A 111294-nucleotide genomic window follows, 5' to 3' on the forward strand; every position below is an offset into this window, starting at 1 on the left:
CGGCGGCGCGCTACCGGTGGCACCCAGTGCGTTGTCGGTGCCGGGCAAGACCTTCATCGTCGATGCAAACGGGCAGGGCGTCTGGGGGGATATCCCGGTACCCCAGGCACTCACCCTGGAAGGCATCCGCGCCATCGTCGAGGACTATCGCCAGGCGGCGCGGAACGCAATGCGCGCAGGCATGGACGGCATCGAGATCCACGCCGGCAACGGCTACCTGATCGACCAGTTCATCAACAGCCAGAGCAACCACCGCCAGGATGCCTATGGCGGCCACTACCGCAATCGGGCCAGGCTGTTGTTCGAGATCGTCGAAGCGGTGGTTGATGAGGTGGGTGCCGACCGTGTCGGCGTGCGCCTCACCCCCATGGGGCGTTTCATGGGGATGGGCGACGACACGCCGGAAGAGACCTTCGGCTACATCGTCGAAGGGCTCAATCGCTACGGACTGGCCTACCTGCACCTGGTCGAGCCGATGATGGTGGGGACCGTGAAGGACGAGCAGGCGGATCCGCGCTGGGACCTCATCATTCGCGACTTGCGCCGCACCTGGCGCGGCGTGCTGATCCTGGCCGGTGGCTTTGACGCGAAGAGTGCGGAGGAGGCACTTGCCAGTGGGCGGGCAGACCTGATCGCCTTTGGGCGGCCCTTCATCGCCAACCCGGATCTGCCTCGTCGCCTGAGGGAGGACCTGCCCCTCAACACGCCTGATCCAGCGAGCTTCTTCGGTGGTGACCATCGCGGCTACACCGATTACCCGCTGCACGGCTGAGCCCAGGGCACATCCAGTTCGCCGCAGGCGGTGGTCCCGGACCTTCGATGATCGCCGTTCCCCTGTGCTGCGGCCGAGCACACCGGTACTGGAAATACGCCTGCATATGTGTTCGATTGGCGCGTCAGCCTTGGGAACGATGGACCATGAACCGAAACGACCTGCGCCGCCTGGACATGAACCTGTTGGTGATCTTCGAATCGCTGATGGCGGAACGGAACCTTACCCGCGTCGGCGAGAAGCTCTTCATCACCCAATCCACCGTCAGCGCCGCCTTGGGCCGCCTGCGCGACCTGTTCGACGATCCGCTGCTGGTGCGTAGTGGCCGGGGCATGGAGCCCACCTCGCGGGCGCTGCACATCCTCGAAGAACTGCGTCCGGCGATGGATGTGATATCCGCCGCGGTGAGCCGGGCCAGGAGCTTCGATCCGGCCAGCAGCAGCAATACCTTTCGCCTGGGTCTGTCCGACGACGCCGAGTTCGGCCTGTTTCCGGCCCTGCTCGCCAGGTTGCAGGAAGAGGCGCCAAACATCGTCGTCGTGGTGCGCCGCGCCAACTATTTGCTGATGCCGTCGTTGCTGTCCTCGGGCGAGATCACCGTCGGGGTGAGCTACACCACGGACCTGCCGGCCAACGCCAAGCGCCGCAAACTGCGTGATATCGGTGTAAAGGTGCTGCGCGGCGACAACCGTCCCGGCCCGCTCACGCTGGATGAATACTGCGCGCGGCCCCATGTGATGGTGTCGTTCTCCGGTGATCTGAACGGCGCAATCGACCTCGATCTGGAGCGCATCGGCCGCAGCCGCCGCGTGGTACTCGCCGTACCCCAGTTCGGCAGCTTGCGAGCGTTGCTGCGCAATACCGAAATGATCGCCACGGTGCCTGATTACGCCGCCTGCACCTTGGTGGAGGACAGCTGCCTGCGTGCCGAGGATGCCCCCCTGGAGATCAAGCCGGCGGAGCTGTCGATGGTCTGGAGTGGGGCCCACGACAACGACCCGGCCGAGCGCTGGCTGCGCGAGCGCATGATCGAGTTCATGCAGGTGCCGGAATAGTACGGGCGGCCACGCGATGCCTGGTGTTCGCGGTGGCTGGCCCTGCTGATGGAGCCGGCCCGCCGATGAGGTTGCTGCACGGGGGCGAACCCGTGGCTTGAGAAAAGGATGGTGATGAAGGGAGCGGCGGTGCCGCTCCCCGCTTGGGCTCAGTGGCCTTCGCTGGCGTTGAACATGGTCTTGGCGTAGATCAGGCCCAGGCCGTAGGCACCACCGTGCTCGATGGAGGTCTTCACGGTCTGGTCATAGGTTTCGCCACGGGCCCAGTCGCGTTGCAGTTCCAGCAGGTATTGCAGCGAGGTCATGGGGCGCGCGCCAAGCTGGATCATGCGCTGCAGTGCCATGTCGTGGGCTTCGGTGGAAACGTCGCCACAGGCGTCAGCGATCACGTAGACCTCGAAGCCCTGGTCCAGCGCGGACAGAGCCGGGCCGACGATGCACACGGAAGTCCACAGGCCGGCCAGGACGATCTTCTGCTTGCCGAACCGGTTCACTTCGACAGCAATTCGTGGGTCCTCCCAGGTATTCATGCTGGTGCGGTCGATGACGTTGTGATCCGGGAAGACCGACTTGATCTCATCGAAGATCGGGCCCGAGAAACTCTTCTCGGCTACGGTTGTGAGGATGGTGGAGACACCGAATTCCTTGGCTGCCTTGGAAACCAGCGCGGCGTTGTTGCGCAGGGTTACCGCGTCGATCGACTTGGTCGCGAACGACATCTGTGACTGGTGGTCAATCATGATCAGGGTATGGTCGGTGGGGGTCAGCAGGGTCTTGCCGGGAACGGCGGAAGCGGTGGCCATGGGCGTATCTCCTTGGGTGGTGTGCGCAGTTCCAGCGCGAGGAATCGCCGGCCTGGGGCCGACGGGACGCTGAAACTATGGATTCCGGCGGCAAGGCATTTCTTGGACCGATGTGCTCGGCACACGGTGCAGACAAGGGTGAAAACGTTCTATTCGCTGTCGTATGGGCTAGGTAGATTGGCGTTCTCAAGACGCGGGCGGCGCAATTCTGCCAGGGGCCCGAAGCGTGTGATTGCAGGAAAGGTGGTTCGATGAAGACGGTGGTAATGGTGCTCTATGGCGATGTCCTGGCGCTTGATGTTTCGGGGCCATTGGAGGTGTTCTCCATGGCCAACCGCTTTTTGCCGCCGGAGCGCCATTACCGGCTGCTGACCGCAGCGGTGGATGGCGGCAGCGTGCGCGCCTCCAGCGGGTTGAATCTGCAGGCGGATCTGCCGCTGGAAGAGCTGCCGGCCAGCGTCGATCTGCTGCTGGTGCCGGGCGGGCCGGGGGCGTACAACGCCCCGTGCGCGGTGCTCACCGCCTGGTTGCCCGGCGCGGCGCGCAGTGCACGGCGTTACGGAGGGATTTGCACGGGTACCTTCCTGCTCGGTGAGGCGGGGCTGCTCGACGGGCATCGCTGTACCACCCACTGGAATTATCTGACGCGGTTGGCCGCGCGCTTCCCGGCCACTCGGGTCGAGGCTGAGCAGATCTATGTCGTCGACCGCAACCTGATCACCTCGGGTGGCGTCACAGCCGGCATCGACATGGCCCTTGCCGTGGTCGCCGAGGACCACGGCAAGGAGGTGGCGCTGGAAGTAGCCAAGGTGCTGCTGGTCGTGATGAAGCGCCAGGGTGGCCAGAACCCCTACGGACCGCTGCTGGCGGCGGTTGTGCGCGATGGTTCGGCGATTGCCCAGGCCCAGGCCTACGTGGTGGACCATATCGACGAGCCGTTGTCGGTCAATCGGTTGGCCGAACTGGTGGCGATGAGCCCGCGCAACTTCGCACGGGCGTTCCAGCGCGAAGTGAAGCTCACGCCCATGCAGTATGTGCAGAACGCGCGCATCGACCATGCCCGCAAGCTGCTGGAGAGCAGTGATTTGCCTCTGAAGGTGGTGGCCTGCCGCAGCGGCTTCGGCAGTGCCCGGCACATGCGCACGGTATTCGGCGAGCGCATTGGCATGACCCCGAGCCAGTATCGCCAGCACTTCAGTTGAGGTTGACCGTTTCGCGCATCCAGATTGGCTGAATCCATCCCCCCGGCTGAATTGCGCGGCTGTCCGGGGGGCGCCAATATTTCTTCAACTTCAATGAAGAGCATCCGCCCGAGCGTTGTGGCATCGCCTGGAAGCCCCAGCTTAGAGCGGTCCGCTGATTCAAGAGAAGAATGGAAGATGAGCGCAAACACAGACTTTGGCACCGAGACCATCCTGCAATTCGGGCGCTTCCGCTTCTACCCCTACAAGCGCCGGTTGCTGCAGGGCGACCGGCCCGTGCGTATCGGAAGCCGTGCCCTGGACATCCTTCAGGTGCTGATCGCGCGGCCCGGCGAAATCATCAGTAAAGACACCATCATCGCCCAGGTCTGGGGTGCAACCGTGGTTGAGGAGATCAACCTGCGGGTGCACATCGCCGCCCTGCGTCGAGCCCTCGGCGAGGGACGAACCGGCGAACGCTACATCGCCAATGTGCCCCTGCGCGGATACGGTTTTGTCGGCGTGGTCGAGACCCTGGCCGAGTCACCGGCAACGCGGTTTCGCGAGACGCAACTGAGCAATCTCCCGGTGATGCTGATGGGCTTGGTGGGGCGCGAGGACCTCATCCGGCAGTTGGTCGTGCAGCTGCCCCGCACCCGTCTGCTGACGCTGGTGGGGCCGGGTGGCATGGGCAAGACTTCGCTGGCGATCCACGCCGCCGACAAGGCTCGGACGCATTTCACCCAGACGTGCTTTCTCGACCTGTCGAAGGATCCCGACGGTGTGTCGCTGCACCATACCCTCGCGCGTATGCTCGGCGAACCAACGGGGCAACCTACGCTGCTGCTGCTCGACAATTGCGAACACCTGGCGAAAGTCTGCGCAGAAGCGGTGGAGCATCTGCTGCGCCTGCATCCGGCATTGCACGTACTGGCCACCAGTCGTGAACCGCTGAGCGCCGAGGGTGAGCACGTGCTGCGCCTGCCACCGCTGCAAGCGCCATCGTGCGACGAGGTGCCTCTGGCACAGGCCATTACCTATCCGGCCGTGCAATTGTTCGTGCAGCGTGCCCGCGAAGTTTCGCAGCGCTTTCAGCTGCGTCGGGCTCAGGTCCGGGCCATCATCGAGATCTGCCAGCGGTTGGACGGCATTCCCCTGGCCATCGAGATAGCCGCCCGGCAGGTAGGCGTATTGGGGCTTATCGATCTGGCGGCACTGCTGGATACCCAGTACCACCTGCTGATGCCCGGAAGGCGGACCGCTCCGGCGCGTCAGCAATGCCTGCGTGCCACGTACGATTGGAGCTTCGGCCAGCTGAGCACCAGCGAGCAGCTGTGCCTGCGGCTATTGGCTCGGTTGAAGGGAGCGTTCACCCTGGATGCGGCCGTGGACGTGCTGGATGACACTCGACTGTGTCCCGAATGCATCTTCGCCGCAGTCCGCCAACTGGCCGACAAGTCGCTCCTGATGGTGGAGCAGGGGGAGCGCGGAATGGCGTACCGGGTACCCAACACCGCGCGCGCCTACGTCCTTCAAGGTGTCCCGCTCAACTCGCCAGGCGCCGCCATCCCCGCGGCGTGACGCCTTCCAGCCGGGTGAAGATCCGGCAGAAGTGAGCCTGGTCGCAGAACCCGCACTCCAGACCGATTTCCGCCAGTGGCAGACGCGCCTCGGCCAGCAGGCGCTTGGCCTTTTCAACGCGCTGCAAGCGCAGCCAGGCCTGCGGCGAATGCTCGGTGCTGACCTTGAACTTGCGGCTGAAGTCGCTGCGCGAAAGGCCACACGCGCGGGCCAGGGTGGTCACGTCGATGCCAACGTCCAGATGCTCTAGCAGCAGGGCAAGAGCACGCTCGCGCTGCCAGGGGTCGAGGCCGCGTCTGGGCGGCTCGACGGCGTACCGCATCGTGGCAATGTCGGTCTGCAGCATGCTCGTCCACTCCCTGTTCCAAATGCATGGAACAGATGGTTGGGGAAGGCGATGCAAGCGGCCAGTTAATGCCGGTTAAACCTGGTTAACGGGCGTTCGCGAAGGGGGCTTGCCGTCGTAGCACATGCGTCCAATCCCGGCGCTACAGCAGGGGGCATAGTTGTCGGCATCGACGGACGAGCCTACGGGATGCATATGAGCACCGATGCCATCGACCTGAACAACGTGGTGACTCTGGTGATCCAGCACAAGGTGCGGGGCGAGTCGCTGCCGCAGTACGAAGCGTGGTTGCGCCGGGCGGTCAAGGCGGCGCGGCGCTGGCCTGGACACCTGGGCGTGAACGTAATCCGCCCGGACGGTTGTGGGGTGTTGTTCACCACCGTGGTCCGTTTCGCCCAGAGCGCGCAACTGCAGGCGTGGATCGACTCGCCCGACCGCGCTGCGCTGATCGAAGAGGTGCAGCCATTGCTGGAAGAGGGCGACCACCCCTTGATCCATAACGACGCCGAGTTCTGGTTTACGCCGGGCCGCGGCGGCGTTCGTCCGCCTCCCAAGTGGAAGCAGGCAGTGCTCACGTACCTGGTGATCTGCCCGCTGACGATGCTGGTCCCGCGCCTCTGGGCGCCGGTGTTCGATCGCTACCCGATCCTGGGTGGAGTGGTGCCCAGCAACCTGCTGATCACCCTGTGCATCGTCCTGCCGGTGGTGTTTCTGATCATGCCCTGGGCGACTCGCCTGTGCGCGGGATGGCTCAGCAACGAGTGAATTTCTCAGGGCGCCGCATCGTCGCCCATCCCGACATCGACCTGCACCGACAGGCAAAGGAGACTCCATGAGCACGTTCGTTACCCGTGATGGCACCGAGATCTATTACAAGGACTGGGGAGCCGGCAAACCCGTGCTGTTCAGCCATGGCTGGCCGTTGGACGCCGACATGTGGGAAGTCCAGATGGAGTACCTGAGCAGCCGCGGCTATCGCTGCATCGCCTTTGATCGTCGTGGCTTTGGCCGCTCCAGCCAGCCGTGGAACGGCTACGACTACGACACTTTTGCCGACGATATCGCCCAATTGATCGAGCAGCTGGACCTGCGCGAGGTCGTCCTGGTGGGCTTTTCAATGGGGGGTGGCGACGTCAGCCGCTACATCGCCCGTCATGGCAGCGCCCGGGTCGCAGGGTTGGTCCTGCTGGGCGCGGTGACACCGATCTTCGGTCGAGCCGCCGACTACCCGCAGGGCGTCGACCAGGCGGTATTCGACGGTATTCGGGCTGGCCTGCGCCAGGACCGCGCCCAATTCATCGCTGACTTCGCCAGCCCCTTCTATGGCATCAACCACGGCCAGAAGGTATCGCAGGGCGTACTCACCCAGACCCTGAACATCGCGCTGTTGGCGTCGATCAAGGGCACTATCGACTGCGTAACCGCGTTCGCCGAAACCGACTTCCGAGCCGACATGGCGAAAATCGACGTGCGCACACTGGTGATCCACGGTGACGACGATCAGATCGTACCCGCCGAGACCACCGGCATGCTGGCTGCCAAGCTCATCCCAGGTGCTGAACTGAAGCTGTATGGTGGCGCCCCCCATGGCTTTGCGGTGACCCACGCGCAGCAGCTCAACGAAGACCTGCTGGCCTTCCTCGCCGGCTGAACAAGGAGACGTCCATGAACTCCGCCGATCTGATCCTGTTCAACGGTCGCTTCCACACGGTCGACCGCGCCAAGCCCACCGCCAGCGCCGTGGCCATCAAGGATGGCAAGTTCCTCGCCGTCGGCACCGATGCCGAGGCCATGGCCCTGCGCGGCGACGCCACCCGGGTGATCGACCTCAAGCAGCGCACCGTCATCCCCGGCCTCAACGACTCGCACCTGCACCTGATCCGTGGTGGCCTCAACTACAACCTGGAGCTGCGCTGGGAAGGCGTGCCGTCCCTGGCCGACGCCCTGCGCATGCTCAAAGAGCAGGCCGAGCGCACCCCCAGCCCGCAGTGGGTGCGGGTGGTCGGGGGCTGGAACGAATTCCAGTTCGCCGAGAAGCGCATGCCGACCCTGGACGAGATCAACCGCGCGGCGCCGGACACCCCGGTGTTCCTCCTCCACCTCTATGACCGTGCGCTGCTCAACCGCGCCGCGCTGAAGGCCGTCGGTTACACCAAGGACACCCCCAACCCGCCCGGCGGCGAGATCCAGCGCGACGCCAACGGCAACCCCACCGGCATGCTGATCGCCCGCCCCAATGCGACGATTCTCTACGCGACCCTGGCCAAGGGGCCGAAGCTGCCGCTGGAGTACCAGGTCAACTCCACCCGCCAGTTCATGCGCGAGCTGAACCGTCTCGGCCTGACCAGCGCCATCGACGCCGGCGGCGGCTACCAGAACTACCCGGACGACTACCAGGTGATCCAGGAACTGGCCCAGCAGGACCAGCTCACCGTGCGCATCGCCTACAACCTGTTCACCCAGAAGCCCAAGGAGGAACTCCAGGACTTCCAGAACTGGAGCAAGCAGGTCAAACCGGGCGACGGCAGCGACTTCTTCCGCCACAACGGCGCCGGCGAGATGCTGGTGTTCTCCGCCGCCGACTTCGAGGACTTCCTCGAACCGCGCCCGGACCTGCCGCAGACCATGGAGCAGGAACTGGAACCGGTGGTGCGCCACCTGGTGGAGCAGCGCTGGCCGTTCCGCCTGCACGCCACCTACGACGAATCCATCTCGCGCATGCTGGATGTGTTCGAGCGGGTCAACCGCGACATCCCGTTCAACGGCCTGCCCTGGTTCTTCGACCACGCCGAGACCATCAGCCCGAAGAACATCGAGCGCGTGCGCGCCCTCGGCGGCGGCATCGCCATCCAGGACCGCATGGCCTTCCAGGGCGAATACTTCGTCGACCGCTACGGCGCCCAGGCGGCCGAGAAAACCCCGCCGATCCAGCGCATGCTCAGCGAGGGTGTACCGGTGGGCGCCGGCACCGACGCCACCCGCGTGTCCAGCTACAACCCCTGGACCTCGCTCTACTGGCTGGTCAGCGGCAAGACCGTCGGCGGCCTGGAGCTGTACCCCCAGGGCCTGTCCCGCGCCACCGCGCTGGAACTGTTCACCCACGGCAGCGCCTGGTTCTCCAGCGAGCAGGGCAAGAAGGGGCAGATCAAGGTGGGCCAGTTGGCCGACCTGGCGGCGCTGTCGGCGGACTTCTTCAGCGTCGAGGAAGAGGCGATCAAGTGGATCGAGTCGGTGCTGACCGTGGTCGACGGCAAGGTGGTCTACGCCGCCGGCGAATTCGACCCATTCGGCCCCCGGCAACTGCCGGTGCTGCCCGAGTGGTCGCCGGTGGCCAAGGTGCCCGGCCACTGGAAGCCCAGCGCGCCGCTCACCGCCCAGGTGCACCAGTGCGTCGGCGCCTGCGCGGTGCACGCCCACAGCCACGAGCGGGCGCGCCAGTCGAGCGTGCCGGTGAGTGACTACCAGGGCTTCTGGGGGGCGTTGGGGTGTTCCTGTTTCGCCTTCTGACACGGGCGACTCCCCTGGCCCTGTAGGGGCGAATTCATTCGCCAAGGGCAACGCCGTTGCCCCTTGCAATCCCGAAGGGCAGCCCTTCGGCCTGCTTGGCGATTGAAATCGCCCCCACTGGGGAACGGGGCGGCGTTGCGCAAATCGCATCGGTGTGTTGTGCCGTGACCGGATTCTCTCTGGCCGGGGCGAGCCCTAGTCTGGTGCCAACGCTCAACCCACCCGACGAGGTATCGCCATGTCCCTTGGCAACTCCGCAACCACTGACCCCAGGACGGCGTTCGCCATCGCACCGCCGACGTTGTCCACCGCCCTGGTGATATTTCTCGCGTTCTGCTGCGGCGCAGTCGTCGCCAACCTCTATTACGCGCAGCCGATCGTGGAGCTGATCGCCCCTTCCATTGGTCTTTCCACCGCTCACGCCAGCCTGATCGTCTCCCTGACCCAGTTCGGCTACGCCCTGGGTCTGCTGTTCCTGGTACCCCTGGCAGACCTGCTGGAGAACCGGCGACTGCTGGTGGGCTTTACCCTTGCTGCGGCCCTGTGTCTGGCTGCCGCAGCGTTGAGCCACACGCCGTCGCTGTTCCTCGTCTGCTCGTTGCTGATCGGCCTGACCTCGGTAGCGGTGCAGATCCTCGTGCCGCTGGCCGCGCACATGGCCCCGGAAGAGTCCCGTGGCCGCGTGGTGGGCAACATCATGAGTGGCTTGCTGCTGGGCATCCTGCTGTCGCGGCCGCTGGCCAGTACCCTGGCCGAAGCCTTCGGCTGGCGAGGCGTGTTCTACAGCGCGGCGGCCCTGATGACGCTGATGGCGCTGGTGATGGGGCTGGTGCTGCCACGCCGGGTGCCCGCGCATCGGGCAAGCTATGGTGCGTTGATTGCCTCGGTGTTCGCATTGGCCCGCCGCTACACGGTGCTGCGCGAACGGTCCCTCTACCAGGGCTTGCTGTTTGCCAGTTTCAGCAGCTTCTGGACCATCGCCCCCATCGAGCTCGTCCGCCAGTACGGCTTCAGCCAGACCGAGGTCGCGATCTTCGCCCTGGTCGGCGCGGTTGGCGCCATCGCCGCGCCCATTGCCGGGCGTCTGGCCGATGCTGGGCACGGTACCCGCAGCACTGCCGTCGCCCTGTTACTGGCGCCCCTGGCATTGATCGCCGGCTCGCTACCGGGTGCTGGCTGGCTCTGGATGATCGTCACCGCTGTGCTGCTGGACTTCGCCGTGCAGTTGAACATGGTGCTCGGCCAACGTGAAGTTTACGCCCTCGACCCACACAGCCGGGCGCGTCTGAACGCGGTGTACATGACCAGCATCTTCGTTGGCGGAGCCCTGGGCTCGCTGATCGCCAGCCCGCTCTACGAGCACGTTGGCTGGGCGTCTTTCGCCTGTCTGTCGGCGTTGCCGCCCGCATTGGCAATGCTGGTATTCATCGTTCGGTTCCGCGCCTCAGCCAAAGGCTGAGGTCGCCGCTAGTCACGGCATACGACCGCAAGGTGGCGCTTCAAGGCACGTAGCTGGCGATTGTGGTGGAAGAAGAAGAGTGGGAGCAGGACCTCGATATCGGTCTGTTGCTCGGATGGAAATAGAAACCCAGGCATATCCCTTATGGACGGCATCGGGCAGCGGCAACACCGTAGGTGTGTGGGAAAAGGCTGATTGGGAGAGTGGATGGGGTAAGGCCGATTGGCGGCCCAGAAACGAAAAAAGCCCATGAAGTGGGCCTTTATCTGGGGAATTCTGGAGCGGGCGAAGGGAATCGAACCCTCGTCATGAGCTTGGGAAGCTCAGGTAATGCCATTATACGACGCCCGCGAAGGGTGCCATTTTTACCAGAAGCGAACCGCAAGGTGAAGCCCGAGGCAGTCACAAGTTACTGAAAATACTTGTACCTGCCCGGACGGCCACGCGCTCAAACGGCTACTGCCTGGTAGTCGGCAGCCTGCGGGCGCGCCATGCCCTTGGTGGCCGAGGTCTTGAGGAAGCCCAGCATGGCTTGTTGGGTCTGCATCCAGCCTGCCTTGTGCTCGACATCGACGAAGTGACCAGCGTTGTCGATGGTGGCGAAGCGGCAGTCACGCACGTGCTTGGCGAAGTGGCGGGCATCCTCGGCGGAGGTGTACTCGTCGCGCTCGCCGTTGATGAACAGCAGCGGGATGTCCAGGTCGGCCAGGCAGTCCACATAGCAGCGCGAGTCCATATTCAGCACCTGGCGGATGTGGAAGTGCATCTGCAGATACTCATGCTCGTCCAGGTTGCTGCAGTGCTTGTGGTTGAAGCGCTGGTACAGACCCGGCAGGTACTTGCCGATGGTGCTGTTCACCAGGCTGCCCACCGCGTCGCGGTCGAGCGCTGCCAGGCAGTCCAGACCACGGGTGAGGTAGTCCATCATCGGTTCATTGAGGATGGGCGAGAAGGACGTGACGACGGCCTTCTTGATCCGTGCCGGGCACTGGGCGAGGGCCAGCAGGGCGGAGACGCTGCCCCAGGAGAAGGACATCAGGTAGTCCACCCGGAAGCGCTCGATCAGGTGGAGGAGGATGTCGGCCTCGGTCTCCTTGCTGATGAAGCGGTCGTTGTCGTTGTGCGGCTTGGAGTGACCGGCATAGGGCTGGTCGAAGAGCACCACGTTGAAGTGCGGCTGCAGGTATTTCACTGTCTGCGCGAACGAGGCGGTCGTCGACAAGGAGCCGTTGACCAGAATGATGGTCTCCTTGGCTTCAGGATTGCCGTAGAACTCCGTGTAAACCTTGTACTGGCTGTGAATCTCGACGATGGCGGTTTCCGGCCTCATGTCGTTTCCTCCTGGCGCAGATGGGTCATGCAGGCGCTCTAACGGCTTGGCCCGCTCTAAGTCACGGCAGTAGGAAAACGCCTTTCGATGACAATCGAATGTCAGGCGAGAATTTTTAGAATTCTTTATATTTCAAGCGGTTAGGTCGAAAAAAGACAGCGAGATCCGGCGCTTCGAGAGCACCAGACGGGGTCTTCTAACCAGGCAGGGAACCTACGAGTGCAATGCACAAGATACCGCAGGGGAACGCTTAGACGATCGGCATGACTCTTTGGTCACGCTCTGACCTTGTGTCCGATTTAAGCAGGGCCTCTTTACACCCGCAAGCTTATTGAAAGGAAAAATTTTTGCAGTTCGTCGGGTTATTCGCTTCCCGATGTGACTCGCAGGAGACCTAGCTAAAAGTAGGCCACTTCTTCGGCGGTGAGCGGCCGGTAGTCGCCGGGCTGCAGGTGCGGGTCCAGCGTCAACGGCCCGATGCGTTCGCGATGCAGGCGCACGACCCGGTTGCGGAAGTGGCCGAACATGCGCTTGACCTGGTGGTAGCGCCCCTCGTGCAGGGTCAGGCGGGCGGAGCGGGTGCCGAGGATTTCCAACTGGGCGGGGAGGGTGGTCAGGTCCTCGTAGGCGAAGTAGAGCCCACTGGCGAAGGTGTCCGCGTACTCGGCGCCGATGGGCTGCTCGGTCTCGACGTAGTAGACCTTGGGCTGCTTGCTCCCGGGCAGGGTGAGCCGGCGCGACCAGAGGCCGTCGTTGGTGATCAGCAATAGGCCGGTGGTGGTGAGGTCCAGGCGCCCGCCGAGGTGCAGCTCGTGCTTGTCGGGCTCATTCAGCAGATCGAGCACGGTCGGATGCTCAGGGTGCTCCGTGGCACTGACGTGGCCGGAGGGCTTGTGGAGCATGAAGTAGCGCGCCGCCTTGCCGGCCTGGAGCAGCCGGTCATCCAGTTCCACCCGGTTGAATTCGCGGACTTCGAAGCGTCCGTCGGTCACCGATTGTCCATCCACGCGCACGCGGCCGGCGGCCAGCAGCAGGCGTGCATCCAGGCGGCTGAACTCGGGGAAATTGCTCAGAAATCGATCAAGGCGCATCAGTTTGGTGCATCGGGCGGCAGTGCCTGGGCGCAACGGGGACAGAGGCAGGCGCGGTCGATGTCCTCAGGCGGGATACGCTGGAGCGCGGCCGGATCGATGGGCGTCGTGAAGCACCAGCACGCCTGACCGGCACGGGACGGATCGGCCTGGGTGCACTGGTTGCTCTGGCCGCACAGCGGGCAGCGGGTCGGGTCGGAAGGCGCGCTCATGGTGTGGATCGGCGGCGGAAAGGGCGCAAGGTTGCAGCGTCGCGGCGCAAGCTGCAAGTCCGCTCCGATGGGCGCCGCCTTCCGGCGTTCCGGGTGTCAGCGGACGTTGCCGTCTGGCGTCGATCGCCTAGGCTCGAATATGCAAGGTGAAGGTGTCTGAAAGCGACGTGGTCGGATTCACAAATTTCTGAAGGACTGCGAGAAGCTGACGCATAATCGCGGTCTATCGATACTGTTACCCACCATTCAGAGCAGAGCTGCCTCGTGTCCACCAACATCACAGTCGTCAATAAAGCCAAGGCCTGGTCCGCTCACGGTGTCACCGCCACCGGCGTCGTGCTGGCCCTGATGGCCATTCTCGCCCTGTTCGACAACCAGCCCCGCGATTGCCTCCTCTGGCTGGGGGCGGCGCTGCTGGTAGATGGCCTCGATGGCACCTTCGCCCGACGGGTGCAGACCAGCACCATGCTGCCGAACTTCGATGGCTCCACCCTGGACCTGGTGATCGACTACCTCACCTACGTCTTCATCCCTGCCATCTTCATCTACCGCTACATCGACCTGCCCGAGCACACGGCGCTGGTCACCGTGAGCCTGATCCTGGTGTCGTCGCTGTTCTGCTTCTGCAACCTGAACATGAAGAGCAGCGACAACTACTTCGTCGGCTTCCCCGCCGCCTGGAACGTCGTGGCGCTCTACATCTGGATCATCGAGCCGTTGCCGGTGGTGAGCCTGCTGCTGATCTGCGTCCTCGCCGCCCTGACCCTGACCAAGCTGAAGTTCCTCCACCCGTTCCGGGTGCGCAAGCTGATGCCGCTGAACATCGTGGTCACCTTCGTGTGGATGATCAGCAGCATGTTCCTCATCCTTCAGCACCCCTTCTACAAGTCACTGGTGCTGGGCATCTGGTGGCTGGCTTCGGCCTATTTCGTGGGCATCTGCCTGTGGCGCAGCCTGCTGGACTGGACCCATAAGCTGAAGGCCTGACGTCCACTCGTCTTTCCTGCGGGAGGGTATTCATTCGCGAATGAATGCCCTCCCGCAGTCGTTTCTGCCCGCTGAAATCCTGCCTGATTGGTCACCTCGTATTCGCGCCAATTGGCCGTAGGTCACTCGCCCCACCAGCAGTAGCTTGGAGGCATCCCTTCCCACCACGAGGATGCCCCGATGACCCCGCGCCTGGATTACTACGCGGCTTCTCCCGATGCGCTCAAGGCGATGCTCGCCCTGGAGGCCGCGGTGAGCAAACTGCCCCTGGAGAAGCCGCTGCTGGAGTTGGTGAAGCTGCGCGCCTCGCAGATCAATGGCTGCGCCTTCTGTGTTGATCTGCACGCCCACGACGCCCGCAAGCGTGGCGAAACCGAACGCCGCCTGTTCGCGGTTGCCGTCTGGCGCGAGAGTCCTTTCTTCACCGTCCGCGAGCGCGCCGCGCTGGCGTGGACGGAGGCCCTGACCCGGCTTGCCGAGACCCATGCCCCGGATGAGGACTACGCGCTGCTCGCCGCTGAGTTCAGCGAACGCGAGCGGGTGGACCTGACCCTGGCCATCAACACCATCAACTCCTGGAACCGGCTGGCTGTCGGCTTCCGCAAAGTCCCGAGCGAGTGACACGACCATGCGCAATCTGAAAACCCTTTCCGCACTCACGGCCGGCCTGATGCTGATGAGCCTCCAGGCGGCTTACGCCCATGAAGCCGGCGACGGCCACGAAAAAGTCACCGTGCTGCAGGAGCAGAGCCCGGCCAATGCACCGGGCAAGAAAGCTCTCCTGCTGACCGTCGATTACGCGCCGGGGCAGCGCTCCGCCGCCCACCTCCACCCGGGCTCGGTGCTCGCCTATGTGGTGGAAGGGGAAGTGATCTCCCAAATCAAGGGGCAGGAGCCCAAGCTCTACAAGGCCGGCGAAAGCTGGTACGAACCCGCCGGCAGCGCCCATCTGCAGTCGCGCAATGCCAGCGAAACCAAGCCGGCGAAGCTGGTGGCGTGGGTGCTGAACGACGAGAAAGCGCCGGTTCTGGAGCCTTACGAACAGTGAGCTGCGGGCGTCGTCTTTCTTGTGGGGGTGAATCCGCTTACCAACTGGTCAGTTCTTGGCCCGGCTGAGATTCCGTACGCGGTGCGCATGGCGCACCCTACGGTCGAGCCCGGATCAAGGCGGGCGTACGGTAGGGTGCGCCGCGCGCACCGGTACTTCAGGCTGGCGCGGCGCTTCCGGTTACCAGAGCGGCAAGGTGTAGCTGAGGATCAGCCGGTTCTCGTCCAGATCGTTGCCGAAATGGGTCGAGCGCAGGGTTGCGTTGCGCCACTTGAGGCCGAGGTTCTTCAGTGGTCCGCTTTGCACCACATAGGCGATGTCGGTGTCGCGCTCCCATTCCTTGCCATCCTTGCGCCCGGCGCCCAACTCGACGCCATCGCCGCTGAGGTAACGGGTCATGAAGGTCAGCCCGGGAATGCCCAGGGCGGCGAAGTTGTAGTCGTAGCGGGCCTGCCAGGAGCGCTCCTCGCGGTTGGCGAAGTCGCTGATCTGCACGAAGTTCACCAGGTAGGCGTCGCTGCCGTTGACGTAAGCAAAGCCGGTGTCGCCGCCCATCCGCTGGTAGCCGAGGCCCAGGGCGTGGCCGCCGATGCCGTAGGTGAACATGGCGCCGAAGGCTTGGTTGTCGACGTTGCTGTTGCCCTCGTCGGTAGAGCGGGCGAAGCGCAGGTCGCTCTTCAGGCTCTGCCCGTCACCCAGTGACAGCAGGTGGTTCAGGGTCAGCATGTGCTGGCGGTAGAAGTCGTCCAGGCGGCCGAAACCGTAGCCGGTGGTGAGGCTGTCGTTCCACTTGTAGCTGAGGTTGGCGAAGTCGAAGGCGTCGCTGGTGACCTGGCGCGCACGGATGTTCTTCACCCCGATCGTGGTGATGGAAAGGTCCTCGTAGTCGGAGGAGTCGCGCTGGTTGACCTGGCGCAGGTGCCCGGCATCGAAGGTCAGGCCGTCGATCTCCAGGGAATTGAGCTGACCGCCCTCGAAGGTCTGCGGCAGCAGGCGCGAGTCATTGGCCAGCAGCACCGGCAGCTTGGGCATCAGCGTGCCGAGCTTGAGGGTGCTTTTCGAGGCGCGCAGTTTGGCGGTCAGGCCCAGTTCGCCGTACTCGTCCTGGGCGCGTTTGGGCGCTTCGCGATCGCGCTTGAGCAGGCCCGAGCCGGCACGGTCGGGGCTTGAATCGAGCTTCACGCCGAGCAGACCGATCGCGTCCACCCCAACGCCAATGCTGCCTTCGGTAAAGCCTGACTCATAACGCAACAGGAAGCCCTGGGCCCATTCCTCGGCTTTGGCCTGGGGCGCGGCGTGCTGGCGGAAGTCGCGATTGAAGTAGAAGTTGCGCAGCTCCAGGCTGGCCTTGGAGTCCTTGACGAAGTCCGCCAGGGCCGGCGTGGAAAGGCCGAGAACGCCGCCGGCCAGGAGCAGCCCGGTGGTGAGGGTATTGCGGTGCATGGAGAGTCCTCTTGTTTTTCTTTTCGGGGTACAGCGGGAATAAAAAAGGCGCGGACCAAAGGAGCCCGGACCGCGCCATGCTCAACAGCGGGGCGGCAGCTTTGCTGCGGGGGCAGGAGTGGCACGGCCGTCTGGCCGAGCCCCCCGAATCAATGGCTGCTGGCGGCGGCCGCTCCGAGGCCGGTCTGGGCGCGGACGAACTGGTCGTCGTAGGCGGCGCGTTCACGGCTGGCGCGGGTGCTGCGGTCGAGGCTGGACACCACCACGATCACGGCGAATGCCAGGGGCATGGAGAAGAGCGCCGGGTGGTCGTAAGGGAAGATGGCCTTGGCATGGCCAAGCACCGTCACCCATACGGCGGGGGAGAGGATTACCAGCACCAGAGCGCTGACCAGGCCGGTCAATCCGCCCCAGAGGGCGCCTCGGGTGGTCAGGCCTTTCCAGTACATGGCCATGATCAGCACCGGGAAGTTGGCCGAAGCGGCCACGCCGAAGGTCAGGCCGACGAGGAAGGCGATGTTCATCTGTTCGAACAGCAGCCCCAGACCGATGGCCACCAGGCCCAGGCAGACCGTGGCGATGCGGCTGACACGCATCTCCTCGCGTTCGCTGGCAAGACCCTTGCGCAGCACGGTGGCGTAGAGGTCGTGAGAGATGGCCGAGGCTCCGGCCAGCGCCAGGCCGGACACCACGGCGAGGATAGTGGCGAAGGCCACGGCGGAGAGGAAACCGAGGAACAGGTTGCCGCCCACTGCCTTGGCCAGGTGCATGGCCACCATGTTGCCGCCGCCCACCAGGGCGCCTCCCAGCTTGCCGTCGACGAAGTACTGCGGGTCGGTGCCGACGATGACGATGGCGGTGTAGCCGAGCACGCAGACGACCAGGAAGAAGAAACCGATGAAACCGGTGGCGAACAGCACCGAGCGGCGGGCCTCCCTGGCATTGGGCACGGTGAAGAAGCGCATCAGGATATGCGGCAGGCCGGCGATGCCGAACACCAGGCCGAGGGACAGGGACACGGCGTTGATCGGGTCCGCCAGCAGGGAGCCGGGGCCCATGATGCCGTTACCGATGGCGTGTGCGTCCACCGCACGGCTGGCGAGGTTTTCGAAGCTGAAGCCGAACTCGTCCATGGCCATCAGCACCAGGGTGGTACCGCCGGCCAGCAGCAGGACGGCCTTCACGATCTGCACCCAGGTGGTGGCGATCATGCCGCCGAAGATCACGTAGACCAGCATCAGCATGCCGACGACGACCACCGCGATCTGGTAGTCCAGGCCGAACAGCAGCTTGATCAACTGGCCGGCACCCACCATTTGCACGATGAGGTAGCAGCAGACCACGGTCAGCGAGCCGAGGGCGGCGAAGCTGCGCACGCGGGTCTGATCGAGGCGGTAGGAGACGATGTCGGCGAAGGTGTACTTGCCGAGGTTGCGCAAGCGTTCGGCCATCAGGAAGGTGATCACCGGCCAGCCGACGAAGAAGCCGATGGTGTAGACGAAGCCATCGTAGCCCTTGGCGAATACCAGGCTGGACAGGCCCAGCAGGGTTGCCGCCGACATGTAGTCACCGGCAATGGCCAGGCCGTTCTGGAAGCCGGAGATACCGCCGCCAGCGGTGTAGAAGTCCGACGCCGAGCGGGTACGCCGGGCGGCCCACCAGGTGATGACGAGGGTGGCCATGACAAAGACGAAGAACATGCCGATGGCGTGCAGGTTGAGCGGTTGCCGGGTGCCGGCGTCGATTGCGGCGAAGGCCCCTGCGGGCATCAAGGCGAAGAGGGCGAGCAGTGCTTTCATGCCTTGGCCTCCTCGATGATCTCGGCGCTCAGAGCGTCGAAGCGGTTATTGGCATGACGGACGTAGCAGGCGGTCAACAACCAGGAAAAGATGATGATGGCGGCCCCCACCGGGATGCCGCGGCTGAGGTGGCTGCCTTCGTACAGCGGCAGGTGCAGCCAGCCCGGCACGAAGGCCACCAGCATGATGAAGAGGTAATAGACCCCCAGCACCAGGGCGCTGAGGGACCAGGCCAGCACGGCCCGCTGGTGGGCCAGGCGCTGGAATTTCGGGTTGGACCGGATGCGTTGGAAGCTTTGGTTGTGAGGTGTTTCGTGGGTACTCATGACGGGCTCCGCTTGTTGTTGTTGTCGATGCCTGTTGCTGGCCGCCGCAGCTTTTCCGGGCATGCGGCGGCCCCTGGCGGCAGCCATTGGCTGCCGCCCTGTTCCTGAGCGCTTCGGGGTGTCCGGACGGGCCGGATTCAGTTAGAGGTTTTTCGCCATGTCCCGCAGGACGTACTTCTGGATCTTGCCGGTTGAGGTCTTCGGCAACTGAGTGAAAATCACCGTCTTCGGCACCTTGAATCCCGCGAGGTGTTCGCGGCAGAAGGCGATGATGTCGGCCTCACGGGTTTCCTGCTGGTCCGCTTTCAGCGTGATGAAGGCGCAGGGGGTTTCGCCCCATTTCTCGTCGGGGCGTGCCACCACGGCGGCTTCCAGCACGGCCGGATGGCGATAGAGCACGCCTTCCAGTTCGATGGTGGAGATGTTCTCGCCGCCGGAGATGATGATGTCCTTCAACCGGTCGCGGATTTCCACGTAGCCGTCCGGGTGCCAGACCGCCAGGTCGCCGGTGTGGAACCACCCGCCCTCGAAGGCTTCGCTGGTGGCGCTGGGGTTCTTCAGGTAGCCCTTCATCACGGTGTTGCCGCGCATGAAGATCTCGCCGATGGTCTGGCCGTCCAGGGGCACTGGCTCCAGGGTTTTCGGGTCGGCCACCATCACCCCTTCGAGGGTGGGGTAGCGCACGCCCTGGCGGGATTTGATACGGGCCCGCTCCTCGAGGGGCAGCGCGTCCCACTTCTCGTGCCAGGCGCAGACAGTCACCGGCCCGTAGACCTCGGTGAGGCCGTAGACGTGGGTGACGCGGATGCCCATTTCCTCCACCGCCCCGATGACCTTGGCCGGCGGAGCCGCGCCCGCCACCATGGCATTCACCGGATGGTCGATGGCGGCCTTGGCCGATTCGGGCATGTTCACCAGGGCGTTGAGCACGATTGGCGCGCCGCACAGGTGGCTGACCTGATGTTCGCGGATCAGGTTGAGGATCTTCTGCGGGTCCACCCGGCGCAGGAACACATGCACGCCGGCCAGGGCGGTGACGGTCCAGGGGTAGCACCAGCCGTTGCAGTGGAACATCGGCAGCGTCCAGAGGTAGACCGGGTGGTTGCCCATGTTCCAGGTCATCTGGTTGCCCAGGGCGTTCAGGTAGGCGCCGCGGTGGTGATAGACCACGCCCTTGGGGTTGCCGGTGGTGCCGGAGGTGTAGTTGAGGGAGATGGCCTGCCATTCGTCTTCCGGCCACTGCCAGGCGAATTCAGGGTCGCCTTCGGCCAGCAGCGCTTCGTAGTCCAGGTCGCTCACGGCGAGGCCTTCGCCGTATTCCGGGTCATCGACGTCGATCACCAGTGGCGGGTGGTCGAGCATGCCGATGGCGGCGTGGATCACCTCATGGAACTCACGGTCGGTGATCAGCACCCTGGCCTCGCCGTGCTGCAGCATGAACGCGATGGCTTCGGCGTCCAGGCGCACGTTCAGGGTATTGAGCACGGCACCGATCATGGGCACGCCGAAGTGCGCCTCCAGCATGGCGGGGATGTTCGGCAGCATCACCGCCACCGTGTCGCCCTTGCCGATGCCACGACCGGCCAAGGCAGACGCCAGGCGCCGGCAGCGCGCGTAGGTTTCGGCCCAGTTGCGGCGGATGGAACCGTGGATCACGGCCGGGTAGTGGGGGTAAACGGCGGCGGTGCGCTCGATGAAGCTGAGGGGGGAGAGGGCGATGTGGTTGACGGCGGCAGGGGCAAGGCCCTGATCGTAGATCGACATGCTGGATACCCGGCGGCTGATTATTAGCTCTTCTTCACCGGCTCATTCGGGGAGGCCGGCAGATCTCTGGGGGATTTATATACCAGTCGTATAGTTGTATGGAAGTAGTTCTATAGTCATATAGTATAAATACTATATGTTTATCATTTTGTCGGTAGGGTTGGCCTCAGACTGCCAGTGAGCGGTATATGCTTGCCCACCCACGCCGCTGGACCTGCCATGACCCAGACACCGGTTCGACTCAACACCTGGCTGCGCCTGCAGCGCGAGGACGTGCTTCTGGTCGACCGCGCCGACGCCTTGTGCCGGGCGCTGCGTGCCTGCCCCGAGGTTCGGCATGCCTATTACCTGAGCTGGCAGGCCGGTGCGCGCATCTACAGCCATGAAGGCAGCGGCCAGCAGTTGCCGCCAGGGCAGGGCGACCCTTTGCAGGCGAGCGATGAAGCCCTGGCCTCCCGCCTGGAGTTGGAGGGACGGCTGGGCCTGGACCAGGTGCGCCAGATGGATTGCTGGCTGGCCGGCCGTCTTCGCCGGGCCGCCATCAGCCACGGCCAGCTCTTCGCCCTGGCGCTGGAGGAGGGTCTTCCGGGGCTGCTGCTGCTGGAGGTGAAGGAGGGCGTCAGCCTGGACTGGCTGGGCTGGGTCTACGAATTGCTGACGACTCTGGTCGGCAGCGTCAACGGCCTTCTGCGCGCCTCGCCACTGCTGGGGCACGATCCGCAACCGAGCTTGCTGGTCGATGCCGAGGCCCGGCCGCTTGAGCTGAACGCCGCGCTGTTGACGCTGCTCGGAGAGGCGCCACTGGCCGAGGTGCTGCGCTTCCTGCCGGTGAACCATGCATCCCTGGTACGCGCCTGCCTTGCCCAGAAGCGCGCCATCGAGGGGGTGGAGGCGCAGTGCGGCGAGCGGGTGCTGATCTGGACCTATATCCCCGATCCCCAGGAGCGCCGGGTGCTGGCGCGTTGTCGTGAAGCTACCGCGCAGATCCTGGCCGAGCGCGAGGCGGCACGGGCAAGGCGGCTGTACCGGTTGATCACCGAGAACACCACCGACCTGATTTCCCGTCATACCCCGGAGGGCCGATTCCTCGATGCCTCCCCGGCTTCCTGGACGTTACTCGGCTATTGGCCGGAAGAACTGCGCGGACAGTTCGCCCAGTGCCTGTTTCATCCCCAGGAACTGGCCCACCTGGTGCAGCTGGCTCGCGACGCCCTGGAGCAGGACGGCTACTACACCATGACCTACCGCATCCGCCATCGCATGGGGCATTACCTCTGGTTCGAGACCGCCAGCCGCGCCATCCGCGAGACCTACACCGGCGCTGTGGTGGAAGTGGTCAGCGTGTCCCGTGATATCACCGCTCGGGTCGAGGCGGAGGAGAACAAGCGGCGTCTGGCTGAAGTGGTGGAAGCCAACACCGACCCGGTGCTCTTCGTCGATCCGGCCGGGCATATCACGTACCTCAATCCGGCAGCGCGGCGTGCGCTGGGACTGGGGCCGCAACAGCCGGCGCCAGCACTGGACCAGATCGTCGCCGCCGACGACCTTGCGCGCTTGCAACGGGACGGCTGGCGCACCGCCGAGCGCCACGGCGTGTGGAAGATCGACACGCGCCTGCAGCCGCCGGCCGGTGGCGCTTCGGTTCCAGTTTCGATGGTGCTGCTGGCTCACAACACGGCGGGCGGCGAGCGCTACTACTCGCTGGTGGCTCGGGACATGACCGAGCGTGAACTGCGCGAAGCCCAGCAGCGCCGCCATCAGGACGAACTGGCCCACACCGCCCGGCTGGTTACCCTGGGGGAACTGGCTTCGGGCATCGCCCACGAGATCAACCAGCCCCTGGCGGCGGTGATGAACTACGCCGGAGCCAGCCAGCGCTACCTGCAATCCCTGGGTAACAACCCCAAGGCCGCCGAGCGGGTGGCCCAGGGGTTGGAGCGCATCACCGAGCACGCCCATCACGCTTCGGAAGTGATCAAGCGCCTGCGCGCTTTCCTGCGCAAGGGGCAGCGGCGCATGCAGGCCCTCGACGTGGCCGAAGTCGCCCGGGAGGCGGTGCGCCTCTGCGCCTGGGAAGCCGTTGCCAGCCAGGTGGCGATCGAAGAGCAATTGCCGGAGAATCTGCCGTCGGTCTACGCCGACCGGGTGCTGCTGGAGCAGGTGCTGCTGAACCTGTTGCGCAATGCCATCGACGCCAATCGAGAGGCCCATCCGGGGCGGGATTCGCTGATCTGGCTGGGGGCCCGAGTCGGGAAGGGACACCTGATCATCGAAGTGCGCGACCAGGGGCCGGGTCTGGGCGAAGAGGAACTGACGCGCATCTTCACCCCCTTCTACACCAGCAAGCCGGATGGCCTGGGCCTGGGGTTGTCGATGAGTCGCAGCATCATCGAAGGATTTGGCGGCTCTCTCGACGGGATGCCGGACGAGGCGGGCGGATTGCTGATGCGCTGCTGCCTGCCGCTGCAATAACAAGAATCGAAAAGGAGGGGGATTGATGTCCAACGGTGGCGAACAGGTGGTCTACGTGGTGGATGACGACCAGGGCATGCTGGACTCCACTGTCTGGCTGCTGGAGTCGGTGGGCCTCAAGGCCCTGCCATTCACCAGTGGTCGGGCCTTCCTCGACTCCTGTGATGCCAGCCTTGACGCCTGCGTGCTGCTGGACGTGCGCATGCCCGGCATGGGCGGCCTCAACGTGCAGGAAGAAATGCGAAGCCGGGGCCTTGATCTGCCGACCATCTTCGTCAGCGGTCACGCAGACGTGCCCATTGTGGTTCGCGCCTTCAAGGCCGGCGCCCGTGACTTCATCGAGAAGCCCTACAACGAACAGTTGCTGCTGGACAGCGTGCAACAGGCCCTCTCCAGCTTCGACCAGAAGCGCTCGACCTCGGGCGGGCAAGGGCATCTGCAGGAACGCCTGGACAGCCTGACGCCCCGCGAGCGTGATGTGCTGCTTCCCCTGGTGCAGGGCTACACCAACCGCGAAATCGCCGAGCAGTTGGACATCAGCGTGAAGACCGTCGACCTCTACCGCTCCCGGGTGATGAAGCGCATGCAGGCCGAACGCCTGCCAGACCTGGTGGGCATGGCTATCGCGGCGGGGTTGGTGGATCCGTTGAACCTGCGTTGATCAGCAGCGAATTTCCTACAAGCCCAGCGGCCGCTTTCAATCAATCTCTAATGTTTAGCCATCGCTAACCCAAAGATAGAAAAACCTGAATTTTATTGACCCTTTGCGCCGTGCGAGCCTGCTGGGCATTCCAATAACACGGCTTTCCCTCATGGGTTGTCCCACTCCGCTCCAATCGCTGCTGGCCGCCTTGCCCCTTGGGCTGGTACGCGCCGTGCGCCGTGCTCCCGGAGTGACACCCAAGGTCCAGTTCTCCCGCAAGTGGGCCGCCCATCTCCTGATTTCCCTGCCGCTCGAACTCGCCTTCTGGGCGCTCTGGCATTGCCGCCACGCTCGTCCGCCGGATAGCGCTCTCGCCTGATCCCCGCCGCCACTCGCGCGGCAATTCCTACCTAGAACGAGAATGTTATCCCTCGCCCCAGTCGGTGAGGGCCTGATTGCGTGCCTGCGGGCACTAAAGAGAGCGCCATGAAATTTGCCAGCGTGCAGGAAGCCCGGGATTTCCTCGAGCAGAACCCGGACATCGACGCCTTTGAACTCTTCATCCTCGACGCCAACGGCGTTCCTCGCGGCAAGCTGCTGCACCGCGACGAACTGCTGGCGGTCTACGAGAGCGGTCGCCCGCTGCCCAGCACCATCCTCGGCCTGACCATGCACGGCGAGGATGTGGATGACTCCGGCCTGGTCTGGGATGTGGGTGACATCGACTGCCGTGCCTACCCGCTGGCTGGCAGCCTGGTGCGCCTGCCCTGGCGCAAGATGCCCACCGCCGCCGTGCAGGTCTGCATGCACCCGCAGGAGGGCATGCCCGCCGCCATCGCCGATCCGCGCCACGTGCTGGTCGAAGTGATCGACCGCCTCAAGGCCGATGGCTTCCACCCCGTGATGGCCTGCGAGCTGGAGTTCTATCTGCTGGACCAGAAGCGCGACGCCGCCGGCCGCCCGCAACCGGCGCTGGACGCCGACGGCAACCGCCCGCGCAGCACCCAGGTCTACGGCCTGCGTGAGCTGGAGCAGATCGAGCCGTTCCTCGCCGACCTCTATGCCGCCTGCAAGGCGCAAGGCATTCCGGCCCGTACCGCCATTTCCGAATACGCGCCGGGCCAGGTAGAGATCACCCTCGAACATGGCGACGCGCTCGACGCCATGGACCAGGCCGTGCGCTACAAGCGCCTGGTCAAGGGCGTGGCCCATGCCCACGGCATGCAGGCCTGCTTCATGGCCAAGCCCTTCGCCGAGATCGCCGGCACCGGCATGCACATGCACGTGAGCCTGGCCGATGGCGAAGGCCGCAACCTGTTCGCCAGCGAGGACCCGGCCGGCACACCTCTGCTGCGTCAGGCGGTGGGCGGCATGCTCGAGAGCCTGCTGGATTCGCTGCTGATGTTCTGCCCCAACGCCAACTCCTACCGCCGCTTCCAGGCCAACAGCTACGCGCCCCTGGCGCCGACCTGGGGTGTGGATAACCGCACCGTGAGCCTGCGCGTGCCGGGCGGCCCGGCCAACAGCCGACACATCGAGCACCGCATCTGTGGCGCTGACGCCAACCCCTACCTGGCCGCCGCCGCGATCCTCGCCGGTATCCACCGTGGCATCCGTGAAAACATCGATCCGGGTCGCCCGATCGAAGGCAATGGCTATGCCCAGGCCAAGGAACTGCTGCCCACCGACTGGCTCACTTCGCTGCGCGCCCTGGAGAAGTCCAGCTGGGCCCGCGATGCCTTCGGCACAGCCTTCCTCGGCGTCTATCTGGCCGTGAAGCGCGCCGAGTACCGCCAGTTCATGTCCGAAGTCGGCGAGCAGGACTGGCGCTGGTACCTGACCCAGGCCTGAACCTGAATTCCCGTGTTGATTCGAGGCTGTTCTTGTCGGGGCGAAATCATTCGCCAAGCAGGCCGAAGGTCTGCCCTGACAGCCTCGTGCATTTTCAAAGGACTCCACCCATGACCGCTGCAATCAAACACCCGCTGCCCGCCCCCGAGCGTGCGCCGTCCTATTACTCCGCGACCCTCAACGAGGAGACCGCCTACCCGACCCTCGAAGGTGAGGTGAACGTCGACGTCGCCATTATCGGCGGCGGTTTCACCGGCGTTGCCACCGCCGTGGAAATGGCCGAGCGCGGCTACAAGGTGGCGCTGGTGGAAACCCACAAGATCGGCTGGGGCGCCACCGGCCGCAACGGTGGCCAGGTCACCGGCAGCCTCTCCGGCGATGCGGCCATGCGCAAGCAGATGAGCCGTTTCATCGGCCAGGACGTGGATGACTTCATCTGGTACCTGCGCTGGCGCGGCCACGAGATCATCAAGAGCCGCGTAGCCAAGTACGGCATCCAGTGCGACCTCAAGCATGGCCACCTGCATGCGGCCATGAAGGCTTCGCACATGGACGAACTGAAGGCGTCCTATGAAGAAGCAGTGCGTCGCGGCATGGGCGATGACGTGACCCTGCTGGACGCCGCCGGTGTGCGCGAGCATCTGGATTCCGACCTCTATGTCGGCGCCATCAAGAACACCCGCAACATGCACCTGCACCCGCTGAACCTGTGCATCGGCGAGGCCAAGGCCGCCGCCAGCCTCGGCGCGCTGATCTTCGAACACTCCGAGGTGCAGGACATCATCCACGGCGATCGCCCGGCGGTGATCACCAGCCGTGGCCGGATCAACGCCGCGCAGATACTGCTGGCCGGCGACGTGTACCACAAGCTGGAGCGCAAGCAGCTCAAGGGCATGATCTTCCCGGCCATGGGCGGCATCGTCACCACCAAGCCCCTGGGCGACCTGGCCAAGCAGATCAACCCCCAGGACCTGGCCGTCTACGACTGCCGTTTCGTCCTCGACTACTACCGCATGACCGCCGACGGCCGTCTGCTGTTCGGCGGTGGCGCCAACTATTCCGGGCGCGACTCCCGCGATATCGAGGCGGAGCTGCGGCCCTGCATCGAGCGTACCTTCCCGAAGCTCAAGGGCGTGGACATCGACTTCAAGTGGAGCTGCGCCATGGGCATCGTCATCAACCGCATTCCGCAGCTGGGCAAGCTGTCGAAGAACGTCTGGTACTGCCAGGGCTACTCCGGTCACGGCGTGGCCACCACCCACATCATGGGTGAGGTCATGGCCAATGCCATGAGCGGCAGCCTGGAGAAATTCGACACCTTCTCCCGTTGCCAGCACATCCGCGTGCCCCTGAGCGAGCGCCTGGGCAACCACATGCTGGCGATGGGCATGTGGTACTACCAGATGATGGAAAAGCTGCGCTGACCGATTTGTTGTGCGTCCTTGATAAGCCGGCCTCGTGCCGGCTTCTTTTTGTCCGCTGTTCGAGCGCTGGGCAGCCGGTTGGCAATCGGGTTTCTGTTGTGGGGGCGATTTCAATCGCCAAGCGGGCCGAAGGTCCGCCCTTCGGTTCATTGGGGGCCGCTGCGCGTCCCTTGGCGAATGAATTCGCCCCTACACACGTAAGCGCGCGTCTGTCGGTGTTGGTCACTGGGTAGGATGGGTGGAGCGGAGCGATACCCATGCGGTGTGGATCGATGGGGGGCGAGCACACCAACAAAAAGCCCCGCATCTGCGGGGCTTTGAGAGGTACCGATTACAGGTCGAAGTCGTAATCGTTGAGTTGCTTCTGCAGACGCCGCTCTTCGAGGTAGTTGTCGATGATGCGACGCTTGGTCAGGTTGGTCTTCGCGGTTTCTGCCGGGGCGTCCGAATCGTCGGCATCCTCGGAGACGAAGTCTTCTTCGAGTTCGATGTCTTCTTTGGCTGCGGTCATAAGGTTCACTCCACAATGCGGGGCGCTATTGGCGCACCTTATAACGACAAAGCCAGGGCCGGTAAAAAAGATTTTTTCAATCGAAAACCCGACTGGATTAATGGGTTATCAATCGTCAGAAGTCTTCGCCTTGTATTCGCACAGATCCTCGATCCGGCACGCCCCGCAGCGCGGCTTACGTGCCACGCAGACGTATCGGCCGTGCAGGATCAGCCAGTGGTGGGCGTCCAGCAGGAATTCTTTGGGTACGAATTTCAGCAGCTTTTTCTCCACTTCCAGCACGTTCTTGCCGGGGGCGATGCCGGTTCGGTTGCTGACCCGGAAGATATGGGTGTCCACCGCCATGGTGGGCTGGCGGAAGGCGGTGTTGAGCACCACGTTGGCGGTCTTGCGGCCGACGCCGGGCAGGGCTTCGAGGTCTTCGCGGTTGTCCGGCACCTGGCTGCCATGTTTCTCGATGAGGATGCGGCAGGTCTCGATGACGTTCTTGGCCTTGCTGTTGTAGAGGCCGATGGTCTTGATGTACTCCGACAGGCCGTCCACGCCCAGGGCATGGATGGCTTCCGGGGTGTTGGCAACGGGGTAGAGCTTGGCCGTGGCCTTGTTCACGCCGACGTCCGTGGCCTGGGCGGAGAGGATCACTGCGATCAGCAGTTCGAAGGGAGTGCTGTAGGCCAGCTCGGTGGTGGGGTTGGGGTCGTCGTCGTGCAGGCGGCGGAAGATTTCGTAGCGTTTCGCGGCGTTCATCGGGTATCAGCGGTCCGGTTGGTCAGGCGGCGCCAGAGCGCCAGTAGCGTACCGATCAGGATAAAGGCTCCGGGCGCCAGGGCGAACAGGGGAATCCCGTCGGTGCCGAACTGGAGAGGCCAGCCGAGGGCGGCCGGCCCCAGCAGCCAGTCGAAGTGGGCGAAGAGGCTGGCATGGCCCAAAGCCTCACGCGAGGCGCCCAGCAGCAGGGCGAGCAGGGCGAAGAACAGGCCCGCGCGCAGACCTTCGAGGGCATCCGCTCGCTCCCGCAGTGCCAGTTGCAGGCAGGGCAGCACCAGCAGGTAGGGGAAGGGCCCCAGGGCGCGGTGCAGCTCGTAGGCCCCGGCCTGCAACAACAGGCTGGCCAGGCTTACCAGCAGAGCGGACAGCAGCAGGGCACTCAGCCAATAGGCGGTGTCTGTCAGGTGGCGGTCGAGGAGCGGCAGGGCCAGGCCGAACAGCGTGAGCAGGGGGAGGCCGATCAGGGCGAGCCCCGCCCCCTTCACCAGCAGGTCGGTGGCGCCCACCAGCAGGGCCAGACCCATCAGGCCGATGTAGCCGGGATTCATGGCGCAGTCTCCAGCAGTAATCGGCGATGGCCGTCGAAGTACTGCAACGCGTGCTGGGTGGCACTGACTACCGCGCGAGAGGTGATGGTGGCGCCGGCGATCTGGTCGAACTGGCCCTTGTCGGCCTTGACCCGCCATTCCGCCTCGGGATGGTTGGCCAGGGACGCGTCGGTGAACACCTTCAACCAGGGGCTGCGCGTGGATTCGATGCGGTCGCCGATGCCGGGGGTCTCGCGATGCCCCAGGACCTTGGAGGCCAACAACCGACCATCCGGGCGAATGGCCAGCAGCAGGTGGATCGGCCCCTCGTAGCCCTTGGCGGAGGCCGGCAGCAGCACCGCTACCGGAGTGCCCGCAAGGGTCGCCAGCCAGGCTTGCGTCGGTGCCGGGTTGCCCAGCAGTTCGCTGGGGGGCAGCGCGATGGGGCGGGCCAGGGGGTGATTGTCATAGCTGCCGGGGGGTAGCAGGTCCAGCAGGGCGCGTTCATCGGCGGCGAGGCGCCCGGCCTCGATCCGCTTGGCCAGCAGGTGGTCCGCGCCCGCCAGCAGTGCCAGGCCAAGGCCCGTCAGCAGGGCCAAGATCACCAGGCTGCGACCTTTCATGACTGCGCCTCCTGGCTGCGTGCGGCGAGGCGGTCGAGCGTGGGCACCAGCAGGTTCATCAGCAGGATGGCGAAGGCCATGCCGTCGGCATAGCCGCCCCAGGTGCGGATCACATAGACCAGCAGCCCGGTGCCGATGCCGAACAGCAGGCGGGCGCGGTCACTGCCGGCGCCGGAGACCGGTTCGGTGGCGATGAAGAAGGCCCCGAGCATGGTTGCGCCGCTGAACAGGTGGAACAGCGGTGAGCCGTTGGAGTCGGAGCCGGAGCCGTTCCAGCACAGCAGGCTGATGACGAAGAGGCTGGCCAGCAGCCCGACTGGCGCGTGCCAGCGGATCACCTTGCGTTGCAGCAGGAACAGGCCGCCGAGGAGGAACGCCAGGTTGACCCATTCCGCGCCACGCCCGCCGAAGCTGCCGAAGGCGATGTGTCCGGCGAAGAGTTCGTCGATGGTCAGGCGGTTGTTGTGCTTGAGGCTATCCAGGGCGGTGGCCTGGCTCCAGCCGTCCACCATGCCGCTCCCCAGGCCCAGCACCTGTTGCAGGGCATCGCCCAGGCCCGGGTGATGGCCCGGTGTGGGCCATTGGTTCAGGTGGGCGGGGAAGGCCATCAGCACCATCGCGTAGCCGAGCATGGCCGGATTGAAGGGGTTCTGGCCGAAGCCACCAAACAGCGCCTTGCCGAACAGGATGGCGAAAGTGCAGGCGCAGGCCGTGAGCCACCAGGGCGAGTAGGGCGGCAATGCCAGGCCCAGCAGTGTGGCGGTGACCAGGGCGCTGCCTTCCCCCAGCAGCGGCTGGTTGAACAGCGATGCTTCGGGCGCGGCGGGTTGGCGGCGCAGGTGGCGCACCAGCGCCTCGCAGGCGATGACCGTGACGAGGGCGACCAGCAGTTGCAGCACGCTGCCCCAGCCGTACTGCCAGAACAGCGCCAGCAGGCCCGGCAGGCAGGCCACCAGCACCAGTTGCATGCTGGGGCGTGGGTCGAAGGCCGGGCGGGTCGTCATGGCCGCTGAAGGTCAGGCGTGTTCAGCGAGGGCCCGCTCGGCCGTGGCCAGCCGCTCACGGGCCTGGGCCAAGGCGGCGGGGTCGGCGTCGGCCTGGCGCTCCAGCTTGCTGACTTCGGCGCGGGCGTAGGCCAGTTCGGTCTTCAGGGCGCGAGTGGCCGGGTCCACTGGTCGCTTTTCGATGCGCTGCAGGTTCGGCGGCTCCTTGCCGCTGGCGTCTTCGGCAGCGTGCAGGGCTTGTTCGGCGTCGGCCAGGGCCTGACGCAGGGGCGCCAGCTCGGCTTCATCGGCGCCTCGCTGCTCGGCGCTCTTCAGTTCCGCGCGGCGGCTGGCGAGGGCGATCTTGGCCTGCTTGAGGCGGGCCATGCCTTCGCTGGCGGAAGGGGCGCCTTGGGCGGCGTCCAGGCGCTGTTGGGCCTGTTCCACGGCCGCGCGCAGTTCTGCCAGTTGGGCTTGTTGCTCAGCCGTGGGCGCATCACCAAAGGCCTTTTCGGCCTTGCTCAACTGCGCACGGCTCATGGCCGCGGCGATCTTGGCCTGCTTGAGGGCGGCCTCATCCACGACCACAGGGCCTTCTGCTGGAACGTCCATTGCGGCTTTGAAAGCGGCCTGGGCCTTGTCGTTCGCGACGTGCAGTTCGGCAACCTGGGCCTTCAGGTCGGACGTGCCGTAGGTGTCGAACTGGGCTTCGGCCTTCTTCAGGGCCACCTGAGCCATGGCCGCTTCGATCTTCAGGCGCTTCTGCTGCTCGCTCAGGCTCGGGGTGGCGGCTTTCTGCGCTTTCACCCGTTCAATGGCGGCCTGCACCGCATCCGCCGGGGCGGCGGTGCTCTGCTGGGCCTGGGCGGCGCGGGCCGCGCGGGCCGCGCGGGCTTCCCGTTCGGCCTGGCGGCGGGCTTCGTCTCGAGCCAGCCGGGCATTACGGAATTCGAAGCGGGTACGAAACTGGTCGGCACGCTGGCGCTGGGCCGTGGCGGCAGGTTCGGCCAGGGGCAGGATATCGATGCAGTCCACCGGACAGGGCACCACGCACAGTTCGCAACCGGTGCACTCGTCGGTGATGACGGTGTGCATCTGCTTGGCTGCGCCGACGATCGCATCCACCGGGCAGGCCTGGATGCACTTGGTGCAGCCGATGCACTCGGCCTCGCGGATGAAGGCGATCTGCGGCGGCACCGGGCCGTTGGGCGCGTCCAGGGGCAGGATCGGGACGTGCAGCAGCTCGGCGATGGCCTGGATGGTGGGGGCGCCGCCAGGCGGGCACTTGTTGATGGCTTCGCCCTGGGCGATGCCTTCGGCGTAGGGCTTGCAGCCGGGGTGGCCGCACTTGCCGCACTGGGTCTGGGGGAGCAGGGCGTCGATGCTCCGGATCAGGCTGGCCGGGTTCATGGCGTCCCCATTCCGTTGAAGCCGAGGAAAGCCAGGCCCATCAGGCCGGCGCAGATCAGCAGCATGGGCGTGCCGCGAAAGGGCGCCGGCACCCGGCTGTCGTCCACTTGCTGGAGCAGGTCATCGAACAGGGTCAGCACCAGCCAGAAGCCCAGTCCGCCACCGATGCCGAGGCCCAGCGCAGTGCCAAAGCCACCGGCACTGCCGACCAGCATGGCGCCCAGGGCCGCGCCATTGGCCAGCAGCAGGGGCCAGAGGCCTTCCTGGCTCAGGTTCGGCCGCACGCGGGCGAGCAGCACGAGGCAGCCCCAGGCAAGCGAAACCAGCAGTGGCAGGAAGATGAACAGGCGCAACGAGTCGAGGCCCAGCGGAGCGAGTACGAGCTGGTCGAGCAGCCAGGCTACGGGCGTGGCCAGGGCGATGAGGGCGCCACCGGCCAGGGCGAGTGCCTGGCCGCGCGGCTGGCGCAAGCTGTCGGCGCCCAGGGGCAGGCCGAGAATCAGGTTGTTGACCAAGGCTGCGCCGAGCAGGGCGAAGAGAAAGTCGGTCATAGGGGCGGAACGTCGCCAGGCTGAAAAAAGGGCCGCGTATTATCCGGGATGCAACCGGAGCGGTACAGAGGCGCAGCCCGGATGGCTGGCGCCCTGCTACAAGGCTAGCTCAGGTCTGGAGTCGTTCAGTAGACGATGCAGGCGGCGTTGATCAGTCCGATGCAGAAGGCGCAGCCACCCAGCATCAGGCCGTGGGCGAGGTTGCCGGCGACGATCCCTTCCTTGAGTTCAGGTACCAGCCTGGAGATGGCGAGGAACACCAGCGACTGCACCAGCATGGCCACCAGCCCCCAGGCCAGCATGTCGCGCAGGCCGACGCTGTTGGCAATGCTGCTGGACAGCGGCAGGGCGAAGCCGATCAGGCTGCCGATCAGGGCGGCGGCAGCGGCCAGGTTGCCTTCGCGGATCAGGCGGATTTCCGCGTAGGGCGTCAGGCGCAGGTAGAGGTTGGCAAAGACGCAGAACAGGGCGATGGCCGATGCGAAGTAGGCCAGGAAGTTCGACAGGGCGTGCAGTAGTTCCATGGGCATGTTTCTCCTGGGCTGGTTTGGGCCAGCGTTCAATCGATGAAGTAGTGGGGGACGAAGCGGCTGCTGTCACGGGTAATCGGGCTGGCGTCTTCGCGGATGCCCAGGCCTGCGGCCTGGTCGCCGATGACCCAGCTGCCGAGCACGGCATGGTTGCCGTCTACCTCGGCCAGTGGCGCAAAGCCTTGGTAGATGAATGGACCCTGGCTCGGGCCGGGGCTTTCCAGACGCCGGTCGCCGTCGACGATGAGGATGTTTTCCCCTTCCCGCGAGTACAGCGGTTTGCGCACGTAGGCACCGGGCAGGTCGTCCTTGAAGCTGGCGGGCAGCAGGTTGGGATGGTCCGGGTAGCGCTGCCAGAGCAGCGGCAGCATCGCCTTGCTGGCCATCAGCAATTTCCAGGCGGGTTCCTGGAAGCGGACACCGCTGCTGGCGATGTGCTGGCCGAACTCATCCTGGAACAGCCATTCCCACGGATAGAGCTTGAAGCAATGGCGAATGGGCTGGTCGTCCAGATCGACGAAGCGGCCGCTGAACGGGTCGTGGCCGATCGACTCGATGGGCAGGTAACGCACGTCCAGCCCCGCCTGATTGGCCACGTCGAGCATGTACAGCGCGTTGCCGGTGTCTTCCTCGTGGCCGTCGATGGCAGCGAAGTGCACGGTGCCCTGGCCGATCTGCCGCCAGCGCGCGATCAGCTTTTCGTGCAGGGCGTTGAACTGGTCGGCCTCGGGACGCTGGTCATTGAGCCAATGCCATTGCACCACGCTGGCTTCCAACAGGCCGGTGGGGGTGTCGGCGTTGTACTCCAGCAGCTTGGGCTGACCCTGGCCATTCCAGGAGAAATCGAAGCGCCCGTAGAGGCATGGCTCGCGTCGCTGCCAGGAGTCGCGAATCAGCTCGATGGCCTGGGAGGGCAGGGCGAAGGGCTCGAAGTGTCCGCCACGGATGACCCAATCGACGGTTTCCAGGTAGCGCTGGTGCAGGTCTTCGGTGGCCGCTTCCAGGGTTTCGATCTGTTCCAGGCTGAACTGGTAGGCGACCGATTCATCCCAGTAGCGCCCGTCGATGCTGTGGAAGGTGAACCCCACTTCTTCGCAGCGGGACTGCCAGTTATTCCTCGGGGTGAAATGCACGCGTTGCATCAGCCGCCTCCGGAGAAGCGCGCACCGGAAGAACCGAACCCGGAGCGAGCGATCATGGTCCGGGACTGCGCGCGCCAGGTCTCGGCCGTCTTGGGGCGAGCACCACGTTCATAACTGGGGCCGTAATAACGGTCGCCACCACCAGAGCCACCGGAGCTGCCGCTCGAGCTGGAATCTTCGTTGCAGGCGCCGGGGGTGTTTCGCCAGTCGGCAAGGCAGTCCTCGCGCGTGGCGTACTGGTCCCGGTAGACCGGGCCATGGTGCAGGAAAGCCATCAGCAGGCCGCCAGTGAGCACGCTGTTGAACACGACGGAGGATTTCTTCATGGCTGCTTGGCCACAAATGGAGAGGGCGCAGAGCGCATAGCGACTTCCTTGTGCTTGGGGAATTCGGCCCCGAACGTTGTGGATCTGAAAACGCCCGCAAATGCGGGCGTTTTCGAGAGGACTTACTTGACGCGCTGACCGGGCTTGGCGCCGCTGTCGGGGCTCAGCAGGTAGATATCCTCGCCGCCGGGGCCGGCCGCCAGGACCATGCCTTCGGAGACGCCGAACTTCATCTTGCGCGCCGCCAGGTTGGCGACGTAGAGGGTCAGGCGACCTTCCAGCTCGCTCGGGTTCGGGTAGGCGCTCTTGATGCCGGAGAAGACGTTGCGCTTGGCATCGCCGATGTCCAGGGTCAGGCGCAGCAGCTTGTCCGCGCCTTCGACGAACTCGGCCTTCTCGATCAGCGCGATGCGCAGGTCGACGGCGGCGAAGGTGTCGAAGGCGATTTCCGCCGCCAGGGGCTCCTTCACCAGCTCGCCGTTGCCCTGGGGCGCGGGCGCCGCAGCGGCCAGGTCTTCCTTGGAGGCGGCGATCATGGCTTCGATCTTGGCCGGCTCGATGCGGGTCATCAGCGGATTGAACGCGTTCAGCTGGTGGTCGGCCAGCAGCACCTTGTGGTCGTCCCAGGTCAGCGGGGCGACGTTGAGGAACTGCTCGGCAGCGGCGGCCAGATGCGGCAGCACGGGCTTGAGGAAGATCACCAGTTGGCGGAACAGGTTCACGCCGGCGGCGCAGACGGCCTGCACCTCGGCCTGCTTGCCTTCCTGCTTGGCCAGGGCCCAGGGCGCCTTGTCGGCGATCCAGGCGTTGGCGCGGTCGGCGAGCGCCATGATTTCACGCATGGCGCGGGCGAAATCACGGTTCTCGTAGGCGTCGGTGATGCTCGGCGCGGCAGCGGCAAAGTCCGCGAACAGCTCGGGGGCGGCGTTTTCGGCCACCAGCTTGCCGGCGTTGCCCTTGTGGATGAAACCGGCGCAGCGGCTGGCGATGTTGACCACCTTGCCCACCAGGTCGGAGTTCACCTTCTGCACGAAGTCGTCCAGGTTCAGGTCGAGGTCGTCGACGCTGCGGCTCAGCTTGGAGGCGTAGTAGTAGCGCAGGTATTCCGGCTGCAGGTGATCCAGGTAAGTGCGCGCCTTGATGAAGGTGCCACGGGACTTGGACATCTTCTGGCCGTTCACGGTCAGGTAGCCGTGCACGTTCAGCGCGGTGGGCTTGCGGTAGCCGGCGCCTTCGAGCATGGCGGGCCAGAACAGGGCGTGGAAGTTGACGATGTCCTTGCCGATGAAGTGGTACAGCTCGGCCTTGGAGTCCTTGTTCCAGAAGGCATCGAAGTCCAGCTCGGGACGACGTGCGCAGAGGTTCTTGAAGCTGGCCATGTAGCCGATGGGAGCGTCCAGCCAGACGTAGAAGTACTTGCCGGGGGCGTCCGGGATTTCAAAGCCGAAGTAAGGGGCGTCACGGCTGATGTCCCACTCCTGCAGGCCGGCATCCAGCCATTCGGCGATCTTGTTGGCCACCGAATCCTGCAGGGCGCCGCTGCGGGTCCACTCCTTCAGCATGGCGTCGAAGTCCGGCAGCTTGAAGAAGTAGTGCAGGGACTCCTTGAGCACCGGCGTGGCGCCGGAGATGGCGGACTTCGGGTTCTTCAGCTCGGTGGGCGAGTAGGTTGCGCCGCACACTTCGCAGTTGTCGCCGTACTGGTCCTCGGCCGCGCATTTCGGGCAGGTGCCCTTGATGAAGCGGTCGGCCAGGAACATCTGCTTGTCCGGGTCGAAGTACTGGGTCACCGGGCGGGTGGCGATATGGCCGGCGTCGCGCAGCTTGGTATAGATGCTGCTGGAGAGGACGCGGTTCTCTTCCGAGTGGGTCGAATGATAGTTGTCGAAGTCCACCAGGAAGTCGGCGAAGTCGGTGGTGTGCTCGGCGCGGACGTTGTCGATCAACTGCTCGGAGGTGATGCCCTCCTTTTCGGCGCGTAGCATGATGGCCGAGCCGTGGGCGTCGTCGGCGCAAACGTAGACGGCCTGGTTGCCACGCATCTTCTGGAAGCGCACCCAGATGTCGGTCTGGATGTACTCCACCATATGCCCGAGGTGGATGGACCCGTTGGCATAGGGGAGGGCGCTGGTCACGAGGATTTTGCGGGGCTCGGTCATGGTGCTCGGCTACCGGATATGAAACGAAAGGGAAGTCGGCAACTATAAAGGCCCGGCGCGATTTTTTCACCCGTGGGCGACCCAGCGGCCGGGCGGTCGGTTAGGATAGCCGCCTGATTTGCTCGGTTATTCTTTGGAGTCCTGCCATGAGCACCCTCTCCCGCGCCCAGGTCGAAGCCACCCTGCGCCAGTTCACCGATCCCCACCTCGATCAAGACCCGGTCAGCGCCGGTTGCCTGCGCGAGGTCGATATCCAGGGCGGCAAGGTCCGCGTGCGCCTGGAACTGGGTTATGCCGCCGGGCTGTTCAAGGCCGGTTGGGCACAGATGCTGAAGATGGCCCTGGAGAACCTGGACGGCGTGGACAGCGCCGAGGTGCAGGTGGATTGCGTGATCGAGGCGCACAAGGCCCAGGAACAGGTGCCGGCGCTGACCAGCGTGAAGAACATTGTCGCCGTGGCCTCCGGCAAGGGCGGGGTGGGCAAGTCCACCACCGCCGCCAACCTGGCCCTGGCGCTCGCCCGTGAAGGCGCGCGGGTGGGTATCCTCGATGCCGATATCTACGGCCCCAGCCAGGGCATCATGTTCGGTATCCCCGAGGGCACCCGGCCGAAGGTGCGCGACCAGAAGTTCTTCGTGCCGATCGAAGCCCATGGCGTGCAGGTGATGTCCATGGCCTTCCTCACCGACGACAACACTCCGGTGGTCTGGCGCGGCCCGATGGTCTCCGGTGCGCTGATCCAACTGATTACCCAGACCGCTTGGGAGGACCTGGATTACCTGGTGGTGGACATGCCCCCGGGCACCGGTGACATCCAGCTGACCCTGGCGCAGAAGGTGCCGGTGGCTGGCGCGGTGATCGTGACTACTCCCCAGGACCTGGCCCTGCTGGACGCCAAGAAAGGCGTGGAGATGTTCCGCAAGGTGAACATTCCGGTGCTGGGCGTGGTGGAGAACATGGCGGTGCATATCTGCTCCAACTGCGGCCATGCCGAGCACCTGTTCGGCGAGGGTGGCGGCGAGAAGCTGGCCGCCCAGTACGGCGTGGAGCTGCTGGCGTCACTGCCGCTGTCGATGGCCATTCGCCTGCAGTCCGACGGTGGCCGGCCCACCACCATTGCCGATCCGGAAAGCCAGATCGCCATGATCTACCAGCAGATGGCCCGCAGCGTGGGGGCGCGCATTGCGCTGTCCGACCAGGCCGCCATCGCCATGCCGAACATCACTGTCAGCGACGACTGACGTTCCGGCCATCCGGCGGGGCCTTTGCCGAGGCTTCCGCCGGACTGTAAGATTCGCCGTCAAATTTTCAGCCCCTGACAGGAACACCGCCATGAGCATCAAATCGGACAAGTGGATTCGCCGCATGGCCCAGGAACACGGCATGATCGAGCCCTTCGTCGAGCGCCAGGTGCGCCGTTCGGGCGAGAGCCAGGTGATTTCCTTCGGGGTGTCCAGCTACGGCTACGACGTGCGCTGCGCCGACGAGTTCAAGGTGTTCACCAACATCCACTCGGCCGTGGTGGACCCGAAGAACTTCGACGAGAAGAGCTTCGTGGACATCAAGAGCGACGTCTGCATCATTCCGCCGAACTCCTTCGCCCTGGCCCGCACCGTGGAATACTTCCGCATCCCCCGCGACGTGCTGACCATCTGCCTGGGCAAGAGCACTTATGCCCGCTGCGGCATCATCGTCAACGTGACCCCGCTGGAACCCGAGTGGGAAGGCCACGTGACCCTGGAGTTCTCCAACACCACCAACCTGCCGGCGAAGATCTACGCCAACGAAGGCGTGGCGCAGATGCTGTTCCTGCAGTCGGACGAGTCCTGCGAAGTGTCCTACAAGGATCGCGGTGGCAAGTACCAGGGCCAGACCGGGGTGACCCTGCCCAAGGCCTGAGGCCTTTCTGGCGGCAATGAAAAAGCCGGGCGATTGCCCGGCTTTTTTGTGCCTGGTGGAGAGGGCGTCGGTGGGCTGAAGCCCACCCTGCGAGTGAGCGATTCAGCCCGTTACGCGACCATCACCTGATCAGGGCACCAGCGGCAGCATGCGCTTGTGCTGGGAGTTGTCGTAGGTGCGCACGATGATGGCGTAGGCCTCGGGGCTGACTTCCTGGCCGTGGAGGAAGGCGTCGATCTCTGCGTAGGTGACGCCGTGGGCTTCTTCGTCCGGCTTGCCGGGGCGCAGTTCTTCCAGGTCGGCGGTGGGGACCTTGTGCACGGCGCTGTCCGGCGCGCCCAGGTAGCGGGCGATGGCGCGCACCTGGTTTTTCACCAGGCCGGAGAGGGGGGCCAGGTCGCAGGCGCCGTCACCGAACTTGGTGAAGAAGCCCATCACCGCCTCGGCGGCGTGGTCGGTGCCGATCACCAGGCCGTTGTTGGCGTTGGCGATGGCGAACTGGGCCACCATGCGGATGCGTGCCTTGATGTTGCCGGCGACGAAATCGCGGCGGGCATCGGTGAGGTTGTTCAGGTGGGTGACCTGTTCGGCGAGGCCGATCACGCTGTCGGCGATGTTCACGGTTTCTTCTTCATCGGCGCGGATGAAGTTCATCGCCACCTGGGCGTCCGCCTCGTCGTGCTGGACGTTGTAGGGCAGGCGCACGGCGATGAAGCGGTAGCCGGCGTCGCCGGTTTCGGCGCGCAGTTCCTCCACCGAGAGCTGGGCCAGGCGGCCGGCGGTGGTGGAGTCGACGCCGCCGCTGATGCCGAGCACCAGCACCTTGAGGCCGGACTTGCGCAGGCAGTCCTTGATGAAGGTCTTGCGCCGCTCCACCTCGGCCACCAGGGCGGCTTCGTCGGCGAAGGGCGGGACAACGTCCAGGGCTTTGGCGATTTCTTGCTGGCGGTTGCTCATGTGCGGAGTCCTTACTGGGCGTCGGTGACGCGGAATACGTGTTTCAGGTAGGCGACGAAGTTTTCGTCGCGGCATTGGGTCTTGCCCGGTGCATCGGAAATCTTCGCCACCGGCTGGCCGTTGCAGCCGGTCATCTTGATCACGATGTTCATGGGCTCGACGCCGGGAATGTCACAGGTCAGGTTGGTGCCTATGCCGAAGCTGACGTGGATGCGCCCGCGCAGGGCGCGGTAGAGCGCCAGCGCTCGTGGCAGGTCGAGTCCGTCGGAGAATACGAGGGTCTTGGTCTGCGGGTCTATGCCCAACTGCTCGTAACGGCGGATGGCTTTTTCCGCCCACTCCAGGGGATCGCCGGAATCGTGGCGCAGGCCGTCGAAGAGCTTGGCGAAGTAGAGGTCGAAGTCGTTGAGGAAGGCCTGCATGGTGATGCAGTCGGTCAGGGCGATGCCCAGCAGGCCACGGTATTCGCGTACCCAGCAGTCGAGGGCGGCGATCTGGCTGTCGATCAGGCGCGGGCCGAGCTGCTGGTGGGCCATCAGCCATTCATGGGCCATGGTGCCGATGGGCTTGATGTCGTACTCGCGGGCCAGGTGGACATTGCTGGTGCCGACGAAGCGCCCCGGGAAATCGCGCTTGAGGATGTGCACCACTTCTTCCTGGACCTTGTAGGAGAAGCGCCGGCGGGTCCCGAAGTCCGCCAGTTGGAAGCCTTCCAGTTCTTCATCGCTGGCATTGGCCTTGAGCCAGTCGAGCTTGCGGTAGAGCTGTTCGCGCGCTTGCACCAGCTTGATGTCGCGATAGCGGTAGCGGTTGCGCACTTCGCTGATGATCGCCAGCAGCGGGATCTCGAACAGGATCACATGCAGCCAGGGGCCGCGCAGGCGCACACAGAGCTGGCCGTCCTCGATGCCCAGTTGCAGGTAGCGCAGGTTGAAGCGGAACAGGCTGAGGAAGCGGGTGAAGTCCGGCTTGATGAAGGGGATGCGCTCGAGGAAGTTGAGCTGGTCGGCGGTGATGGAGATGTCCGCCAGTTGTTCGATCTGGTAGCGGATTTCCGCGAGATAAGGCGTCAGGTCTTCATCGTTGCGGCAGCGGAACTCCCATTCGACTTCGGCGTTGGGGTAGTTGTGCAGCACCGCCTGCATCATGGTCAGCTTGTAGAAGTCGGTGTCCAGCAGGTTCTGGACGATGCGGCCGGAAAAGGCGCTATCGGGCATGTTCAGGCCTCCGTCGCGATGCGGTTCAAGGCGGCGTCCAGCGCTTCTTCGCTGGGACACAGGGTGATTCCCATGGCTTCCATTTCTGCGCAGGCGGCCTCCGCGGTGGCCTGGGCGATCGCCCGGCAGGCCGGGAGGTAGACGATAACCGCAAAGCCTGCGCGGCGCAGTTGCAGGGCCGTGGTCTTCACGCAGTAGTCCAGCGCCAGCCCGCCGACCAGCACCTGGGTCACGGCATTCTGCCAGAGAAACTCGATGACCCCCGTGCTGCGCTTCTCCGCCAGGTCGTGGTAGCAGGCACCGTAGGGGTGAAGGTCGGGTTCGACACCTTTCCAGACGAAGAAGTCATAGTCCAGCGGCGCAGGCAGCTCGTCGAGCAGTTCGAAGCCCGTTGTGCCGGGCACGCAGTGGCTCACCCAGGTGACGTCGGCGTTGGACAGCGGCAGCGGAGCGAGCATCTCCGCGTGGCTGCCGACCACCCAGGCGGCCTGGGGGCTGTGGGCGTCCTTGCTGCCGATGCGCAGATCGGCCCGGTCGGCGAGCAGGTTCAGGGGCGCGGCGATACGGTCGCCCTCGGGCACCGGCAGTTCCGCCGGGCAGAGCGGGGTGAAGCCCTTCTGGGCATCGACATCGAAGCTGGCGATTCGCATGGCGGCTTTCCTGGGGTTGGGTGCGTCTGGCAACATATTCCATCTCATGTAATATGTAGTCAAGTGTTGCATTGGTCGCAGCAAAAGAGCGCTGCCCCCCCCACCGCACGACAACCGCACACAGGGCGTCCATTGGCAGGCCTGGTGGTGGCGGAGGAAATGCGGGTGCTGCACAGTTCGGGTATTCGCCGGCGGTTCGGCAAAGGCCGGGTGTTGCCCGAGGTTCGGTGTCTGCCGGAGCTGCGCGGCGAACTGGAAATCGATAGGGAGTGGTAATGAGTTCTGCACAAGTTCTGGCCAGCGTCGACATCGTCGCCCTGCACCTGAATTCGGCGGCCGCATTGGAGGTGTTGCTGATCCGTCGTGCCCAGGCGCCGTTTGCCGATTGCTGGGCGTTGCCTGGCGTGTTGGTCAACGGTCGCTGTGCCGACGCCGATCTGGATTCGGCCGCGACGCGGGCGCTGGAGGAGAAGGCGCGGGTGCTACCGCGCTACCTGGAGCAGGTCGCCACCGTGGGCAATGCTCATCGCGACCCCCGTGGCTGGTCGCTGTCGACCTTCTATCTGGCCTTGCTGGACCCTGACTTCCAGGTGGCGGACGAGGACCTGCGACTTGTACCGCTGGACGACCTGCAGGACCTGCCCTTCGATCACGTGCATCTGGTGCGCCAGGCCCGCGAGCGCCTGGCCGGCAAGTCGGTGTACACCTCGATGCCGCTGCATCTCCTCGCCCCGCGCTTTACCGTCACCGAGGCGTTGGCGGCATTCCAGGCCTGCCTTGGCCAGCCAGTGCAGCACACGACGTTGCGTGGGCGCCTGGAGAAGATGAGGGGGCAGGGCTGGATACTCGACACCGGCGAGAAGAACCAGCCGAAGATGGGGCGCCCGCAGAATGTCCTGGCCCATTGCCCCGGGGAGGGTGGGCTCTACACCTTCGACCGCAGCGTGCTCTCCTGAGCCCCCGAATCGCAGGCAAAAGAAAAGGCGCCTTGGGGGCGCCTTGAAATGTGATCTATGGAGTAAGTCCACCGGATCAGATTGGTGGGGCGGCGGGAAGTTCCGCCGCCTGTGAATCATTTTTGCGGCGTCAGCATCAGGCGCTTGGTGCCGTAGATGGAATCCAGGTTCTGCGGCTGGAACGGGAACTTCATGTAGCGCGCCTTGAGCCACGCATCGATACCGTCGGCGTAGTTCGGGCTGGCCGGATTGCCGGACTGGCCGGAGCTGTTCACGCCGATCATGGGTTCAGGCTGGCCGAAGTCGACGATGATGCGCATGGCCGGGATCAGCCAGGTGTCGAAGCCCTGTCCCCAGTGGTACGCCGAGACGTTGAGGGTGCTGTGGTCGCCGCCGGCCGGGTAGGGGCCACGGTCCAGGTAGCCCTTCAGGGCGTTGAGGCTGGTGCGCTGGCTGGCGCTCATGTAGGGCGCCAACTGGGTGCTTTCGGTGACCCATTCGTAGGTGTGCAGCTTGCCCCACTGCCAGGCCTTGCGGTCGGCGCCGAGGCGGCTTTCGGCGAAGGTCACGGCGCTGGCCAGGCTGCGGGCCAGGATGGCCGGCTTGTCTTCCTTCTGCGGGGTGCCGATGTCGTCCCAGAACGGGCTGTCGACGCGGCCCAGCAGATGGTCGGCCTGGGCGGAGTACGAGAGGTCGGCGGTCTGCACCAGGGCACGCCAGGCCGGGCTGGTCTCCGGGCCCAGTTCGTCGAGGAAGATCTGCCGCGCGCTTTCGTGGAGGAAGGCGCCGTAGTAGGCGGCGTCCGCCGAGGTGGGGCTGAGGCGACCGTCAAAGGCCAGCAGGCGGTCGAGGCCTTCCCGGGCCTTGGCCCGCTCGGCCGGGGGCAGGGCGTCGATGGCCGTCTTCAGCGGCTGCGCCATGCCCGGGTCCTTCAGCATCGACTTGAGTTTGGCCGGGAAGGGGCTGGTCTGGTCGTATTGCATGGCGATCATGCTTTGCCAGTCGTGCTTGCCGCTGCCGGCCAGTTCGGCGATGCGCTCGGCGCGTTCCGGGTAGTACCAGGAGTTGGACAGCTGCACGCCATAGCCGCCCTGCACGGTGCGGTGGTTGGCTGTGCCCAGCCAGCCTTGGGCCGGGTCCTGGTCATAGGGGTGCAGCATGGGGTCGGCGTAGCCATCCCAGTCGTAGCGGCCATCCCAGCCGGGAGAGGGCAGCAGGCCGCGGCCTTCGCGGCGGTTCGGGTAGCGGCCGGTGACCTGCCAGGCGATGTGCTTGGCGTCGGCGTAGAGGATGTTCAGGCCCACGGCGCGAATGGCGCGGGTGGCCTCGTGGGCCTCTTCCACGGACTGGGCACGGGACAGGGCGAAGAAGGCGTCCAGGGACTGGTCGGCTTCGAACTGGCTGGTCTGCAGCGCGATACCGTAGCCGCTCTTGATCTCCATGGGCTGCAGGGGATGTTTGCGCGGGCCGAGGACGGAGTTCAGCAGCGGGCCATGACGGGTTTCGTAAATGACTTCGCGCACTGGGCGCTCGCCCTTGACGAAGAAGGTTTCCATGCGCTCGCTGGCGGGCACCCACTTGCCATTGGACTGGTAGTAGAGGCGGTTGCCCTCGCGCTTGACCTTCTCCAGGAAGAGGTCCTGGTTGTCGCCCATGACCATGGTCATGCCCCAGGCCAGTTTGCCGTTGAAGCCGGCCACCACCGCCGGTACACCGGCGACGGAGACGCCCGCGGCCTGGAATTTCGGCGAGCGGATCTGCACGAAGTTCCACACCGAAGGCATGGAAATGGGCAGGTGTGTGTCGTTGGCCAGGATGCTGCGGCCGGTACGGCTCTTCTGCGGGGCAATGGCCCAGTTGTTGGAAGCGGCGACGCCCAGCATGTTCAGGGCAGCAATCTGGCTGGTGGTGTCACTCAGCGCGGTCAGGCCGGGGATTTGCCCGCCCAGTTGCAGGCCCTTGAGCTTTTCGGCTTCCTCGAAGGGCAGCGGTTCATCCGGGTAGACGGGGGTCAGCCAGGGCAGCTTGTCGGCGCCGACCTTCTGCGCCATCACCAGGGAGGCGATTTCTTCCTGGAGGTTCACCGAGAGGCCGAAATTCAGCAGGGTGAACACCAGCACCGAGTCTTCCGGTTTCCAGTAGGCCGGCTTGTAGCCGGACTCGGCCAGGTCCATCGGCAGATTGTCGCGGTAGCGGTAGAGGTAGGCGTTCACGCCACGGGCATAGACCGCGAAGAATTCCTTCAGGCGCGGAGAGGCGTTCTTGTAGAGGATGTCGGCACTCTTGCGCAGGTTCACGGCGCGCATGAAGCGGTCGATCTCCAGCACGCCGGGGCCGGCCATCTCGGCCAGGCGACCTTCGGCCATCAGGCGCATCCCCACCATCTGGCTGAGGCGATCGGAGGCGTGGACATAGCCCAGCGTGAACAGGGCGTCGTGGAAGGTGGTGGTTTCGATCAGCGGCATGCCCAGCGGGTTGCGGCGGATCGAGACGCTCTGTGCCAGGCCCTTGACCGGCTGGAAGCCGGAGGTGGGCGGCAGGCTGCTGGAATAGCGGCTGTCCAGCCAGGACTGGCAGCCGCTGAGGCCGATCATGGCGCCAGCGGCGGCGGCAACGCAGAACCGGGGAAGGAAGCGCTTATAGGCTGGCGAAGCCATGGAACGGGCTCTCCTGAGAGGGGGCATCGGATCAAACGCGCTACGTTAGTGAGCCGCCCCGCGCCGTGCAAGCGCCGCCCGGCCTACTTTTTCACGGCGGCCGGATTGACCTGTTCCACCAGGGCGTAGGCGCGGGTGGTGGCTGGGCGATCCTTGATGGCCTGGTACCAGCGCTTGACGTTGGGGAAGTCGTCCAGGTTCTGGTCCTGCCATGGGTGGCGGTCGATCCAGGGATAGATGGCCATGTCGGCGATGCTGTAGTCGTCGCCGGCGACGAAGGTGCGGTCGGCCAGGCGCTTGTCCAGCACGCCGTAGAGGCGTGCGGTCTCTTTCACATAGCGCTGGATGGCGTAGGGCAGCTTCTCCGGGGCGAATCGGTTGAAGTGGTGATTCTGGCCAGCCATGGGGCCGAGGCCGCCCATCTGCCAGAACAACCATTGCAGGCATTCCTGGCGGCCGCGCAGGTCCTGGGGGATGAAGCGGCCGGTCTTCTCCGCGAGATAGAGGAGGATGGCGCCGGACTCGAACAGGGAAATAGGGTCGCCATTGTCGACCGGCTCATGGTCGACGATGGCGGGAATGCGGTTGTTCGGCGAGACCTTCAGGAAGTGGGGCTGGAACTGCTCGTCCTTGCCGATGTTGATCGGGTGGAGGCGATAGGGCAGGCCGGTTTCTTCGAGGAACAGGGTGATCTTGTGGCCGTTGGGCGTGGTCCAGTAATAGAGGTCGATCATCGGGAGGCTCCGGGGGACTTCTCACGGTCCTGAAACGAACAGGCCCGCACTTGGCGGGCCTGGAGGAGTGCGGAGGGCGTCAGGCGCCGTGGCACTTCTTGAACTTCTTCTGGCTGCCGCACGGGCAGGGATCGTTGCGGCCCACTTCCTTCAGCGGGTTGCGCACCGGCTCCTGATGGCCGTGGTTGCAGTGCGGGCCGTGCACGTGGTGGTGATGATCGTGGTCATGGTCGTGGTTGCAGTTCGGACCATGGACGTGGGGTTCTTGACTCATGAAGGTTCTACTCCGGGATGTAACTGCCGGGGATTATCTCGCCATTGCGGCTGAGGTGCACGCTCTTGCCGAACATCAACCCGGTCTTCACTTCGCCGTCGAGGCGGTACTTGATGGGCTCGTCGGGCTTTTCCAGGAGCTTGACGATGTACTTCATGTGCCGCCAGAGATTGGTGCGCACCGGTACGTCGAAGGTCTGGCTGCCGCGAGCGGGCACGGTGAACCAGGTGCTGGATTCGCCCGAGGCGAGCTTCACGTCGTTGAGGTGCACGGTGTAGACCAGTCCGCGCACCGGCAGGTTGACGTCATTAGGGTTGTCAATGCGAAAACGCAGCACGAACTGCTGTTCCAGCAGCTTGGCACGTACCACGTCCACCTTGATCAGTCGGACGTCAGGATCCTGGAAACCATCGCTGAACCAGGTAGAGCATCCGCTGAGGCCCGAAAGAGGAAGGGCGAAGATAAACAGTAGGCTGAGAATTCTTATCGTTTGCGCCTGGGAAAACATTGCAATACTCCAAGTGAAGCTCCAGTGTAACAAGCAACTGCTCGGCCGCAAGCTGTTGTGGCCTGAAAAAAACCTGCGCCATACTGCTGAGCAATTCGGACAGGAGTGTGACCAATGGGTCGTTACGAGATCGCCTTTTCCGGGAAGCTGGTTCCCGGGGCGCGGCTGGAGTTGGTGCAAGCCAACATGGCCAAACTGTTCCAGGCCGATGCCCAACGGATCGCCATGCTCTTCTCCGGGCGGCGCGTGATCCTCAAGAACAACCTCGATGAAGCCTCAGCCGAGAAGTACCGCTCCACCCTGGAGCGCGCCGGAGCGCTGGTCGAGGTGCTGTCCATGGAACCGGAAATCGAGGAAGTGGAACTGGCGCCGCCGCCTCAACCCGACCCCCGGCCCCAGCCGGTGCAAGCTCCGGCACCGGCCCCCGTGGCGACTCACGGTCGCTTGAAGGTCACCCCCCGAGATGAGTACATGGCTGCCTTCGTTGGGGTGGACGCTCCGGATTTCGGCATCGCCCCGGTAGGCGCCGACCTTCAGGACGCCAGACCAGAGGCACCGCCGCTGGACTTCGACTTCTCCAGCTTCAGCGTGGCGCCTGTCGGGAGTGACATGGGCCAGGCCAAGACGCCTCCACCGGAGCCGGCCCCTGACACTTCGCACCTGCGCCTGGAAGAGCGCAAATAGAATGAGGCCCGCATCGTGCGGGCCTCTTGCTTTGCATCAAAGGTAGCTCGAACAGCACTTCTTGAATTTCTGGCTGCTGCCGCACGGACAGGGATCATTGCGGCCGGCATCGAGCGGAACCGTCGGGTCGAGGAAATACCAGCGTCCCCCTGCCTGGACGAATGCCGACTTCTCTCGATGGCTGTGTTCGCCGCCCTGATCGTGCCACCGCGCGATGAAGGTGACGAAGGCATGCTCCGGCTGGCCGCCCAGCAGTTCATGGCTTTCGACCTCCAGCCCAAGCCAGGTACTGGACAGGCTCCAGGCGCGGATCGCCTCCACATCGAGGCCGGCACGCTGGGCGGGCAGGGTGGTTTCCACCAGGTAGTCCACCAGACCCAGCACATAGGCGCTGTAGCGCGAACGCATCAGTGCCTCGGCACTGGCGGCGGGATGGCCCGCGTGGTGGCGGCCGCAGCAGACGTCGAGCAGGTTGCCGCTACCGCAGGGACAGATCGCAGTGCTCATGGATTACCACCAGTACTTGCCGAAGTTTTGCGGATTGGCCCAGAACTTGGCGTTCAGCCAGTCAGGGACCTGCTTGTATTCGCGCAGGTCGTAGGTAAAGAGGGTCAGGGTCTGCTCCTCACGGCGGAAACGCTCGCTGGCTTGCAGGGCCAGGGCGAAGAAGTCGGTGTCCTGCCAGCCGCAGGCGCCAAGGTCCGCCAGCACGGCCACGCGGCTCGCGTTGAGGTTGCGGATGCCGCCGAGAAGCTCCAGGCCGGTGCGCTTGGGCAGGTGCTCCAGGCAGTCTGCCAGGAGTGCGAGGTCGAAGCGGCGTCCGGCTTGCTCAGCCGGCAGCGGGCCAGCGCAAACCTGCACCACCTCGCTGTCCGGGTGGGCAGCCGCAAATGCCTCGAGGGCCGGGAGTGGGCTGTTGCCCACCAGCAGCAGGCTCTTGGGCGCGTAGCGTTCGAGCAGCGCCGCAAGGGCTTGCTGGGGCGTGCGGGAAGAGAAGCTATCAGTCATCGAAAATCCTCGAACAGGTGGGGCAAGACTAGCCTGAAGGCGAGTCATGGCCTAGTGCTGGCGGTTTCCAAAGCTGGCGTCTTTACTCCCTAAGTGTCGGTATGGGCCGATTATTAGAGGAGACTCGCTTATGAGCATTACACGGACAGCTTTACCCCTTGTACTAGTGACCAGCGTTCTGACCGGTTGCTCCGGTCTGCAGAAAACCGACTGGCCCACATGCGCAGCAGTAGGGGGTGTGGTAGGTGCAGGGCTGGGTGCGATCGAGAGCGCCACCTGGGCTGGGTGGGGCACGCTGATCGGCGCTGGCACAGGGGCCGCCTATTGCTGGGTTCACGGCGATGGTGACGAAGACGGTGATGGCGTGTTTGACAGCCGCGACAAGTGCCCCGGCACCCCGCCTGGAACCAAGGTGGACGCCGATGGCTGCCCGATCAAGGTTGAAGCTCCGGTCGTTGAAGCACCGGCCGTGGTCGAGCACGAGACTATCGTCGTTCGTGACCTGCTGTTCTCCTTCGACTCCGCCAAGCTGGACCCGGCCGACGAGGCCAAGTTGGATGACGTTGCCACCCGCCTGAAGAACGAAGCACCGAATGCCAAGCTGACCGTGACGGGTCACACCGACAGTGTCGGCTCCGACAAGTACAACCAGAAACTCTCGGAACGCCGCGCCCAAGCGGTGGCCGACTACCTGGTTCGTAGTGGCATCCCGGCGTCCAGCATCGTGAGCGTCAATGGCGCGGGGGAAAGCCAACCGGTAGCCGATAACGCCACCAAGGACGGCCGCGCGATGAACCGCCGCGTGGAAATCCAGATCGACCGCTGATCCCGGTATTCCACGGCGCACGCCTTGTGCGCCGTGGACCTCCGGTCTTTACTCCTGTGGTACCGGCGTGGCCGGTGGCACAGGAGAATCATCATGGACAAGCAACTTCCCCGAGTTGCGATTTCACTTCTTCTGGTCAGCAGTTTCCTTTCCGGTTGCGCCACGTCCAGTGATGGCAGTGCTGCGCTCAATCAAGGGAATTGGCCAATTTGTAGTCTTATTGGCGGCGCAGTTGGCGGTGGCCTGGGTGCCATCGAGAGTTCCGCCTGGGCGGCTGGTGGCGCCGCGGCTGGTGCCATAGCTGGTGGTCTGATCTGCTATGCCCAGGATGGCGATGCCGACGGCGATGGCGTATTCGATCGCCGTGATACCTGCCCCGATACGCCGGCCGGCAAGCCGGTCAACGTCAATGGATGTCCGGAGCGGACTTATCCCCAAGCGCCTGCTGCCGAAGCACCGGCGGCGCCCCAGGACGAGGTGATCGTACTCAGCGACATGGGCAACGTGCTGTTCGCGTTTGACTCCGCGGAGCTGACTTCGGACGCCAAGGACCAACTGGCTGGCGTTGCCAATCGCCTGACCAGTGCCAACCTGGTCAGCGTAAAAGTGATCGGACATACCGACAGCAAGGGCTCGGATGCCTACAACCAGCGGCTTTCCGAGCGACGAGCGAAAAGTGTGGCGGATTTCCTGGCGAGCCAGGGCGTGCCTCCCGACAAGCTGTCCACGGAGGGTATGGGTGAGAGCCAGCCGGTGGCCGACAACGGCACCGATGCAGGGCGCTCGCAGAACCGCCGCGTAGAAATCCGCGTCGATCGCTGAATGATTTCGTTACCCAATGTGTAGGGGCTGTCCCCGGCCCCGCGCTTTTCCCGGCGGCGCTCTGGTGCGCCGCCGGGCTTAAGCGTATGTTCCGCACACCTAAAAACAATGCCAGGAGGGGAGGCATGCGAGTATTCATGGAGCTGGGCAAGGTGGTTGCCCTGATGTTCTGGCTGGTGGTGATCATCAATCTGGTTTCACCCTTCGCCACGCCTTTCGAGATGCTGCTCAATGGCGCCGCGATCCTGCTGATCCTGGTGCACCTGTTCGAAATCCTGATGTTCAATTCGTTGCTGCGCGGTCGCGCCCGGCCCTGGGTGGATCGCCTGCAATTGCTCCTGTTCGGTGTCTTCCACCTGCTCAGCATTCCGCGCCATGCCAAGGAGGCACACCATGCGTAAGCTCTGCCTGTTGGCGGCCCTGACCGCGCCTGTTGCCCTGGCTCAGAACCAGGTGAAGGTGGATGCCCACAATTTCCTCAAGCTGCCGTCCCGGGCCGGGAGCCTCAGCCTCGATCAGGTCGAAGTGGCCGACTACGCCACCTTGCTGATCCCGGCGGGCGTGACCGAACTGCGTATTGGCGAGCTGCACATGGGGCGCGAGGCGCGCCTCGGCATCGCGCCATCGGAGCAGGAATTCCGCCTTGAAGTGCAGCGGGGCGAGATCGGCACCGGTAGCAACATCACGGCATCCGGCTCGGCCGGCAGCATGAGCAAGCCGGCCAGCCCCGGCCGAAATCTCAATCTGCGGCTGGTGGATGTGCGAGTCAGCGAGATGACCCTGGACGTGCGCGGCGGCATCGGCGCCCCCGGTTATCAAGGGCTGGATGGCGCCGATGGCGACGCCGCCGGGTGCATCTGGGGCCAGGCGGACCGCGGCTGGGATGGCCAGCCCGGTGGCGACGGTCAGGCGGGCGGTGCGGGCGGTCAGGTCCGCCTGGAAGTGCCGGCGGAATTCCCGGTCGAGCTGGTTCGTGTACGGCTGGAAGGTGGTGCTGGCGGCGCGGCGGGCGAGGGCGGTGCGGGTGGCCACGGCGGGTCTGCCAAGGGCTGCCTGGTCTACAAAGCCGATGGCGCGGCTGATGGCCGCGCCGGGCAACCCGGCCGGGCCGGTGCTGCCGGCAATTCCGGCAGCCTCAAGGTCATTCGGTTCTGATTCGGCGAAGGCGCACAAGGACGTGCGCCAGCTTCAGAAGCTGAGGCGGATCGCGACGACCGTCACCAGCGCCAGGCCGATAAGCAGGTTGAATCCCACCACGCGGCGAATGCGGCCTAGCACCGCGCCACCTTCCGGCCAGTTTTCGGCATTCACCGCCGCGCGCAGCTGGGGCAGCAGCAGGGCGCTGACCCGCACGAAGAGCGCGAGCATCGCGATATAGAGCCCGATCATCATGTGCACATAGCGCGGCGCCGCCTCCAGGCTGGCGAACGACAGGTGCAGCATGCCGACGCCGGTGAAGGGCAGCACCAGCACCGCCGGCCACACCCACTGGAAGAAGCGACGGAACACTTCGAGCCACAGACGCAGGCGCGCCGGGGGTTCCAGGGTGGTCACGGCTGCCGGCCGGAGAATCATCCAGGCGAAGAACATGCCGCCGACCCAGATCAGGGCGGCCAGCAGGTGCAGGGCGTAAAGGGCGGCGTGGGCGGTCATCCGGTCAACTCCATTCGGCGGGGAAAAGAAGGCGCGCTATGATAGCCGGCCTGTTAAAGTACTGAAAATTTATCCAGCGTTCCGGCCCCGCCATTTCCCATGCTCAGCTCCGAACTCAAGTCCCAGATCCAGGGCGCCTACAGCCGTTTTCTCGAAGCCAAGGGGCTCAAGGCCCGCTACGGCCAGCGCCTGATGATCGCCGAGGTGGCCAAGGTCCTCGGTGCCATCCCGATGGATGACGAAGGGCACCGTGAGGGCGAGCCTGCCGTGGTGGCGGTGGAAGCGGGAACGGGTACCGGCAAGACCGTGGCCTACAGCCTGGCGACGATTCCCGTAGCAAAAGCCGCTGGCAAGCGCCTGGTGATCGCCACCGCCACCGTCGCCCTGCAAGAGCAGATTGTCCACAAGGACCTGCCCGACCTGATGCGCAACAGCGGCCTCAACTTCAGCTTTGCGCTGGCCAAGGGGCGTGGCCGCTACCTGTGCCTGTCCAAGCTCGACATGCTGTTGCAGGAAGGCCAGGCCCAGAGCGCCACCGCGCAGTTGTTTGCCGATGAAGGTTTCAGCATCGACGTCGACGAGAAGGGTCAGAAACTGCTCAACCAGATGATCGAACGCCTTGCCGGCAATCGCTGGGATGGCGACCGCGACTCCTGGCCCGAGGCCATCGAGGATCAGGACTGGGCACGGGTCACCACCGATCACAGCCAGTGCACCAAGCGCCACTGCCCGAACTTCCAGCAGTGCGCCTTCTACAAGGCGCGGGAAGGCATGACCAAGGTGGACGTCATCGTCACCAACCACGACATGGTGCTGGCCGACCTGGCCCTGGGTGGTGGTGCGGTGCTGCCGGACCCGCGCGACACCCTCTACGTATTCGACGAAGGCCACCATCTGCCGGACAAGGCCATCGGCCACTTCGCCCACTACACCCGCCTGCGCTCCACCGCCGACTGGCTGGAGCAGGTAGCCAAGAACCTCACCAAGCTGCTGGCGCAGAATCCGCTGCCGGGTGAATTTGGCCGTCTGGTGGAAGGCGTGCCGGAACTGGCGCGGGAAATCCGTACCCACCAGCAGTTCATGTTCAACGCCTGCGAGGAGATCGCCGATTTCCGCGCCGGTGAGGACATGGAAGGCCGCGACCGCCCCCGTCACCGCTTCGATGCCGGCGTTGTACCCGAGCATCTGCGGGAGCTGGGCATCGAGCTGAAGAAAGGCTTTTCCAGGCTCAACGACGTCTTCACCCGGTTGACCGAACTGCTCAAGGAAGCCATGGACGGCGAGGCCAGCATTGGTGTCGCCAGCCATCAGGCAGAGGAGTGGTACCCGCTGTTCGGCAGCCTGCTGACACGCGCCCAGGGCAACTGGGAGCTCTGGACGGCCTTCACCGCTGAAGACCCGGAGGACAGCCCGCCCATGGCGCGCTGGCTGACGTTGGCCGAGAGCGGTGCGCTGCATGACATCGAGGTCAATGCCAGCCCGATCCTGGCGGCCGAGACGTTGCGGCGGAACCTGTGGAACGTCGCCTACGGTGCCCTGGTGACCTCCGCCACCCTCACTGCCCTGGGCAAGTTCGACCGATTCCGCATGCGCGCCGGCCTGCCGAAGGTCGCCGTCACAGCCGTTGTCCCCAGCCCCTTCCAGCATGCCGATGCCGGTTTGCTGCGGGTACCGGACCTCAAGGCCGACCCCCGCGATGCCGCCGCCCATACCGCGGCCATCGTCCGCGACTTGCCCGCACTGGTGGAAGGCGCGCGCGGCACCCTGGTGCTCTTCGCATCCCGTCGGCAGATGCAGGATGTCTTCGAAGGCCTGGATCGCGACTGGCGTAAGCGGGTGCTGATCCAGGGCAACCTGTCCAAGCAGGAGACCCTGAACAAGCACAAGGCGCGAGTCGATGATGGCGAGTCCAGCGTGCTCTTCGGCCTGGCCAGCTTCGCCGAAGGTGTCGACCTGCCGGGTGCCTACTGCGAACACGTGGTGATCGCCAAGATTCCGTTCGCCGTCCCGGATGACCCGGTGGAGGCGGCCCTGTCCGACTGGATCGAGGCCCGCGGCGGCAATCCCTTCATGGAAATCGCCGTGCCCGACGCCTCGCTGCGCCTGGTGCAGGCCTGCGGTCGCCTGCTGCGCACCGAGTCTGACCGGGGCACCATCACCCTGCTGGACCGGCGCGTGGTTACCCAGCGCTATGGCCGTGCCATCCTCGATGCCCTGCCGCCCTTCCGTCGCGAAATAGCCTGACGGCGGCTCGCCCTTGACGCTGTGCGCCCCCCATCTGCGATGATGCCGGGGTTTTTGCGGGGGCCCCTCGGCCTCCGCGTGGTCCGCTTCATTTCGTCGGCTCCATGGCGAGAGACGAATTTCCTGCGGTCTATGCACAGCATTCTCTTGGGAACTCCGGTCCGATGCTTTCGACATCCAAACGCCCCCTCGTCCTGGCCATCCTCCTCGGGATGTCGGGAATCCCCCTGGCTGCCCAGGCAGAGACCCTGTTCAACTTCGTCCGCCCAATGGACGCCGTCCAGGTAGCCACCCAGGACGCCAACCTGCCGAGCGTGACCGCCGAAACCACGGCCAATGGCGAGATTCTTCGCCGCCTCACCTTCAACGCAGCCGAGAAGCCCAGCCTGCGCCTGACTCCGCAGAGCGGCACTTGGGATTGGTCCAAGGCCGAGGCCATGAGCCTGCGCATCCAGAGCGCCCAGGACTGGGCCATTACCCTGGACGTCGCTATTGAAAGTACCGACGGCAAGGTCCTGACCACTCAGGTGGCGCTGCCGGCCGGTCCGGCACAGACCCTGCTGGTGCCGCTGGCTTCCACCTCGCCCAATGCCCACGGGATGCGTGAGGCACCGCCGGTGCCCTGGACTCGTGATGGCCAGCGCTGGCTGCCGGCCACCCTGGTCAATGGCGAGCTGGATCGCAGCAAGGTCGCCTCCGTGACCCTCTCCCTGAACCAGCCGAATGCTGCCCAGAACGTGCTGCTCGGCCGCTTCGGTACTGTGGAGGACAACCAGCAGGCATCCCTCTACGAGGGCCTGATGGATGCCTACGGCCAATACGCTCGCGCCGACTGGCCGGGCAAGGTCAAGAATGACGAGCAACTGAAGAAGAGCGCCGAGCAAGAAGCCAAGCAACTGGCCGACTGGACCGCCAAGCTTCCGCAACAGGATGCCTACGGTGGCTTGCTGGGCGGCGAGACGTTCGAGGCCAGCGGCTTCTTCCGCACCGAAAAGCGCGGCGGTCGCTGGTTCCTGGTCACCCCGGAGGGCCATCCGTTCTTCTCTCTGGGGGTCAACGCCGTGACTCCCGACCTGAGCCAGACCTATGTCGAGGGCCGCGAGGCCATGTTCAAGGCACTGCCCAAGGACAACGAGCCGCTCGCCACCCACTTCGGCAAAGGCGATGACCGCGCGGAGACCGACGCCAACAAGGGCCGTGCCTTCAACCAGGGGCGCTGGTACGACTTCTACGGCGCCAACCTGGAGCGCACCTACGGTGGCAATGACCGGCAGCGCTGGGTGGGCCACAGCCTGGACCGCCTCAAGGCCTGGGGCTTCAACACGGTGGGTAACTGGAGCGACCCGGACTTCAGTAACAGCAAGCGCATGCCCTACACCCTGCCGCTGTCGATCCACGGCGACTTCGCCACCATCAAGACCGGCTTCGACTGGTGGGGCGGCATGCCCGACCCCTTCGACCCACGCTTCGCCATGGCGGCCGAGCGGACCATTGCCATTGCGGCGCGAGACCATCGCGACGATCCCTGGCTGCTGGGCTTCTTCGCCGACAATGAACTGGCCTGGGGTGGCCATGGTGATGACCCGAAGGCCCGCTATGCCCTGGCCTACGGCACCTTGCGGTTGACCACCGACGTGCCGGCCAAGCGCGCCTTCCTCAAACAACTGCGGGACAAGTACCGGAACCAGGAGGGCCTCTCCAAAGCCTGGGGCATCGAGTTGCAGGCTTGGGAACTGATGGAGGACCCGGGGTTCGAGCCGCCGCTGCCGAACCCTGAGCACCCGGCCATCGAGGAAGACCTCAAGCGCTTCCAGCGTTTCTACGCCGACACCTATTTCAAGACCATCGCCGACTCGCTGAAGTGGCACGCGCCCAACCACATGCTGCTAGGTGGCCGCTTCGCCGCCACCGTGCCCGAGGCCATCGAGTCCTGCGCCCAGTACTGCGACGTGATCAGCTTCAACCGCTACACCCGCGAGCCGGAGCAAGGGCTGGACATGGACCTGCTGCGCCGGCTGGACAAGCCGGTATTGATCACTGAATTCCACTTCGGATCCCGCGATCGCGGTCCCTTCTGGGGCGGTGTGACTCAGGTCTACAAGGAAGAAGAGCGCGGTGCGGCCTACGCCAACTACCTTAAAAAGGCCGCCGAAGAGCCGCTGATCGTCGGCGCTCACTGGTTCCAGTACCTCGACCAGCCCGCCACCGGCCGTCTGCTGGATGGCGAGAACGGCCACCTTGGCCTGGTGGGCATCACCGACCGTCCCTGGCAGGGCTTCGTGGAGACGGTGCGCAAGGCCAACCTGGCGCTGGTCGACAGCATCAACAAGCCGCTCGAACCTCAGACCGCCCAAGCCAAGCAGCCGGCCGAACCCGCGAAACCGGCGCAGGCCGCTGGCAAGCAGCCTGAACCTGCCAGCGAGGCGAAGCCCGCCGAGCCGGACGAGGCCGCCCAGCAGGCCAAACCTGCCACATCGGATGCGCAGGCCGCTGAGAAACCAGAAGCTGAAAAACCTGAGGCCGAGCAGCCGGAGGCGGAAGCGGCGCAGCCGGAAGCACCGGCCCAGCCCTCCACCGCCACGGACGAGGACGCCGGGAAGCCCTGACGGGCAACCCGTCTTCCGCACGGTTCACAAGGGGCGGCAAGGCTGGAACAATGCCGCCTCCATTTTTTCAGGAGCATGCCGGTGCAGATCCAGGGCTATTTCGACTTGCGCTTCGAAGCGGCGAGGGAGGCATTCGCCGACCTCTTCAACGATCCGCAGGAGCGCGGCGCCGCCCTCTGTGTGCAGATCGGCGGGGAAACCGTGCTCGACCTCTGGGCCGGCGTGGCCGACAAGGACGGCCAGCAGGCCTGGCAGAGCGACACAATCCTCAACCTCTTCTCCTGCACCAAGACCTTCTCCGCAGTGACCCTGTTGCAGCTGGTGGGGGAGGGCAAGCTGGACCTGGACGCCCCTGTTGCGCGCTATTGGCCGGAGTTTGCCGCCGCCGGCAAGGAGAAGATCAGCGTTCGCCAGGTGCTCTGCCATCGCGCGGGCCTCCCGGCAATCCGCGCTGCGCTGCCTGCCGAGGCCCTCTACGACTGGGACGCGATGACCGCCGCCCTCGCCGCCGAGGAACCCTGGTGGACGCCGGGCGAAGCCCATGGCTATGCCCCCATTACCTACGGCTGGCTGGTGGGCGAGCTGATCCGCCGTGCCGACGGCCGTGCGCCCGGCGATTCCATCGTGACCCGCGTCGCCAGGCCCCTGGGCCTGGACTTCCACGTCGGTCTGGCGGACGAGGAATTCCACCGTGTTGCCCACATCGCCCGTGCCAAGGGCAATCTGGGCGATGCCGCGGCTCAGCGCCTGCTGAAGTGCATGATGACCGAGCCGAATTCCCTCAGCACCCGCGCCTTCACCAATCCGCCGTCCATCATGACCAGCACCAACAAACCGGAATGGCGGCGCATGCAGCAACCGGCCGCCAATGGTCACGGCAACGCGCGCAGCCTGGCGGGCTTCTATGCGGCCCTGCTGGATGGCCAATTGCTGGACGCCGAGTTGCTTGCCGAGCTGACCCGGGAGCACTGCCAGGGTGAGGACCTCACGCTGCAGACCGCTACCCGCTTCGGCCTTGGCTGCATGCTGGACCAACCGGACGTGGGCAATGCCACCTATGGCCTGGGTCGCTACACCTTCGGCCACCCCGGCGCTGGTGGCTCCACTGGATTCGCCGACCCTGAACGGGACCTGGCCTTCGGCTTCGTCACCAACACGCTCGGCCCTTACGTGCTGATGGACCCTCGGGCCCAGAAACTGGCACGGGTGGTCATGGGCTGCCTGGACTGAGCCGCTGGTCAGTCCAACAGATTTTTTCTAGGCGCAAGAACGGCTTGGAGAGAAAATTTAAGCCTCGCCATGAAAGTGAAGTGCCACCACTTGCGGGTGGCACGGGTCATTCGGTTCACAGGGTATCGCGAACATGAAACTGCTCAAGACGTCCACCTTGCTCCTCTGCCTTGCAGCCTCCGGCTGCAGCATGTACGGCCATGACAAGGGGGACGCTGGCGCCAAGCCGGAAGAAAAGGCCACCAGCAGCTCCAATTGGTGGTCGTTTGGAAGCAAGAAGGAAAAAGCCGCGGACAAGTCGGTAACCAAGATCGACGAGAAGCGGACCCAGGCCTGGCTGGACGAATACGAGCCGCGCCTGCGCGAGGCGGCGAAGGGCAGCAAGCTGGAGGTTGAACGCCGCGAGAACGTGCTGGTGGTCAGCCTGCCGGTGGACCCGTCGTTCAACCCGGACCGTCCGAGCATGCTGCTCCCTAACACCCTGGGCCCGATTACCCGCGTGGCCAAGCTGGTGGAAGGCGACCCCAGGACCGGCGTACTGGTGCTGGGCCATGCCGACAGCTCCGGCAAGGAAGACGCCAACCGCAAGCTCAGCCAGGAGCGCGCCCAGTCAGTGGCGGCCATCTTCCGCCTGAGCGGCCTGGAGCGTGATCGTCTGTCCCTCAAGGGCGTGGGCTCGGACGTGCCGCGCGCGGCCAACGACAGCCAGCAGGGGCGGGCACTGAACCGCCGCGTGGAAATCCTGCTCACCCCGCAGGAAACCCTGAAGGCGCTGATTGCCAAGTACAGCCAACCGGCGAAGCCCGAGCAGCCCAAGGTAGCTGCTACAGGTCAAGCCCGCTGAACCGGATCTGGGTAAGCTGAAGGACCCAGCAGACAAGGAATTGCCGAGATGACTCAGACCCTGGCCGACATGCGCCGCGATTACACCCGTGACGGGCTCAGTGAGGACAATGCGCCCGCTGAGCCTTTCAGCCTGTTCCAGAGTTGGTTCGGGGATGCGGTGAAGACCGAGCAACTGCCGGTCGAGCCCAACGCCATGACCCTCGCTACAGTGGATGCCCAGGGCCGCCCCCATTGCCGGGTGCTGCTGCTCAAGGGGCTGGACGAGCGAGGCTTCACCTTCTTCAGCAACTACGACAGCGCCAAGGGTGAGCAGCTCGCCACCAATCCCTTTGCCGCCATGACCTTCTTCTGGCCGGCCCTGGAGCGCCAGGTCCGCATCGAGGGCAGGGTGGAGCGGGTGACGCCTGCCGAGTCCGATGCCTATTACCAGGTTCGGCCCCTGGGCAGCCGGCTGGGCGCCTGGGCTTCGCCCCAGAGCCAGGTGATCCGCGATCGCGCTGAGCTCGAATCCCTGCTGGCGGAAACCGAACAGCGCTTCCTCGACCAGGCGCCCAACTGTCCGCCCCATTGGGGCGGCTATCGCCTGCTGCCCGAGCGTATCGAGTTCTGGCAGGGTCGGCCGAGCCGCCTGCATGACCGCCTCAATTACCGCCTGGAGAATGGAGCCTGGGTGCGGGAGCGCCTGGCCCCCTGAAACCGGTCAGTCCTGCGCCCGATAGCTGTCGGCTACCTGGTGCAGCCAGTCAGGCAACTGACGCCGCTTGACACCCGTCTCCTTCGCCCGAGCCAACTGCTCCAGCATGAAGGTCTGCTTGGCCGTGTCGCTACCGGCCAGGGAAAGCGCCAGGTCCCGGTCCATCCAGCGCTTGATGCGTACGTAGATCCACCAGTGGAAATACAGGCCGGCGGCGGTGGTGACGACGATGATGAAATAGTCCATGGGCTAACCTTTGGTGACAGGGAAGGCGTAGGACGATTCCTTGGCCGCTGTCAGAAAACTAAAATGTGGCTGATTGGACGCTGAGCAGTCTGTCCGGTCAGGTGACAGTCTCGGCGGCGCGGAGTCTAATTGATAGGTATCTCAATCTGGAGGAAATGCTATGCGTAAACCCGTTCTGCTGGTTGCCTCGTTCACGGCAGTGGCACTGGCGCTGGGTGGCTGTCAGTCGAGTCTGACCGGTGACACCTATTCCCGCGATGAGGCTCGTCAAGTACAGACCGTGCGCATGGGCACTATCGAATCCTTGCGTCCGGTGAAGATCGAAGGCACCAAGACGCCGGTCGGGGCCGGTGCCGGTGCGGTGGTCGGCGGTATCGGCGGCAGCACCATCGGTCAGGGGAAGGGCAGCGCGGTTGCCGCGGTGGTCGGCGCCGTCGCCGGCGGTCTCCTGGGCGCGGCTGCCGAGGAAGGCTTCACCCGTACCCAGGGTGTGGAGATCACCGTGCGTGAGGACGACGGCTCGATGCGCGCCTACGTCCAGGAAGTCCAGCCCAACGAAGTCTTCCGCGTGGGCGAGCGTGTTCGCATCATGACGGTCAACGGCACCAGCCGCGTCGCCCACTGAAGCTAAGCTTGTCCCGATCGGGACAGCTTGTTCTGTTTTTCCCCAGTCCTTTCGAAGAGGGCGACAGTGCCGCTGGCCTGTCGCGCTCTGGGCTGGGCGTTTCCCGGCATTACTAGAATTTTGAAATAATTCAATCTATCGGTATCAATCGATAGTAATGGATAATCGCCAGGTTTTTTCGCTTGCCATTTCCAGCACTTGGGAGGAAATGGCGCTGACCTAGGGGAGTTATGGATGATATTGGCGCTCATCGTCGCGCTGCCCTTTCTTGGGGCCCTTCTTCCACCACTGGCCGAGCGCCATGGCCGCACCGCTTGCGCGGGCGTTGCCGCGCTGGTGCCGCTGATCGGCCTGAGCCTGCTGCTGGCCCAGGCCGATAACGTTTTCGCTGGCGAGACCCTGAAACTGGTGATGCCCTGGCTGCCGGGCTTCGGCCTGAGCTTCAGCCTGCGTCTTGACGGCCTGGGTTTCCTGTTCGCCCTGCTGATCCTCGGCATCGGCTTGCTGGTCATCCTCTACGCCCGCTACTACCTGTCGACCGAAGAGCCGATGGGGCGTTTCTTCGCCTTTCTGCTGCTGTTCATGGGCGCCATGCTCGGCGTGGTGCTGTCGGAGAACCTGCTGCTGATGCTGGTGTTCTGGGAGCTGACGAGCCTCTCGTCGTTCCTGCTGATCGGCTTCTGGGGATACCGCTCCGACGCCCGCAAGGGCGCACGCATGGCCCTGGCCGTGACCGGCGGTGGCGGTCTGGCGTTGTTCGCCGGCGTGCTGCTGGTGGGATATATCGCCGGCAGTTTCGAGCTGAGCCAGGTGCTCGCGGCGGGTGAGCAGATCCGCGCCCACAGCCTCTATCCGGTGGCCCTGATACTGGTTCTGCTGGGGGTGTTCACCAAGTCCGCGCAGTTCCCGTTCCACTTCTGGCTGCCCCACGCCATGGCGGCGCCCACGCCGGTGTCCGCCTACCTGCACTCCGCCACCATGGTGAAGGCGGGGGTGTTCCTGCTGGCGCGCCTCTACCCGGCGCTGGCCGGTTCCGATCTCTGGTTCTACCTGGTCAGCCTGAGCGGCCTGGCGACGCTCCTGATCGGCGCCGGCATGGCCTTGTTCCAGCACGACCTGAAGGGCTTGCTGGCGTACTCGACCATCAGTCACCTGGGCCTGATCACCCTGCTGTTCGGCCTGGATTCGCAGCTGTCCAACGTCGCGGCGGTGTTTCACATCATCAACCATGCGACCTTCAAGGCGTCGCTCTTCATGGCCGCCGGGATCATCGACCACGAGACCGGCAGCCGCGACATGCGCCTGATAAACGGGATGTGGAAGTACATGCCGCACACCGCGGTGCTGGCGATGGTGGCGTCCCTGGCGATGGCGGGCGTGCCCTTGCTGAACGGCTTCCTGAGCAAGGAGATGTTCTTCGGCGAAACCCTGCAGCAGGACCTGCTGGGTAGCTTCAGCTGGGTGGTGCCAGCGGCTGCCACCCTGGCCGGCGTGTTCTCGGTGGCCTACTCGCTGCGTTTCGTCCATGACGTCTTCTTCAACGGCGAGCCGGCTTCCCTGCCCAAGTTCCCGCCCCATGAGCCGCCGCGCTACATGAAGGTGCCGGTGGAAATCCTGGTGTTCCTCTGCCTGCTGGTAGGCATGTTCCCCGGCTTCACCGTGGCCCCGCTGCTGGCGGCGGCCGCTGCAGCCAGCCTTGGCGGCCAGCTGCCGGAATACAGCCTGGCCATCTGGCACGGCTTCAACCTGCCGCTGGCCATGAGTTTCGTGGCGCTGGTGGGTGGCGTGCTGGTCTATGTCCTGCGCAAGCCGCTGTTCCGCTGGTATGCCGGCCTGCCCGAAACCGACGCCAAGGAAGTCTTCGAACAGCAGGTGCAGCGCTCCACCCAGGCGGCCCGCTGGATCACCGAACACCTGGAAAATGGTTCCCTGCAGCGCTACCTGGCCTGGCTGCTGGGCTCGACCGTGGTACTGGTGGCGCTATCCCTGGCACCGCTGCCGCAGATCGCCGGCGAAAGAACGCTGACGCCGCTGGACGGCATCACGGCCCTCGGCCTGGTGGTGCTGGCCCTGGCCGGCGTGCTGACGGCGATCTTCCATCGCCAGCGGCTGATTGCCCTGATGATCCTCGGTGTCGCCGGTCTGCTGGTGGCCCTGGCCTTCGCCCGCTTCTCCGCTCCCGACCTGGCCCTGACCCAGTTGGTGGTGGAAGTGGTGACCCTGGTGTTGCTGATCCTGGCGCTCTACTACCTGCCATCGCGCACGCCGGGAGAGAGCTCCAGCCTGCGTGGCCTGCGCGACTTCGTCCTGGCCAGCGGCGCCGGGGTGATGGTGGCCCTGCTGGCCTACGCGGTGCTGACCCGTCCCTATGCCAGCATTGCTGACTTCTTCATCGCCAATGCCGTTTCCGGTGGCGGCGGCACCAACGTGGTGAACGTGATCCTGGTGGACTTCCGAGGCTTCGACACCCTGGGCGAGATCACCGTCCTGGCCATCGCCGCCGTGGGCATCTACGCCATGCTCTCCGGCCTGCGCCTGACCAATCCCACGTGCGACCCGCAGGGTCGGCGCTGGGCCCACGCCAAGCACCCGCTGGTGCTGGAAACCCTGTCGCGCCTGCTGCTGCCCCTGGCGCTGCTGATCTCCGTGTTCATCTTCCTGCGCGGGCACAACCTGCCGGGCGGCGGCTTTATCGCCGGCCTGATCACCGCCGTGGCCCTGGTGCTGCAGTACATCGCCAGCGGCATTGCCTGGGTGGAGCAGCGCATGAACCTGAACTACCAGCGCATGGCGGGTGCCGGGGTGCTGATCGCGGGCCTCACCGGCCTCGGCAGCTGGGCCTTCGGGCGCAATTTCCTCACCTCCGCCTTCGGCCACTTCGAGCTGCCGCTGGTGGGTGAATTCGAACTGGCCACCGCCATGCTGTTCGACCTCGGCGTGTACCTGACTGTCGTCGGCTCCACCCAACTGGTGCTGGTCAACCTGGGGCGGGTCAGCCTGGCCCCGGCCGCGAGCAAGGAGATTCACTGATGGAGGCGCTGTTCGCCGTGACCCTGGGCCTGCTCACCACCAGTGGTGTCTATCTGCTGCTGCGCGGGCGGACCTTCCCCGTGGTGCTGGGTCTGACCCTCCTGTCCTATGCCGTCAACCTGTTCCTCTTCGCCATGGGCCGCCTGGCCGGCGAGGCCGCGGTGCTCGGGCGGGACGTCCAGTACGCCGATCCGGTGCCGCAGGCCCTGGTGCTCACCGCTATCGTCATCGGTTTCGCCATGACCGCATTCGTGGTGGTCCTGGCCTTGCGTGGCATCGGCGACCTGGGCAGCGACCATGTGGATGGCCGCCCCGACCAGGAGTCGGCGCCATGACCCATCTGTCGATCCTGCCCATCCTGATCCCACTGTTCAGCGGTGCCCTGCTGCTGGTGCTGCCGTCCAACGAGCGCCTCAAGCGCACCGTGTCGGTCCTCGCGACCCTGGCTCTGGTGCCGCTGGCGCTGCTGCTGATGCAGCAGGCGGGCGACGGCCAGCTGCGGGTGTATGCCCTCGGCGGCTGGCAGCCACCCTTCGGCATCGTGCTGATGCTGGACCGCCTGACCGGACTCATGCTGCTGGCCACTGCCGTGCTGGCCAGTGGCGCCGTGCTCTATGCCGTACGGGGTGATGACCGCATCGGCCTGCGCTTTCACGGCCTGTTCCAGTTCCAGCTGCTGGGCATCAACGGTGCCTTCCTCACGGGCGATCTGTTCAACCTCTTCGTCTTCTTCGAGATCCTGCTGATCGCCTCCTATGCACTGCTGATGCATGGCGGCGGTGCGGAGCGGGTGAGGGCGGGGCTGCACTACGTGATCCTCAACCTCGCCGGCTCGGCGCTGTTCCTGATCGCAGTCGGCACCCTCTACGGCATCACCGGCACCCTGAACATGGCCGACATGGCGAGCCGGGTGGCCGCGGCCGGTCCGCAGAACGCGCCTGTGCTGGCCGCCGCCGGGTTGGTCCTGCTGCTGGTGTTCGCCCTCAAGGCGGCGCTCCTGCCCCTGTACTTCTGGCTGCCCCGCGCCTACGCCGCGGCCAGTGCACCGGTGGCGGCACTCTTCGCGATCATGACCAAGGTGGGCATCTACTCCATCCTGCGGGTCTACAGCCTGGTCTTCGGCCCCGAGGCGGGCGAACTGGCCAACCTGGCCCAGCCCTGGCTCTGGCCGCTGGCCCTGGCCACCGTGATCCTCGGTGCCCTGGGTGCACTGGCCGCGACCACCCTTCAGGGTCTGCTGGCCTATCTGGTGGTGGTGTCCGCCGGTACCCTGCTGGCGGCCATCGCCTTGGGAACTCCCGAAGCCCAAGGCGCGGCGCTTTTCTATCTGTTGCACAGCACCTGGGTGGCCGGTGCGCTGTTCCTGCTCGCCGACCTGGTCAGTCGCCAGCGCGGCGAGAAGGCTGGCGCGCTGGTGCAGGGCCCCGCGTTGCAGAACCCCGGCATCCTTGGCGCGGCCTTCTTCTTCGGCGCCATCGCCGTGGCCGGCCTGCCACCCCTATCAGGCTTCTTCGCCAAGCTCCTGCTGCTCCAGGCGGCACCGCCCGGCGGTGGCGCGCTGCCCCTGTGGAGCGTGTTGCTGATCGGCGGCTTCGTCGGCCTGGTGGCCTTGAGCCGCGCCGGCAGCACCCTGTTCTGGCGCACTGGCCACCAGGTCCTGGGCAGTGCCGAACTGGACGGCGGCCGGCTCTTCGCGACCCTGTTGCTGCTGGCCGGCAGCCTGGTACTGGTGGCCTTCGCCCAGCCGCTGCTGGAGTACGCGCAGGCCAGCGCTGCGCAACTTCATGACCTGACGCTCTATCGCTCGATCGTCGGGGAGGCTGGAGCATGATGCGTCGACTCTTTCCCCATCCCGCCGAAAGCCTGCTGCTGCTGGTTGTCTGGTTGTTGCTGGTGGACTCCTTCGCCTTCGGCCAGTGGCTGCTGGGCGCCTTCCTCGGTTGGGTAATCCCGTTCTGCTTCCAGCCCTTGCTGATCGAGCGGCCGAAACGCTGGCGCCCGCTCAAGCTGCTGCGCTTCCTGCTGATGGTGATCGGCGATGTGGTGGTGGCCAACTTTCAGGTGGCGCGCCTGACCCTGGGCCGCATCGACGCGCTGCGCCCGGCCTTCGTGGAAGTGCCCATCGATCTGGACAACGAGCTGGCCATCAGTGTGCTGGTGAACGTGGTGTCGCTGACCCCCGGCTCGCTGGCCGCCGACCTCAGCGCTGACCGCCGGACGCTGCTGGTGCACGGTCTGGACGTTCCGGACCCGGCCGCCATGGTGGCCGAGATCAAGACGCGCTATGAGGCGCCGCTGAAGGAGATCTTCCCATGCTCGGCTTCGTGATCCCGCTCTGCCTGGTCATGCTGGGCCTGGCGCTGGTGCTGACCCTGGCCCGGCTCATCAAGGGGCCGTGCCTGCCGGATCGGGTGCTGGCCCTGGATACCCTCTACGTCAACGCCATCGCCATGCTGGTGCTCTATGGCATCTGGAAGGGCAGCGAATTGTTCTTCGAAGTGGCGCTGCTGATCGCGGTGCTGGGCTTCGTCAGCACCGTGGCGGTGGCCAAGTACATGCTGCGCGGAGACATCATCGAATGACCGGCGAACCCCTGGCCCTCTGGGCGGAAATCCTCGTCTCGGCGCTGCTGATCCTCGGCAGCCTCTTCGTGCTGATCGGCGCCATCGGCCTCTACCGCCTGCCGGACTTCTTCATGCGCCTGCACGGCCCGACCAAGGCCACCACCCTGGGGGTGGGCGGCGTGGTCATCGCGTCCCTGGTGTTCTTCTCCGCCGGGCCCGACGGCCTCAGCCTGCACGAGTTGCTGATCAGCCTGTTCCTCTTCATCAGCGCCCCGGTCAGCGCCTACATGCTGACCAAGGCAGCGGTGCTGCAGCAGTTGCCGGTAGACAGCAAGACCCGCGGCAAACCCTGGGACCAGTGAGCGCTACAGTTTTTCCCCCTCGCTGTGCCTGGCTATCGAGGCGGGCATCCCCCTAGACTCCGGTTTTTCACAGGGAGGTGGTGAATGGCGCAGCAGGGTCGATTGATGGCAGTAGCCTGCCTGGTGCTGGCCATGGCCATCTGGGGCAGCTCCTTCATCGCCCTCAAGCTGGCCTTCCGCGAGGTCGCGCCGCACTGGGTGATCTTCGCCCGTATGGCCCTGGGCAGCGTGGTGTTCCTCTGCGCCTGGCGCTGGCGTGGCGCCCTCGACTACCGCCCCGGCGACTGGAAGTACCTGCTGGGCCTGGCCGCCTGCGAGCCCTGCCTCTACTTCATCTTCGAGGCCCTGGCGCTGGAACACACCAGCGCCTCCCAGGCCGGCATGATCACCGCGCTCCTGCCGCTGCTGGTGGCGGTGGGTGCTTATGCGCTGCTTCATGAGCGAATCACGCGCAGCACCCTGGCCGGCTTCCTGCTCGCGGTGATCGGCGCCGTCTGGCTGAGCCTGGCGGGTGAATCCGACAGCCACGCGCCGCAGCCGCTGCTGGGCAACTTCTACGAATTTCTCGCCATGCTCTGCGCGACGGGCTACACGCTGCTGCTCAAGCACCTGACCGCGCGCTACTCGGCATTCTTCCTGACGGCCATGCAGGCCTTCGTCGGCAGCGTGTTCTTCCTGCCACTGGCCTGGGTCACGTCTCCGCTGCCGGAAACCATCAGCCCGCTGGGCATCGGCGCCATGATCTACCTCGGCACCCTGGTCACGGTGGGCGCATACGGCCTCTACAACTTCGGGGTGTCGAGGCTGCCTGCCAGCCAGGCCACCAGTTTCATCAACCTGATTCCGGTCTTTACGCTGGTCTTGGCCTGGGGCTTTCTCGGCGAGCGGCTCGGCGGCATGCAGTTGCTGGCCGCCGGGCTGGTGTTCGTCGGGGTGGCGCTGAGCCAGTGGCGCAGCACCGCCCCGGCCCCGGCGGGCGTGCTGGACTAGCGCTAGGGATTCAGCCAGGCCAGCACCACGTCCAGCATCCGGTTGGCGAACGCCCACTCGTTGTCGTACCAGGCCAGCACTTTCACCAGGTCCCCCTGCACCCGGGTGTGATTCAGGTCCACCACGCAGGAAATCGGGTGGCCGTTGAAGTCGCTGGACACCAGCGGCAAGGCATTACACTCCATCACGCCCGGCGGCAAATCACGCGCTCCCGCCTCCAGGGCCCTGTTGATGGACTCGCGACTGGTGGGGCGCTCGGCGATGAAACTCAGGTCCAGCAGGGACACGTTTGGCGTCGGCACCCGTACCGCCAGTCCATCCAGACGGCCCGCAAGCTCCGGCAACACCAGGCCGATGGCCTTGGCCGCTCCCGTGCTGGTGGGAATCATCGAGAGCGCCGCCGCGCGGGCCCGATAGAGGTCGCCGTGGCTCTTGTCCAGCAGGTTCTGGTCGTTGGTGTAGGCGTGCACCGTGGTCACCAGGCCGCTGCGGATACCCACCTCACGGTGCAGCAGCAGTGCCAGCGGGGCCAGGCAGTTGGTGGTGCAGGATGCGTTGGAGACGATCTGCTGGCTGCCCAGCGCCTCGTGGTTGACGCCATAGACCACCGTCAGGTCGGCGCTGTCCAGCGGGTGGGACAGCAGCACGCGGGGGGCCCCCGCGGTGAGGTGCTGTTCCACCTGGGCGCGCTTTTTCATCTTGCCCGAGCACTCCAGCACCAGGTCCACGCCCAGTTGGTCCCAGGGGAGATTGATCGGGTCGCGCTCACGCAGCAGGCGGATGGTCTGGCTATTCACCTGCAAATGGTCGTCGTGCAGGGCGACGTGGCCGTGGAAGCGGCCGAAGGTGGAATCGAATCGGGTGAGGTGGGCCAGCGACTCGAAGTCGCCGAGGTCATTGATGGCTTCGATGCGCAGGCGCTGTTCGAGACCCCGCTCGAACAGCGCACGAACCAAGGCGCGACCGATGCGCCCGTATCCATTCAGGGCGATACGCAGCATGGTGTTCTCCTTCCTGTTGTCCTTCACTCAGCTTAGTGGTGAAGGTCCGGAAGGGCGCCCTGAGTTGAACGAGAAATCTATCCCGGATCAGTTGTCGCGAGCGCCGCCGAAGGAGGCGCAGCCGCGCATGGGTTTGCCGTCCAGGCGCAGCTCGGCGCTCAGGTGCTGGACCGCGCCGCTCATGCTGTCGACGCAGCGTTGCGGCGCCACCCAGAGTTCCAGGCGCTGGCCGTTGGCTTCGCTGGAGAGGTTGAAGCGGCCTTCCGGCAATTGTTCTTCGACGTAGGGCAGGGCCAGGGAGGGCTGGCCGGGACGGTCGAGCACCAGGCCCTTGCCGCTGACATTCAGGCTCCAGTCTGGCTCGTGGCCGTTGGCCTGCAGGAGCAGACGCTTGAAGTTGAGGTCGGTGCAGCCATGGCCTTCCCGTTGCAGGCGGTACAGGGTGTGCAAGTCCAGCTGGCCGTCGACACCGGGCAGCGTGCTCGGGCCCATGCTGGCGCGGACATCGGCGAACAGGGGGCCGGGGCCATCGGCCGAGAGGTTGGCCGCTTCGGGCAGCAGGCCGGTGGCGCCACTGTCCACCAGGGCGAAGCGGCGCTTCTCGCCACACGGGCTGAACATGACCTGGCCAGCGTCTACGCTCAGCTGACCTTGCAGGCGCACCAGGTTGGCGGCGGGGGCAGGGGCTTTTTCGGCGAACATCTGGCAGGCGCCGAACAGGGGCAAGAGGCTGAACAGCAGGGGGCGGGCGAGGCGCATCGGGGGTCTCCTTCAGGGAGCGGCAACGTTACCGGTGCGGGGCGCCCAGCTCAAGCGCGGAGCGTGCAGATGATCCAGTACAAGCGTGTCTATGAAACGGCGGAAACCCACGATGGCCAGCGGGTCCTGGTGGATCGCCTCTGGCCACGGGGTTGCCGCAAGGAATCCCTGGGCCTGGTGGCCTGGCTGAAGGACGTGGCGCCGTCGGACACCCTGCGCAAGCAGTTCTGCCACGACCCGGCGCTGTTCGACGAATTCCGTCTGCTCTATCGCGCCGAACTGGCGGCCCGTCCCGAGCACTGGCAGGGGCTTTTGGAGATGGCGCGCAAGGGCAACCTGACATTGCTCTACGCGGCGAAGGATGAGGTGCACAACAACGCCGTGGTACTGGCGGAATTCCTCGAGGAAGAGCTGGAACGGAGCGGCCCGCCCAGCTCGCCGGTCTGCTACGCCGGCGAGCTGTAGGACGCGGTCAACAACTCACGGAGGCCCTTACCACACGCGATAGGTCTGCCCGGTCTGCGCACCCTCCGCGCTCTTCGCGTAGGCCAGCGCCGCCAGTGCCGCAGGCACTGCCTTGTAGCCACGGAAGTAGGGCGCGTAGGCCGGTAGGGCTTCCTCGATCACGGTGGGGCTGACGCTGTTGATGCGCATGCCACGCGGCAGCTCCAGGGCAGCGCTGCGCACGAAGGCGTCGATGGCGCCGTTGACCAGGCTGGCTGACGCGCCGTAGCGGATCGGATCGTCGCTCAATACGCCGGAGGTCAGGGTGAAGGAGGCGCCGTCATTGGCGAACTCGCGGCCGATCAGCACCAGGTTCACCTGGCCCATCAGCTTGTCCTTGAGGCCGATCGCGAACTCGGCCTCGCCCATCTCCTCCAGCGCACCGAAATGCACCTTGCCCACCGCGCTGATCAGTGCATCGAAGGGACCGGCCGCTTCGAACATCCGGCGGATCGACGCCGAATCGGTGATGTTCACCTGCAGCGCGCCGCTGCTGTGGCCGACACGAACGATCTCGTGGCGATCCTTCAGTTCACTGTCGATGGCCCGGCCGATGGTGCCGCTGGCACCGACGAGGATGATTTTCATGGGGTGGCTCCAGGGTTGTGAGGTGGCTTCCCGATCAGTGTAGAGTGCCGTCTATTGTCGATAATCCATGCAATTGGAAATCTTTGGTTTTCAATTGGAAACAATGAGGCGGTGTCAGCCATGAGTGAAATGGACGATCTGGCGGCCTTCGCGGTGCTGATGGACGCCGGCAGTTTTACTGCGGCGGCGGAGCGCCTGGGTTGCAGCAAGGGGCAGCTGTCCAAGCGCATCCGTCTGCTGGAGCAGGGCCTGGGCGCGGCCTTGCTGCATCGCACCACCCGCCGCCTGGGCCTGACCGCCGCCGGCGCGGCGCTGCTGCCGGAAGCCCAGGCCCTGGCCGCGCAAGCCGAGCGGGCGCGGCAGAGCGTGCGGCGCCTGCAGGAGGACCTGACCGGCTGTGTGCGGCTGACGGTGCCGGTGTCCCTCGGGGAAACCTTCTTCGATGCGCTGCTGCTGGATTTCACCCGCCAGTACGGGCAGCTCCGGGTGGAACTGGACTTGCACAACGGCTATCGCGACCTGATTGCCGACGGCTTCGACCTGGCCATCCGTTCCGGCACTGACCTGGACGACCGCCTGGTGGCCCGGCCGCTGTTCTCATTGCAGGAAATCACCTGTGCGACGCCGGCCTACCTGGCGGCCCACGGCGAGCCCCGGCAGCCGGCGGATCTGGCGCGGCACCAGTGCCTATTGAACACCCACTACAGCGGCTTCGAGGAATGGCTCTACCACCGCCAGCACCAGTTGGAGCGGGTCAAGGTGGCGGGGGCCCTGGCCAGCAACCACTACAGCCTGCTGAAGAAAGCGGCCCTGTCCGGCGCTGGCATCGCCCGGCTGCCGTCCTACATGGTCTATGACGAGCTGACGGAAGGCCGACTGGTGTGGCTGCTGCGGGACTACCAGACGCGGCAGACCCCGGTGTTCCTGGTCCACCCCTGGCAGGGCGGCTTGCCGCGCCGTACCCAGGTGCTGGCGGATTACCTCTTGGCCTGGTTCGAACGCAGCCGGCAGTTGCTGGACCAGGCAGCGGAATAGGGCCGCTTTGCTTTGTCCTGTAGGGGCGAATTCATTCGCCAAGCAGGCCGAAGGGCTGCCATGCAAGGTTCCCAAGGGGCAGCTGCGCTGCCCTAGGCGAATGAATTCGCCCCTACAACGGATCGCCTGAATCAGGAACGCGAATTTCCTAACCGCAAGCTGTACTCCGCCACCGCCTTCTCATCCGCCGCGACCCGCTCCGGCAGGAACTCCCGGAGGAACTCCACCCAGGTGCGGATCTTCGCGTCGAGGAACTGCCGCGAGGGGTACAGGGCGTAAATGCCCAGGGGAAAGAGGCTGTGGTTGGGCAGCACGCGCACCAGGCTGCCGTCCTTGAGGCCGCTGATGGCCGAGTACACCGGCAACACGCCGATGCCGATGCCGGCCTTGATCGCCTCGGTCATGGCGTCGGCGGTGTTCACCTGGAAGGGCGTCTGGTTGACGCTGATCATTTCCTGGCCGTCCGGGCCGTCGAACAGCCACTTGTCCAGGGACATCACGTTGTTCACCAGGCGCAGGCAGCGGTGCTTTGCCAGTTCCGACGGCAGGCGCGGCGCACCGTGCTTCTCGATATAGCCAGGGGATGCGCAGAGCACGCTGTAGGTGGTGCCCAACTGCTTGGAAATGAAGCCCGAGTCCGGCAGCTCCTGGGCGATCACCACGGAAATGTCGTAGCCCTCGTCGAGGATGTCGGTCGTGCGGTTGGCCAGGGTCAGGTCGAAGCTCACGTCCGGGTACTTCTCGCTGTACTGGGCAATGGCCTTGATCAGGTAGTGCTGGCCGATGCCGGTCATGGCATGGACTTTCAGGTTCCCCACCGGACGCGCATGGGCCTCGCTGGCCTCGGCTTCGGCTTCCTCGATATAGGCGAGGATCTGCTCGCAACGCAGCAGGTACCGCTGGCCGGCTTCGGTCAGGGCGATGCGGCGGGTCGTGCGGTGCAGCAGGCGGGTGCGCAGGTGGGATTCGAGGGTGGCCACCGCACGGGAGATGTACGAGGTGGTCAGGTCCATGCGCTGGGCAGCCGCGGTGAAGCTGCCAGTCTCCGCCACGCAGACGAAGGCGCGCATGTTGAAGAGGATGTCCATTGAGGGTTCCGGCCCGGGAGGGAGGCAAATTTTGTCACGAAGCGTGTCGGGGGATTATGGCTGATTCAGTACACAATCCTTTATCTATCCGTCGCCTTATCGTCACTCATTCCCGGCCCTAGAATCGCCGCCGATCCAGGCCCCGTGCCTGGCTACCCAGCATTCAGGATCTGCCGCAGTGCACCGCAATCCTTGGCCCGGCTTCGCCCGCGCCAGTCTGTTCGCCGTTGTTTCCCTTCTATCCGCCTGTATCGACAGCCAGGGCATCGCCCCTCAGGCCGAGCGCCTGGATATCGCCCGTCTGGACCAAGGCACCGCCATCCGCCGTGCCGAGCAGGACGCCGCCTGGCCCAGCGCCCAGTGGTGGCGCGCCTATGGCGACCCGCAGCTGGACGCCTGGATGGACCAGGCCCTGGCCAACAGCCCCAACCTCGCCATGGCCGCCGCGCGTGTCCGTCAGGCGCGCGCCCTGGCTGGCGTGGTGGAGTCCGCCGAGCAGCCCCAGGTCAACCTGGAGGCCAATATGCAGCGCAAGCACTGGCCGGATGACTTCTTCTACGGCCCCGGCGAACTGGCCCGCACCAGCAGCTGGAACAACATCAGCCTGCTGGGCTTCAGCTACGACCTCGACCTCTGGGGCCGTGAGCGCAGCCGTAGCCATCAGGCCCTGGACCAGGCCCAGGTGGCAGTGGCCGAGGCGCGCCTGGCCGCCCTGGCGCTGCAGGGCAACCTGGTGCGCAGCTATATCCGCCTGGCGCTGCTGCATGCCGAGAAGGACATCGCCGACGCCAGCCTTGCACAGCAGGAACAAATCCTTCGCCTGGCCGAGCAGCGCCTGCGTGACGGCATCGGCACGCGCCTGGAGGTCAGCCGTGCCGAAGCGCCGCTGCCGGAAACCCATCGGCAGATCGATGCCTTGGACGAATCCATCGCCCTGACCCGCAACCAGATGGCGGCACTCGCCGGCAAAGGGCCGGGGGAGGGCGAGCGCCTGCAACGGCCTCGCCTCGACCTCCAGCAGGTGCCCGGCCTGCCGGCACTACTGCCGCTGGAACTGCTGGGCCGCCGCCCGGACCTGGTGGCCAGCCGCTGGCAGGTGGCGGCCCAGGCCCGTGGCATCGAAGTCGCCAAAGCCGGCTTCTACCCCAACATCAATCTCCTGGGCGGTCTGGGTTCCAACGCCACCCAGGGCGGCATGCTGGATTTCCTCCGCTACGACAAGCTCACCTACAACCTGGGCCCGGCCCTCAGCCTGCCGGTGTTCGACGGTGGCCTGCGCAGGGGCCAGCTGGGCGCTGCGGCCGCCGAGTACGACCTGGCGGTGGAGCATTACAACCAGACATTGGTCAGCGCCCTGCAACAGGTGGCTGACGCCCTGGTGCGCATCCGATCGCTGCACCAGCAGGAGGCGCTGGCCGCCGAAGCCGTGGCCGCCGCGCAGAAGACCTGCGACCTCGCGCTGCTGGCCCAGCAGCGTGGCCTCACCGGCTTCGACACCGTGCTGGAAACCCAGCCCACCCTGTTCCAGCGCCAGCTCAAGCAACAGCAGGTGCGCGCGGCGCAGCTCGCCGCCCAGGCCGACCTGCTGCTGGCCCTGGGCGGCGGCGTGCTGCCCGAGCCCGCCGGCCCGGCCGATCTCGGCCTGGCGCCGCAAGAACCCCGCCTGCGCTTTCTCCCCAAGCCCTGAGGACCCTCCATGGTGCACACCTTCAACCGCGCGCTGGCCGAGTGGGCGCGCAGTGACGGCCTGACCTGGGCCTTCATCTTCAAGGCGCTGCTCACCGCCTTCCTCGCCCTCTGGCTGGCCTATCGGCTGGAGCTGCCGCAACCGGGCACCGTGCTGGTGACCGTGTTCATCGTCATGCAGCCCCAGAGCGGGCAGGTCCTCGCCAAGAGCTTCTACCGCATCATCGGCACCCTGCTGGGGCTGACGGTGATGGTGGTGCTGATCGCCCTGTTCAACCAGGAACGGGTGCTGTTCATGCTGTGCCTGGCCATCTGGATCGGTCTGTGCACCGCCGGCGCCGCGCGCTACCGCGACTTTCGCGGCTACGCCTGTGTGCTGGCCGGCTACACGGCGGTGATGATCGGCCTGCCGGCCACGACCCACCCCGACGACGCCTTCATGCTCGCCCTCTGGCGAGTGCTGGAGATCAGCCTGGGCATCCTCTGCACCGGCCTGGTGAACGGCCTGATCCTGCCCCAGAGCACCAGCACCGACCTGCGCAACACCCTGCACGGGCGTTTTCGCGACTTCGCCACCTTTGCCTGCGAGGGGTTGGCCGGCGGGCTGGACACCGCCCGCTTCGACGCCAGCAACGCGCGTTTCGCCGCCGCCGCCGTGAGCCTGGAGAACATGCGCAGCGCCACCGCCTTCGAAGACCCGCACATGCGCATGCGCAGCGGCCGGCTGGCGCGGCTGAACAATGAATTCATGGTGCTCTCCACCCGCTTCCATGGCCTGCACCAGCTGCTGCGAAGGCTGGCGGGCGGAGCGGACGCGCCTGCAGGAGCGAGCTCTGCTCGCGAAGACTCGGAGCGGCCGGCGTTCGCCAGCAGCGCTGGCTCCTATGGTGGTGGCGTGGTGCTGGACGCGTTGCAGCCCTGCCTGGCGGAGGTCGCCCGATTACTGGCGCCGTTGCGCGACCGCTTGAGCAGCGAAGCCGATGCCGCGCAATTGGCCGTTCGCCTGGAAGCCTGCAAGCAGGAGCTGATGCAGCTGATTCGCGCCGGCCGCGCGCAACTCGCCTTGCAGCAGCCCAGCGAAGCCCTGACCCTGGACTACGACACCGCCGCCGAATTGCTCTACCGCTTCGCCGACGACCTGCACAACTACGCCCAGACCCATGCGTCCCTGCTGGAAGACCACCACGCCCGCGAACAGTGGAAGGAAAGCTTCCGGCCTCGTGCCAATGCCGTGGCTGCCACCGTCGCAGGCCTGCGCAGCAGCCTGCTGATCCTGGTGCTGAGCCTGTTCTGGATGGCCACCGCCTGGCCCAGTGGCGGCACCTTCGCCATGACCATCGGCATGGTGTCCGCGTTGGCATCCTCGTCCTCCAACCCCCGGCGGCTGTCGCTGCAGCTCACCCTCGGCGCTGCTGCGGGGGCGTGCCTCGGCATCTTCATGACCTTCCGGGTGCTGCCGGAAATCGACGGTTTCGCGCTGCTCTGTTGTGCCCTGGCGCCGGTGGTCGCCCTCGGTGCCTTCCTGCTGGCGCGGCCACAACTGGCGGGCGCCGGACTGGGTCTGCTGGTGTGGTTCAGCATGACCTCCATGCCGGCCAACCAGACCCTGTTCGACCCGCACCGGGTGCTCAACGAATACCTCGCCTCGGTGCTGTCCATGGCGCTGGCCACGGCGGCTGCGGCGATCATCCTGCCGCCCAATCGCCCCTGGCTCTGGCGGCGCCTGGAGCGTGAGCTGCGCCTGTGCGTGGTGCGTGCCGTGAGCGGGCGGATGAAGGGGCTGGTGTCCGGCTTCGAGAGCGGCACCCGCGACCTGCTGAACCAGGCCTACCTGTATTCCTCCGGTCGCCCGGATGTGCAGCGCCAACTGTTGCGCTGGATGTTCCTGGTGCAGGAAGTGGGGCATGCGGTGATCGAGCTCCGCCTGGAGCAGGCGCGGCTGCCGGCGCTGTCCTGCTACGCCGAATCCATGCCCTGGCGAAGCGCCATCCGAGCCATGGGGCGGGCCCTGGTGCGGCTGTTCATCCAGCCCTCGGAAGCCAACCGCCAGCGCGCCCTGATGGCCGTGGAGCAGGCCATCGACAGCGTGCGCGGCACGGCCGAGCCCTGCGCACCGCAGTTCGACACCTCGCCCCTGCGCCGTCTGCAGAGCTACCTGCACTTCATCCGTACCTCGCTGCTGGACCCGCAGAACCCCCTGGCCGATGACGCCGTTCCGGCCCGCCTGCAAGGAGTCGCCCATGCCGCGTGAAATCGCCCTGCACGGCGTTTACATGCCGACCCTGACCATCCTGTTCCTGGTGGCCTTCCTGCTGGGCTGGGTGCTCGACCGCCTGTTCGCCTGGTGCGGGCTGTATCGCCACGCCTGGCATCCGGCGCTGCTGCGCGTCGGCCTGTTCACCTGCCTGTATGGCGCCCTGGCGCTGACCATCTACCGTTGAGGCTCCCATGTCCCTGAAACGAATCATCAGTGTCGGCGCGACCCTGCTCATCCTCGCCCTGGCGGTGCTGCTGGTACGCACCCTCTGGCTGCACTACATGGACTCGCCCTGGACCCGCGACGGCCGGGTGCGCGCCGATGTGATCAACATCGCCCCGGATGTGGCCGGGCTGGTGGTGGAGGTCCCCGCGCGGGATAACCAGAAGGTGGCGGCGGGCGACCTGCTGCTGCGCATCGACCCGTCGCACTACGAGGTGGCGGTGAAGCAGGCAGAAGCCCTGGTGGCGGCGCGCAAGGCGGCGCTGGAGATGCGCAAGGTGAACGCCGACCGCCGCGCCGACATGGACGACCTGGTGGTCTCCCGCGAAAGCCGCGAGGACGCTGGCCACCTGGCCGCCACGGCCCTGGCCGAATACCAGGAAGCGCTGGCGGCGCTGGATGCGGCAAAGCTCAACCTGGCACGCACCGAAGTGCGGGCGCCGGTGGCGGGGCACATCACCAACCTCAACGTTTACAAGGGCGACTATGCCGAGCGCGGCGAAGCCAGCATGGCGCTGGTGGATGATCAGTCCTTCTACGTCAACGGCTACTTCGAGGAGACCCGCCTGCGGCACATCAAGGAGGGCGACCGCGCCGAACTGCGGCTGATGGGTGGCCAGCGTTTGCGCGGCCATGTGGACAGCATCGCCCGGGGCATCTACGACCGTGACAACCCGGAAAGCCGCGAACTGACCGCCGACGTGAATCCCACCTTCAACTGGGTGCGCCTGGCTCAACGGGTGCCGGTACGCATTCACCTGGACGAGGTGCCGGAAGACGTGCTGCTGGCCGCCGGCATGACCTGCACCGTGGTGATAGGCGAGGAGGGCCGGGAACCGGAAACGTCCGGGTTCCTCGATGGATTGTTGTTCGCCCAGTAAAGAGTCCTTGGCGTATCCGGCGCTGTTTCGGACGTTTGCCGATTATTAAAATGACTGCGCCTCCCACGACGAGGCGCTTGCTGCCGTAAACATCACCGCAAGGTGTTGCGCTGTACCTTCGGCCAGTTCGTGGAGAGCTGGCCGAAGTTCTAACTTCCAATCCCTCCGGAAACTATTCAATGAAAGCTCTTGCCTTGCTGGCACTCGCCGGCACGTCTGCCTTCGCCCTGGCTGAAGAGCCGGTGGAATCTGCCGTTGAGCATTATCACTACGGGATGGAGCTGGATATCGCCCGGATCATTTCCCGCAGTGAAATCCCCGATGCCTGTGGCGTAGTTCCGGCCTATATGACGTATGAAGATCACCAGGGCAGAGTTCATCGCCTGGAATATAGGGTGTTCGGCCAGGGGTGCAGTAACGGTTGATTCAACTTGTAGGGGCGAATTTATTCGCCAAGGGCCGCAACGCGGCCCCATTGTTCACGCCTCCTGCGCCTTCAGGAACAGGCTGAACAACTCCGACTGCGATTTGATCCCCAGCTTGCTGTAGATGTGCTTGCGGTGGACCTTCACCGTCTCGCTGGAGATATCCAGCTTGCGGGCGATTTCCTTGCTGGAGCAGCCGCTCAGCATCAACCGCCCCACCTCCAGTTCCCGCGCGGTGAGCGCCGCCTCCACCTTCTGCCCGGCGCTCTCCAGTTGCTCTTGCCAGGCGGGCGCCGGTGGCGGCGGGCTGGCCATCAATTCCTGCTCGAACGCCAGGCGCTGGCGCATCAGTCCAGCCACCCAGGGCCGGATCAAACCGAGCAGGGCGATCTGTTCCGGGTTGAAGGACTGCCGGGAACCGAGGGAGAGGCAGAGCGTACGCCCGCTCTCCAGCGGCACATTGAGCTGCACTTCATCGGCCACGACGTTAAGGCTGAAGTACCGCTGGTAGTAATCCGTCTGCTCGAAGTATTCGGGGGCCACATCGGCCAGGCGGAACAGCCCGCCCTCATTGCGCTCACGGCTGGCGATGTAGAACGGGTCCAGCAGGTAGAGCCCACGCAGGTAGTCCTGGAACAGCGGATCAGGCCCGCCGTCGGCGCCGGGGCACTCGGCGAACACCTGGGGCCGGCCATCGCTGAAGAGCAGGGCGACCCAGCTGTCGAAGGGCACGTATTGCTCCAGCAGGCGCACCAGGGCGATCCAGAAGCCCGGACGGTCGAGTTGTTCGATCAGCCGGCCGACGGACTGGTGCCAGGCGATGTCCTGCAAGGTCAGACTCATGTTTCTACCCCCGATGGGTTACCACGCCTGCGTAATTACCCCGTGCCTGGTCGCGCTCCATACTCCGGGCATGCCAGGGCGAGAGCCGAGCATTGTGACGCTTGCTCGCCCGCTGACAAGAACCAGGAGCACCCATGAAGGTCGAACTCGTCCAACTCGCCGGCCGTGACGGCGATACCGCTTACAACCTGGAGCGCACCCTGAAGGCCATCGCCGCCTGCGCACCGGATACCGACCTGGTGGTCTTCCCGGAAACCCAGCTGATGGGCTTCCCCACCGCAGACACCATCGCCGCCGTGGCCGAGCCGCTGGACGGTCCGAGCGTGCAGGCGGTGCAGCGTGCCGCCCGCGAGCGGGGCGTCGCCGTGGTGGTGGGCGTGGCGGAGAACGACGCCGGCACCTTCTACAACACGACCCTGCTGATCACCCCGGAAGGCATCGCCCTGCGCTACCGCAAGACCCACCTCTGGGCCTCGGACCGCGGCATCTTCACCCCGGGTGACCGCTACGCCACGGCGCTGTGGAAGGGCATTCGCGTCGGCATCCTGATCTGCTTCGACATCGAGTTTCCTGAAAGCGCCCGCGCCCTGGGCCAACTGGGCGCCGAGCTGATCCTGGTGACCAACGGCAACATGGACCCCTATGGCCCCACTCACCGCACCGCGATCATGGCGCGTGCCATGGAGAACCAGGCCTACGCCGTGATGGTGAACCGGGTGGGCGAGGGCGATGGCGGGCTGGTGTTCGCCGGCGGCAGCGCGGTGGTGGACCCCTTCGGCCAGCTGCTCTGCGAGGCCGGTCGCGAGGAGTGCCGGCAGATCGTCGAACTGGACCTTGCGCGCCTCGAGTCCGCCCGCCGCGATTACCGCTACCTGGACGAGCGCCGCCTGGTGCTGCCGGGTGAGCGCATCGACCACCCGGACGGCCGCCGCGAGCTGCTGATTTCCTGATCCCGCTCCTGGCCGCCCCGACGCAGGGCGGCCTTTTCCTGCTCTCTGCCACAACAACCAACAATTCGGAGTAACGGTAATGGCTCAACTTCAGCGCACCCTGTCGTTGGGGGCGGTGGTGCTTTTCGGCATCGCCTACATGACCCCGATCATCGTCCTCGGCACCTTCGGCATCCTCGCCGACACCACTGGCGGCGTCGTGCCGACGGCCTACCTGGCCGCTTCGGTGGCCATGCTCTTCACCGCCTTCAGCTACGCCCGCATGGCCGCCGCGTTCCCGGTGGCCGGTTCGGCCTACAGCTACGTGCGCCGCGCCATCAATCCCAAGCTCGGCTTCCTGGCCGGCTGGGCCGTGCTGCTGGACTACCTGTTCCTGCCCATGGCGATCTGGCTGATCGGCGCCGCCTACCTGCACTCGGCCTTCCCGGCGGTGCCCCAGGCGGTCTGGGTGCTGGCCTTTATCGGCGTCACCACCGCCATCAACGTGGTGGGCCTGCGCCTGGCGAAGAACGTCAACGGCGCGCTGATGCTGGTGCAGTTCCTGGTGTTGGTGGCATTCGTGGTGCTCTGTGTGCACTACGTGCTGGGCGATGCCAGCCAGCCGCTGTGGTCCCTCGAACCCTTCCTCAAGGAGGGTATGCAGTGGCCGCTGATCATGGGCGGCGCGGCCATCGCCTGCTATTCGTTCCTCGGCTTCGACGCGGTGAGCACGCTCACCGAGGAAACCCGTGACCCGCGCCGCACCATTCCGCGCGCCATTCTGCTGATCACCCTGATCGGCGGCGTGATCTTCATCGCCACGTCCTACTTCGTGCAGCTGGCCCACCCCTCCACCGCGTTCCAGAGTGCCGACTCGGCGTCCTACGAGATCGCCCGCAACATCGGCGGCGACCTGTTCGTGTCGATCTTCCTCATCGGCCTGATCGTCGGGCAGTTCACCTCGGGCCTGTCGGCCCAGGCCAGTGCCTCGCGTCTGCTGTACGCCATGGGCCGCGATGGCGTCCTGCCGCCGTCCCTGTTCGGCCGCCTGAGCGAACGCTTCGGCACCCCGGTGGGCAGCATCGTGCTCTGCGGCGCGGTGGCCCTGCTGGCGCTGCACATGGATGTGACCACGTCCACGTCCTTCATCAACTTCGGCGCCTTCCTGGCCTTCACCCTGGTGAACCTCTCGGTGATCTTCCACTACTGGCTGAACGGCGAGCGCCGTGGCCCGCGCGAGTTGGTGCAATACCTGCTGTTCCCGCTGGCGGGGATGGTGGCGACCCTCTGGCTGATGGTCAGCCTGGATCACCTGGCGATCATCCTCGGCCTGTCCTGGCTGGCGCTTGGGGTCATCTACCTCGGCTGGCTCACCGGCGGATTCCGCCGCCAGCCGCCGGAGCTGAGCTTCGACGAAGCCTGATGGACAGGCCGCCCTCTGGCCCGTCGTCCGCCTGGCGCGGGCAGGACTATGATCGGGTTATGGGGCCGAGGTGTTCGGCCCCTGCGATCAACCTGCCGGTCATGGCAGCCGAGGGACGGCCATGCACAAAACGCAACGGCTCCAGCGTCTGGATGGCCGCCTGGTCATGGTGGGGTTCGGTTGCATCGGGCAAGGCGTACTTCCCCTCCTGCTGCGCCACCTGAATCCGAACCCGGACCAGTTGCTGGTCCTGAGTGCGGAGGCGGCCGGCCAATCCGTCGCCGAGGCGCAAGGCATCACGTTCAGGCGGGTAGCCCTTGCACCGGACAATTACCGGGAGACACTCGCCCCGTTGCTGGGGCCGGGCGATTTCCTGCTCAACCTCTCGGTGGGTGTTTCCACCCTGGCGCTGCTGGAGTTCTGCCGCGAGCGCGATGTGCTCTACCTGGACACCTGTATCGAGCCCTGGCCGGGCGGCTACACCGATCCGCAACGTCCACTGTCCCAGCGCACCAACCATGCCCTGCGGGAAGCGGCGCTGGCGCTGCGCCGGCCGGGCGAAGATGCTCCCACCGCCCTGTTGACCCACGGCGCGAACCCCGGCCTGGTGTCGCATCTGGTCAAGCAGGCGTTGCTCAACCTGGCCAAGGACTGCGGCGAATCCGTTCAGGCGCCGATCGGGCGCGAGGCATGGGCCGCACTCGCCGAACACCTGGGGGTGCGCTGCATCCATATCGCCGAGCGGGACTCCCAGCAGTCGTTGCGCCGCAAACAGGACGATGAGTTCGTCAACACCTGGTCCATCGCCGGCTTCATCGCAGAGGCCTGCCAACCGGCGGAGCTGGGCTGGGGGAGCCATGAGAGGAACCTTCCGCCGGATGGCCACCGCCATGAGCGCGGCTGCCAGGCCGCGATCTACCTGCGCCGGCCAGGCGCCGCAACGCAGGTACGCACCTGGACGCCCAGCGGGCCGACGCTCGGCTATCTGATCACCCATGGGGAATCCATCTCCATGGCCGACTACTTCACCCTGGGGCCGGCCGAGAGCCCGCGCTACCGACCCACGGTGCTTTACGCCTACCAGCCGTGTGACGACGCCGTGCTGTCCCTGCGTGAACTGGCGGCGCGCAACTGGCAGCCGCAACGCCGTGCCAGGTTGTTGCTCGACGACATCACCAGCGGCCATGACGACCTGGGCGTCCTGTTGCTTGGCCACGGGCGGCAGGCCTATTGGTTTGGCTCGCGGCTGTCCATCGAACAGGCGCGCGCACTCTGCCCACACAACAACGCCACCAGCCTGCAAGTGACCGCCTCGGTGCTGGCCGGCGTGGTCTGGACCCTGCGCAATCCGCGTCGCGGCATCCTTGAGCCGGATGAACTGCCCTACGCCGACCTGCTGGAGCTGGCGCGCCCCTACCTGGGTGAGCTGATGGGCTTCTACACCGACTGGACTCCCCTGCAGGGACGCGAACGGCTGGTGGCGGAAACCCTGGACCGCGACGACCCCTGGCAGTTCGTGAACGTCCGCGCCTAGCCCCTGTGAGGCCTGTTGACGAGTGCCCTGACCGTCTGATCCCGATGTGGGCACGATGCGATGGGCGGGGGTTGGATGGATGGTGAATGGCCTGATCACTTGCGTAGAATTGGCCGCTTCGTCGTACTTCACCCCTACATCACATGGCCTACCACGACCGATTCCGTCTCAGCTCCCACGCAGTAATCATCAACCAGGACAACCAGGTCCTGATGCTCAAGGCCACGTACGGAGAATGTGGCTGGGGTCTTCCAGGCGGCTCATTCGAACCGGGGGAAACCATTCACGAGGCCCTGGAGCGCGAGTGCAAGGAAGAACTCGGGGTTGGCGTGATCGCCCATCACCTGACCGGTGTCTACTACCACAGCGCTTATGAGTCGCAGTCCTTCATCTTCCGCTGTGACCTGGCCGACGACGGCCCCATCCAGCTCAGCTTCGAGCATTCCGAGTACCGCTTTTTTTCGCTGCACGAACTGAACCACATGCAGCGGCGACGGATCGAGGACTGCCTGAACTATTCCGGTATCGTGTCCAGCGCGAAATTCTGAGCAAGGCACCGCTGGGAAGCACTTCATTTGAACCTGGAAAGCAATGTCCTGACGACGTGGTCATGAGTCACCGGCTCTACCGGTGACGATTCGACTGCCCGGGCGAGCAGGGTGAAGCCGATCCGGTAGGGTGCGCCGTGCGCACCGGTGGTTGGACGGGGTGCTGAAGCCGATCCCGGAATCGGTGCGCACAGCACACCCTACGGTCCAGACCGGGCGAAAGGGGGCTACCTACTGCCATCCACCAACTGAGCGCTTGCGCTCGAAGTGCAGCATTGCAGTCGCCAAATTGAGGCGCATGGCTCTCGTCTGACGTGCGGTCTAGGCTGGTCTGATGGTTCCCATCGATACGAGGTGTACGCCATGCACGCACCAGGACAACGGCTGCTCAACAAGGTCGCGATCATCAGTGGTGGCGCAGGTGGTTGCGGTGAGGCCGCCAGCCGTCTGTGCGCCGCCGAAGGGGCCAAGGTTGTGATCATCGATCGCGATGGCGACGCCGCCCAGGAGCTGGTCAGGCAGATCAAGGCCGCTGGAGGCGAGGCGATCGGGGTGGGCGCCGATGTTTCCTGTGCGGATCAGGTGAAGTCGGCGGTGGCGGTCGGCGAGGCCGCGTTTGGCGGCGCGGATGTGCTCTTCAATCATGCCGGCACCCTGATCGTGAAGCCGTTCCTCGATGTCGAGGAGGACGAGTGGGACTGGCTGATGGCGGTCAACGTCAAGAGCATGTACCTGATGACCCGAGCCGTGCTGCCGCAGATGCTGGCCAAGGGCAAGGGCAGCATCGTCTGCACGTCCTCCATTTCGGCGGAATACGCCACGCCCGGCGAGGTGGTCTACAACGCCACCAAGGGCGCTTGCCAGATGTTCGCCAGGGCCATCGCCGTCGAATTCCGCGATCGCGGCATCCGTTGCAACGCCGTCGCGCCGGGCTTCATCCGCACTGCCCACGGCATACGCGAGATGAAAGAGTTGCAGGCGATGGGGGTGGACGCCAGCGAAGCCGCCATTTCGTTGCAGCAGGGCCGCCTGTGCGAGCCGGAAGAAGTGGCGCGCGCCGCCTTGTTCCTGGCGTCGGACGAGGCGTCTTTCGTCAACGGGGCGCGCCTCTTTGTGGATAACTGCTTCTCGTCCGTTTGAGGTTGGGGAGGATTGCGCGTCCACCGTAGGGTGCGCCGTGCGCACCGATTCCCGGATCTGCCCTGTGCCGCACCCTACCGGGTCGTTGCAACCATGGCCCTCAGCGCTGCTTGAGCTTGCGCGCCACACCCCGCACACCCGGCTCGTACAGCTCCTGTTCCACCGCCGCCAGGGCCAGGCGCAGGACCTGGTCGGCGATCAGCTCGTGCTGCTGGTACATGGAGTTCACCGGCAGCGGCAGGAAGTCCAGCAGTTGGGTGTCACCGAAGGTGCCCACGCGCATGCCTTCCGGCCAGTCGCCGCGTTCCCGCAGGACATCCAGCACCCCGGCCAGCAGCACGTAGGCGGTGGTAATCAGCACATCCGGCAGTTGGTCCTTGTGCTCCAGCAACTCGGTCATCAGGCGTCGCCCGCATTCGCGGCTGTAGTCCTCGCCCTGAACCTCCAGCACCTCGCACTTCAGCCCGGCCAGGGCATCGCGGAAGCCCGCGCTGCGCTCGGCGCTGGTGGGCAGTTCCGGTCGCGCGCCGAGCAGGGCGATGCGCCGGGGGACGGGGTCGAGCAGGCTGCAGGTGAGTTGCCGGGCCGCCTCACGGTCGTCGCTGACTACGGTGCAGAAGCGTTTGGGGTCGCGCGCCCGATCCACGGCGATTACCGGCAGGCCTTCGTCCAGCAGTTGCTCCAGGCTGGCGTCGTCATCCGGCAGGCAACTGGCGACGATCAGCGCATCGCAACGCCGCGCGCGGAACAGCTTGAGCAACTGGCGCTCGCTCTCCGGCTCGTCGTCCGAGCTGGCAATCAGGAGCTGATAACCCCGCGCTCGGGCGCCCTGTTCCAGCAGCTTGGCCAGGCGGGCGTAGCTGGGGTTTTCCAGGTCCGGGAGGATGAAACCCAGGGTGCGTGTCTGCCGGCTGCGCAGCCCGGCGGCCTGGGGGTTGGGCTTGAAACCATGCTCGTCCACCACCGCCTGTACCCGTTCCACGGTGGCCGGGCTGATGCGCTTCTGCTCGGCCTTGCCGTTGATCACGTAGCTGGCCGTGGTCACGGAAACACCGGCGAGGCGGGCGATATCGCTGAGTTTCAAGCTGACGACTCCTGTTATGCGGATGTGTTTCATCGGGCGGGCTTCAAGAATCGAAGATTATCGAGTAACGTGCCTTCTTAGTTTAGTGAAACGATTCAGCAGGCGTTCTGTCTACGCTTCATCCAGTCGAATCGACGGCTGGTACGCGCCGCTGATGGCCGGTTATTACGACAAGAAGGGCTCAAGGCCCGTGAGAGGTGTAGCGATGCTCGAACTGACCGCAGGGCAGATTTCCATGGGCCTGGCTGCGGCGGACAAGGCGTCCGCGTTGCGGATGCTGGCCGGGCAGCTGGAGGGTGACGGCCTCGTGGCTTCGGGATACCTGGCCGGCTTGGAAGCCCGCGAAGCCCAGGGTTCCACCTACCTCGGCCAGGGCATCGCCATTCCCCACGGTACCCCGCAGACCCGCGAGTTGGTGCATTCCACCGGCGTGCGCCTGATGCAGTTCCCGGAAGGCGTGGACTGGGGCGACGGGCAGATCGTGTACCTCGCCATTGGCATCGCCGCGAAATCCGACGAACACCTGCGCCTGCTGCAGATTCTTACCCGCGCTTTGGGCGAAGCCGATCTCGGCAGCGCACTGCGTCGTGCCAGCACGCCGGAAGAAATCCTGAAACTGTTGCAGAGCGCGCCCCAGGAACTGGCCCTGGACGACCAGTTGATCGGGCTCGGCGTGCCGGTGGAGGACTACGACGAACTGGTGCTGCAAGGCGCCCGCCTGTTGCGTCGCGCCGACTGCGTAGGCAGTGGTTTCGCCGCCGCGCTGCTGCAGGGCGAGCCGCTGCCCCTGGGCGACGGCCTCTGGTGGTTGCACAGCGACCAGGCGGTGCAGCGTCCCGGCCTCGCCTACCTGACCCCGGAAAAGCCCCTGCGTTATCTGGATCAGCCCCTGAACGGCCTGTTCTGCCTGGCCAGCCTCGGTGACGCCCACCTGGCGTTGCTGGAGCGCCTCTGCACGCTGCTGGTCGAAGGCCGTGGCCGCGAACTGGCCCGCGCCACCCAGCGCCGCGCCGTGCTGGAGGCCCTGGGGGGCGAAGCTCAGCCTGACTGGCCCAGCCTGCGCCTGCCGCTGGCCAATGCCCACGGCCTGCATGCGCGGCCGGCCAAGGAACTGGTGCAACTGGCCAAGGGCTTCGACGGCGAGATTCGTCTGCGGGTCGCCGACAGCGGCGGTCCGGCCGTGTCCGCCAAGAGCCTGAGCAAGCTGCTGAGCCTGGGCATCCGTCGCGGCCAGATTGTGGAAATCCTCGCCGAGCCGGCGATCGCCGAAGCCGCATTGGCAGCGCTCAAGAGCGCTATCGAGCAGGGCCTGGGCGAGGAGATCGAACCGCTGCCGGTCAACGAGGCCCCCGTGCCGGACGAGGAGCCGGAAGCCCAGCCCCTGGTCGCTCCCGCTGCGGGAAGCCAGCTGCAGGCGGTCCCGGCCGCCCCCGGTATCGCAGTCGGTCCGGCCCATCTCCACCTGCGCAAGGAACTGGATTACCCCCTGCGCGGCGAATCCCCTGGCTTCGAGCGTGAGCGCCTGCAGCAGGCCATCGCCCATGTGCGCGGCGAGATCGAGGCGCTGGTGCTGCGCAGCGACGCCAAGGCCATCCGCGAGATCTTCATCACCCATCTGGAAATGCTCGCCGACCCGGAACTGGGCGACGAGGTGGACGCCCGCCTCAAGCAGGGGGAAAGCGCCGCCGCGGCCTGGATGACCGTGGTGGAGAGCGCCGCTGCCCAGCAGGAAAGCCTCCACGATGCACTGCTCGCCGAGCGCGCGGCGGACCTGCGGGACATCGGTCGCCGCGTGCTGGCCCAACTCTGCGGGCTGGAAGAGGCGCCTGAGCCGGACGAGCCCTACATCCTGGTCATGGACGAGATGGCGCCCTCTGACGTGGCACGGCTGGACCGCAACCGCGTCGCCGGCATCCTCACCGCCCGTGGCGGCGCCACCTCCCACAGTGCCATCGTCGCCAGGGCCCTGGGTATTCCCGCCCTGGTGGGGGCCGGCGCTGCCGTGCTGCTGCTGGAACCGCGCACCCCACTGCTGCTGGATGGCCAGCGTGGCCGCTTGATCGTCGCGCCGGACGGCGGCCAACTGGAGCGCGCTCGACAGGAGCAGGAAGGCCGCCAGCGTCGCCTGCAACTGGCCGATACCCACAAGCTGGAGCCGGCCATGACCCGCGACGGCCACCGCGTGGAAATCTGCGCCAACCTGGGCGACAGCACCGGTGCGGCCAAGGCCGTGGCGCAGGGCGCGGAAGGCGTCGGGCTGCTGCGCACCGAATTCATCTTCATGGCCCACCCCCAGGCGCCGGACCTCGCCACCCAGGAAGCCGAGTACCGCCGCGTATTCGAGGCCCTGGACGGCCGACCGCTGGTGGCCCGCACCCTGGATGTGGGGGGCGACAAGCCGCTGCCCTATTGGCCGGTGCCGGAGGAGGAAAACCCCTTCCTCGGCGTGCGTGGCGTGCGCCTGACCTTGCAGCGACCGCACCTGATGGAAACCCAACTGCGCGCGCTGATGCGTGCCAGCGAAGGCCGTCCGCTGCGGATCATGTTTCCCATGGTCGGTACCGTCGAAGAGTGGCGCGAGGCTCGCGACATGGCCTTGAAGGTGGCGGCGGAGATTCCCCAGGCCGACCTGCAACTGGGGATCATGGTCGAAGTGCCCTCGGCGGCACTGATCGCCCCGGCGCTGGCCCGTGAAGTGGACTTCTTCAGCATCGGCACCAATGACCTGACCCAGTACTGCCTCGCCATCGACCGGGGCCACCCGACGCTCTCCGCCCAGGCGGACGGCCTGCACCCGGCGGTGCTGCAACTGATCGAACTCACCGTGCGCGCGGCCCATACCCAGGGCAAATGGGTGGGTGTGTGCGGCGAACTGGCCGGCGATCCACTGGCCGTGCCGTTGCTGGTGGGGCTCGGCGTGGACGAGCTGAGCCTGTCCGCGGGCGGCATCGCCGAAGTGAAGGCACGGGTGCGCGAGTTCAGCCTGTCGGCCGCCCGGGAGCTGGCCGAAGGCGCCCTGGCCCTGGACAGCGCGGCGGCCGTGCGCGAACTGGCGGAGCGTTTTTGATGGCACGCATCCTCACCCTCACCCTGAACCCCGCCCTCGACCTGACCCTGCGCCTGGAGCGCCTGGAAACCGGGCAGGTGAACCGCAGCCTGGAACAGGCCAGCCACGCCGCCGGCAAGGGCATCAACGTGGCCCAGGTGCTGGCGGACCTGGGCCACCAACTGACGGTTTCCGGCTTTCTCGGCGCGGACAATGCCGAGGCCTTCGAGGCGCTTTTTGCCCGGCGCGGCTTCGTCGATGCCTTCGTCCGCGTGCCGGGGGAAACCCGCAGCAATATCAAGCTGGCGGAGGCCGATGGCCGTATCACCGATATCAACGGCCCCGGCCCCCTGGTGAATGAAACCGCCCAGGCCGAGTTGCTGGCGCGACTGGATGACGTCGCGCCGGGCCATGGGTTGGCGGTGGTGGCCGGCAGCCTGCCCCGAGGTGTTGCGCCGGACTTTCTCGCCGAACTGATCCGGCGACTCAAAGGGCATGGCCTCAAGGTGGCGCTGGATACCAGTGGCGACGCCCTGCGCGCCGGCCTGTTGGCCGCGCCCTGGCTGATCAAGCCGAACACCGACGAACTGGCTGAACTCTGCGGCCGGTCGCTGCATACACCCGAGGCCCAGTACGACGAAGCCACGCGTCTGCGGGCGCTGGGTATCCAGCAGATCGTCATTTCCCAGGGCGCGGACGGGGTCAACTGGTTCGGTCCCGAAGTGGCCCTGCACGCCCGGCCACCACGGGTCACCGTGGCCAGCACCGTCGGCGCCGGCGACTCCTTGCTGGCCGGCATGGTTCACGGCCTGCTCGGCGGCTGGCCTGCGGCGCGCACTCTGCGCCACGCCACCGCCATCGCCGCCCAGGCGGTGACCCAGGTGGGCTTTGGCATTACGGATTCCGCGCAACTGCAACAGCTCGAAGGCGCCGTCACCGTCCAGGCGCTGCCAGAACAACAAGAGGTGCCCCGATGAAACTCGCCATTGTCACGGCCTGCCCCAACGGCATGGTCACCAGCGTCCTTTGTGCACGCCTTCTGGACGCCGCCGCCCAGCGCCTGGGCTGGAGTACCAGCGTCGAGGTGGTGGACCCGCAGCACCCGGAAAACCAACTGTCCGCCGCCACCCTGGCAGCCGCCGACTGGGTCCTGGTGGTGCACAGCGGCGCGTTGGACCTGTCCCGTTTTGCCGGCAAGCGCCTGTTCATCTCCACCCCCAGCGAAGCGCTGCGCGACAGCGAGGCCTTCCTGTTGCGCGCCGCCGTCGAGGCCAGGGAACAAGCGACCGCCGCGCCCATTGCCGAGACGCGTCCACGCATTGTCGCCGTCACCGCGTGCCCCACTGGCGTCGCCCATACCTTCATGGCCGCCGAGGCCCTGAAGCAGGCGGCCCAGCGGATGGGCATCGACTTGCAGGTGGAAACCCAGGGTTCGGTAGGTGCCCGCGATCCCTTGAGCCCCGAGGCCATCGACGCCGCTGACGCGGTGCTGCTGGCCACCGATATCGAGGTGGATGTTGCCCGCTTCGCCGGCAAGAAGGTGTACCGCTGCGGCACCGGCATCGCCCTCAAGCAGGCCGAAGCCACCCTGAAACGCGCCCTGTCCGAAGGCCAGGTGCAGGAAGCGCGGGCCGGCGGGGAAGGGCAGGCGGGCAACGCCAAAGCCGAACCCAAGGGCGCCTACAAGCACCTGCTTACCGGAGTGTCCTACATGCTGCCGATGGTGGTGGCGGGGGGCCTGATGATCGCGCTGTCCTTCGTCTTCGGCATCGAGGCGTTCAAGGAGGAGGGGACCCTGGCCGCCGCGCTGATGCAGATCGGCGGGGAGGCGGCGTTCAAACTGATGGTGCCGCTGCTGGCGGGCTACATCGCCTATTCCATCGCTGACCGTCCCGGCCTCGCACCTGGAATGATCGGTGGGCTGCTGGCCGGCACCCTGGGCGCGGGCTTCATCGGCGGCATCGTGGCGGGATTTCTTGCCGGCTATTCGGCTCGGGCGATCAACCGTCACCTGAAGCTGCCGCCGAGCGTGGAGGCGCTGAAACCGATCCTGATCATTCCGCTGCTGGCCAGTCTGTTCACCGGGCTGGTGATGATCTACGTAGTGGGCAAGCCGGTGGCGGGCATGCTCGCCAGCCTCACTCACTTCCTCGACAACATGGGCACCTCCAACGCCATTCTCCTGGGCCTGTTGCTGGGCGGGATGATGTGTGTCGACCTCGGCGGGCCCATCAACAAGGCTGCCTATGCCTTCTCCGTGGGGCTGCTGGCCTCCCAGAGCTACGCACCCATGGCCGCCACCATGGCCGCCGGGATGGTGCCCCCCATCGGCATGGGGATCGCCACGCTGCTCATGCGCCGCAAGTTCGCACCGAGCGAGCGCGAGGCGGGCAAGGCGGCGCTGGTGCTGGGACTGTGCTTCATCTCCGAGGGCGCCATCCCCTTCGCCGCCAAGGACCCGTTCCGGGTGATCCCCGCGAGCATCGCCGGCGGCGCACTGACCGGTGCCTTATCCATGTACTTCGGCTGCAAGCTGATGGCGCCCCATGGCGGGCTGTTCGTGATGCTGATCCCCAACGCCATCAACCATGCGCTGCTCTACCTGCTGGCAATCGTGGCCGGCAGCGTGGTGACCGGGGTGGTTTATGCGGTGATCAAGCGTGGGGCGGAGCAGGAGATGGTGCTGGAGACACAGCGGGCAGTGTGAACCTTGTAGGATGGGCAGAGCGGAGCGAAACCCATGCTGTCGGATTGATGGGTTTCGCACGCTCTACCCATCCTACGGACTGCCTTCTGGTTGCCTTTCCATGCTGCTGATCTCCAACAGCGTCCATCTCCCTGATGACGAAATCGAACTGTCCGCCATTCGCGCCCAGGGGGCGGGCGGGCAGAACGTCAACAAGGTCTCCAGCGCGGTGCACCTGCGCTTCGATATCAACGCCTCGTCCCTGCCGGACTTCTACAAGGAACGCCTGCTGGTGCTGCGCGACAGCCGCATCACCACAGAGGGCGTGATCGTCATCAAGGCGCAGCAGTACCGCACCCAGGAACAGAACCGCGCCGATGCCCTGGAGCGCCTGGCGGAGCTGATCCGCAGTGTGGCGAACGTGCAGAAGGCGAGACGGCCGACCAAGCCCACGTTGGGTTCGAAGAAACGGCGGCTGGAAGGAAAGGCCAAGCGCGGGTCGATCAAGGCGGGGCGGGGGAAGGTGGAGTATTGAGGGAGGGCCGCGAAGCGGCCCCGTAGGGTGGATAGCGCTCTTCTATCCATCATCGGCGCCAAGCCCAGCACCGTCTGGTGGGCATGAAAAGCGATGTCCACCCTACATGAAGCGGTTCAGCAGACCTTGGCGATGGCCGCCGCCAGGTCGCCGATGCGGCTGAAGTCCAGCCCCGCGACGTTGGCCCGGCCGGTACTGACCATGTACACGCTGAACTCCGCACGCAGTCGCGCTACTTGCTCAGGCGACAGACCGGTGTAGGAGAACATGCCGCGCTGCTGGCCGATGTGGGCGAAGCGTTCTGCCAGGCCATACGGCTGCAGGGCTTCCACCAGGCCACGACGCAGGTCGGCGACGCGGGAGCGCATGGCTTCCAGCTCGGCAATCCAATTGGCCCGCAGGGCGGCGTCACCGAGGATGGTGGCGACCACCGCGGCGCCGTGGGCCGGCGGGGTGGACCAGAGGTTACGGGCGAGGAAGGCGAGCTGGCTGCGCACGTCGGTAAGCTTGTCCACATCCGCGGCACACACGATCAGGGCGCCGGTGCGTTCGCGGTAGAGGCCGAAGTTCTTCGAGCAGGAGCTGGTGACCAGCAGTTCCGGCAGCGCCTGGGCGAACAGGCGGACGGCCCAGGCGTCCTGCTCCAGGCCATCGCCGAAGCCCTGGTAGGCGAAATCGATCAGCGGCAGCAGTTCGCGCAGCTTCACCACCTCCAGCACCCGGCGCCAGTCGTCCTGGGACAGGTCGAAGCCGGTGGGGTTGTGGCAGCAGGCGTGCAGCAACACCACATCGCCGGCCGGCACTTGCTCCAGCGCCTGGATCATGGCCTCTACGTCGAGGCGGTTGGCCGCATCCACGTAGGGATAGTGGGCAACCTTGATGCCTGCGCCGGCGAAGATGGTCTCGTGGATCGGCCAGGTCGGATCGCTCAACCAGACGCCACGGCCGGGCAGGTTGTGGGCGATGAACTCCGCCGCGAGACGCAGGGCACCGGTGCCGCCCGGGGTCTGGGTGGCGCCGGCGCGGCCGGCGGCTTCCAGCGGGTTGCCGGCGCCGAGGACCAGGTCCAGCAGCAGGCGGCCGAAGGCCACGTCACCGTGGCCGCCGACGTAGGTCTTGGTGGTTTCGGTATCCACCAGGCGCTGCTCGGCGAGCTTCACCGCCTGGGGAATGGGCGTCAGGCCCTTGGCGTCCTTGTAGACGCCCACGCCCAGGTCCAGCTTGGCCGGGTTGGCGTCCAGGCGGTAGGCGTCCATCAGGCCGAGGATGGGATCGCCGGGCACCCGGGCCACCTTGGCGAAATGACTCATTTACGGCCCTCGGCGGTCTCGGCCACCTGGTCGGTGCGGGCGGACATGATGAAGTCGTTGCGGTGCAGGCCCTTGGCCTCGTGGCTCCACCAGGTCACGGTGACCTTGCCCCATTCGGTGAGCAGGGCCGGGTGGTGGCCTTCTTCCTCGGCGATGGCGCCGACGGCATTGCTGAAAGCCAGGGCGTAGCGGAAGTTCTTGAAGCGGAATTCCTTCTCCAGCTGCATGACGCCGTCGCGGACTTCGATGTTCCAGTCGGGAATCTGCTTGATCAGCACGGCCAGTTCTTCATCGGACACCATGGGGGCATCGGCGCGGCAGGCTTCGCAATGGGCTTGGGACAGGGCGGTCATGTTCGTTCTTCCAGAATTAGGGGTCGTCGGTAGGGTGGAGGGCGCTTTATCCATCCACCATTCGCAGGGTTCGATTCAGGCCGCTTTCGGCGGGAATTTCGGCGCGTGCAGGCCCATCGCCATGGCTCTGTGCACCAGCGCCATGATGTCTTCGTGGGCCAGGTCGAACAGGCGCTTGAGGTCCGGCAGCACGAAATACAGCGGTTGCAGGATGTCGATGCGGTACGGGGTACGCATGCATTCCAGCGGGTCGAAGGCCTGGTGCTCGGGCTCGCCCGAGAGAGCGTAGACGGTCTCCTTCGGCGAGGAGAGGATGCCGCCGCCATAGATGCGCCGGCCCTGCGGGGTGTCCAGCAGGCCGAATTCGATGGTCATCCAGTACAGGCGGGCGAGGTAGACGCGTTCTTCCTTGGTGGCCTTGAGGCCGAGCTTGCCGTAGGTGTGGGTGAACTCGGCGAACCAGGGATTGGTGAGCAGCGGGCAGTGGCCAAAGATCTCGTGGAAGATGTCCGGCTCTTGCAGGTAGTCCAGTTCTTCCGGGGTGCGGATAAAAGTGGCCACCGGGAATTGCTGGCTGGCGAGCAGTTCGAAGAAGGTCTGGAAGGGGATCAGCGCCGGGACGCGGGCAACGCTCCAACCCGTGGTGGCCTGGAGTACCTTGTTGATCTCGCCCAGTTGCGGGATGCGGTCATGGGGCATGCCGAGCTGCTCGATGCCGTCCAGGTATTCCTGGCATGCGCGGCCTTCGAGCACTTTCAACTGGCGGGTGATCAGGGTGTTCCACACCTGATGTTCGGTTTCCGGGTAGTGGATAAAACCGTTGGCATCGGGTTCACGGGCCACGTACTTCGTTGCTTTCATTCGGCCTCCCTGGGATGGGGCTTCGTTGTTGTGTTGCTTTATCGATAGCGCACGTCGGGCCGGAACGCAGCAGGGGCGGGGCTTCCACGGTGGTTCGGGTGCTCGTGAAAGCGTAAGGAAATTTTGACAGATGGACGGAGAAGGCCAGATATCGCCTTGTCGATGCGCCGATTTGTCACATATTCTTGACGGAAAAATAGGGGCGAGAACGGATTTTTTCGTCCATCACCCGAGGAAAAGCCCGACCCAGGGGTGCCTGATGCGTATCAAAGTTCATTGCCAGAACCGCGTGGGAATCCTGCGCGACATCCTCAACCTGCTCGTCGATTACGGCATCAACGTCAATCGCGGCGAAGTGGGCGGGGACCAGGGCAACGCGATCTACCTGCTTTGCCCGAACCTGATCAACCTTCAACTGCAGTCCCTGCGCCCGAAGCTGGAAGCGATTCCCGGCGTGTTCGGCGTCAAGCGCGTGGGCCTGATGCCCAGCGAACGCCGCCACCTGGAACTGAATGCCCTGCTGGGGGCGCTGGATTTTCCGGTGCTGTCCATCGACATGGGCGGCTCCATCGTCGCGGCCAACCGCGCCGCCGCCCAGCTGCTCGGAGTGCGGGTGGACGAAGTCCCCGGCATCCCCCTGGCGCGCTATGTGGAGGACTTCGACCTGCCCGAGCTGGTGCGCGCCAACAAGGCCCGGATCAACGGCCTGCGCATCAAGGTCAAGAGCGACACCTTCCTCGCGGATATCGCGCCGCTGCAATCCGAGCATGACGAAAGCGAGGCCCTGGCCGGCGCCGTGCTGACCCTGCACCGCGCCGACCGCGTGGGTGAGCGCATCTATAACGTGCGCAAGCACGAGCTACGAGGCTTCGACAGCATCTTCCAGAGCTCGCGGGTGATGGCTGCCGTGGTGCGTGAGGCGCGGCGCATGGCCCCCCTGGACGCGCCCCTGCTGATCGAGGGCGAAACCGGCACCGGCAAGGAACTGCTGGCTCGCGCCTGCCACCTGGCCAGCCCGCGCGGCCAGTCGCCCTTCATGGCCCTGAACTGCGCCGGCCTGCCGGAATCCATGGCCGAGACCGAGCTGTTCGGCTACGGCCCCGGCGCCTTCGAGGGCGCCCGCCCGGAAGGCAAGCTGGGTCTGCTGGAACTCACCGCCGGCGGCACCTTGTTCCTCGACGGCGTGGGAGAGATGAGCCCGCGTTTGCAGGCCAAGCTGCTGCGCTTCCTGCAGGACGGCTGCTTCCGCCGCGTGGGCAGTGACGAAGAGGTGTACCTGGATGTGCGGGTGATCTGCGCCACCCAGGTGGATTTGTCAGAACTCTGCGCCAAGGGCGAATTCCGCCAGGACCTTTATCACCGCCTCAACGTGCTCTCGCTGCATATCCCGCCGCTGCGCGAATGCCTGGATGGCCTGGCGCCGCTGGTGGAGCACTTCCTCGATTCGGCCAGCCGGCAGATCGGCTGCAGCCTGCCGAAGATGGCGCCGCCGGTGCTGGACAAGCTCAGCCACTATCACTGGCCGGGCAATGTGCGGCAGTTGGAGAACGTGCTGTTCCAGGCGGTGTCGCTGTGCGACGGCGGTACCGTTCGTCCCGAACATATCCGCCTGCCGGATTACGGCGCGCCCCAGCCCCTGGGGGACTTCTCCCTGGAGGGCGGGCTGGACGCCATCATCGGCCGCTTCGAAAAGGCGGTGCTGGAACGGCTCTACGCCGAGCATCCCAGCAGCCGGCTACTGGGCAAGCGGCTGGGGGTTTCCCATACCACCGTTGCCAACAAGCTGAAGCAGCACGGGTTGGGGAAGGAGGAGAGTTAGACCATCGTTCAATGGTCCGAGGGGAGGTGAGCGCGTAAAAAGGCTCCTGTCTGAATCTTGCGTGATGCGGACACAAGCGTTTCTGACATTCCTCTCCCGGAATGATTGGGCGGGCGGCCAGTAGGTCGCCCCTTTTTTTTGCCTGGGATTTTTGGGGAAAAGGGTTGTGATCCAAAGCACCACGCCCCGTAGGGTGGATGTCGCTTTTCACATCCACCAGCGGCGCCCAGGTGAACGGCGAAAGGTGGACCGATGAAGCGTGGTCCACCCTACAGGGCCGCCGAGCAAAGCCAGCCATCACGCCAACTTCAGCAAGCCCATCCCCACCAGCAGCAGCGCCAACCCAAGCCAGCCCTTCCAGGCCAGTCGCTGCCCGAACAGGGCCCAGCCCAGCGCCACGGTCGCGAGGATGCCGAAGCCGCCCCAGATGGCGTAGGCCAGTGACAGGTCGATCCCGCGGACCGCCTGGGCCAGTGCGGTGAAGGCCGCCAGAACGCTGATAATCGATGCCGCCCCCAGCAGCCGACGACGGAAGCCGTCGGAATACTTGAGCAAGACGTTGGCCAGCACTTCCAGGGCAATGGCCGCGCCCAGCCAGGCGAAATGCATCCAGGTCACGCCGTTCATGCCAGCACCTCCTCGGCACGGGCCGACGGCGCGGTGCGGGTGCCGAACTTGATCAGCAGGATGCCGGCGATCATCACGGCCAGGCCCAGGGCCTTGTACAGGCCGATGTTCTCGCCCAGCCAGGCGACGCTGATGGTGGTGATCAGCACGATGCCGATGCCTTCCCACAGGGCGTAGGCCACGCCCACCGGCACGCGCTTGACCGCCAGCGCGAGGAAGAAATAGGACAGGCCGATCAGGCCGTACATCAGCAGGTAACCGAGCAGCGGCGAATACTCGGTGGCGAATTTCATCGAGGTGGTGCCGACGACCTCGAAGAGGATCGCGGCAAGCAGATAGAACCAGGAACGCATGAGGGTGCCCTCCCTTGGGCAATGCAGGGCCCTTCGCCTGCGGGCGAACGGCGTATGTGCAGGAAGTCCTGGCCATGGCGAGACGGGACATGCCCGAAGTCTCCACGGCAACAAGGAAAGGGGAGGGGCTACAGGTCGCCGGTCCAGTGGCGCTCGCGGGAGGCGAGGCGGGCGAAGTGGAAGGGGTGAATCGTTGTGTTCAACATAATGAACACAATATTAGTCGTTCTGGTCTGTGTAAGGCAAATTGGTGGGTTGATTGGCGTTTTCTGATTTTTTGTGTTCGTTATTTTGTTCATGTGTGGCGGGGCGTTTTCTGTAGGGGCTGGATCACCCCACCTCGCGGCTCAGCCAATCAAAGAAAGCCTTCACCGGCGGATGCCGTTCGCGCCCTGGGACGCAGAGGGTCGAATAACCGGCACCCGCCACGCTGACGTCCGGTCGGTAGGGCACCAGCAGGCCGCTGGCGAGGCTTTCCGAAACGAGGATGGAGCTGGCCAGCACCAAACCCTGCCCGGCGATAGCGGCTTGCAGGGCGTAGTGCTCTTCGTCGTATTCCCGTTGCGGGGCGACCTCCAGCAGCCGTTCCTCGCCCGCAGCCTGGCACCAGGCTTTCCAACCCAGTTCGTAGAGCAGGGCATTGCGCCAGCGCACGGTGATCAGCGTCGGCACGCGGTCGCCGAGGCCGGACACCAGGGGCGGCGCGCCGTAGACCCCGAAGCATTCATTCAGCAGGCACTGGCTGTGCAGGTTGGGGTAGTGGCCCATGCCGTAGCGGATCACCAGGTCGATGCTGGCGTCCTGGTGCAGGTCGATCAGGGTGTCGCTGGTATCCAGCCGCACGTTGATTTCCGGGTGCTCGGCGTAGAAGCGGCCGAGGCGGGGGATCAGCCAGAGGGCGGCGAAGGCCGGGGTGGTGGAGAGCGTCAGGTTGCCGCTGCTGCGGTGTGGGCGGAGTTGGTCGAGGGTCTGGGTGACCTCGAGCAGGGCGCCATGGAGGCTGCCGAACAGGCGCTGGCCGCAGTCCGTCAGGCGCACGCTGCGGGGCAGGCGGTCGAACAACGGCACCCCGAGCCAGCTTTCCAGGCCACGGATCTGGTGGGACACCGCCGTGGGCGTCACCGCCAGTTCCTCGGCGGCGGCCTTGAAGCTGGACAGGCGCGCTGCGGATTCGAAGGTGCGCAGGGCGGTCAGGGGCAGGTTGGAGAACATGGATCACTCCACGGGTGAATTCAGTTCATCCCGATGAACTAATGCTCATTTGTCCGGGATGGTCGGCGTAACTAGCTTAGCGCCTGAGTTTCCGCCAGTTCATGTGCTTCTGGAAGCACAGCCATCAAGGAGATTGAGATGAGCAGTATTCTTTCCGTGCAAGGCAGCCCCCGTGGTGAACGTTCCCATTCCCGTCGCTTGCAGGAGGCCTTTCTCAAGGCTTGGCAGGGGCGTGATGCCGGTCGCCAGGTGCTGCGCCGCGAAGTGGGGCGAGTGGCCGTTCCGGCGGTGAGCGAGGGCTGGATCGCGGCGGCTTTCCACCCCGAGCCTGATGCCCGCAGCGAAGTCATGAAGGCCGACCTCGCCCTCAGCGACGTGCTGGTGGACGAACTGTTCGCCGCAGATCGCCTGGTGATCTCCGCGCCCATGTACAACTTCGGCGTGCCCAGCGGCGTGAAGGCGTGGGTCGACCAGATCGTGCGCATCGGTCGCACCTTCGACTTCGATCCGGCGCGGCAGGACAACCCCTACACGCCGCTGTTGCAGGGGCGCAAGGCGCTGGTCATCACCACCCGTGGCGACCGTGGCTACGGTCCGGGCGGCGCCAATGCCCACCTGAACCATGCGGACGCCTACTTGCGCACGGTGCTCGGCTTCATCGGCATTCACGACGTGACCGTGGTGGCGGTGGAGAACGACGAGTTCGGCGGCGAATCCTTCGAGCAGTCCTACCAGCGCGCCGAACGGGCCCTGGCGGACCTCGCCGAAACTTTCTGAGGAGACGGCCATGGCCTGGGTATTCCTGATGCTGGCGGCCTTCTTCGAAGTGCTGTTCGCCATGAGCATGAAATTCGCGGAAGGCTTCACCCGGCCCTGGCCCAGCCTGCTGGTGGTGGTGGCCGCAGTGGCCGGGATCTGGTTCCTGACCCTGTCCATGCGCGTGCTGCCGGTGAGCATCGCCTATCCGATCTGGACGGCCATCGGCACCCTCGGCACGGTGCTGCTGGGCTTCCTCCTGCTGGGCGAGGCGCTGACGCCGGCCAGGCTGGTGTCGGTGGGGTTGATCATCGTTGGGGTGGCGGGGCTGCGGTAGGTTGGTGTCGAGCGCAGCGAGGCCCAACGATGGGGCTGCATGGCGCGCGATGTTGGGCTTGGTTCCTCAGCGCCAACCTAGGGGACGGCGGCGCCGTCCCATCGCGAATGAGTTCGCCCCTGCAGGTATAACTTCGTGTCCCTACCGCCTGCTCACCTGCACCGCCGGCGCCAGGTCCTGGCATTGGGTGTTCAGGCCAGGGGTCAGGTAGGGCTGGAGGATGGGCGCCATGCCCTTGAGGACTTGCACCGGCAAGGCGGAGGTGAAGCTGAATTTGTCCGCCTGGCTGCCTTCGACGAAGGCGGTGAGGGTGCCGAAGTGGCGCGGGCCCAGGTAGAAGACGAAGGTGGCGGTGCGGTTCATGGCCTTGGAGCTCTTGACCGCGCCATAGCGGGTCACGCTCTCGATGCGGTTGTCGCCGGTGCCGGTCTTGCCGCCCATGACCAGCGGATGGCCGTCGGGCAGGACGAAGCTGCCTTGCAGGCGCCGCGCGGTGCCGCCTTCCACCACCTTGGACAGGGCGTCGCGCAGGGTGGCGGCCACTTCCGAGGTCATCACCCGCTTGCCGGCGTCGGTCTGGTAGCCCACCAGGGTTTCGTAAGGCGTGTCGGCGGCGAAGTGCAGCTGGTCGATGCGCAGGGTGCTCTGGCGCACGCCGTCGTTGAGGATGATGCCCATCAGCTCGGCCAGGGCTGCCGGACGGTCGCCGGAACTGCCCAGGGCGGTGGCCAGGGACGGCACCAGGTGGTCGAAGGGATAGCCCAGGGACTTCCACTGTTCGTGGATGTCGAGGAAGGCTTCCACCTCCAGCATGATGCGGATGCGCTTGTCGCGGGCGTACTTGCGTTTGGACTTGAACAACCAGCCATACACGTCGCGGCGCTCGTCGCTGCTGGCTTCCACGGCGTCGCGGTAGCTGGCGTTGGGGTTGGCCTGCAGGTAGCCGAGCAGCCAGAGCTCCAGCGGGTGCACGCGGGCCACGTAGCCCTGGTCGTTGAGATTGAACGCACCCGGTCCGTAGCGGGTGTAGAGGTCTTCGATACGCTTGTCGGTCAGCGGCGGATTGGCCTTGGGCACCCGTTCGCGCATGAAGGTGGCGAAGGTGGCGAGGTCGGCCTGGGGTTGCAGGTAGCGGTGGATGGCGGCCATCCGTGCGCCCCAGGGATTGAGGCCGTCGAGGAAGGTGGCCAGGCGCTCGTCCGCGGTCTTGCCCTGGTACTTGTTCCAGAACCGCCGCAGGTAGGTCTGGCTCTCGCGGGAGATGAAGAGGTCCAGATAACCCTGGCGGCGCGGGTCCTTGTCGTCGGAAAGCAGCTGCATCTTGCCGCCGTCTGGGCGGTACATGTCGTGGCGTACCAGGTCGCGCAGCAGGCGTACGAACGGCAGGTTGATGGACTCGCGCAGAGCGTCCCGCAGGCTCGGCCGGCGGTCGTTGTCCTCCTTGCGGAAGTTGGCAAAGGTGTGCAGTCCGCCGCCAGTGAAGAAGGCCTCATAGGGGCTGGCGGAGTAGGTGCGGTCCAGGGCGGCCTGGAGCATGGCGGGGAGGTTGCGGTCCTTGTTCTGGATCAGGTAGTCCAGGGCCCAGCGACTGATGAAGTCCAGCGGGTCGACCTGCACCTTGCGCAGTTCTTCCACGCTCATGCCGGCGTAGCGGCTGTGCAGGGTGGCGACATCCTCCAGGTAGGTGGCCAGCACCCGCAGTTTGGCGGTGGAGCCCAGTTCCAGCTTGCTGCCTTCATTGATGTCAAAGGGCTGGTCGGTGTTGTCGGTCTGCACCCGCACGCGGTTGCCCGAGGGGGTGCGCTCGAGCAGGGTGAAGCTGTAGCGCACTTCGTGGGTCTTTTCCGGCGACAGCAGGCGCTCGCCGTAGAGTCCGACCTGCTCGGCGAAGACCGGGTCGGCCAGTTTCCGCAGGTAATCGGTAACGGCGTTCTGCAGTTCGCTCTGCAGGGTGCTGCTGGCGGTGAGGTCGAGGCGGTCGAGGTCGTAGAGGGGCATCTTCAGCATGCCGGAGAGGCGGCTGCGGGCGACGCTGATGCCCTTGTTGGCCTCCACGGCCTGCAGCGCCGGGTCTTCCACCCAGTTGCGGAAACGCAGCTTCGCGTCCAGGGCGGCGTCCCGCAGCGGAGGGTCGATGATGCTGGCACCGGCCAGCACGCGGATATGGCTGTCGGTCAGGGCGTTGAGTTCTTCGTGGGCGCTGACCAGGTAATAGGACGGGCGGCGTTGGGCGATGAACAGGGACAGTACCTGGCGCAGCGCCAGGCCACGGGCGGCAAGGTCGCTGTCGGGGTTGGCCAGGATCCGGTTGGTGGTGTTGAAGTCGGCGCCGTACCAGACCCGCAAGGCGTCGGCGATGCCGTGCACTTCGCCATGCCCCGGTGCGGCGGAGAGCGGCACGCTGTTGAGGTAGTCCATGACGATGCGTTCGCGGGCGGCCAGGGTTTCCGGGCCGCTCTGGTAGGCGCGCACGCTGGCGGAGACCATCTGGCGGATCTTCTCGGCGGCGGAGACGGTACGGCCGAAGGGGGAGTGGCGGTACTTCTCGAGCTGGGTGGCCAGGGTGCTGCCACCGGCGGATTGGCCTTCCATATCGACGGCCTTGCCCATCTGGGTCAGCGCCGCCTTGGAGAAGCGCGGCCAGTCCACCGCCGGATTGGCCAGGGGTTCCTCGCGGTCGAGCAGTTTGCGGTTCTCGATGAACAGCAGGCTGTTGACCAGTAATGGCGGAATACTGGCGAAGTCCGGGTAACGCTGTTTCGGGTAGCTGAATTGATAGAAGGGCAGGCCCCGGCAGTCGCAGATGCTGATGCCCGCCTGGACCTTTTCCCGGTACGGCGGGAAGAGCCCGCGTTCGGTGTAGTTGACCAGCGCAGGGGAGAAACGGGCCTGCTGCTGGATCTCGAAGCCGCGTTTTTCCAGGCGGTCGAGCATCTGCGGCAGGAAGGCATAGCCGAGGCGGCGGTCGAAGGGGCCGTCGCCGGGATAGCGAATGGATCGGCTCGGGCCTTCTTCCAGGCGGTAGCTCAGGGTGGCGGCGTAGCGGCTGATTTCCCGGGCCTGGAAGCGCGAGGTGCGCATCTCATGGGTCGCGGCGGCGCCCACGATGCCGAGGGTCAGGAGGCATACGCTCCAGAACAGGAAACGGTGTTTGCGGCGGGGCTTTTTCGGGGGAACAGGAGGCTCGCTGAGATGACCTTCGGGTACCTCGTTCCTGATTTCGTCGGATTGCCATATTGCGCCCATAGTCCACCGGCCTGGCCTGATGCCGCTCTTGCTTGCAATCTTAGTAGGTCGCTGGCGGGCTGCATGGCGGAGTGGGGGCAAAACAGGAGCGAATCAATGACAGGCGACAATCGGAAGCAACTTGACCACAGCTGGCACGCCAACGCAGAGGGTTGGACCCGCGCAGTGCGAGAAAATCTCATTGAAAGCAGGCAATTGGCTACCAATGGGGCCATCCGCGATGCGGTGCTGGCCCATTGCCCGCAGCGGGTGTTGGACCTGGGGTGTGGCGAGGGCTGGCTATGCCGCGTCCTGGCGGAGCGGGGAGTGGCGGTGCTGGGTGTCGATGCATCCGAGCCGCTGATCGAGGCGGCGCGGGAGGCGGACGGCGACTTTCTCTGCCTGAACTACGCCCAATTGCAGGCCGATCCCGCTCGCTTGGGGCGGTTCGATGCCGTGGTGTGCAACTTTTCCCTGTTCGAGGAGCAGCTGGAGCCGCTGCTGGCGACCGTGCGCGAACTGCTCGGCCATCGTGGCGTGCTGCTGATCCAGACCGTCCACCCCTGGCAGGCGCGCGGCGCGGAAGGTTACCGGGATGGCTGGCGCCGCGAGGATTTTGCCGCTTTCCAGGGGGCGTTCCCCGAAGCCATGCCCTGGTATTTCCGCACCCTGGAGTCCTGGTGCGCGCTGCTGAGCCGGAGCGGCTACCGCATCGAGGCCTTGCGCGAGCCGGCGCACCCAGACAGCGGCGAGCCCCTTTCGCTGTTGCTGGAAGTCCGCCCATAGCGACCGTTCGCCCGAAAACGCATCAGGCATTTCTGGGGTTTTGCCGCCTTGTCACGGGGAATCCTGCCGAACCTTTTCCTGCTTTCGGGTCGATGGCGCGAAACGTGCCCTTGCCGTCCTCTCCTGGTACCCCTGTGCACCAAAAGTAGGCATGACGTTACCTCGTCTTTGTGCAAGACTCGCCGCCGATCTCGGACGCCCCCGCTGCCGCGTGACTGTTCCGCCCCACAAGGGCGGGCCTGTCAGGTGGCCAAGGGTCGCTACAACGACCCGGATTTCCGGCGCTGCGCCCGATTCCTCGACAACTACAAGATGAGGTACCACTGCATGTCCGTTGCTGATCATCAGCCACAGCATGAATCGCTCCACCGAGACCTTGGTGAGCGTCACATCCGCCTGATGGCCCTGGGCGCCTGTATCGGCGTCGGCCTGTTCCTCGGTTCGGCCAAGGCCATCCAGATGGCCGGTCCGGCCATCATGCTGTCCTACATCATCGGTGGCCTCGCCATCCTGGTGATCATGCGCGCCCTCGGCGAGATGGCCGTGCACAACCCGGTAGCCGGCTCCTTCAGCCGCTACGCCCAGGACTACCTTGGCCCGCTGGCGGGCTTTCTCACCGGCTGGAACTACTGGTTCCTCTGGCTGGTGACCTGCGTGGCGGAGATCACCGCCGTAGCCATCTACATGGGCATCTGGTTCCCCGAGGTGCCGCGCTGGATCTGGGCCCTGGCGGCGCTGATCAGCATGGGCGGCGTCAACCTGATCGCCGTGCGCGCCTTCGGTGAATTCGAGTTCTGGTTCGCGCTGATCAAGATCGTCACCATTGTCGCCATGGTGGTGGCCGGCACCGGCATGATCGTCTTCGGTTTCGGCAATGGCGGTATCGCCACCGGCATCTCCAACCTCTGGGAGCACGGCGGCTTCATGCCCAATGGTGTGCAGGGCGTGCTGATGTCGCTGCAGATGGTGATGTTCGCCTACCTGGGCGTGGAAATGATCGGCCTCACCGCCGGTGAAGCGAAGAACCCGCAGAAGACCATTCCCCAGGCCATCGGCTCGGTGTTCTGGCGCATCCTGCTGTTCTATGTCGGCGCGCTGTTCGTGATCCTCTCCATCTACCCGTGGAACGAGATCGGCACCCAGGGCAGCCCCTTCGTAATGACCTTCGAGAGCCTCGGCATCAAGACCGCCGCCGGCATCATCAACTTCGTGGTGATCACCGCCGCGCTGTCGTCCTGCAACGGCGGCATCTTCAGCACCGGCCGCATGCTCTACAGCCTCGCCCAACAGGGCCAGGCTCCGCGCGCCTTCGCCGAAACCTCCAACGGCGTGCCGCGCCGTGCGCTGCTGGTGTCCTGTGCCGCGCTGCTGCTGGGCGTGCTGCTGAACTACCTGGTGCCGGAGAAGGTGTTCGTCTGGGTGACCTCCATCGCCACCTTCGGCGCCATCTGGACCTGGGCGATGATCCTCCTCGCGCAGATGAAGTTCCGCCGCAGCCTCAGCCCCGCCGAGCAGGGCAAGCTGCAGTACCGCATGTGGCTGTTCCCGCTGAGCTCCTACCTGGCCATGGCCTTCCTGGTGCTGGTGGTGGGCCTGATGGCGTACTTCCCGGATACCCGTATTGCCCTCTACGTGGGCCCGGCTTTCCTGGCCCTGCTGGTGGTGCTGTACAAGGCGCTCAACCTGTCTGGCAAGGCTGTCGAGCCGGTCGGCGACGCCGCCTGATCCGGAACGCTGCAATGACCGTCGGGCCCGCCATGTGCGGGCCCGATGCGTTTAGGGGCTAGGCTGAAACCATCCGTCTTCAAGCAAGGAGGTCATCGCCATGGCTGGATCCACCGCTATCCCCTGCCTGCGCTACCGCGACGCGCCCGCCGCCATCACTTGGCTGTGCAACACCTTCGGCTTTGTCGAGCACCTGGTGGTGGCGGAAAAGGACGGGGTCATCGCGCACGCCCAGCTCAGCCTCGACGGCGGCATGATCATGCTCGGCTCGGTGCGCAATAACGCGTACGGCGAGCTGCTGCGCCAGCCCGACGAGTCCGGCGGGCTCGGCAGCCAGGGCATCTACCTGGTGGTGGCCAATGTCGACGCGGTGCACGCTCGCGCCCTGGCCGCCGGTGCCACCATCGTCCTGCCCCTGAAGGACGAGGACTACGGTGGCCGTGGCTTCACCTGCCGCGATCCGGAAGGCCACCTGTGGAGCATCGGTTCGTACGATCCCTGGGGTTGAGCCGTCCAGCCCATTGCCGGAAGATCGCCTCCCAGCTGCCGGCAATCCCGACTGAACGGACTTACCGAGGAACACGCCATGCAAAGCATCACCTTCCCCGACGGCACCCGCGTGCCCGCCATCGGCCAGGGCACCTGGCACATGGGCGAGACCCGCAGCGAGCGCAAGCGCGAAGTCGCGGCCCTGCGCCAGGGTCTGGAGCTGGGGCTGAACCTGATCGACACCGCCGAGATGTATGCCGAAGGCGGCGCCGAGGACGTGGTGGGCGAAGCCATCGCCGGCCTGCGCGACCAGGTTTTCCTGGTCAGCAAGGTCTATCCCTGGAATGCCAGCCGCACGGGCTCCGCCCTGGCCTGCGAGCGCAGCCTCAAGCGCCTGGGCACCGATCACCTCGACCTCTACCTGCTGCACTGGCGCGGTGAGCATCCGCTGGAGGAAACGGTAGAGGCCTTCGAGCGCCTGCGGGAGCAGGGCAAGATCGCCCGCTGGGGCGTGTCCAACCTGGACCTCGACGACCTCCACGAACTGCCTGCCGGCTGTGCCGCCAACCAGGTGCTCTACAACCCCGAGGCGCGTGGTATCGAGTTCGACCTGCTGCCCTTCCAGCAGCAACAGGGCATCCCGCTCATGGCTTATTGCCCGGTGGGGCAGGGCGGCAAGCTGCTGCGCTCAGCAGCGTTGCAGGAAGTCGCCCGCCGCCACGGCGCCAGCCCGGCCCAGGTGGCCCTGGCCTGGGCCTTGCGCCAGGAGGGCGTGATCGTCATTCCCAAGGCGGTCGACCCGCTGCACCTCAAGCAAAATGCCGAGGCGCGCAAACTCCCGCTCAGCGCCGACGATCTCGCCCTGATCGACCACAGCTTCCCGCCGCCCCGGCGCAAGCGGTCGCTGGAAATGGTCTGAGGCGAAATCACGCCCACAGTGGATCGCGTCACGCGGAAGGCGCGGCGCAGGTCACCCTTCTCCCTCCGGGAGAGGGGTTGGGGGTGAGGGCGGTTGGGCGTGGCGCGCGGCCTGATCTTCAAGCGGTGCGCATGGTGTTCAGCCAAGTGCTGGAATCAGGCCTGATGGCAAGATAATTCCCCTGCCCAGATTCCTATTGTCTGACAGCTCTCATAGACTCATGCCCACTTCATTCCATGGAATGGCCTTGATGAATCGCACGCTGTGGACGTTTGTGGGTCTGTGGGGACTGGTCGCTACCACCTGGGCGGAGGAACCGCCCAAGCAGGATCCTTTACTCGATGCGCCCGTCACGGCGACCGCCACTGGCAATGACGCCCGTGGTGTATTGCGGGCGCGCAACCAGGCGGTACTGGCCAGCGAGTTGCCTGGGCGCATCCTCGAAATGCCCTATGCCGAAGGCCAGGCGTTCAAGAAGGGCGAGGTGCTGGTGCGCTTCGACTGCAGCGGCTACCAGGCCCAGCTGAATGCCGCCAACGCCGCCGTGCGCGCCGCCCGGGAAGAACTCAAGAACAAGCAGCAACTGGCTGCCCTCAACTCCGTGGGGCGCTTCGAAGTGGCCCTGGCGGAGGCGCGCCAGGCGCAGTCCCAGGCCGAGGCGCAGGTCTACCAGGTGCAGGTGCAGCGCTGTCAGGTCAAGGCGCCCTTCGACGGTCAGGTGGTGGCGCGCAAGGTCCAGCCTCACGAGAGCGTGGCCAGCGGCGCACCGTTGTTGGACGTGGTGGATAACCGCACCCTGGAAATCCATCTGCTGGTGCCCTCGCGCTGGTTGAGCCGGCTCAAGCCCGATCAGGCCTTCAGCTTCGTTCCCGATGAAACCGGCAAACCGCTGACGGCGGTGATCAAGCGCCTTGGCGCAAGGATCGACGAGGGCAGTCAGACCCTGCTGTTGATCGGCGGCCTGCCGGAAGATGCCGAGGGCCTCCTGGCCGGCATGAGCGGCACCGCCCACTTCGCGGAAACGCCATGAACGCGGCACCTCCCGGCACCGTCGAGCGCGTATTCGCGCTCTATCTCGGACTGGAGAGGCAGGCACGTCAGGCCGCCAGCACAGAGCAGCTGGCATTTGCCATGGTCAACGACGGCCAGGGGCTGTTCGGCTTCCGCCATGCCGCGTTGCTGATTGCCGGCAAGGTACGCGCCCTTACCGCCATCAGCCTGGTGGAGCCCAATGCGCCCTTCGTGGCCTTCGTCGAGCGTGCCGCCGCGCAGCTGCTCCGCCTGGGCCTACTGGACGGGCCCCGCGCAGTCGATGCCGCGTTGCTGGACGAACACTCCCGTGCGGACTGGCAAGCGCTGTCCGCCGCCCAGGCCTACTGGCTACCGCTGAAGGATCGCCGTGGCGAGGCCTTCGGCGGACTCTGGCTGGCCCGTGAGCACCCCTTCAGCGAGGCCGAGCAGGCGCTGCTGATCCAGCTCGGCGATACCTATGCTCACGCCTGGCAGGCCCTGCAGCCGCGCAAGCCCTGGCGCCTGAGCTGGCCGAAGAAGAAGCTGCTGGCCATCGCCGGTGCCCTCTGTCTGGTCCTGCTGATGCCGGTACGCCAGTCGGTGCTGGCCCCTGCTGAAGTGGTGCCCCAGGGCGGCCGGGTTGTGGCCGCGCCGCTGGACGGGGTGATCGCCGAAATCCTGGTCAAACCCAATCAGAGCGTGGCCGCCGGTGACCTGCTGGTGCGTTTCGATGCCACCAGCCTCAAGGCCCAGGCGGACGTCGCCGAGCGTGCCCTGGGCGTGGCCGAGGCCGAGCTCAAGGCCAATACCCAGCGCGCCTTTGCCGATGCCGAATCCAGTTCGCGCATCGACCTGTTGGCGGCGCGGGTCGAGCAGAAACGCGCCGAGCGCGACTACGCGCGTCAATTGTTGGCCCGCAGCGAAGTCAGGGCAGAGCGCGCGGGCATCGCCGTGTTCGCCGACGCCGAGCGCTGGACCGGCAAACCGGTACAGACCGGCGAGCGGCTGATGCAGATCGCCGACCCGGCTCAGGCCGAGCTGCGCATCGAGCTGCCGGTGGGCGACGCCATCGCGCTGCAATCTGGCGCCGAAGTGGCGCTGTTCCTCGACAGCGATCCCCTGGACCTCCACAACGCACGCCTGGAGCGCGCCGCCTACGAGGCCCAGTCCACCGCCGCCGGGCAACTGGCCTACCGCCTCGATGCCGCCTTCCTCGAAACGCCGCCGCGCATCGGCCTGCGCGGCACCGCCAAGCTGTTCGGCGACCGTGCGCCCCTGGCCTATTACCTGCTGCGCCGGCCGCTCGCCGCGCTGCGCCAGAGCCTGGGCTTCTGATGCTGCCCGCGCTGCGCTCCGACCTGCAGCTGTCACCGGCCGCGCCCGGCCTGGACGGCGCTCCCCAATGGACCCTGGCCGACCCCTTGCGCGGGCGCTATTTCAAGCTGGGCGCCGTCGCCGTGCGCCTGCTGCGCCATTGGGCGTTGAGCGATCCGCAGCGGGTGCTGGAGGCCGCCAACGCCGAACCGGGCCTGCCACTGGGCGGTGCCGAACTGGAAGAAATGCTGCGTTTCCTGCGTGGACATGACCTGATCGCCGCGTCTGATGAGGATCAACGCGCCAGTTACGCGATGAAGGCCGCCGCCCAACAGCAGAGCCTGGGCAGGCGGGTGCTGCATCAGTACCTGTTCTTTCGCATTCCGCTGTGGCGCCCGGATGCCTTCCTCAATCGTGCCTGGCCGGTGCTGGAACGCCACGGTCCCTGGCTGCTGCGCTGGGGCCTTCCGCTGGTCTTCGCCCTCGGCCTGTTCCTGGTGTCGCGGGACTGGGAACGCTTTCTCGCCACCTTTCCGCACCTGTTCAGCCTCGGCGGTGCCCTGGCCTTCGGCGCCGCCCTGACCTTCGCCAAGCTCTGCCATGAGTTCGGCCACGCCTTCATGGCCAAACGGGCCGGTTGCCGGGTGCAGAGCATGGGCCTGGCCTTCATGGTGTTGCTGCCGATGTTCTACACCGATGTCAGCGATGCCTGGCGCGTCCGGGACCGGCGCTCGCGGCTGCTGATCAGCGCCGGTGGCGTGCTGGCCGAGCTGGTGCTGGCAGTGCTGGCGCTGCTGGCCTGGTCGCTCTTGCCGGAGGGCCCGGCACGCACTGCCGCCTTCATGCTGGCCAGCGCGACCTGGATCACCACGCTGCTGATCAACCTCAACCCCTTCATGCGCTTCGACGGCTATTTCCTGCTCACTGACCTCCTGGGTGTGGATAACCTGCAGACGCGGGCCTTCGCCCTCTGCCGTTGGCGTCTGCGCGAGGCGCTGTTCGGCTACGGCGAGCCGGCACCGGAGCCCTGGCCGCCGGAAATGGCGCGGCGCCTGCTGCTCTGGGGCTACGGCTCCTGGCTGTGGCGTGCGGCGCTGTTCTTCGGCATCGCCCTGGCGGTCTACCACCTGTTCTTCAAGGTGCTGGGCATCTTCCTGATGCTGGTGGAACTGGTCTGGTTCATCGGCCTGCCCATCTGGAAGGAGCTGCTGGAGTGGTGGCAGCGCCGCGACCAGGCGAACCCGCGCAAGGTCCTGCTGACCGGCGGCGGGCTACTGGTGCTGCTGGCTCTGCTGGTACTGCCGTGGCGCAGTTCGGTCGAGGTCCCCGCGCTGCTCGAAGCCTCACGTGCCACTGCCTTGCATGCGCCGGTGGCGGCCAGGTTGAAGGCGTTGCAGGTGAAGGATGGCCAGGCGGTGGAGCAGGGCGCGCTGCTGCTGGAACTGGAATCCCCTGACCTGGACTCGCGCCAGGGCATCGTTCGCCGCGAAATCGAAATTCTCCAACTGCAGCTGCGCCGCCAGGCCGGGCGCAGTGAAACCGCCGCCGACGCCGGCATCCTCGAACAGCGACTGGCCGAGGCCGTGGCCGAATACCGCGGCCTCGCCGCCCAGCGTGAACGCCTGCAACTGCGTGCCCCCCAGGCCGGTGTCGTGCGTGACCTGCTGCCCGATCTCACGGTTGGGCGTTGGCTAAGCCCCCAGGAAGCCCTGGCGCGCGTGGTGGAGCCCGGCCAGCGCCTGCGCGGCTACCTGGCCGAGGAGTCTCTGTGGCGCGTGCAGCCGGGTGCGGAGGGCCGCTTCATCGCCGACGACCCGGCGCGCCCTGCAATTGCGGTACGGCTGGACGAGGTGGATGCCACCGGCGTCGCCTCTCTGGAGCTTGAAGCGCTCAGTTCCGATCATCACGGCCCCATCGCCGTGCGCCGCGATGCCCAGCGCCGCGCCGAGCCGGTGCAGGCCCAGTACGGCGTGCGCCTGAGCCTGCTGGACGACGACATCCACCCGGCCCAGCCCCTGCGCGGCGTGGTGGTGCTGGAGGGCGAAGGGCAGTCGCTGCTCGGCATCGCCTGGCGCCGGCTGGCGGCGCTTGGGGTGAGGGAAAGCGGTTTCTGAACAACAGCAGGGAACAAGGACGATCCAATGCCAACGCCACCACTACCGATCTGTTCGCGCCTGCCTCTGACGTTCGCGATGGCGCCCTTGCTGGACGCCCTGGGGCGGATCGACAAAGCCGCGTGGCAGGACCACTTCAATACCGGCTACTACGAGGGTGACTGGAGCGGTGTCGCCCTGATCGCTCCGGACGATGCACCGCTGCCGCTGGCGCCCGGCCAGGGCGCGCCGGTTCGCAGTGGCTGGTGGCAACGGGAGGCCGCCTGGAACGATCTGCTGGATGCCTTTCACACCACCGTGCGCAGTGCGCGCCTGCTGCGCCTGGGGCCGGGCTCACGCATTCACGAGCACTGCGACCCGGACCTCGGCCTGCCCGGCAGTGACCTGCGCCTGCATGTGCCGTTGCAGAGTCCGGCAGGCGTGGAGTTCCTCGTCGATGGCCTGCAAGCGCCCATGCAGCCGGGGGAATGCTGGTTCCTCGATCTGTCCCGCCCGCATCGTGTGGATAACCCGGGGCCGGGCGAGCGCATTCACCTGGTGCTGGATTGCCGGCCCAACGAATGGTTGCTTGGGCTTATCGAACAGGGCCTGCCCGACACGCCCGCGCTACAGCCGGGGAGGGCGGTGCAGGCTTTTGCACGATTCCGCCAGATGGTGGAGCAGGACCGGGAACTGGCGCAGCGGCTGCAGGTGCTGACCGATGTGCGCGATTTTCTGCGCGAAGCAGTCGCTCTAGGTGTCACGCGGGGCCTGAACTTTTCCGAGGCGGAAGTCCGCGCCGCGATGCGTCAGGGCAAGCAGGGATGGAACGAACAATGGAAGGCATGAACGCGCAGGATATGTACGGCTGGTTGCCCATCCGTGCCTGGCGGCGCGATGGAGAATGGCGTCTGGACTGGTGCTGGTTCGGCGAACAGCAACTGACCCGGCCGTTCTTCCGTGACGATGTCGACCTGGTCCTGC

107 protein-coding genes, 1 tRNA gene and 2 pseudogenes (2 of these 110 cut by a window edge) are annotated in these 111294 nt (G+C 65.7%); 65 read left to right on the forward strand and 45 right to left on the reverse strand.

Features of this window, described 5'->3' with window-relative positions; genetic code table 11:
* A protein-coding gene (locus TQ98_RS06585) for an alkene reductase (protein WP_044871662.1) crosses the window boundary here: on the forward strand, positions 1-772 show its 3' portion. It extends 341 nt beyond the left edge of the window; the window shows 772 of its 1113 coding nt (coding positions 342-1113); its start codon lies beyond the left edge, outside the window; the stop codon is at positions 770-772.
* Between the two features lie 146 nt (positions 773-918).
* Positions 919-1827 (forward strand): LysR family transcriptional regulator, encoded by a 909-nt coding sequence (locus TQ98_RS06590; protein ID WP_044871663.1) that lies wholly within the window; start codon positions 919-921, stop codon positions 1825-1827.
* A 149-nt stretch (positions 1828-1976) separates the two neighbouring features.
* Here the strand turns inward: TQ98_RS06590 and TQ98_RS06595 are convergent, their stop codons facing one another.
* Positions 1977-2630, reverse strand: a complete 654-nt coding sequence (locus TQ98_RS06595; RefSeq protein ID WP_044871664.1) for a hydrolase — start codon at positions 2628-2630, stop codon at positions 1977-1979.
* Between the two features lie 251 nt (positions 2631-2881).
* On the opposite strand from TQ98_RS06595, the gene TQ98_RS06600 reads away from it, so the two are divergent.
* The gene (locus tag TQ98_RS06600) at positions 2882-3832 is read left to right on the forward strand and encodes a GlxA family transcriptional regulator (protein WP_044871665.1); all 951 of its coding nucleotides are present in this window, start codon (positions 2882-2884) and stop codon (positions 3830-3832) included.
* Positions 3833-4009: 177 nt separating this feature from the next.
* Positions 4010-5392, forward strand: coding sequence for a winged helix-turn-helix domain-containing protein (locus TQ98_RS06605; protein WP_052659168.1), 1383 nt, complete (start codon positions 4010-4012; stop codon positions 5390-5392).
* Here the strand turns inward: TQ98_RS06605 and TQ98_RS06610 are convergent.
* Positions 5358-5738 carry an AraC family transcriptional regulator gene (locus tag TQ98_RS06610; RefSeq protein ID WP_044871666.1) on the reverse strand — a complete coding sequence of 127 codons (381 nt, stop codon included), beginning with the start codon at positions 5736-5738 and terminating at the stop codon, positions 5358-5360. The two genes, TQ98_RS06605 and TQ98_RS06610, sit on opposite strands and share 35 nt — an antisense overlap.
* 195 nt (positions 5739-5933) lie before the next feature.
* Here TQ98_RS06610 and TQ98_RS06615 point away from each other — a divergent pair, with 195 nt between their 5' ends.
* The 4 genes from TQ98_RS06615 to TQ98_RS06630 all read left to right on the forward strand — a co-directional run bounded on the left by TQ98_RS06615 (position 5934) and on the right by TQ98_RS06630 (position 10704).
* On the forward strand, positions 5934-6503 hold the full coding sequence (locus tag TQ98_RS06615) for an antibiotic biosynthesis monooxygenase (protein WP_044872522.1): 570 nt from the start codon (positions 5934-5936) through the stop codon (positions 6501-6503).
* 67 nt (positions 6504-6570) lie between these two features.
* On the forward strand, positions 6571-7389 hold the full coding sequence (locus tag TQ98_RS06620) for an alpha/beta hydrolase (protein ID WP_044871667.1): 819 nt from the start codon (positions 6571-6573) through the stop codon (positions 7387-7389).
* A gap of 14 nt (positions 7390-7403) precedes the next feature.
* Entirely contained in the window at positions 7404-9245 is a 1842-nt protein-coding gene (locus TQ98_RS06625) for an amidohydrolase (RefSeq protein WP_044871668.1), read from the forward strand.
* 238 nt (positions 9246-9483) lie between these two features.
* On the forward strand, positions 9484-10704 hold the full coding sequence (locus TQ98_RS06630; RefSeq protein WP_044871682.1) for an MFS transporter: 1221 nt from the start codon (positions 9484-9486) through the stop codon (positions 10702-10704).
* Positions 10705-10981: 277 nt separating this feature from the next.
* Here the strand turns inward: TQ98_RS06630 and TQ98_RS06635 are convergent.
* The 4 genes from TQ98_RS06635 to TQ98_RS06650 form a co-directional block, all read right to left on the reverse strand.
* A tRNA-Gly gene (locus TQ98_RS06635) sits at positions 10982-11055 on the reverse strand.
* A gap of 97 nt (positions 11056-11152) precedes the next feature.
* Positions 11153-12034 carry an alpha/beta hydrolase gene (locus tag TQ98_RS06640; protein WP_044871683.1) on the reverse strand — a complete coding sequence of 294 codons (882 nt, stop codon included), beginning with the start codon at positions 12032-12034 and terminating at the stop codon, positions 11153-11155.
* A gap of 398 nt (positions 12035-12432) precedes the next feature.
* On the reverse strand, positions 12433-13125 hold the full coding sequence (locus TQ98_RS06645) for a pseudouridine synthase (RefSeq protein WP_044871684.1): 693 nt from the start codon (positions 13123-13125) through the stop codon (positions 12433-12435).
* The gene (locus TQ98_RS06650; protein WP_082073212.1) at positions 13125-13337 is read right to left on the reverse strand and encodes a cysteine-rich CWC family protein; all 213 of its coding nucleotides are present in this window, start codon (positions 13335-13337) and stop codon (positions 13125-13127) included. Before TQ98_RS06650 ends, TQ98_RS06645 begins: the two co-directional genes overlap by 1 nt.
* Positions 13338-13601: 264 nt before the next feature.
* On the opposite strand from TQ98_RS06650, the gene pcsA reads away from it, so the two are divergent.
* The 3 genes from pcsA (at position 13602) to TQ98_RS06665 (ending at position 15372) form a co-directional block, all read left to right on the forward strand.
* Positions 13602-14324: a phosphatidylcholine synthase gene (pcsA, locus tag TQ98_RS06655; RefSeq protein WP_044871685.1), complete on the forward strand. Its 723-nt coding sequence runs from the start codon at positions 13602-13604 to the stop codon at positions 14322-14324.
* Between the two features lie 180 nt (positions 14325-14504).
* Complete coding sequence (locus TQ98_RS06660) at positions 14505-14945, forward strand: carboxymuconolactone decarboxylase family protein (RefSeq protein ID WP_044871686.1); 441 nt, start codon at positions 14505-14507, stop codon at positions 14943-14945.
* Between the two features lie 7 nt (positions 14946-14952).
* Entirely contained in the window at positions 14953-15372 is a 420-nt protein-coding gene (locus tag TQ98_RS06665; protein ID WP_044871687.1) for a cupin domain-containing protein, read from the forward strand.
* 180 nt (positions 15373-15552) lie between these two features.
* Here TQ98_RS06665 and TQ98_RS06670 read toward each other — a convergent pair whose 3' ends face one another.
* The 4 genes from TQ98_RS06670 to TQ98_RS06685 form a co-directional block, all read right to left on the reverse strand.
* Complete coding sequence (locus TQ98_RS06670; RefSeq protein ID WP_044871688.1) at positions 15553-16815, reverse strand: OprD family porin; 1263 nt, start codon at positions 16813-16815, stop codon at positions 15553-15555.
* 149 nt (positions 16816-16964) lie between these two features.
* A complete protein-coding gene (locus TQ98_RS06675; RefSeq protein WP_242443190.1) occupies positions 16965-18584 on the reverse strand; it encodes a cation acetate symporter in 1620 nt (539 codons plus the stop codon).
* A 26-nt stretch (positions 18585-18610) separates the two neighbouring features.
* Entirely contained in the window at positions 18611-18940 is a 330-nt protein-coding gene (locus TQ98_RS06680) for a DUF485 domain-containing protein (protein WP_044871690.1), read from the reverse strand.
* Between the two features lie 141 nt (positions 18941-19081).
* Positions 19082-20704: an acyl-CoA synthetase gene (locus TQ98_RS06685; protein WP_044871691.1), complete on the reverse strand. Its 1623-nt coding sequence runs from the start codon at positions 20702-20704 to the stop codon at positions 19082-19084.
* 219 nt (positions 20705-20923) lie between these two features.
* Between TQ98_RS06685 and TQ98_RS06690 the strand changes: the two genes are divergently transcribed.
* From TQ98_RS06690 to TQ98_RS06710, 5 genes are all read left to right on the forward strand, one after another.
* Positions 20924-23176 (forward strand): PAS domain S-box protein, encoded by a 2253-nt coding sequence (locus TQ98_RS06690; protein WP_103102895.1) that lies wholly within the window; start codon positions 20924-20926, stop codon positions 23174-23176.
* A gap of 25 nt (positions 23177-23201) precedes the next feature.
* Positions 23202-23837: a response regulator gene (locus TQ98_RS06695; RefSeq protein ID WP_044871692.1), complete on the forward strand. Its 636-nt coding sequence runs from the start codon at positions 23202-23204 to the stop codon at positions 23835-23837.
* Between the two features lie 151 nt (positions 23838-23988).
* Positions 23989-24198 (forward strand): hypothetical protein, encoded by a 210-nt coding sequence (locus TQ98_RS06700; protein ID WP_082073168.1) that lies wholly within the window; start codon positions 23989-23991, stop codon positions 24196-24198.
* A gap of 107 nt (positions 24199-24305) precedes the next feature.
* A complete protein-coding gene (locus TQ98_RS06705; RefSeq protein WP_044871693.1) occupies positions 24306-25670 on the forward strand; it encodes a glutamine synthetase family protein in 1365 nt (454 codons plus the stop codon).
* 110 nt (positions 25671-25780) lie between these two features.
* Positions 25781-27094, forward strand: coding sequence for an FAD-binding oxidoreductase (locus TQ98_RS06710; protein WP_044871694.1), 1314 nt, complete (start codon positions 25781-25783; stop codon positions 27092-27094).
* Between the two features lie 331 nt (positions 27095-27425).
* Here the strand turns inward: TQ98_RS06710 and TQ98_RS06720 are convergent, their stop codons facing one another.
* The 11 genes from TQ98_RS06720 to metG form a co-directional block, all read right to left on the reverse strand.
* The gene (locus tag TQ98_RS06720; RefSeq protein WP_044871695.1) at positions 27426-27605 is read right to left on the reverse strand and encodes a hypothetical protein; all 180 of its coding nucleotides are present in this window, start codon (positions 27603-27605) and stop codon (positions 27426-27428) included.
* Between the two features lie 108 nt (positions 27606-27713).
* Entirely contained in the window at positions 27714-28352 is a 639-nt protein-coding gene (gene nth, locus TQ98_RS06725; protein WP_044871696.1) for an endonuclease III, read from the reverse strand.
* A complete protein-coding gene (locus tag TQ98_RS06730; protein ID WP_044871697.1) occupies positions 28349-28921 on the reverse strand; it encodes an Rnf-Nqr domain containing protein in 573 nt (190 codons plus the stop codon). The genes nth and TQ98_RS06730 overlap by 4 nt, the downstream gene beginning before the upstream one ends.
* On the reverse strand, positions 28918-29523 hold the full coding sequence (locus TQ98_RS06735) for an RnfABCDGE type electron transport complex subunit G (protein WP_044871698.1): 606 nt from the start codon (positions 29521-29523) through the stop codon (positions 28918-28920). Before TQ98_RS06735 ends, TQ98_RS06730 begins: the two co-directional genes overlap by 4 nt.
* Positions 29520-30527 (reverse strand): RnfABCDGE type electron transport complex subunit D, encoded by a 1008-nt coding sequence (locus TQ98_RS06740; RefSeq protein ID WP_044871699.1) that lies wholly within the window; start codon positions 30525-30527, stop codon positions 29520-29522. The genes TQ98_RS06735 and TQ98_RS06740 overlap by 4 nt, the downstream gene beginning before the upstream one ends.
* 12 nt (positions 30528-30539) lie before the next feature.
* On the reverse strand, positions 30540-31916 hold the full coding sequence (gene rsxB / locus TQ98_RS06745) for an electron transport complex subunit RsxB (RefSeq protein ID WP_044871700.1): 1377 nt from the start codon (positions 31914-31916) through the stop codon (positions 30540-30542).
* The gene (locus TQ98_RS06750; protein ID WP_044871701.1) at positions 31913-32467 is read right to left on the reverse strand and encodes an Rnf-Nqr domain containing protein; all 555 of its coding nucleotides are present in this window, start codon (positions 32465-32467) and stop codon (positions 31913-31915) included. Before TQ98_RS06750 ends, rsxB begins: the two co-directional genes overlap by 4 nt.
* 125 nt (positions 32468-32592) lie before the next feature.
* Positions 32593-32991: a DUF350 domain-containing protein gene (locus TQ98_RS06755; protein WP_044871702.1), complete on the reverse strand. Its 399-nt coding sequence runs from the start codon at positions 32989-32991 to the stop codon at positions 32593-32595.
* Positions 32992-33026: 35 nt separating this feature from the next.
* Positions 33027-34139 carry a glutathionylspermidine synthase family protein gene (locus TQ98_RS06760; protein ID WP_044871703.1) on the reverse strand — a complete coding sequence of 371 codons (1113 nt, stop codon included), beginning with the start codon at positions 34137-34139 and terminating at the stop codon, positions 33027-33029.
* A complete protein-coding gene (locus TQ98_RS06765; protein ID WP_052659169.1) occupies positions 34139-34465 on the reverse strand; it encodes a hypothetical protein in 327 nt (108 codons plus the stop codon). Before TQ98_RS06765 ends, TQ98_RS06760 begins: the two co-directional genes overlap by 1 nt.
* A gap of 122 nt (positions 34466-34587) precedes the next feature.
* The gene (gene metG, locus TQ98_RS06770; RefSeq protein WP_044871704.1) at positions 34588-36624 is read right to left on the reverse strand and encodes a methionine--tRNA ligase; all 2037 of its coding nucleotides are present in this window, start codon (positions 36622-36624) and stop codon (positions 34588-34590) included.
* A gap of 146 nt (positions 36625-36770) precedes the next feature.
* Between metG and apbC the strand changes: the two genes are divergently transcribed.
* Both apbC and dcd read left to right on the forward strand, forming a co-directional pair.
* Positions 36771-37865, forward strand: a complete 1095-nt coding sequence (apbC, locus tag TQ98_RS06775) for an iron-sulfur cluster carrier protein ApbC (RefSeq protein WP_044871705.1) — start codon at positions 36771-36773, stop codon at positions 37863-37865.
* Positions 37866-37956: 91 nt separating this feature from the next.
* Positions 37957-38523, forward strand: a complete 567-nt coding sequence (dcd, locus tag TQ98_RS06780; RefSeq protein WP_044871706.1) for a dCTP deaminase — start codon at positions 37957-37959, stop codon at positions 38521-38523.
* A gap of 129 nt (positions 38524-38652) precedes the next feature.
* Here the strand turns inward: dcd and nadE are convergent, their stop codons facing one another.
* From nadE to TQ98_RS06795, 3 genes are read right to left on the reverse strand one after another with little or no spacing between them, the layout of a single operon-like run.
* On the reverse strand, positions 38653-39480 hold the full coding sequence (gene nadE / locus TQ98_RS06785) for an ammonia-dependent NAD(+) synthetase (RefSeq protein WP_044871707.1): 828 nt from the start codon (positions 39478-39480) through the stop codon (positions 38653-38655).
* A gap of 11 nt (positions 39481-39491) precedes the next feature.
* Positions 39492-40697, reverse strand: coding sequence for a nicotinate phosphoribosyltransferase (gene pncB / locus TQ98_RS06790; protein ID WP_044871708.1), 1206 nt, complete (start codon positions 40695-40697; stop codon positions 39492-39494).
* A gap of 2 nt (positions 40698-40699) precedes the next feature.
* Positions 40700-41347 carry an isochorismatase family protein gene (locus tag TQ98_RS06795; protein WP_044871709.1) on the reverse strand — a complete coding sequence of 216 codons (648 nt, stop codon included), beginning with the start codon at positions 41345-41347 and terminating at the stop codon, positions 40700-40702.
* 275 nt (positions 41348-41622) lie between these two features.
* On the opposite strand from TQ98_RS06795, the gene TQ98_RS06800 reads away from it, so the two are divergent.
* Positions 41623-42303 (forward strand): NUDIX hydrolase, encoded by a 681-nt coding sequence (locus tag TQ98_RS06800; RefSeq protein ID WP_044871710.1) that lies wholly within the window; start codon positions 41623-41625, stop codon positions 42301-42303.
* Between the two features lie 116 nt (positions 42304-42419).
* On the opposite strand, the gene TQ98_RS06805 is transcribed toward TQ98_RS06800, so the two are convergent.
* The 4 genes from TQ98_RS06805 to TQ98_RS06820 form a co-directional block, all read right to left on the reverse strand.
* Positions 42420-44960: a penicillin acylase family protein gene (locus TQ98_RS06805; protein ID WP_044871711.1), complete on the reverse strand. Its 2541-nt coding sequence runs from the start codon at positions 44958-44960 to the stop codon at positions 42420-42422.
* An 83-nt stretch (positions 44961-45043) separates the two neighbouring features.
* Positions 45044-45694, reverse strand: coding sequence for a glutathione binding-like protein (locus tag TQ98_RS06810; RefSeq protein WP_044871712.1), 651 nt, complete (start codon positions 45692-45694; stop codon positions 45044-45046).
* A 79-nt stretch (positions 45695-45773) separates the two neighbouring features.
* Positions 45774-45968, reverse strand: coding sequence for an SEC-C metal-binding domain-containing protein (locus tag TQ98_RS06815; protein WP_044871713.1), 195 nt, complete (start codon positions 45966-45968; stop codon positions 45774-45776).
* Positions 45969-45975: 7 nt separating this feature from the next.
* On the reverse strand, positions 45976-46476 hold the full coding sequence (locus tag TQ98_RS06820) for an LEA type 2 family protein (protein WP_044871714.1): 501 nt from the start codon (positions 46474-46476) through the stop codon (positions 45976-45978).
* 114 nt (positions 46477-46590) lie between these two features.
* Here TQ98_RS06820 and TQ98_RS06825 point away from each other — a divergent pair, with 114 nt between their 5' ends.
* Positions 46591-47160 carry a hypothetical protein gene (locus tag TQ98_RS06825; protein WP_044871715.1) on the forward strand — a complete coding sequence of 190 codons (570 nt, stop codon included), beginning with the start codon at positions 46591-46593 and terminating at the stop codon, positions 47158-47160.
* Between the two features lie 36 nt (positions 47161-47196).
* Here the strand turns inward: TQ98_RS06825 and TQ98_RS06830 are convergent, their stop codons facing one another.
* On the reverse strand, positions 47197-47667 hold the full coding sequence (locus TQ98_RS06830; RefSeq protein WP_044871716.1) for a YchJ family protein: 471 nt from the start codon (positions 47665-47667) through the stop codon (positions 47197-47199).
* A 3-nt stretch (positions 47668-47670) separates the two neighbouring features.
* Positions 47671-48168 (reverse strand): DUF6231 family protein, encoded by a 498-nt coding sequence (locus TQ98_RS06835; RefSeq protein WP_044871717.1) that lies wholly within the window; start codon positions 48166-48168, stop codon positions 47671-47673.
* 130 nt (positions 48169-48298) lie between these two features.
* On the opposite strand from TQ98_RS06835, the gene TQ98_RS06840 reads away from it, so the two are divergent.
* The 4 genes from TQ98_RS06840 (at position 48299) to TQ98_RS06855 (ending at position 50971) form a co-directional block, all read left to right on the forward strand.
* Positions 48299-48994, forward strand: a complete 696-nt coding sequence (locus tag TQ98_RS06840; protein ID WP_044871718.1) for an OmpA family protein — start codon at positions 48299-48301, stop codon at positions 48992-48994.
* A 93-nt stretch (positions 48995-49087) separates the two neighbouring features.
* Positions 49088-49816: an OmpA family protein gene (locus TQ98_RS06845; RefSeq protein WP_044871719.1), complete on the forward strand. Its 729-nt coding sequence runs from the start codon at positions 49088-49090 to the stop codon at positions 49814-49816.
* Positions 49817-49941: 125 nt separating this feature from the next.
* Entirely contained in the window at positions 49942-50217 is a 276-nt protein-coding gene (locus tag TQ98_RS06850; protein WP_044871720.1) for a DUF1145 domain-containing protein, read from the forward strand.
* Positions 50210-50971, forward strand: a complete 762-nt coding sequence (locus TQ98_RS06855; protein ID WP_044871721.1) for a hypothetical protein — start codon at positions 50210-50212, stop codon at positions 50969-50971. The genes TQ98_RS06850 and TQ98_RS06855 overlap by 8 nt, the downstream gene beginning before the upstream one ends.
* Before the next feature lie 33 nt (positions 50972-51004).
* On the opposite strand, the gene TQ98_RS06860 is transcribed toward TQ98_RS06855, so the two are convergent.
* A complete protein-coding gene (locus TQ98_RS06860) occupies positions 51005-51469 on the reverse strand; it encodes a CopD family protein (protein ID WP_044871722.1) in 465 nt (154 codons plus the stop codon).
* 99 nt (positions 51470-51568) lie between these two features.
* On the opposite strand from TQ98_RS06860, the gene dinG reads away from it, so the two are divergent.
* The 5 genes and pseudogenes from dinG to pdxH all read left to right on the forward strand — a co-directional run bounded on the left by dinG (position 51569) and on the right by pdxH (position 59089).
* Positions 51569-53713 (forward strand): ATP-dependent DNA helicase DinG, encoded by a 2145-nt coding sequence (dinG, locus tag TQ98_RS06865; RefSeq protein WP_044871723.1) that lies wholly within the window; start codon positions 51569-51571, stop codon positions 53711-53713.
* Between the two features lie 164 nt (positions 53714-53877).
* A pseudogene (locus TQ98_RS06870) lies at positions 53878-56076 on the forward strand (beta-galactosidase); the annotation flags it as partial.
* A 324-nt stretch (positions 56077-56400) separates the two neighbouring features.
* Positions 56401-57549, forward strand: a complete 1149-nt coding sequence (locus TQ98_RS06875) for a serine hydrolase domain-containing protein (RefSeq protein ID WP_103103135.1) — start codon at positions 56401-56403, stop codon at positions 57547-57549.
* A 133-nt stretch (positions 57550-57682) separates the two neighbouring features.
* A pseudogene (locus TQ98_RS06880) lies at positions 57683-58336 on the forward strand (OmpA family protein); the annotation flags it as partial.
* A gap of 105 nt (positions 58337-58441) precedes the next feature.
* Positions 58442-59089, forward strand: a complete 648-nt coding sequence (gene pdxH, locus TQ98_RS06885) for a pyridoxamine 5'-phosphate oxidase (RefSeq protein ID WP_044871642.1) — start codon at positions 58442-58444, stop codon at positions 59087-59089.
* Between the two features lie 6 nt (positions 59090-59095).
* Here the strand turns inward: pdxH and TQ98_RS06890 are convergent, their stop codons facing one another.
* The gene (locus tag TQ98_RS06890; protein WP_044871641.1) at positions 59096-59335 is read right to left on the reverse strand and encodes a hypothetical protein; all 240 of its coding nucleotides are present in this window, start codon (positions 59333-59335) and stop codon (positions 59096-59098) included.
* A 160-nt stretch (positions 59336-59495) separates the two neighbouring features.
* On the opposite strand from TQ98_RS06890, the gene TQ98_RS06895 reads away from it, so the two are divergent.
* The 8 genes from TQ98_RS06895 (at position 59496) to TQ98_RS06930 (ending at position 66906) form a co-directional block, all read left to right on the forward strand.
* Entirely contained in the window at positions 59496-59960 is a 465-nt protein-coding gene (locus tag TQ98_RS06895) for a membrane protein (RefSeq protein WP_044871640.1), read from the forward strand.
* A 234-nt stretch (positions 59961-60194) separates the two neighbouring features.
* Positions 60195-62990 carry a monovalent cation/H+ antiporter subunit A gene (locus TQ98_RS06900; RefSeq protein WP_044871639.1) on the forward strand — a complete coding sequence of 932 codons (2796 nt, stop codon included), beginning with the start codon at positions 60195-60197 and terminating at the stop codon, positions 62988-62990.
* The gene (locus TQ98_RS06905) at positions 62990-63325 is read left to right on the forward strand and encodes a Na+/H+ antiporter subunit C (protein ID WP_044871638.1); all 336 of its coding nucleotides are present in this window, start codon (positions 62990-62992) and stop codon (positions 63323-63325) included. The genes TQ98_RS06900 and TQ98_RS06905 overlap by 1 nt, the downstream gene beginning before the upstream one ends.
* Complete coding sequence (locus TQ98_RS06910) at positions 63322-64821, forward strand: monovalent cation/H+ antiporter subunit D (RefSeq protein WP_044871637.1); 1500 nt, start codon at positions 63322-63324, stop codon at positions 64819-64821. Before TQ98_RS06905 ends, TQ98_RS06910 begins: the two co-directional genes overlap by 4 nt.
* Positions 64818-65318, forward strand: coding sequence for a Na+/H+ antiporter subunit E (locus TQ98_RS06915; RefSeq protein WP_044871636.1), 501 nt, complete (start codon positions 64818-64820; stop codon positions 65316-65318). Before TQ98_RS06910 ends, TQ98_RS06915 begins: the two co-directional genes overlap by 4 nt.
* A complete protein-coding gene (locus TQ98_RS06920) occupies positions 65303-65572 on the forward strand; it encodes a K+/H+ antiporter subunit F (protein ID WP_044871635.1) in 270 nt (89 codons plus the stop codon). The genes TQ98_RS06915 and TQ98_RS06920 overlap by 16 nt, the downstream gene beginning before the upstream one ends.
* Entirely contained in the window at positions 65569-65916 is a 348-nt protein-coding gene (locus tag TQ98_RS06925; protein ID WP_044871634.1) for a Na+/H+ antiporter subunit G, read from the forward strand. The genes TQ98_RS06920 and TQ98_RS06925 overlap by 4 nt, the downstream gene beginning before the upstream one ends.
* 105 nt (positions 65917-66021) lie before the next feature.
* Complete coding sequence (locus TQ98_RS06930; RefSeq protein WP_242443060.1) at positions 66022-66906, forward strand: DMT family transporter; 885 nt, start codon at positions 66022-66024, stop codon at positions 66904-66906.
* A 2-nt stretch (positions 66907-66908) separates the two neighbouring features.
* Here TQ98_RS06930 and gap read toward each other — a convergent pair whose 3' ends face one another.
* Complete coding sequence (gene gap, locus TQ98_RS06935; RefSeq protein WP_044871632.1) at positions 66909-67907, reverse strand: type I glyceraldehyde-3-phosphate dehydrogenase; 999 nt, start codon at positions 67905-67907, stop codon at positions 66909-66911.
* 87 nt (positions 67908-67994) lie between these two features.
* Positions 67995-68666, reverse strand: a complete 672-nt coding sequence (locus TQ98_RS06940; protein WP_044871631.1) for a membrane protein — start codon at positions 68664-68666, stop codon at positions 67995-67997.
* A gap of 69 nt (positions 68667-68735) precedes the next feature.
* On the opposite strand from TQ98_RS06940, the gene TQ98_RS06945 reads away from it, so the two are divergent.
* Positions 68736-69131 (forward strand): DUF488 domain-containing protein, encoded by a 396-nt coding sequence (locus TQ98_RS06945; protein WP_044871630.1) that lies wholly within the window; start codon positions 68736-68738, stop codon positions 69129-69131.
* Positions 69132-69158: 27 nt separating this feature from the next.
* Here TQ98_RS06945 and TQ98_RS06950 read toward each other — a convergent pair whose 3' ends face one another.
* Positions 69159-69758, reverse strand: a complete 600-nt coding sequence (locus TQ98_RS06950; RefSeq protein ID WP_044871629.1) for a short chain dehydrogenase — start codon at positions 69756-69758, stop codon at positions 69159-69161.
* A 120-nt stretch (positions 69759-69878) separates the two neighbouring features.
* Here TQ98_RS06950 and TQ98_RS06955 point away from each other — a divergent pair, with 120 nt between their 5' ends.
* Positions 69879-70793 carry a LysR family transcriptional regulator gene (locus TQ98_RS06955; RefSeq protein WP_044871628.1) on the forward strand — a complete coding sequence of 305 codons (915 nt, stop codon included), beginning with the start codon at positions 69879-69881 and terminating at the stop codon, positions 70791-70793.
* Between the two features lie 131 nt (positions 70794-70924).
* Here the strand turns inward: TQ98_RS06955 and TQ98_RS06960 are convergent, their stop codons facing one another.
* The gene (locus tag TQ98_RS06960; RefSeq protein WP_044871627.1) at positions 70925-71881 is read right to left on the reverse strand and encodes a LysR family transcriptional regulator; all 957 of its coding nucleotides are present in this window, start codon (positions 71879-71881) and stop codon (positions 70925-70927) included.
* Between the two features lie 178 nt (positions 71882-72059).
* On the opposite strand from TQ98_RS06960, the gene TQ98_RS06965 reads away from it, so the two are divergent.
* From TQ98_RS06965 to TQ98_RS06985, 5 genes are all read left to right on the forward strand, one after another.
* A complete protein-coding gene (locus TQ98_RS06965) occupies positions 72060-73568 on the forward strand; it encodes an efflux transporter outer membrane subunit (protein ID WP_103102898.1) in 1509 nt (502 codons plus the stop codon).
* 9 nt (positions 73569-73577) lie between these two features.
* A complete protein-coding gene (locus TQ98_RS06970; RefSeq protein ID WP_044871624.1) occupies positions 73578-75818 on the forward strand; it encodes an FUSC family protein in 2241 nt (746 codons plus the stop codon).
* Positions 75808-76008 carry a DUF1656 domain-containing protein gene (locus TQ98_RS06975; protein ID WP_044871623.1) on the forward strand — a complete coding sequence of 67 codons (201 nt, stop codon included), beginning with the start codon at positions 75808-75810 and terminating at the stop codon, positions 76006-76008. The genes TQ98_RS06970 and TQ98_RS06975 overlap by 11 nt, the downstream gene beginning before the upstream one ends.
* Before the next feature lie 7 nt (positions 76009-76015).
* Positions 76016-76927 (forward strand): HlyD family secretion protein, encoded by a 912-nt coding sequence (locus tag TQ98_RS06980; RefSeq protein ID WP_044871622.1) that lies wholly within the window; start codon positions 76016-76018, stop codon positions 76925-76927.
* A gap of 179 nt (positions 76928-77106) precedes the next feature.
* A complete protein-coding gene (locus tag TQ98_RS06985; RefSeq protein WP_044871621.1) occupies positions 77107-77352 on the forward strand; it encodes a DUF2790 domain-containing protein in 246 nt (81 codons plus the stop codon).
* Positions 77353-77406: 54 nt separating this feature from the next.
* On the opposite strand, the gene TQ98_RS06990 is transcribed toward TQ98_RS06985, so the two are convergent.
* Positions 77407-78195: a LuxR C-terminal-related transcriptional regulator gene (locus tag TQ98_RS06990; protein WP_044871620.1), complete on the reverse strand. Its 789-nt coding sequence runs from the start codon at positions 78193-78195 to the stop codon at positions 77407-77409.
* A 134-nt stretch (positions 78196-78329) separates the two neighbouring features.
* Here TQ98_RS06990 and TQ98_RS06995 point away from each other — a divergent pair, with 134 nt between their 5' ends.
* The 5 genes from TQ98_RS06995 to TQ98_RS07015 all read left to right on the forward strand — a co-directional run bounded on the left by TQ98_RS06995 (position 78330) and on the right by TQ98_RS07015 (position 83769).
* Complete coding sequence (locus TQ98_RS06995) at positions 78330-79145, forward strand: carbon-nitrogen hydrolase family protein (protein WP_044871619.1); 816 nt, start codon at positions 78330-78332, stop codon at positions 79143-79145.
* A 79-nt stretch (positions 79146-79224) separates the two neighbouring features.
* Complete coding sequence (locus TQ98_RS07000; protein WP_044871618.1) at positions 79225-80547, forward strand: APC family permease; 1323 nt, start codon at positions 79225-79227, stop codon at positions 80545-80547.
* A 121-nt stretch (positions 80548-80668) separates the two neighbouring features.
* The gene (locus TQ98_RS07005; RefSeq protein WP_044871617.1) at positions 80669-82081 is read left to right on the forward strand and encodes a saccharopine dehydrogenase NADP-binding domain-containing protein; all 1413 of its coding nucleotides are present in this window, start codon (positions 80669-80671) and stop codon (positions 82079-82081) included.
* Positions 82082-82224: 143 nt separating this feature from the next.
* On the forward strand, positions 82225-82629 hold the full coding sequence (locus TQ98_RS07010) for an NUDIX domain-containing protein (RefSeq protein ID WP_044871616.1): 405 nt from the start codon (positions 82225-82227) through the stop codon (positions 82627-82629).
* A gap of 363 nt (positions 82630-82992) precedes the next feature.
* Positions 82993-83769 (forward strand): SDR family oxidoreductase, encoded by a 777-nt coding sequence (locus TQ98_RS07015; protein ID WP_044871615.1) that lies wholly within the window; start codon positions 82993-82995, stop codon positions 83767-83769.
* 100 nt (positions 83770-83869) lie between these two features.
* Here TQ98_RS07015 and cra read toward each other — a convergent pair whose 3' ends face one another.
* Positions 83870-84853, reverse strand: a complete 984-nt coding sequence (gene cra / locus TQ98_RS07020; protein ID WP_044871614.1) for a catabolite repressor/activator — start codon at positions 84851-84853, stop codon at positions 83870-83872.
* A gap of 205 nt (positions 84854-85058) precedes the next feature.
* Here cra and ptsP point away from each other — a divergent pair, with 205 nt between their 5' ends.
* The 4 genes from ptsP (at position 85059) to arfB (ending at position 91120) form a co-directional block, all read left to right on the forward strand.
* Positions 85059-87920: a phosphoenolpyruvate--protein phosphotransferase gene (gene ptsP, locus TQ98_RS07025; protein ID WP_044871613.1), complete on the forward strand. Its 2862-nt coding sequence runs from the start codon at positions 85059-85061 to the stop codon at positions 87918-87920.
* Complete coding sequence (gene pfkB / locus TQ98_RS07030; RefSeq protein ID WP_044871612.1) at positions 87920-88876, forward strand: 1-phosphofructokinase; 957 nt, start codon at positions 87920-87922, stop codon at positions 88874-88876. The genes ptsP and pfkB overlap by 1 nt, the downstream gene beginning before the upstream one ends.
* A complete protein-coding gene (locus TQ98_RS07035) occupies positions 88873-90606 on the forward strand; it encodes a PTS fructose-like transporter subunit IIB (RefSeq protein WP_044871611.1) in 1734 nt (577 codons plus the stop codon). The genes pfkB and TQ98_RS07035 overlap by 4 nt, the downstream gene beginning before the upstream one ends.
* 100 nt (positions 90607-90706) lie before the next feature.
* Complete coding sequence (gene arfB / locus TQ98_RS07040) at positions 90707-91120, forward strand: alternative ribosome rescue aminoacyl-tRNA hydrolase ArfB (RefSeq protein ID WP_044871610.1); 414 nt, start codon at positions 90707-90709, stop codon at positions 91118-91120.
* Positions 91121-91236: 116 nt separating this feature from the next.
* Here the strand turns inward: arfB and TQ98_RS07045 are convergent, their stop codons facing one another.
* The 3 genes from TQ98_RS07045 to phhA form a co-directional block, all read right to left on the reverse strand.
* Complete coding sequence (locus tag TQ98_RS07045; RefSeq protein ID WP_044871609.1) at positions 91237-92430, reverse strand: amino acid aminotransferase; 1194 nt, start codon at positions 92428-92430, stop codon at positions 91237-91239.
* Positions 92427-92783 carry a 4a-hydroxytetrahydrobiopterin dehydratase gene (locus TQ98_RS07050; protein ID WP_044871608.1) on the reverse strand — a complete coding sequence of 119 codons (357 nt, stop codon included), beginning with the start codon at positions 92781-92783 and terminating at the stop codon, positions 92427-92429. The genes TQ98_RS07045 and TQ98_RS07050 overlap by 4 nt, the downstream gene beginning before the upstream one ends.
* Before the next feature lie 75 nt (positions 92784-92858).
* On the reverse strand, positions 92859-93644 hold the full coding sequence (gene phhA / locus TQ98_RS07055) for a phenylalanine 4-monooxygenase (protein WP_044871607.1): 786 nt from the start codon (positions 93642-93644) through the stop codon (positions 92859-92861).
* A 259-nt stretch (positions 93645-93903) separates the two neighbouring features.
* On the opposite strand from phhA, the gene TQ98_RS07060 reads away from it, so the two are divergent.
* Positions 93904-95463 carry a sigma-54-dependent phenylalanine hydroxylase transcriptional regulator PhhR gene (locus TQ98_RS07060; RefSeq protein ID WP_044871606.1) on the forward strand — a complete coding sequence of 520 codons (1560 nt, stop codon included), beginning with the start codon at positions 93904-93906 and terminating at the stop codon, positions 95461-95463.
* Between the two features lie 297 nt (positions 95464-95760).
* Here the strand turns inward: TQ98_RS07060 and mdtI are convergent, their stop codons facing one another.
* From mdtI to TQ98_RS07075, 3 genes are all read right to left on the reverse strand, one after another.
* Positions 95761-96090, reverse strand: coding sequence for a multidrug/spermidine efflux SMR transporter subunit MdtI (gene mdtI / locus TQ98_RS07065; protein ID WP_044871605.1), 330 nt, complete (start codon positions 96088-96090; stop codon positions 95761-95763).
* Positions 96087-96443 carry a multidrug efflux SMR transporter gene (locus TQ98_RS07070; RefSeq protein WP_044871604.1) on the reverse strand — a complete coding sequence of 119 codons (357 nt, stop codon included), beginning with the start codon at positions 96441-96443 and terminating at the stop codon, positions 96087-96089. Before TQ98_RS07070 ends, mdtI begins: the two co-directional genes overlap by 4 nt.
* A 330-nt stretch (positions 96444-96773) precedes the next feature.
* Positions 96774-97655, reverse strand: coding sequence for a LysR substrate-binding domain-containing protein (locus TQ98_RS07075; RefSeq protein ID WP_044871603.1), 882 nt, complete (start codon positions 97653-97655; stop codon positions 96774-96776).
* Positions 97656-97793: 138 nt separating this feature from the next.
* Here TQ98_RS07075 and TQ98_RS07080 point away from each other — a divergent pair, with 138 nt between their 5' ends.
* Positions 97794-98432, forward strand: a complete 639-nt coding sequence (locus TQ98_RS07080) for an NAD(P)H-dependent oxidoreductase (protein WP_044871602.1) — start codon at positions 97794-97796, stop codon at positions 98430-98432.
* 10 nt (positions 98433-98442) lie between these two features.
* Positions 98443-98748 (forward strand): multidrug efflux SMR transporter, encoded by a 306-nt coding sequence (locus TQ98_RS07085; protein ID WP_044871601.1) that lies wholly within the window; start codon positions 98443-98445, stop codon positions 98746-98748.
* Between the two features lie 141 nt (positions 98749-98889).
* On the opposite strand, the gene TQ98_RS07090 is transcribed toward TQ98_RS07085, so the two are convergent.
* Complete coding sequence (locus TQ98_RS07090; RefSeq protein WP_103102899.1) at positions 98890-101994, reverse strand: transglycosylase domain-containing protein; 3105 nt, start codon at positions 101992-101994, stop codon at positions 98890-98892.
* A 96-nt stretch (positions 101995-102090) separates the two neighbouring features.
* On the opposite strand from TQ98_RS07090, the gene TQ98_RS07095 reads away from it, so the two are divergent.
* The 9 genes from TQ98_RS07095 to TQ98_RS07135 all read left to right on the forward strand — a co-directional run.
* Positions 102091-102759 (forward strand): class I SAM-dependent methyltransferase, encoded by a 669-nt coding sequence (locus TQ98_RS07095; protein WP_103102900.1) that lies wholly within the window; start codon positions 102091-102093, stop codon positions 102757-102759.
* Between the two features lie 327 nt (positions 102760-103086).
* The gene (locus TQ98_RS07100) at positions 103087-104484 is read left to right on the forward strand and encodes an amino acid permease (protein WP_044871649.1); all 1398 of its coding nucleotides are present in this window, start codon (positions 103087-103089) and stop codon (positions 104482-104484) included.
* A gap of 100 nt (positions 104485-104584) precedes the next feature.
* The gene (locus TQ98_RS07105) at positions 104585-104992 is read left to right on the forward strand and encodes a VOC family protein (RefSeq protein WP_044871597.1); all 408 of its coding nucleotides are present in this window, start codon (positions 104585-104587) and stop codon (positions 104990-104992) included.
* Positions 104993-105070: 78 nt separating this feature from the next.
* Positions 105071-105892, forward strand: a complete 822-nt coding sequence (locus TQ98_RS07110) for an aldo/keto reductase (RefSeq protein ID WP_044871596.1) — start codon at positions 105071-105073, stop codon at positions 105890-105892.
* A gap of 250 nt (positions 105893-106142) precedes the next feature.
* Positions 106143-106922 carry an efflux RND transporter periplasmic adaptor subunit gene (locus TQ98_RS07115; protein WP_044871595.1) on the forward strand — a complete coding sequence of 260 codons (780 nt, stop codon included), beginning with the start codon at positions 106143-106145 and terminating at the stop codon, positions 106920-106922.
* A complete protein-coding gene (locus TQ98_RS07120; RefSeq protein ID WP_044871594.1) occupies positions 106919-108238 on the forward strand; it encodes an HlyD family efflux transporter periplasmic adaptor subunit in 1320 nt (439 codons plus the stop codon). Before TQ98_RS07115 ends, TQ98_RS07120 begins: the two co-directional genes overlap by 4 nt.
* Positions 108235-110331: a biotin/lipoyl-binding protein gene (locus TQ98_RS07125; protein WP_177410212.1), complete on the forward strand. Its 2097-nt coding sequence runs from the start codon at positions 108235-108237 to the stop codon at positions 110329-110331. The genes TQ98_RS07120 and TQ98_RS07125 overlap by 4 nt, the downstream gene beginning before the upstream one ends.
* A 27-nt stretch (positions 110332-110358) precedes the next feature.
* Complete coding sequence (locus TQ98_RS07130; protein WP_044871592.1) at positions 110359-111159, forward strand: aspartyl/asparaginyl beta-hydroxylase domain-containing protein; 801 nt, start codon at positions 110359-110361, stop codon at positions 111157-111159.
* Positions 111147-111294, forward strand: the 5' end (the start) of a protein-coding gene (locus tag TQ98_RS07135; RefSeq protein ID WP_044871591.1) for a sulfotransferase. 851 nt of this gene lie beyond the right edge of the window; the window shows 148 of its 999 coding nt (coding positions 1-148); its start codon is at positions 111147-111149; the stop codon falls past the right edge of the window. Before TQ98_RS07130 ends, TQ98_RS07135 begins: the two co-directional genes overlap by 13 nt.

The organism is Pseudomonas sp. LFM046, from assembly GCF_000949385.2.
Taxonomy (GTDB): domain Bacteria; phylum Pseudomonadota; class Gammaproteobacteria; order Pseudomonadales; family Pseudomonadaceae; genus Metapseudomonas.

Bases quoted from the DNA above. Each gene is read 5' to 3' on its own strand.
- TQ98_RS06590 (WP_044871663.1), top strand. From the start codon at position 919: ATGAACCGAAACGACCTGCGCCGCCTGGACATGAACCTGTTGGTGATC.
- TQ98_RS06595 (WP_044871664.1), bottom strand. From the start codon at position 2,630: ATGGCCACCGCTTCCGCCGTTCCCGGCAAGACCCTGCTGACCCCCACC.
- TQ98_RS06600 (WP_044871665.1), top strand. From the start codon at position 2,882: ATGAAGACGGTGGTAATGGTGCTCTATGGCGATGTCCTGGCGCTTGAT.
- TQ98_RS06605 (WP_052659168.1), top strand. From the start codon at position 4,010: ATGAGCGCAAACACAGACTTTGGCACCGAGACCATCCTGCAATTCGGG.
- TQ98_RS06610 (WP_044871666.1), bottom strand. From the start codon at position 5,738: ATGCTGCAGACCGACATTGCCACGATGCGGTACGCCGTCGAGCCGCCC.
- TQ98_RS06615 (WP_044872522.1), top strand. From the start codon at position 5,934: ATGAGCACCGATGCCATCGACCTGAACAACGTGGTGACTCTGGTGATC.
- TQ98_RS06620 (WP_044871667.1), top strand. From the start codon at position 6,571: ATGAGCACGTTCGTTACCCGTGATGGCACCGAGATCTATTACAAGGAC.
- TQ98_RS06625 (WP_044871668.1), top strand. From the start codon at position 7,404: ATGAACTCCGCCGATCTGATCCTGTTCAACGGTCGCTTCCACACGGTC.
- TQ98_RS06630 (WP_044871682.1), top strand. From the start codon at position 9,484: ATGTCCCTTGGCAACTCCGCAACCACTGACCCCAGGACGGCGTTCGCC.
- TQ98_RS06640 (WP_044871683.1), bottom strand. From the start codon at position 12,034: ATGAGGCCGGAAACCGCCATCGTCGAGATTCACAGCCAGTACAAGGTT.
- TQ98_RS06645 (WP_044871684.1), bottom strand. From the start codon at position 13,125: ATGCGCCTTGATCGATTTCTGAGCAATTTCCCCGAGTTCAGCCGCCTG.
- TQ98_RS06650 (WP_082073212.1), bottom strand. From the start codon at position 13,337: ATGAGCGCGCCTTCCGACCCGACCCGCTGCCCGCTGTGCGGCCAGAGC.
- TQ98_RS06660 (WP_044871686.1), top strand. From the start codon at position 14,505: ATGACCCCGCGCCTGGATTACTACGCGGCTTCTCCCGATGCGCTCAAG.
- TQ98_RS06665 (WP_044871687.1), top strand. From the start codon at position 14,953: ATGCGCAATCTGAAAACCCTTTCCGCACTCACGGCCGGCCTGATGCTG.
- TQ98_RS06670 (WP_044871688.1), bottom strand. From the start codon at position 16,815: ATGCACCGCAATACCCTCACCACCGGGCTGCTCCTGGCCGGCGGCGTT.
- TQ98_RS06675 (WP_242443190.1), bottom strand. From the start codon at position 18,584: ATGCCCGCAGGGGCCTTCGCCGCAATCGACGCCGGCACCCGGCAACCG.
- TQ98_RS06680 (WP_044871690.1), bottom strand. From the start codon at position 18,940: ATGAGTACCCACGAAACACCTCACAACCAAAGCTTCCAACGCATCCGG.
- TQ98_RS06685 (WP_044871691.1), bottom strand. From the start codon at position 20,704: ATGTCGATCTACGATCAGGGCCTTGCCCCTGCCGCCGTCAACCACATC.
- TQ98_RS06690 (WP_103102895.1), top strand. From the start codon at position 20,924: ATGACCCAGACACCGGTTCGACTCAACACCTGGCTGCGCCTGCAGCGC.
- TQ98_RS06695 (WP_044871692.1), top strand. From the start codon at position 23,202: ATGTCCAACGGTGGCGAACAGGTGGTCTACGTGGTGGATGACGACCAG.
- TQ98_RS06700 (WP_082073168.1), top strand. From the start codon at position 23,989: ATGGGTTGTCCCACTCCGCTCCAATCGCTGCTGGCCGCCTTGCCCCTT.
- TQ98_RS06705 (WP_044871693.1), top strand. From the start codon at position 24,306: ATGAAATTTGCCAGCGTGCAGGAAGCCCGGGATTTCCTCGAGCAGAAC.
- TQ98_RS06710 (WP_044871694.1), top strand. From the start codon at position 25,781: ATGACCGCTGCAATCAAACACCCGCTGCCCGCCCCCGAGCGTGCGCCG.
- TQ98_RS06720 (WP_044871695.1), bottom strand. From the start codon at position 27,605: ATGACCGCAGCCAAAGAAGACATCGAACTCGAAGAAGACTTCGTCTCC.
- nth (WP_044871696.1), bottom strand. From the start codon at position 28,352: ATGAACGCCGCGAAACGCTACGAAATCTTCCGCCGCCTGCACGACGAC.
- TQ98_RS06730 (WP_044871697.1), bottom strand. From the start codon at position 28,921: ATGAATCCCGGCTACATCGGCCTGATGGGTCTGGCCCTGCTGGTGGGC.
- TQ98_RS06735 (WP_044871698.1), bottom strand. From the start codon at position 29,523: ATGAAAGGTCGCAGCCTGGTGATCTTGGCCCTGCTGACGGGCCTTGGC.
- TQ98_RS06740 (WP_044871699.1), bottom strand. From the start codon at position 30,527: ATGACGACCCGCCCGGCCTTCGACCCACGCCCCAGCATGCAACTGGTG.
- rsxB (WP_044871700.1), bottom strand. From the start codon at position 31,916: ATGAACCCGGCCAGCCTGATCCGGAGCATCGACGCCCTGCTCCCCCAG.
- TQ98_RS06750 (WP_044871701.1), bottom strand. From the start codon at position 32,467: ATGACCGACTTTCTCTTCGCCCTGCTCGGCGCAGCCTTGGTCAACAAC.
- TQ98_RS06755 (WP_044871702.1), bottom strand. From the start codon at position 32,991: ATGGAACTACTGCACGCCCTGTCGAACTTCCTGGCCTACTTCGCATCG.
- TQ98_RS06760 (WP_044871703.1), bottom strand. From the start codon at position 34,139: ATGCAACGCGTGCATTTCACCCCGAGGAATAACTGGCAGTCCCGCTGC.
- TQ98_RS06765 (WP_052659169.1), bottom strand. From the start codon at position 34,465: ATGAAGAAATCCTCCGTCGTGTTCAACAGCGTGCTCACTGGCGGCCTG.
- metG (WP_044871704.1), bottom strand. From the start codon at position 36,624: ATGACCGAGCCCCGCAAAATCCTCGTGACCAGCGCCCTCCCCTATGCC.
- apbC (WP_044871705.1), top strand. From the start codon at position 36,771: ATGAGCACCCTCTCCCGCGCCCAGGTCGAAGCCACCCTGCGCCAGTTC.
- dcd (WP_044871706.1), top strand. From the start codon at position 37,957: ATGAGCATCAAATCGGACAAGTGGATTCGCCGCATGGCCCAGGAACAC.
- nadE (WP_044871707.1), bottom strand. From the start codon at position 39,480: ATGAGCAACCGCCAGCAAGAAATCGCCAAAGCCCTGGACGTTGTCCCG.
- pncB (WP_044871708.1), bottom strand. From the start codon at position 40,697: ATGCCCGATAGCGCCTTTTCCGGCCGCATCGTCCAGAACCTGCTGGAC.
- TQ98_RS06795 (WP_044871709.1), bottom strand. From the start codon at position 41,347: ATGCGAATCGCCAGCTTCGATGTCGATGCCCAGAAGGGCTTCACCCCG.
- TQ98_RS06800 (WP_044871710.1), top strand. From the start codon at position 41,623: ATGAGTTCTGCACAAGTTCTGGCCAGCGTCGACATCGTCGCCCTGCAC.
- TQ98_RS06805 (WP_044871711.1), bottom strand. From the start codon at position 44,960: ATGGCTTCGCCAGCCTATAAGCGCTTCCTTCCCCGGTTCTGCGTTGCC.
- TQ98_RS06810 (WP_044871712.1), bottom strand. From the start codon at position 45,694: ATGATCGACCTCTATTACTGGACCACGCCCAACGGCCACAAGATCACC.
- TQ98_RS06815 (WP_044871713.1), bottom strand. From the start codon at position 45,968: ATGAGTCAAGAACCCCACGTCCATGGTCCGAACTGCAACCACGACCAT.
- TQ98_RS06820 (WP_044871714.1), bottom strand. From the start codon at position 46,476: ATGTTTTCCCAGGCGCAAACGATAAGAATTCTCAGCCTACTGTTTATC.
- TQ98_RS06825 (WP_044871715.1), top strand. From the start codon at position 46,591: ATGGGTCGTTACGAGATCGCCTTTTCCGGGAAGCTGGTTCCCGGGGCG.
- TQ98_RS06830 (WP_044871716.1), bottom strand. From the start codon at position 47,667: ATGAGCACTGCGATCTGTCCCTGCGGTAGCGGCAACCTGCTCGACGTC.
- TQ98_RS06835 (WP_044871717.1), bottom strand. From the start codon at position 48,168: ATGACTGATAGCTTCTCTTCCCGCACGCCCCAGCAAGCCCTTGCGGCG.
- TQ98_RS06840 (WP_044871718.1), top strand. From the start codon at position 48,299: ATGAGCATTACACGGACAGCTTTACCCCTTGTACTAGTGACCAGCGTT.
- TQ98_RS06845 (WP_044871719.1), top strand. From the start codon at position 49,088: ATGGACAAGCAACTTCCCCGAGTTGCGATTTCACTTCTTCTGGTCAGC.
- TQ98_RS06850 (WP_044871720.1), top strand. From the start codon at position 49,942: ATGCGAGTATTCATGGAGCTGGGCAAGGTGGTTGCCCTGATGTTCTGG.
- TQ98_RS06855 (WP_044871721.1), top strand. From the start codon at position 50,210: ATGCGTAAGCTCTGCCTGTTGGCGGCCCTGACCGCGCCTGTTGCCCTG.
- TQ98_RS06860 (WP_044871722.1), bottom strand. From the start codon at position 51,469: ATGACCGCCCACGCCGCCCTTTACGCCCTGCACCTGCTGGCCGCCCTG.
- dinG (WP_044871723.1), top strand. From the start codon at position 51,569: ATGCTCAGCTCCGAACTCAAGTCCCAGATCCAGGGCGCCTACAGCCGT.
- pdxH (WP_044871642.1), top strand. From the start codon at position 58,442: ATGACTCAGACCCTGGCCGACATGCGCCGCGATTACACCCGTGACGGG.
- TQ98_RS06890 (WP_044871641.1), bottom strand. From the start codon at position 59,335: ATGGACTATTTCATCATCGTCGTCACCACCGCCGCCGGCCTGTATTTC.
- TQ98_RS06895 (WP_044871640.1), top strand. From the start codon at position 59,496: ATGCGTAAACCCGTTCTGCTGGTTGCCTCGTTCACGGCAGTGGCACTG.
- TQ98_RS06900 (WP_044871639.1), top strand. From the start codon at position 60,195: ATGATATTGGCGCTCATCGTCGCGCTGCCCTTTCTTGGGGCCCTTCTT.
- TQ98_RS06905 (WP_044871638.1), top strand. From the start codon at position 62,990: ATGGAGGCGCTGTTCGCCGTGACCCTGGGCCTGCTCACCACCAGTGGT.
- TQ98_RS06910 (WP_044871637.1), top strand. From the start codon at position 63,322: ATGACCCATCTGTCGATCCTGCCCATCCTGATCCCACTGTTCAGCGGT.
- TQ98_RS06915 (WP_044871636.1), top strand. From the start codon at position 64,818: ATGATGCGTCGACTCTTTCCCCATCCCGCCGAAAGCCTGCTGCTGCTG.
- TQ98_RS06920 (WP_044871635.1), top strand. From the start codon at position 65,303: ATGCTCGGCTTCGTGATCCCGCTCTGCCTGGTCATGCTGGGCCTGGCG.
- TQ98_RS06925 (WP_044871634.1), top strand. From the start codon at position 65,569: ATGACCGGCGAACCCCTGGCCCTCTGGGCGGAAATCCTCGTCTCGGCG.
- TQ98_RS06930 (WP_242443060.1), top strand. From the start codon at position 66,022: ATGGCAGTAGCCTGCCTGGTGCTGGCCATGGCCATCTGGGGCAGCTCC.
- gap (WP_044871632.1), bottom strand. From the start codon at position 67,907: ATGCTGCGTATCGCCCTGAATGGATACGGGCGCATCGGTCGCGCCTTG.
- TQ98_RS06940 (WP_044871631.1), bottom strand. From the start codon at position 68,666: ATGCGCCTCGCCCGCCCCCTGCTGTTCAGCCTCTTGCCCCTGTTCGGC.
- TQ98_RS06945 (WP_044871630.1), top strand. From the start codon at position 68,736: ATGATCCAGTACAAGCGTGTCTATGAAACGGCGGAAACCCACGATGGC.
- TQ98_RS06950 (WP_044871629.1), bottom strand. From the start codon at position 69,758: ATGAAAATCATCCTCGTCGGTGCCAGCGGCACCATCGGCCGGGCCATC.
- TQ98_RS06955 (WP_044871628.1), top strand. From the start codon at position 69,879: ATGAGTGAAATGGACGATCTGGCGGCCTTCGCGGTGCTGATGGACGCC.
- TQ98_RS06960 (WP_044871627.1), bottom strand. From the start codon at position 71,881: ATGGACATCCTCTTCAACATGCGCGCCTTCGTCTGCGTGGCGGAGACT.
- TQ98_RS06970 (WP_044871624.1), top strand. From the start codon at position 73,578: ATGGTGCACACCTTCAACCGCGCGCTGGCCGAGTGGGCGCGCAGTGAC.
- TQ98_RS06975 (WP_044871623.1), top strand. From the start codon at position 75,808: ATGCCGCGTGAAATCGCCCTGCACGGCGTTTACATGCCGACCCTGACC.
- TQ98_RS06980 (WP_044871622.1), top strand. From the start codon at position 76,016: ATGTCCCTGAAACGAATCATCAGTGTCGGCGCGACCCTGCTCATCCTC.
- TQ98_RS06985 (WP_044871621.1), top strand. From the start codon at position 77,107: ATGAAAGCTCTTGCCTTGCTGGCACTCGCCGGCACGTCTGCCTTCGCC.
- TQ98_RS06990 (WP_044871620.1), bottom strand. From the start codon at position 78,195: ATGAGTCTGACCTTGCAGGACATCGCCTGGCACCAGTCCGTCGGCCGG.
- TQ98_RS06995 (WP_044871619.1), top strand. From the start codon at position 78,330: ATGAAGGTCGAACTCGTCCAACTCGCCGGCCGTGACGGCGATACCGCT.
- TQ98_RS07000 (WP_044871618.1), top strand. From the start codon at position 79,225: ATGGCTCAACTTCAGCGCACCCTGTCGTTGGGGGCGGTGGTGCTTTTC.
- TQ98_RS07005 (WP_044871617.1), top strand. From the start codon at position 80,669: ATGCACAAAACGCAACGGCTCCAGCGTCTGGATGGCCGCCTGGTCATG.
- TQ98_RS07010 (WP_044871616.1), top strand. From the start codon at position 82,225: ATGGCCTACCACGACCGATTCCGTCTCAGCTCCCACGCAGTAATCATC.
- TQ98_RS07015 (WP_044871615.1), top strand. From the start codon at position 82,993: ATGCACGCACCAGGACAACGGCTGCTCAACAAGGTCGCGATCATCAGT.
- ptsP (WP_044871613.1), top strand. From the start codon at position 85,059: ATGCTCGAACTGACCGCAGGGCAGATTTCCATGGGCCTGGCTGCGGCG.
- pfkB (WP_044871612.1), top strand. From the start codon at position 87,920: ATGGCACGCATCCTCACCCTCACCCTGAACCCCGCCCTCGACCTGACC.
- TQ98_RS07035 (WP_044871611.1), top strand. From the start codon at position 88,873: ATGAAACTCGCCATTGTCACGGCCTGCCCCAACGGCATGGTCACCAGC.
- arfB (WP_044871610.1), top strand. From the start codon at position 90,707: ATGCTGCTGATCTCCAACAGCGTCCATCTCCCTGATGACGAAATCGAA.
- TQ98_RS07045 (WP_044871609.1), bottom strand. From the start codon at position 92,430: ATGAGTCATTTCGCCAAGGTGGCCCGGGTGCCCGGCGATCCCATCCTC.
- TQ98_RS07050 (WP_044871608.1), bottom strand. From the start codon at position 92,783: ATGACCGCCCTGTCCCAAGCCCATTGCGAAGCCTGCCGCGCCGATGCC.
- phhA (WP_044871607.1), bottom strand. From the start codon at position 93,644: ATGAAAGCAACGAAGTACGTGGCCCGTGAACCCGATGCCAACGGTTTT.
- TQ98_RS07060 (WP_044871606.1), top strand. From the start codon at position 93,904: ATGCGTATCAAAGTTCATTGCCAGAACCGCGTGGGAATCCTGCGCGAC.
- mdtI (WP_044871605.1), bottom strand. From the start codon at position 96,090: ATGAACGGCGTGACCTGGATGCATTTCGCCTGGCTGGGCGCGGCCATT.
- TQ98_RS07070 (WP_044871604.1), bottom strand. From the start codon at position 96,443: ATGCGTTCCTGGTTCTATCTGCTTGCCGCGATCCTCTTCGAGGTCGTC.
- TQ98_RS07075 (WP_044871603.1), bottom strand. From the start codon at position 97,655: ATGTTCTCCAACCTGCCCCTGACCGCCCTGCGCACCTTCGAATCCGCA.
- TQ98_RS07080 (WP_044871602.1), top strand. From the start codon at position 97,794: ATGAGCAGTATTCTTTCCGTGCAAGGCAGCCCCCGTGGTGAACGTTCC.
- TQ98_RS07085 (WP_044871601.1), top strand. From the start codon at position 98,443: ATGGCCTGGGTATTCCTGATGCTGGCGGCCTTCTTCGAAGTGCTGTTC.
- TQ98_RS07090 (WP_103102899.1), bottom strand. From the start codon at position 101,994: ATGGGCGCAATATGGCAATCCGACGAAATCAGGAACGAGGTACCCGAA.
- TQ98_RS07095 (WP_103102900.1), top strand. From the start codon at position 102,091: ATGACAGGCGACAATCGGAAGCAACTTGACCACAGCTGGCACGCCAAC.
- TQ98_RS07100 (WP_044871649.1), top strand. From the start codon at position 103,087: ATGTCCGTTGCTGATCATCAGCCACAGCATGAATCGCTCCACCGAGAC.
- TQ98_RS07105 (WP_044871597.1), top strand. From the start codon at position 104,585: ATGGCTGGATCCACCGCTATCCCCTGCCTGCGCTACCGCGACGCGCCC.
- TQ98_RS07110 (WP_044871596.1), top strand. From the start codon at position 105,071: ATGCAAAGCATCACCTTCCCCGACGGCACCCGCGTGCCCGCCATCGGC.
- TQ98_RS07115 (WP_044871595.1), top strand. From the start codon at position 106,143: ATGAATCGCACGCTGTGGACGTTTGTGGGTCTGTGGGGACTGGTCGCT.
- TQ98_RS07120 (WP_044871594.1), top strand. From the start codon at position 106,919: ATGAACGCGGCACCTCCCGGCACCGTCGAGCGCGTATTCGCGCTCTAT.
- TQ98_RS07130 (WP_044871592.1), top strand. From the start codon at position 110,359: ATGCCAACGCCACCACTACCGATCTGTTCGCGCCTGCCTCTGACGTTC.